The organism is Desulfamplus magnetovallimortis, assembly GCF_900170035.1.
Taxonomy (GTDB): domain Bacteria; phylum Desulfobacterota; class Desulfobacteria; order Desulfobacterales; family Desulfobacteraceae; genus Desulfamplus; species Desulfamplus magnetovallimortis.
Genome location: NZ_LT828540.1, coordinates 1 through 101,378 on the forward strand (window position 1 = coordinate 1; position 101,378 = coordinate 101,378).

The 101,378-nt window shown below is 40.1% G+C and carries 88 protein-coding genes, 3 tRNA genes, 1 pseudogene and 1 riboswitch; of the genes and pseudogenes, 39 read left to right on the forward strand and 53 right to left on the reverse strand.

Translation table 11 applies throughout. From position 1 onward, the window contains the following. Positions 1-325 precede the first annotated feature (325 nt). A complete protein-coding gene (locus tag MTBBW1_RS00005) occupies positions 326-640 on the reverse strand; it encodes a PIN domain-containing protein (RefSeq protein WP_080797498.1) in 315 nt (104 codons plus the stop codon). Between the two features lie 221 nt (positions 641-861). After that, positions 862-964: riboswitch (TPP riboswitch) on the forward strand. Between the two features lie 126 nt (positions 965-1,090). Here MTBBW1_RS00005 and MTBBW1_RS00010 point away from each other — a divergent pair. The 3 genes from MTBBW1_RS00010 to MTBBW1_RS00020 are packed head-to-tail and all read left to right on the forward strand — an operon-like array spanning position 1,091 to position 5,205. Next, on the forward strand, positions 1,091-2,278 hold the full coding sequence (locus tag MTBBW1_RS00010) for a thiamine ABC transporter substrate-binding protein (protein ID WP_245809193.1): 1,188 nt from the start codon (positions 1,091-1,093) through the stop codon (positions 2,276-2,278). Beyond that, the gene (locus tag MTBBW1_RS00015; RefSeq protein WP_080797503.1) at positions 2,257-3,954 is read left to right on the forward strand and encodes an ABC transporter permease; all 1,698 of its coding nucleotides are present in this window, start codon (positions 2,257-2,259) and stop codon (positions 3,952-3,954) included. Before MTBBW1_RS00010 ends, MTBBW1_RS00015 begins: the two co-directional genes overlap by 22 nt. 3 nt (positions 3,955-3,957) lie before the next feature. Further along, a complete protein-coding gene (locus tag MTBBW1_RS00020) occupies positions 3,958-5,205 on the forward strand; it encodes an ABC transporter ATP-binding protein (protein ID WP_080797504.1) in 1,248 nt (415 codons plus the stop codon). On the opposite strand, the gene MTBBW1_RS00025 is transcribed toward MTBBW1_RS00020, so the two are convergent. From MTBBW1_RS00025 to MTBBW1_RS00035, 3 genes are all read right to left on the reverse strand, one after another. After that, on the reverse strand, positions 5,180-6,124 hold the full coding sequence (locus MTBBW1_RS00025) for a CPBP family intramembrane glutamic endopeptidase (RefSeq protein WP_080797506.1): 945 nt from the start codon (positions 6,122-6,124) through the stop codon (positions 5,180-5,182). The two genes, MTBBW1_RS00020 and MTBBW1_RS00025, sit on opposite strands and share 26 nt — an antisense overlap. Positions 6,125-6,319: 195 nt before the next feature. Beyond that, positions 6,320-8,176 (reverse strand): hypothetical protein, encoded by a 1,857-nt coding sequence (locus MTBBW1_RS00030; RefSeq protein WP_139786605.1) that lies wholly within the window; start codon positions 8,174-8,176, stop codon positions 6,320-6,322. Positions 8,177-8,232: 56 nt separating this feature from the next. Then, on the reverse strand, positions 8,233-8,421 hold the full coding sequence (locus MTBBW1_RS00035; RefSeq protein ID WP_080797508.1) for a DUF6726 family protein: 189 nt from the start codon (positions 8,419-8,421) through the stop codon (positions 8,233-8,235). A gap of 480 nt (positions 8,422-8,901) precedes the next feature. Here MTBBW1_RS00035 and MTBBW1_RS00040 point away from each other — a divergent pair, with 480 nt between their 5' ends. After that, entirely contained in the window at positions 8,902-9,990 is a 1,089-nt protein-coding gene (locus MTBBW1_RS00040; protein ID WP_080797510.1) for an SGNH/GDSL hydrolase family protein, read from the forward strand. 253 nt (positions 9,991-10,243) lie between these two features. On the opposite strand, the gene MTBBW1_RS00045 is transcribed toward MTBBW1_RS00040, so the two are convergent. The 6 genes from MTBBW1_RS00045 to MTBBW1_RS00070 form a co-directional block, all read right to left on the reverse strand. Continuing rightward, positions 10,244-11,038 carry a class I SAM-dependent methyltransferase gene (locus tag MTBBW1_RS00045; protein WP_080797511.1) on the reverse strand — a complete coding sequence of 265 codons (795 nt, stop codon included), beginning with the start codon at positions 11,036-11,038 and terminating at the stop codon, positions 10,244-10,246. Further along, positions 11,025-12,263 carry a glycosyltransferase family 4 protein gene (locus tag MTBBW1_RS00050; protein WP_080797512.1) on the reverse strand — a complete coding sequence of 413 codons (1,239 nt, stop codon included), beginning with the start codon at positions 12,261-12,263 and terminating at the stop codon, positions 11,025-11,027. Before MTBBW1_RS00050 ends, MTBBW1_RS00045 begins: the two co-directional genes overlap by 14 nt. 10 nt (positions 12,264-12,273) lie before the next feature. Further along, positions 12,274-12,349, reverse strand: a tRNA-Arg gene (locus MTBBW1_RS00055). A gap of 400 nt (positions 12,350-12,749) precedes the next feature. After that, a complete protein-coding gene (locus MTBBW1_RS00060) occupies positions 12,750-14,192 on the reverse strand; it encodes a bifunctional folylpolyglutamate synthase/dihydrofolate synthase (RefSeq protein ID WP_245809194.1) in 1,443 nt (480 codons plus the stop codon). 400 nt (positions 14,193-14,592) lie between these two features. Beyond that, positions 14,593-14,796: a 30S ribosomal protein S21 gene (gene rpsU / locus MTBBW1_RS00065; protein ID WP_281255599.1), complete on the reverse strand. Its 204-nt coding sequence runs from the start codon at positions 14,794-14,796 to the stop codon at positions 14,593-14,595. Between the two features lie 491 nt (positions 14,797-15,287). Further along, complete coding sequence (locus MTBBW1_RS00070; RefSeq protein WP_080797518.1) at positions 15,288-15,962, reverse strand: adenylate kinase; 675 nt, start codon at positions 15,960-15,962, stop codon at positions 15,288-15,290. Positions 15,963-17,129: 1,167 nt separating this feature from the next. Here MTBBW1_RS00070 and rho point away from each other — a divergent pair. The 10 genes and pseudogenes from rho to MTBBW1_RS30250 form a co-directional block, all read left to right on the forward strand. After that, positions 17,130-18,377, forward strand: a complete 1,248-nt coding sequence (rho, locus tag MTBBW1_RS00080) for a transcription termination factor Rho (RefSeq protein ID WP_080797521.1) — start codon at positions 17,130-17,132, stop codon at positions 18,375-18,377. Positions 18,378-18,512: 135 nt separating this feature from the next. Beyond that, on the forward strand, positions 18,513-18,737 hold the full coding sequence (rpmE, locus tag MTBBW1_RS00085) for a 50S ribosomal protein L31 (RefSeq protein ID WP_080797524.1): 225 nt from the start codon (positions 18,513-18,515) through the stop codon (positions 18,735-18,737). A 68-nt stretch (positions 18,738-18,805) separates the two neighbouring features. Then, positions 18,806-19,870, forward strand: coding sequence for a peptide chain release factor 1 (gene prfA / locus MTBBW1_RS00090; protein WP_080799593.1), 1,065 nt, complete (start codon positions 18,806-18,808; stop codon positions 19,868-19,870). A 5-nt stretch (positions 19,871-19,875) separates the two neighbouring features. Continuing rightward, positions 19,876-20,820, forward strand: a complete 945-nt coding sequence (gene prmC, locus MTBBW1_RS00095; protein ID WP_080797525.1) for a peptide chain release factor N(5)-glutamine methyltransferase — start codon at positions 19,876-19,878, stop codon at positions 20,818-20,820. A 321-nt stretch (positions 20,821-21,141) separates the two neighbouring features. Next, a complete protein-coding gene (gene rpsB / locus MTBBW1_RS00100; RefSeq protein WP_080799595.1) occupies positions 21,142-21,966 on the forward strand; it encodes a 30S ribosomal protein S2 in 825 nt (274 codons plus the stop codon). Between the two features lie 103 nt (positions 21,967-22,069). After that, positions 22,070-22,666 (forward strand): translation elongation factor Ts, encoded by a 597-nt coding sequence (gene tsf, locus MTBBW1_RS00105; RefSeq protein ID WP_080797527.1) that lies wholly within the window; start codon positions 22,070-22,072, stop codon positions 22,664-22,666. 3 nt (positions 22,667-22,669) lie between these two features. Beyond that, positions 22,670-23,401, forward strand: a complete 732-nt coding sequence (gene pyrH / locus MTBBW1_RS00110; RefSeq protein WP_222423957.1) for a UMP kinase — start codon at positions 22,670-22,672, stop codon at positions 23,399-23,401. A gap of 201 nt (positions 23,402-23,602) precedes the next feature. Then, positions 23,603-24,160, forward strand: a complete 558-nt coding sequence (frr, locus tag MTBBW1_RS00115) for a ribosome recycling factor (RefSeq protein ID WP_080797530.1) — start codon at positions 23,603-23,605, stop codon at positions 24,158-24,160. Continuing rightward, entirely contained in the window at positions 24,150-24,923 is a 774-nt protein-coding gene (locus tag MTBBW1_RS00120; RefSeq protein WP_080797532.1) for an undecaprenyl pyrophosphate synthase, read from the forward strand. The genes frr and MTBBW1_RS00120 overlap by 11 nt, the downstream gene beginning before the upstream one ends. Next, a pseudogene (locus tag MTBBW1_RS30250) lies at positions 24,893-25,099 on the forward strand (phosphatidate cytidylyltransferase); the annotation flags it as partial. The gene MTBBW1_RS00120 and the pseudogene MTBBW1_RS30250, both read left to right, overlap by 31 nt. 137 nt (positions 25,100-25,236) lie before the next feature. Here the strand turns inward: MTBBW1_RS30250 and MTBBW1_RS28960 are convergent. Beyond that, positions 25,237-25,443: a hypothetical protein gene (locus MTBBW1_RS28960; RefSeq protein WP_222423959.1), complete on the reverse strand. Its 207-nt coding sequence runs from the start codon at positions 25,441-25,443 to the stop codon at positions 25,237-25,239. Positions 25,444-25,447: 4 nt separating this feature from the next. Between MTBBW1_RS28960 and MTBBW1_RS28965 the strand changes: the two genes are divergently transcribed. From MTBBW1_RS28965 to MTBBW1_RS00190, 15 genes are all read left to right on the forward strand, one after another. Then, positions 25,448-25,975, forward strand: coding sequence for a phosphatidate cytidylyltransferase (locus tag MTBBW1_RS28965; RefSeq protein WP_222423960.1), 528 nt, complete (start codon positions 25,448-25,450; stop codon positions 25,973-25,975). Positions 25,976-25,979: 4 nt separating this feature from the next. Continuing rightward, complete coding sequence (locus MTBBW1_RS00130) at positions 25,980-27,143, forward strand: 1-deoxy-D-xylulose-5-phosphate reductoisomerase (protein WP_080799598.1); 1,164 nt, start codon at positions 25,980-25,982, stop codon at positions 27,141-27,143. Positions 27,144-27,437: 294 nt separating this feature from the next. Then, positions 27,438-28,508: an RIP metalloprotease RseP gene (gene rseP / locus MTBBW1_RS00135; protein WP_080797536.1), complete on the forward strand. Its 1,071-nt coding sequence runs from the start codon at positions 27,438-27,440 to the stop codon at positions 28,506-28,508. A 1-nt stretch (position 28,509) separates the two neighbouring features. After that, on the forward strand, positions 28,510-31,704 hold the full coding sequence (locus tag MTBBW1_RS00140) for a phosphoribosylformylglycinamidine synthase subunit PurS (RefSeq protein WP_080797537.1): 3,195 nt from the start codon (positions 28,510-28,512) through the stop codon (positions 31,702-31,704). A 2-nt stretch (positions 31,705-31,706) separates the two neighbouring features. After that, a complete protein-coding gene (locus MTBBW1_RS00145) occupies positions 31,707-32,627 on the forward strand; it encodes a phosphoribosylformylglycinamidine synthase subunit PurQ (RefSeq protein ID WP_080797539.1) in 921 nt (306 codons plus the stop codon). Positions 32,628-32,633: 6 nt separating this feature from the next. Then, positions 32,634-32,768 (forward strand): hypothetical protein, encoded by a 135-nt coding sequence (locus MTBBW1_RS29870; protein ID WP_281255600.1) that lies wholly within the window; start codon positions 32,634-32,636, stop codon positions 32,766-32,768. A gap of 52 nt (positions 32,769-32,820) precedes the next feature. Further along, on the forward strand, positions 32,821-34,449 hold the full coding sequence (locus tag MTBBW1_RS00150) for a GspE/PulE family protein (protein ID WP_245809195.1): 1,629 nt from the start codon (positions 32,821-32,823) through the stop codon (positions 34,447-34,449). After that, entirely contained in the window at positions 34,449-35,024 is a 576-nt protein-coding gene (locus MTBBW1_RS00155) for an HD domain-containing protein (protein WP_080797541.1), read from the forward strand. The genes MTBBW1_RS00150 and MTBBW1_RS00155 overlap by 1 nt, the downstream gene beginning before the upstream one ends. Next, complete coding sequence (locus MTBBW1_RS00160; protein ID WP_139786606.1) at positions 34,976-36,742, forward strand: HD-GYP domain-containing protein; 1,767 nt, start codon at positions 34,976-34,978, stop codon at positions 36,740-36,742. The genes MTBBW1_RS00155 and MTBBW1_RS00160 overlap by 49 nt, the downstream gene beginning before the upstream one ends. Before the next feature lie 110 nt (positions 36,743-36,852). Next, positions 36,853-37,614 carry a motility protein A gene (locus MTBBW1_RS00165; protein WP_080797544.1) on the forward strand — a complete coding sequence of 254 codons (762 nt, stop codon included), beginning with the start codon at positions 36,853-36,855 and terminating at the stop codon, positions 37,612-37,614. 5 nt (positions 37,615-37,619) lie between these two features. After that, entirely contained in the window at positions 37,620-38,432 is an 813-nt protein-coding gene (locus MTBBW1_RS00170) for an OmpA/MotB family protein (RefSeq protein ID WP_080797546.1), read from the forward strand. 334 nt (positions 38,433-38,766) lie between these two features. Beyond that, positions 38,767-39,504: a PTS sugar transporter subunit IIA gene (locus tag MTBBW1_RS00175; RefSeq protein WP_080797549.1), complete on the forward strand. Its 738-nt coding sequence runs from the start codon at positions 38,767-38,769 to the stop codon at positions 39,502-39,504. 260 nt (positions 39,505-39,764) lie between these two features. Then, positions 39,765-41,498, forward strand: a complete 1,734-nt coding sequence (locus tag MTBBW1_RS00180) for a chloride channel protein (protein WP_080797551.1) — start codon at positions 39,765-39,767, stop codon at positions 41,496-41,498. A gap of 39 nt (positions 41,499-41,537) precedes the next feature. Then, positions 41,538-42,398: a universal stress protein UspA gene (locus MTBBW1_RS00185; protein ID WP_080797552.1), complete on the forward strand. Its 861-nt coding sequence runs from the start codon at positions 41,538-41,540 to the stop codon at positions 42,396-42,398. A 208-nt stretch (positions 42,399-42,606) separates the two neighbouring features. Then, entirely contained in the window at positions 42,607-42,852 is a 246-nt protein-coding gene (locus MTBBW1_RS00190) for a hypothetical protein (RefSeq protein ID WP_080797554.1), read from the forward strand. A gap of 164 nt (positions 42,853-43,016) precedes the next feature. On the opposite strand, the gene MTBBW1_RS00195 is transcribed toward MTBBW1_RS00190, so the two are convergent. The 8 genes from MTBBW1_RS00195 to MTBBW1_RS00235 all read right to left on the reverse strand — a co-directional run bounded on the left by MTBBW1_RS00195 (position 43,017) and on the right by MTBBW1_RS00235 (position 49,450). After that, positions 43,017-43,457 (reverse strand): YkgJ family cysteine cluster protein, encoded by a 441-nt coding sequence (locus MTBBW1_RS00195; protein ID WP_080797556.1) that lies wholly within the window; start codon positions 43,455-43,457, stop codon positions 43,017-43,019. Continuing rightward, on the reverse strand, positions 43,447-44,100 hold the full coding sequence (gene recR, locus MTBBW1_RS00200; RefSeq protein ID WP_080797558.1) for a recombination mediator RecR: 654 nt from the start codon (positions 44,098-44,100) through the stop codon (positions 43,447-43,449). Before recR ends, MTBBW1_RS00195 begins: the two co-directional genes overlap by 11 nt. A 21-nt stretch (positions 44,101-44,121) precedes the next feature. Continuing rightward, complete coding sequence (locus MTBBW1_RS00205; RefSeq protein WP_080799600.1) at positions 44,122-44,433, reverse strand: YbaB/EbfC family nucleoid-associated protein; 312 nt, start codon at positions 44,431-44,433, stop codon at positions 44,122-44,124. Positions 44,434-44,911: 478 nt separating this feature from the next. Further along, the gene (dnaX, locus tag MTBBW1_RS00215; protein ID WP_080797562.1) at positions 44,912-46,933 is read right to left on the reverse strand and encodes a DNA polymerase III subunit gamma/tau; all 2,022 of its coding nucleotides are present in this window, start codon (positions 46,931-46,933) and stop codon (positions 44,912-44,914) included. Between the two features lie 43 nt (positions 46,934-46,976). Next, positions 46,977-47,066 (reverse strand) — tRNA-Ser (locus MTBBW1_RS00220). Positions 47,067-47,171: 105 nt separating this feature from the next. Then, positions 47,172-47,858, reverse strand: coding sequence for a tRNA1(Val) (adenine(37)-N6)-methyltransferase (locus tag MTBBW1_RS00225; protein WP_080797564.1), 687 nt, complete (start codon positions 47,856-47,858; stop codon positions 47,172-47,174). Beyond that, positions 47,839-48,144: a DciA family protein gene (locus MTBBW1_RS00230; RefSeq protein WP_080797566.1), complete on the reverse strand. Its 306-nt coding sequence runs from the start codon at positions 48,142-48,144 to the stop codon at positions 47,839-47,841. Before MTBBW1_RS00230 ends, MTBBW1_RS00225 begins: the two co-directional genes overlap by 20 nt. A 13-nt stretch (positions 48,145-48,157) precedes the next feature. Continuing rightward, positions 48,158-49,450 carry an iron-containing alcohol dehydrogenase gene (locus MTBBW1_RS00235; RefSeq protein ID WP_080797568.1) on the reverse strand — a complete coding sequence of 431 codons (1,293 nt, stop codon included), beginning with the start codon at positions 49,448-49,450 and terminating at the stop codon, positions 48,158-48,160. 1,083 nt (positions 49,451-50,533) lie between these two features. Here MTBBW1_RS00235 and MTBBW1_RS00245 point away from each other — a divergent pair. Continuing rightward, positions 50,534-51,454 carry a hypothetical protein gene (locus tag MTBBW1_RS00245; RefSeq protein WP_080797571.1) on the forward strand — a complete coding sequence of 307 codons (921 nt, stop codon included), beginning with the start codon at positions 50,534-50,536 and terminating at the stop codon, positions 51,452-51,454. A gap of 36 nt (positions 51,455-51,490) precedes the next feature. Continuing rightward, a complete protein-coding gene (locus MTBBW1_RS00250) occupies positions 51,491-52,360 on the forward strand; it encodes a DUF4197 domain-containing protein (protein ID WP_080797572.1) in 870 nt (289 codons plus the stop codon). Between the two features lie 290 nt (positions 52,361-52,650). On the opposite strand, the gene MTBBW1_RS00255 is transcribed toward MTBBW1_RS00250, so the two are convergent. The 3 genes from MTBBW1_RS00255 to murJ all read right to left on the reverse strand — a co-directional run bounded on the left by MTBBW1_RS00255 (position 52,651) and on the right by murJ (position 56,014). Next, positions 52,651-53,424, reverse strand: coding sequence for an MvaI/BcnI family restriction endonuclease (locus MTBBW1_RS00255; RefSeq protein WP_080797574.1), 774 nt, complete (start codon positions 53,422-53,424; stop codon positions 52,651-52,653). A 2-nt stretch (positions 53,425-53,426) separates the two neighbouring features. Further along, positions 53,427-54,239, reverse strand: a complete 813-nt coding sequence (locus tag MTBBW1_RS00260) for a DNA-methyltransferase (protein ID WP_080797575.1) — start codon at positions 54,237-54,239, stop codon at positions 53,427-53,429. A gap of 185 nt (positions 54,240-54,424) precedes the next feature. Further along, complete coding sequence (gene murJ, locus MTBBW1_RS00265; RefSeq protein WP_080797577.1) at positions 54,425-56,014, reverse strand: murein biosynthesis integral membrane protein MurJ; 1,590 nt, start codon at positions 56,012-56,014, stop codon at positions 54,425-54,427. Positions 56,015-56,282: 268 nt separating this feature from the next. Between murJ and MTBBW1_RS00270 the strand changes: the two genes are divergently transcribed. From MTBBW1_RS00270 to MTBBW1_RS00285, 4 genes are read left to right on the forward strand one after another with little or no spacing between them, the layout of a single operon-like run. Continuing rightward, positions 56,283-56,567 (forward strand): hypothetical protein, encoded by a 285-nt coding sequence (locus MTBBW1_RS00270; RefSeq protein ID WP_080797581.1) that lies wholly within the window; start codon positions 56,283-56,285, stop codon positions 56,565-56,567. Positions 56,568-56,589: 22 nt separating this feature from the next. Continuing rightward, positions 56,590-57,933: a M48 family metalloprotease gene (locus tag MTBBW1_RS00275; RefSeq protein ID WP_080797584.1), complete on the forward strand. Its 1,344-nt coding sequence runs from the start codon at positions 56,590-56,592 to the stop codon at positions 57,931-57,933. Then, positions 57,933-58,445, forward strand: a complete 513-nt coding sequence (locus tag MTBBW1_RS00280) for a hypothetical protein (protein WP_080797586.1) — start codon at positions 57,933-57,935, stop codon at positions 58,443-58,445. The genes MTBBW1_RS00275 and MTBBW1_RS00280 overlap by 1 nt, the downstream gene beginning before the upstream one ends. Next, positions 58,442-60,406, forward strand: coding sequence for a UbiD family decarboxylase (locus MTBBW1_RS00285; RefSeq protein WP_080797588.1), 1,965 nt, complete (start codon positions 58,442-58,444; stop codon positions 60,404-60,406). The genes MTBBW1_RS00280 and MTBBW1_RS00285 overlap by 4 nt, the downstream gene beginning before the upstream one ends. Before the next feature lie 164 nt (positions 60,407-60,570). Here MTBBW1_RS00285 and MTBBW1_RS00290 read toward each other — a convergent pair whose 3' ends face one another. The 4 genes from MTBBW1_RS00290 to acs form a co-directional block, all read right to left on the reverse strand. Further along, positions 60,571-61,233, reverse strand: coding sequence for a site-2 protease family protein (locus tag MTBBW1_RS00290; RefSeq protein ID WP_080797590.1), 663 nt, complete (start codon positions 61,231-61,233; stop codon positions 60,571-60,573). 195 nt (positions 61,234-61,428) lie between these two features. Beyond that, positions 61,429-62,718, reverse strand: a complete 1,290-nt coding sequence (locus tag MTBBW1_RS00295) for an L-lactate MFS transporter (protein WP_080797593.1) — start codon at positions 62,716-62,718, stop codon at positions 61,429-61,431. Positions 62,719-62,970: 252 nt separating this feature from the next. Further along, positions 62,971-64,875: a propionyl-CoA synthetase gene (locus tag MTBBW1_RS00300; protein ID WP_080797595.1), complete on the reverse strand. Its 1,905-nt coding sequence runs from the start codon at positions 64,873-64,875 to the stop codon at positions 62,971-62,973. A gap of 327 nt (positions 64,876-65,202) precedes the next feature. Further along, a complete protein-coding gene (gene acs / locus MTBBW1_RS00305) occupies positions 65,203-67,236 on the reverse strand; it encodes an acetate--CoA ligase (protein WP_080797596.1) in 2,034 nt (677 codons plus the stop codon). A gap of 1,270 nt (positions 67,237-68,506) precedes the next feature. On the opposite strand from acs, the gene MTBBW1_RS00310 reads away from it, so the two are divergent. After that, positions 68,507-69,163 carry a lactate utilization protein gene (locus MTBBW1_RS00310; RefSeq protein ID WP_080797598.1) on the forward strand — a complete coding sequence of 219 codons (657 nt, stop codon included), beginning with the start codon at positions 68,507-68,509 and terminating at the stop codon, positions 69,161-69,163. 2 nt (positions 69,164-69,165) lie between these two features. Further along, the gene (gene dfsP, locus MTBBW1_RS00315) at positions 69,166-69,819 is read left to right on the forward strand and encodes a DUF166 family (seleno)protein DfsP (RefSeq protein ID WP_080797600.1); all 654 of its coding nucleotides are present in this window, start codon (positions 69,166-69,168) and stop codon (positions 69,817-69,819) included. 130 nt (positions 69,820-69,949) lie between these two features. Here the strand turns inward: dfsP and MTBBW1_RS00320 are convergent, their stop codons facing one another. The 5 genes from MTBBW1_RS00320 to MTBBW1_RS00340 all read right to left on the reverse strand — a co-directional run bounded on the left by MTBBW1_RS00320 (position 69,950) and on the right by MTBBW1_RS00340 (position 76,589). Further along, a complete protein-coding gene (locus MTBBW1_RS00320) occupies positions 69,950-72,226 on the reverse strand; it encodes a 6-phosphofructokinase (protein ID WP_080797603.1) in 2,277 nt (758 codons plus the stop codon). 32 nt (positions 72,227-72,258) lie between these two features. After that, complete coding sequence (locus MTBBW1_RS00325; RefSeq protein WP_080797605.1) at positions 72,259-73,707, reverse strand: diguanylate cyclase; 1,449 nt, start codon at positions 73,705-73,707, stop codon at positions 72,259-72,261. 66 nt (positions 73,708-73,773) lie between these two features. Beyond that, on the reverse strand, positions 73,774-74,505 hold the full coding sequence (locus MTBBW1_RS00330) for an amino acid ABC transporter ATP-binding protein (RefSeq protein ID WP_080797606.1): 732 nt from the start codon (positions 74,503-74,505) through the stop codon (positions 73,774-73,776). Then, positions 74,502-75,515, reverse strand: coding sequence for an amino acid ABC transporter permease (locus MTBBW1_RS00335; protein WP_080797608.1), 1,014 nt, complete (start codon positions 75,513-75,515; stop codon positions 74,502-74,504). Before MTBBW1_RS00335 ends, MTBBW1_RS00330 begins: the two co-directional genes overlap by 4 nt. 246 nt (positions 75,516-75,761) lie before the next feature. After that, positions 75,762-76,589, reverse strand: coding sequence for a transporter substrate-binding domain-containing protein (locus tag MTBBW1_RS00340; RefSeq protein WP_080797611.1), 828 nt, complete (start codon positions 76,587-76,589; stop codon positions 75,762-75,764). A gap of 407 nt (positions 76,590-76,996) precedes the next feature. Here MTBBW1_RS00340 and ftsY point away from each other — a divergent pair, with 407 nt between their 5' ends. Together ftsY and MTBBW1_RS00350 are read left to right on the forward strand one after the other, a co-directional pair. Beyond that, positions 76,997-77,905 carry a signal recognition particle-docking protein FtsY gene (gene ftsY / locus MTBBW1_RS00345; RefSeq protein ID WP_080797613.1) on the forward strand — a complete coding sequence of 303 codons (909 nt, stop codon included), beginning with the start codon at positions 76,997-76,999 and terminating at the stop codon, positions 77,903-77,905. Positions 77,906-78,066: 161 nt separating this feature from the next. Further along, positions 78,067-78,618 (forward strand): YebG family protein, encoded by a 552-nt coding sequence (locus MTBBW1_RS00350; protein WP_080797616.1) that lies wholly within the window; start codon positions 78,067-78,069, stop codon positions 78,616-78,618. 9 nt (positions 78,619-78,627) lie between these two features. Here the strand turns inward: MTBBW1_RS00350 and MTBBW1_RS00355 are convergent, their stop codons facing one another. The 22 genes from MTBBW1_RS00355 to MTBBW1_RS27620 form a co-directional block, all read right to left on the reverse strand. Then, positions 78,628-80,139: an acetate/propionate family kinase gene (locus tag MTBBW1_RS00355; protein WP_139786607.1), complete on the reverse strand. Its 1,512-nt coding sequence runs from the start codon at positions 80,137-80,139 to the stop codon at positions 78,628-78,630. 222 nt (positions 80,140-80,361) lie between these two features. Continuing rightward, positions 80,362-81,486, reverse strand: coding sequence for a heme b synthase (ahbD, locus tag MTBBW1_RS00360; protein ID WP_080797620.1), 1,125 nt, complete (start codon positions 81,484-81,486; stop codon positions 80,362-80,364). Between the two features lie 63 nt (positions 81,487-81,549). Then, positions 81,550-82,527 carry a porphobilinogen synthase gene (gene hemB, locus MTBBW1_RS00365; protein WP_080797622.1) on the reverse strand — a complete coding sequence of 326 codons (978 nt, stop codon included), beginning with the start codon at positions 82,525-82,527 and terminating at the stop codon, positions 81,550-81,552. A 336-nt stretch (positions 82,528-82,863) separates the two neighbouring features. Next, positions 82,864-84,048 carry a 12,18-didecarboxysiroheme deacetylase gene (ahbC, locus tag MTBBW1_RS00370; RefSeq protein ID WP_080797624.1) on the reverse strand — a complete coding sequence of 395 codons (1,185 nt, stop codon included), beginning with the start codon at positions 84,046-84,048 and terminating at the stop codon, positions 82,864-82,866. Further along, positions 84,045-85,826: an AAA family ATPase gene (locus MTBBW1_RS00375; protein ID WP_080797626.1), complete on the reverse strand. Its 1,782-nt coding sequence runs from the start codon at positions 85,824-85,826 to the stop codon at positions 84,045-84,047. The genes ahbC and MTBBW1_RS00375 overlap by 4 nt, the downstream gene beginning before the upstream one ends. Before the next feature lie 303 nt (positions 85,827-86,129). Further along, positions 86,130-86,214 (reverse strand) — tRNA-Leu (locus tag MTBBW1_RS00385). Positions 86,215-86,262: 48 nt separating this feature from the next. Continuing rightward, complete coding sequence (gene secG / locus MTBBW1_RS00390) at positions 86,263-86,589, reverse strand: preprotein translocase subunit SecG (RefSeq protein WP_080797629.1); 327 nt, start codon at positions 86,587-86,589, stop codon at positions 86,263-86,265. A gap of 107 nt (positions 86,590-86,696) precedes the next feature. Then, positions 86,697-87,485 (reverse strand): triose-phosphate isomerase, encoded by a 789-nt coding sequence (tpiA, locus tag MTBBW1_RS00395; RefSeq protein WP_080797631.1) that lies wholly within the window; start codon positions 87,483-87,485, stop codon positions 86,697-86,699. Further along, positions 87,482-87,892, reverse strand: coding sequence for a PTS sugar transporter subunit IIA (locus MTBBW1_RS00400; RefSeq protein WP_080797632.1), 411 nt, complete (start codon positions 87,890-87,892; stop codon positions 87,482-87,484). Before MTBBW1_RS00400 ends, tpiA begins: the two co-directional genes overlap by 4 nt. Continuing rightward, positions 87,889-88,794, reverse strand: coding sequence for an RNase adapter RapZ (gene rapZ / locus MTBBW1_RS00405; RefSeq protein WP_245809197.1), 906 nt, complete (start codon positions 88,792-88,794; stop codon positions 87,889-87,891). Before rapZ ends, MTBBW1_RS00400 begins: the two co-directional genes overlap by 4 nt. Next, entirely contained in the window at positions 88,781-89,239 is a 459-nt protein-coding gene (locus tag MTBBW1_RS00410; RefSeq protein WP_080797634.1) for a PTS sugar transporter subunit IIA, read from the reverse strand. The genes rapZ and MTBBW1_RS00410 overlap by 14 nt, the downstream gene beginning before the upstream one ends. A 195-nt stretch (positions 89,240-89,434) precedes the next feature. Beyond that, positions 89,435-89,626: a sigma 54 modulation/S30EA ribosomal C-terminal domain-containing protein gene (locus MTBBW1_RS28045; protein ID WP_186440996.1), complete on the reverse strand. Its 192-nt coding sequence runs from the start codon at positions 89,624-89,626 to the stop codon at positions 89,435-89,437. After that, positions 89,604-89,975 carry a ribosome hibernation-promoting factor, HPF/YfiA family gene (gene hpf, locus MTBBW1_RS00415; protein ID WP_186440997.1) on the reverse strand — a complete coding sequence of 124 codons (372 nt, stop codon included), beginning with the start codon at positions 89,973-89,975 and terminating at the stop codon, positions 89,604-89,606. The genes MTBBW1_RS28045 and hpf overlap by 23 nt, the downstream gene beginning before the upstream one ends. 12 nt (positions 89,976-89,987) lie before the next feature. Next, positions 89,988-91,427, reverse strand: a complete 1,440-nt coding sequence (gene rpoN, locus MTBBW1_RS00420) for an RNA polymerase factor sigma-54 (RefSeq protein WP_080797636.1) — start codon at positions 91,425-91,427, stop codon at positions 89,988-89,990. 1 nt (position 91,428) lies between these two features. Continuing rightward, positions 91,429-92,151: an LPS export ABC transporter ATP-binding protein gene (gene lptB / locus MTBBW1_RS00425; protein ID WP_080799603.1), complete on the reverse strand. Its 723-nt coding sequence runs from the start codon at positions 92,149-92,151 to the stop codon at positions 91,429-91,431. Between the two features lie 204 nt (positions 92,152-92,355). Further along, positions 92,356-93,015, reverse strand: a complete 660-nt coding sequence (locus MTBBW1_RS00430; RefSeq protein ID WP_080797638.1) for an LptA/OstA family protein — start codon at positions 93,013-93,015, stop codon at positions 92,356-92,358. A 317-nt stretch (positions 93,016-93,332) separates the two neighbouring features. Then, positions 93,333-93,914, reverse strand: coding sequence for an LPS export ABC transporter periplasmic protein LptC (gene lptC / locus MTBBW1_RS00435; protein WP_186440998.1), 582 nt, complete (start codon positions 93,912-93,914; stop codon positions 93,333-93,335). A gap of 47 nt (positions 93,915-93,961) precedes the next feature. Continuing rightward, entirely contained in the window at positions 93,962-94,561 is a 600-nt protein-coding gene (locus MTBBW1_RS00440; protein ID WP_080797641.1) for a KdsC family phosphatase, read from the reverse strand. After that, positions 94,554-95,357 carry a 3-deoxy-8-phosphooctulonate synthase gene (gene kdsA, locus MTBBW1_RS00445; protein ID WP_080797643.1) on the reverse strand — a complete coding sequence of 268 codons (804 nt, stop codon included), beginning with the start codon at positions 95,355-95,357 and terminating at the stop codon, positions 94,554-94,556. The genes MTBBW1_RS00440 and kdsA overlap by 8 nt, the downstream gene beginning before the upstream one ends. A gap of 215 nt (positions 95,358-95,572) precedes the next feature. Then, a complete protein-coding gene (locus MTBBW1_RS00450; RefSeq protein ID WP_080797645.1) occupies positions 95,573-96,262 on the reverse strand; it encodes a 4'-phosphopantetheinyl transferase family protein in 690 nt (229 codons plus the stop codon). A gap of 216 nt (positions 96,263-96,478) precedes the next feature. Beyond that, the gene (locus MTBBW1_RS00455; protein ID WP_080797648.1) at positions 96,479-97,987 is read right to left on the reverse strand and encodes a glycogen synthase; all 1,509 of its coding nucleotides are present in this window, start codon (positions 97,985-97,987) and stop codon (positions 96,479-96,481) included. 292 nt (positions 97,988-98,279) lie between these two features. Then, on the reverse strand, positions 98,280-101,378 hold a 3,099-nt coding region (locus tag MTBBW1_RS27620), incomplete at its 5' end, for an amylo-alpha-1,6-glucosidase (RefSeq protein ID WP_186440999.1).

A 101,378-nucleotide genomic window follows, 5' to 3' on the forward strand; every position in this document is an offset into this window, starting at 1 on the left:
GGGCTTTTTTTATTGCTTTTTTATGAACAGGTTTTTGTGTGAAGCTCTTTATACTCAAATCCGACACCTATAACCTCTTGAGCCTTGTCAATAGTTTCTGAATCAGGATGCCCAGGATTAACAAAGATAAGGCAGGATTATCTATCCTGGACATCCTTTTTATTCTGGTTATCCTGATTCAGACAAATCCAACAACTGTAAAATAAATAGACCAAATGTTGATTTTAAGCAAATTATAAAATATGTTCATTTATCTAAAAATAGATACAAGATGTTGTGTTTGAAGATGACTGAATCGTAGCCATCTCCCTATAGTCTTCAAAATCTATTTAGGTACAATGTCTGACTCAAGTTGTTTTGCGATACTTAGCGCATTATTTAACGCATCATTTATGGTAAAAAGTTGAATTTTTAAAGTTTTCAGTGATGCAGGTGTTGTTATAATTTTTTCTTTTCCGGACAGTACCTTGGAAAGCTCCTGGGATTTTTCGGAAAACTGAACCAGTTTATGGCTGAACTCATTTACCTCTGTTGCCCATTTTTGCCTCTCATCGTCTGAAAATTCAATCTGTGCATTTCCTGTACCTTTAATCAAATCATCCAGTTGATAGTCTTCCGGGTTAGCAATGATTTCGTACATGATAACAGCTCCTTTTTTATTTTAAAGTGATTGTTGTTCAAGCTGATTTTAATATGGAAAATATTGATATCCATTGATTAACAATTCGATTTTATTCATTTTTTTAAAGCAAGTCAAGGTTGAATATCTGCTATTAAAATTCTCATTTTGAAATCTTCATATCAACAAAACCTTATTCAATACTTGACATCTCTTTTCTTTCCAATTATTAAATTATAAAAATTAGTGAATGCGGGAGCTAATATATCTGCTGAGAGGGGAGTAAATCCCGACCGCTTGACCTGATCCGGATAATGCCGGCGTAGGAATTGAATATTGATTAAAACCATTCTCTGCCTGCTTATTCAGGATTCGGAGAATGGTTTTTTTATTTATGCATCCATAATTTGTCATTTTACACTTAATGCTTTAGAAAGATAAAATAAATGCCTTGATTAAGGAGTTATGCCTGTGAAAAAGATAATTATAACGATACTATTTTTTTTTGTTGCAGCCACTTTTATTCAGCCTGTTTGTTGTTATGCAGCCGCTGACATGACCGGAAGAGATGAACAAGATATAAAAGAAGTGATTGAAAGTGCAAACGACGCACCACTCTCTTCTGCTGAATATCTTGTTGTTAATATTGAAGAAAAAAATATTGCAAAATCTGAAGGCATTGCTGAGTCGCCAATAGAAGAAGTTACCCTTATGACTCACGACAGTTTCAGCGTTAGTGAGGAGGTTGTAAAAGATTTTGAGGTGCAAAATAATGCAAAAATAAGATTTTTGAAGGCAGGTGATGCCGGAGAAGCCCTTAATAAAGCCATACTTTCTAAAAACAACCCTCTTGCTGATATCTTTTATGGTGTTGACAATACTTTTTTAAGCAGATCGCTAAAAGAAGAAATTTTTATTTCATATGAGTCTCCAATGCTGAAATATGTGGACGACAAGCTCAAACTTGATCCGGAGTATAGACTTTTGCCTGTGGATTTTGGAGATGTCTGTCTTAATTATGATAAAAGATGGTTTGCAAATCACAACATACAGCCACCTTTAATGCTGGAAGATCTTGTGAAGCCTGAGTACAAAGGATTGTTGGTGATTCAGAATCCCGCTACATCATCTCCGGGACTTGCTTTTCTTTTAACCACCATAAGCAGGTTCGGGGAGAGAGAAGCCTTTAATTTCTGGAAAAAATTAAAGGTCAATGATATCCTTGTTGCTAACGGTTGGAAAGATGCTTATTGGGGCAAATTCAGTGCTGCATCAGATGGAGATCGGCCAATTGTTGTAAGCTATGCCTCAAGCCCAGCGGCAGAGGTGCACTTTGCCGAAAAAAATCTGGAGGAAGCTCCCACAGATGTCGTAACATCACATGGTTCTGCTTTTAGGCAGATTGAATTTGCAGGTATCTTGAAGGGGACAAAGCATCATAATCTGGCAAAAAAACTTATGGATTTTCTCCTTTCCAGGAGGTTTCAGGAAGATATTCCTCTTCAGATGTTTGTTTTTCCGGCCAACAATAGTGCTATATTGCCTGATGTTTTCAAAAAACATGCTCATATTACAAAAGAGCCTGCCCTATTACCTTATGATGAGATCAGCGAAAAAAGAGAAATGTGGATTGAAAAATGGACAGAGCTCGTCCTTTGAACAAAAATCGGGTTCTAATATTGTTGCCTGAAATATTTGCAAAATACTTTCCAAGGCGTCCTGCGATATTGGCAGGGTTTATACCTTTGACTTTTCTTGTGCTCTTTTATTTCTATCCCCTGACAGGCATATTTATTAGAAGTTTTTTCGATCAGGGTAACTTTTCTGCAACAACTCTTCTAAAGATTTTGAATTCATCCAGAATGGCCGGAATTTTCTGGTTTACCCTGTGGCAAGCTACCATTTCAACAATCTTGACTCTTGTGATTGCGTTGCCATGTGCCTGGGTTACCGGAAATTTTGATTTCAAGGGTAGAAAAGCTGTTATGGCAATCTCAACACTTCCTTTTGTTCTTCCAACCATTGTCGTGGCTGCAGCATTTCAGGCACTTATGGGTAGCAAAGGCGTTTTGGGTTTTTTTCATATGGATGGTTCGCTTGGAATGATTTTGCTGGCACACATGTTTTTTAACTTCTCAGTTGTTTTAAGGATAACTTCAGGGTTCTGGTCATCCATGGGAAGAACCCTGCCCATGGCAGCTTCAATGCTTGGAGCTAACCCTTTAAAGATATTTATTAAGGTGACCCTTCCGATGCTGGCACCAGCGGTTTTTGCATCATCAATACTTGTGTTTATTTTTTGTTTTGCAAGTTTTGGAGTAATTATGGTACTTGGTGGCCCTTCATTTACAACACTTGAAGTGGAAATTTACCGCCAGGCAGCCCATCTTTTTAATCTTCCTGTTGCTTCAGCACTGTCATTGTTTCAGATTCTGTTCACTTTTTTTATGATGTGGATATATACATCTCTTCAGAAAAAAAATACTACGTTTTCTCCGGAATCAGAAAAATTTTCACTGAAAAAACCTGAATCAACATTTGAAAAATGTTCAGTATTTTGTGTAGTCCTTTTTGTTATATTTTTTTTTATGATTCCTATTATGGCGCTTTTGATAAAATCAATATGGTATAAAGGTTCAATATCATTTTTGTACTATAGTGAGCTTTTTTTAAATACTTCGGGTTCCATTTTTTATATTTCTCCATTGAATGCCATTGTAAATTCACTTTTGTTTGCGTGTTCTGCACTTGTCATGGCTATTATCATAGGGGTTTGCGCTGTATATACCATCAGAACTTCCGGAGAGAAAATAGCTAATATTCTAGATCCTCTTTTTATGCTGCCTCTTTCTACTTCAGCTGTTACCCTTGGCTTTGGAATTATAATAACTTTGGATAAGCCTCCATTAAACTTTAGAACATCCCCAATGCTTATTCCAATTATTCATACCCTTGTTGCCTTTCCATTTGTTGTAAGATCTCTTTTACCGGTATTGAGATCAATTCCGGCATCCATAAAAGAGTCTGCTGCTCTTTTGGGTGCTTCTCCTTTAAGTGTCTGGATGCATATTGAATTACCTGTTATAGCCCGGGCACTTTCTGTTGGTGCAGTTTTTGCTTTTACTGTTAGCCTTGGCGAGTTTGGTGCCACCATATTTGCAGCTCGACCTGAATATACCACTATTCCTGTGACAATTTATAAATTTTTGGGCCATCCAGGTTCGCTTAATCAAGGCCAGGCAATGGCAGCTTCTTCTCTTTTAATGCTTGTAACTGCTGCAGGATTTATCTTTATTGAAAGATTCAGAGACACTGTAGGGCATGAGGGGTTCTGACCAATGGAAACAGAACTTGAAATTAATAATATCTCTTTTAGAATCGGAAAAGTCGATATTTTAAAGGATATTTTTATATCCATTGAAAAGCCAGGAATAAGAGTATCTCTGCTTGGCCCTTCAGGCTGTGGTAAAACAACCCTTTTAAGAATAATCTCCGGTCTTGACAAACCAAGCAAAGGTAGTGTCATGTTTCGAGGTAAAGATATTGCTCATGTTCCCCCACATAAAAGAAATTTTGGAATGATGTTTCAGGACTTTGCGCTTTTTCCACACAGAAATGTATTCAAGAATATCTCCTTTGGCCTTGAAATGAAGGGGTTTTCAAGAAAAGAGATTGCTGAAAGAGTCTCCTGTATGCTTGAGCTTGTTAATCTTGAAGGTTATGATCGAAGGGATATCAAGGAGCTTTCAGGTGGAGAACGTCAACGAGTTGCCCTTGCTCGTACCCTTGCACCCTATCCTGATTTGATTATGCTGGATGAGCCGCTTGGAGCGCTTGACAGGCTTCTCAGAGAGCGTCTTCTGGCTGATTTATGCAAAGTCCTTGATGGAACCGGAATAACGGCAATTCTTGTTACTCATGATCATCAAGAGGCATTTACTGCATCAGATTTTGTTTGCGTCATGGATAACGGGAAGGTATCACAGATTGACTCACCGGAAAGGCTTTATAAGCACCCTGTTAACAAGCAGGTTGCAGATTTTCTTGGTTTTCAAAACATTACAACCGGAAAAACTATTCGTGATGGCAAATATATTCTTTCGGATTTTGATTCTGTTGCTGATTATTCTTTAGATAAATGCTCACCCTCTTTAAATGTAAAAAGAATAGATAAAAATATTGCAACTGATGGTGATACTGTAACACTGCTAATAATGCCTGATGCCGCAGAGATTGTATCTGAAAAAAATATTATGCAGGAAAATGCATTACCAAAGAGAGAAATTTGTTTAAAAAGAGAGAATGTTATTATTGGGAAGAATTCCCTTGAAAATAACACCTTCCCAGATTTTTTTGAAAAAGAAACTGTTTTAGAAAATAGAGTACACCACTGCAACAACATTATTGAGGGCATTATCACAGATGCCTATTTTCAGGGGGCAATATGGAAGGTTTTTATAAAAACATCTCATGGAAAACAATTTTCATTTAATCTGCCATGTGATGCAAAAGTAGCTAAAAAGGGAGAGAAAATTTTATTGAGAATTAAATCTTCAGGCATTAAAAGGCTTGATGCAGAAGGTTAATAAAAAAAATGCCCATATTGGCAAGAATATGTATTGTTATGGGTGCTACTATGTTACCTGAATGTTCAAATGCAATTGCAAACAGCAAACCGCCTGTTATCTGCACTAAAGGAATGTTGTCGCCACTGAAATGAGATAAAGCAAATAGGGTTGTACTTATCACTACCGCAACACCTGTTCCGTATTTTCTGAAAAATGAGTATAGGATCCCTCTGAAAAAAAGCTCTTCTGCAACAGGGCTGACAAGGCCACCTGTAACCAAAAAAAGTACGATGTCCATTTTCTCCTTTGGCATTGAAAATAATATAAATTTCAATGGATTTATCCCTGTTAACAAAAGAAAAGCAATTCCTGCCACAAGAGTCATTCCTGAAAAGCATATTGACCAGAGTATTCCATATTTTATACCTTTTTTAACGTTGTTAATTGAAAAAATTGAATTAAATATAGTATTTTTATCTTTTAAACTAAAATTTTTTTTACCGTGAAAACAGACCCGGTTTTCATGTTCGGGGGTGGCCGGTATTGCATCCGGCCATGAGCGTTTACTTGTTAAATATAACGGCCATGGCAGATTCATCTGCAACAACGAAGCATGAAAGTCATTTAGAGCCTTAAAAGACAGGGACTTTCTAATAAAAGCTCTGGAAGAAGAGTCAGAAGGAGTGGAGAGATTATTTTTTTCAATTGTTGATTTTCTGCGTGAAGCTATCCAGTAGTTTAAAAGATAAAGTATCCCTGTAATTTCAAAAAGCCTTATTAGAAGTAGCGTTCCCATGTGTGAGAAGAGTTTTCCAAGAAAAGGTGCAAAGGCTTCTGATAAAAAAATTATTGCCAATGCAGTTAAAAGCTCCCCAAATGAGATTTTTATTCTGTCATTTTCCGGCCAGTTTGTATTTCCCGTCTTTATGGTTTCCATATATCTACATCTAATTTGATTGTTTAGGAATTGATTTTTAACAACTTGTCCATTCAACTCGCCCCAGCCACATTTTACAGACTTGCAAGGGGGAGTTTGGGTAAGTTAAAGTTAATTAAACCCTATTGCTTAGCAAAGTTAAATATTTCAGTAGGTTACAGTTTAATGACTTTCAATACTTGCGGTTTTGAAGGTTCACCAGTTTCTAATCTTGTTTAAAGATTGGTAGGCATACCACTGTACATACCAGTCATGACTTGTAATAATTTTTTTTTCCAGAAATTTTGAAAGCCATAACCCTGAATAGTGTTTATGTGCCTGATTTTTGGTACAACTCTTTGTTTTCGTTTTAAGTTCTCTTTTTATAATATGTGCAATTGCTTCAATTGTACTGCATTGAACATTAATTGACGTATCATAGCTCATTTTTTCAAGATATGGAATATTTTTTATAACTCCTGCTTTGCCCATATTTTTAGCCAACCAGTATTTTTCGGCATTGGTTTGCTCATTGTCAGTAAAAATAGTACTTTTCTCATAAACATCCATCTGTTTTTTTATATCTTGCCTGTTTTGACTATAAAGCCTGCGAAGGGCTTCTATCCTGAATATTTCATTTTTATGTATGATAAGTTTAGCCATAGTTATATCTGTTTTTTCGTTTTTCAGAGGATACAGTATTGTCAGAGTCCCCAGGAAGATACTTACCGTTAAAGCAGAGCTTATATAAAGGGAAATATTACCAGCGTGTGAAGTTATGGCAGAAGGTTTTAAAACATTAAGGGCAGATGCAATTGATTTATCTATGGCTGCTGCAATGAATAAAAAAGATATAAAAAGCATCAACAGTGGTGTTGTTGTTATGAGGCCAACAAAACATAATATTCTCATAACTGCATGTGTATCAGTAGTTTGTGAAAACCGATCAAGAAAAAAAGAAGGTTTTTCAATAAATTTTTCAATGGAGATGGGAGTCGATGTTGAATGTTTAAAAGCATATTGACAAGATGTAAAAATTGGAAGTTTTAAATGTATTGAGTTAAAGGTTTTTGTCATTATTAAATATAGAAAAGTGTAATGATTCAACAGATCATCATCCCAAAATGACAAATCATGATTATGTATAAGTAAAATTTCATTTGAATTGAGCTTTCTGTTATTTGAAAGATGTTTTTCAACATGCAATGAGGCTTTCTCTTTTTGCTGAATACTAAACCATCCATGGCGTGAGAGTGCTTTTTTAATTTTTGGGAAAAAAGCTATCTGTGGGTCAATCCAGCATGTTTTAACCTGTTTATGCATTGGTTTTTTTATAGCTTCTGCTGCATAAAGAGTGTGTTTGTAATAAAACTCATTTAAAGTTGCCCCTGCCTTGTTATCTAAAAGAATATAATCCCTTGCACGGATAAAAACGCTTTTGTCGCATTTTAGATAGTAAGTTGTTGTGGTTATAAAAATGGTGATAAAAAACAGCAGCATGAATTGAAAGTTGCATTCAATTTTCAAGGGCTTTTTCTGTGATACAGTAATGAATGTTTGCTTAAATATTATTCGTGATATGCGATTATTTGAGGCGTAAAAGTCAATTTTTGTAATGAATAGAATGGCAAGTGGAATAAAAAGAGTGCTTGTTGCAGCGGATTCATTATCAAAATATAGTAAAACTGTGAGAATTAACCATGGTAAGAGAAAGATAATTTTTCTTTTATGCAATGGGCTGTTGCAGATAAACCTGCACATTATAAGCCATACTATTGAAGATATTGTTATCAGAAGACCCGCAGTAAAAGCAAAAAAAAGGGAGCCGGCCAGCGCAGAAAATGGATCATAAAGTGAGAGCAGTGCTTTTCCGTAAGGGACAACGGTGTAACTTTCTTGGTTAAGCAGATTGATTGTTGATGCAAGCCGATGATTGGAAGAGTATATTTCAATAAATGATATAAGTGTTGATGTGAGGATACCTGACACAAAGTTTAATATGATTGGGCTCTCTTCAATGACTGCTTTAAAATTTTCTGATCTTTTGTTATTGTTTTCAGTAATTTTTTTCAATGAAGTAAAAAGGGCCTTTTGCAAGATATGATGGGTATCCATTAGCAGAGAAAAAGCTACAGAGGCAAATCATCAATTATTGCTGCTGATTCATCAATGGCATCATGAATCGAGTTGCCTGCAACCGGAATAACAGAAATGACCGCACCGCCCACACGCATGGGGACTGTTATAATTTTTGTGAGTACACATCCGGAAAGAAAAATAAAAATCGATAATATAATCAGTATTTTTAAAAAATTCATGGTAAAGTTCCTGATTTTCAGTTAAATAAATGAACATGGATTTGAGTTTGATATTGAAGATTATTTTAAATGTCAAGTTTTTAAAAAAAATGATTCTGATACAGCATTTCAGGTACCTTTAGAGCCTGTTTAAAAACTATTTGGCTCTTAAAATATCGCTCGTCAGTCATAAGTTCTCTAATGGAGACCACAGATAGTATTTTTCAGAGAATTGAAAGTACAATATGTGGTGGTGGATTTGAGATGTTAGGACTTATGAGGATCTCAGTTGAATTTAAAAAGACTATGTTTGGTAGTCACTGGGAGACTATGTGATTGACGAGATATGCTTTATGCGAGGTTCTTTATTCATGTAAGGTCTTGTTTTACCGTGGAAATGGCTACAAGTTTTCATATTAGGGGATAGCTGCATCGCAGCCATGTCTGTTTAGCCTTATTTTGTATAATCATGAAAAAACAGAAATTTAAAGGAGCTGTTAAATGGTTAAAAATGAAAGAAGATCAACAAAAATCACTTTGGTTGTAGGGCTTTTCTCAATACTTTTCCTGTTCACCACCACTGCACATGCTCGTATTTATGGAAATATCGTAGCATTTGGAGATAGTCTTACAGATCATTATGGATTACAGGCATATCTTGGACCATATGATCCTGTGGCTAATCCCAACGGTGCCCCTGATGTCTGGTCTGACGGCGATGTCTGGGTGGAATATCTTGCTGACATATGGGGTGCTGAATTAGATAACAATGCAATTGCCGGTGCAATGACTCAAGGCCATGAAAGCGAAGCCGTACAGATGCTTTCTGATAATGGAACACTCCCAAATCTTGGACTTGTTGGGCAGGCTGACATGTATGTTGCTTCTGTTCCAGAGTTTGACCCTGAAGAGACATTGTTCACTATATGGATTGGTGGAAATAATTTGTTGGAATTTGGCAGAGGAGAATTGGATACCACAGAACCCTTTGTTATGATAACAGAAGCCATGACTGGTATTAAAGATGCAGTGGTAACTCTTTATTCACAGGGGGCAACAAATTTTCTTATATTGAATTTGCCGGATATAGGCAAAACTCCAGCATATAATAAAAGAAGCCCTGAAGTAATAGCCTCGGTGACACAGCTTGTTCAATCATACAATGCCTCTCTCGATGCAGCAGTTAAAAATCTTGAAGCAAGTCTGGAAGGTATAACAATATATTCATTTGATGTTTTTACTTATTTTACTGAAATGATAGACAGTGGTGTTTTTGTAAATGTGACAGATACTTACATGGAAATTGATGCAGAAGGTAATAAAACTGGCAATGTGAATGGAGATGCTGAGGATTATGTTTTTTGGGATAACATTCATCCTATGACAAAGGCTCATAAGATGGTGGCAACGGAAGTTGATGAAACAATTTTTTCAGTTAAAGAAGCTGATAATGACAGCAGTTCAACCTGTTTTATTGATTCCGTCAATGGTCAGAGGAACGGTAATGCAGACCATTTTATCTTTTTTGTTATTGCTTCTTTATTAGCGGGGGTAGGTGCTTTGATTTCCAACAAAAGATCAGAAAAATAGGGACATTCATTTCTAACTTTACACTTTCAGGAACAGCGTAGCCATTTTTCAGGCATTTGAATCCGGAAAGTGTAAAGTTACTTTGGTATGATATGAAAATTGTCGAAAAACAAACAGGTAACAGAAGGTTGTTCTTTGTCAGGATAACTACTGCACCGTCAAGACTTAATTTTAGGATTATCTGCAACGTAGAGACAAGGCATGCCTTGTCTCTACAATTAAACGAACCCTAATTTTTAGCTTTGACAATACACTACTTGCTAAAATAAAACACAATGCTTTTACCCATCAAAGGATTTAATAATTTTTCTGTGAAACGGGTGATAAAGGGTTTTTTCATAAGATCCCAGACAAGTATTGAGTGATATGCATTTACAGCTATTGAATCTGTATTGCTTAATCCCACCAGGCATTTGAGCCACCAGTAGGCGGAATGAAGGCTGTGTGCATAATGGTGTTTGCCTGAAGGTATGAAGCCGGCATTGATTACTTTTTTTTCAAGTTCTTTTTTTCGGTATATACGAATGTGCCCGCCTGGTGAGTTACTGTATTCACGGGAAAGATTCCAGCAGATTTTTTCAGGCCAGTACCTTGGAATACTCAGTGCCATCATGCCGCCTTTTTTAAGAACTCTTTTTAACTCCATCAGTGCATCATACTCTCCATGGATGTGTTCCATTACCTCAGAGCATATAACAACATCAAAGCTGTTGTCTGAAAAGGGAAGGCATGTGATATCTGCGGCAGAAAGCGCCCATGTGGATGAACGTTTTGATGTTTGAAAGGTTGCTTCAGTTTTATTTTGTGGTACTTTGTGAAGCGTGTCTCTCCGGGGTGTGTTGCGGCACCTGATATTTTCCATGAACTCTTCGTGGTGTTTCAGTTTTTCAGAAGATATCAGTAAATCTCCATGGGACATATCTGCTCCAATACACACGGTTCCAGGGAACTCCCACGCTTTTGCTGTGTGACGACCTTCTCCGCATCCAATATCAAGAATCCGGTATCCTGGTTTGATCCCAAGACGATTAAAATCAACGGTAATCACGAATGACCTCTCTGTAGGCATTGGCAGTTTTTAATGCAGTCATTTCCCAAGTGTAATTGTTCATTACCCGATCATAACCTGCCTGTGCCATTCGTTCCCTCTCAGAGGGATCATCAAGAAGTCTGACAATTGCATCTTTCAAGGCTTTTGCATTAGCTGAAGGTACAATTTTTGCGGCATTTCCTGCAACTTCAGGCAGAGCTCCGCCAGTAGTACAGATAACCGGAATACGACAGGCCATTGCTTCACCCACCGGCAAGCCAAATCCCTCATAAAGTGAAGGCACAACAGCAATTGTTGCCTTTGCATACTCCTCCACAAATCTTTTGTTGTCAATTCTGCCCGTAAATTCAATAAGATGTCCCAGGGCAAGACGCTTAATAACTTTTTCAATGCCTCCGTTTTTTTTAGGAGAGCCAATGACAACAAGTTTTATGGGTCGTTTTTCCATCTCCATTAGTTTAACTGCGTGGAGAAGATAGTAAAGCCCTTTCAATGGGGTATCAGCGCTGTTGGTTACAATAAGTCTGTGTTCTTTCCGTGTTATATGCTCCAATGGATGAAATAGCTCTGTGTTGATGCCGTTGGGGATCGTTGTAAATCTGTTGTAAGGAATGGAAAATTCTTTGGATATATCCTGTCTGGAAAAGTCAGAAACAGTAATCAGTTTTGGTAATCTTCTCGCTACATATTTCTGCATTCCTATGAATGAGTACCATCGGAGCTGCTGGAATTTCCGGTAGGGTGACCGCGTGCTCTTAAGAGCAATCCTGCGATCAACTGTCATGGGGTGGTGTATTGTGGCAGTTACAGGCAGATGTTTTGATAGTGATAAAATACCATAAGCAAGACATTGGTTATCATGGATAATGTCATATTTTTGAAATTTATCTTTAAGGTATCTCTTCGCTCTCATGCCAAATGTAAGGGGTTCAGGATAGCCCATTGTAGAGACACCTAACCACTCAATCAGATTGACAGGATCTTCGAGTTCATGGAGGTTTGGAGTTCTGAAGAGCGCTTCGGGATTATACAGGTCAAGGGTCTTAATCTTTGTAAGTTTTACATTGCCATTAAGTTGAGGATCAGGAGGGCCTGCTATAACCTCTACTCTGTGTCCTAAGTCTGCAAGGCGTCTGCTCAGGTTCCTTACATAAACACCCTGACCGCCGCAATGGGGGTTGCTGCGGTAGCTTATAATTCCAATTCTAAGTTTGCTTTGCATGATGGGATGGTGGTGCGCCCGGCTGGAATCGAACCAGCGATCTTCAGCTTCGGAGGCTGACGCCTTATCCACTGGGCTACGGGCGCATGAGTTGTCTTCAATGAACGACAAAGTTCACTGATATGTTCCTTTATGGATTGTTTGAATGGTTTTATATTAGAAAGTACTTATAAATTCTTGTTTTTAAAGGACTTTCAAGATTAGTTGTGATGCCCTTGCAATCATGGTGATTTGTTAGAAGATGATTTGTCAGAAAGTCTCCATAACATATTGATATATAAATACTTTCATGCTTCGTTGTGGCAAATGGGTCTGCCATGGCCGTTATAATATGCTTTCATGCTTTGTTGTGGCAAAATATTTTGCCATGGGAGCTATTAAAAGCCTCTTTTATCTATTACACAAAAAAGAATCAAGGTATTTTTTTATTAATCTGGAATGCTGTAAAAATGAGAACTACTTATGCAGTAAACAGTCTTAACTGCTTTACGATGTATTCAAAGGATGCCGAAAATCTTTGTCAATTTTATCTCGTGCCTCTCCTGCGACATAAAGAGAACCTGCAATACATATAGTGTCTGATGTGTCTGCGGTTTTCAGTGCATGTGCTACGGCTGATCCCACATCCCTGATTATTTCCATATGTGCGTTGGATATTGTCTTTGCAAATTCCTTTAGAGTCTCTGGTTCAAGGCTTCTGTTGATTTGAGCTTTGGTAAAAATAACGCTGTCTGCCACAGGTAATAGATGTTTTAGCATAGCCTTGTAGGGCTTATCATCAAGAATACCTAAAATCATAATATATTTTGGTTCTGCAACCTTTTCCTGTTGGTGACTCTTTGTTGATTGTGATGAGTTAAGCTTTTTAGTCTTGAGGTAATGACCAAGATTTTCTGCAGCCTGAAGATTATGAGCACCATCAATGATAACTGTGGGGTTTTTCAAGATATATTCAAGGCGACCTGGCCATGATGTGGTCAAAAGCCCTTTTCTTATACTACCTTCTGTAATTTTTCGTGATTGCAGAAGTGAGTCTGATGAGGTATTGGATTCTGGATATCTGATGCTTTTTTGTTTTTTTATAAGCAGTTCACATGCTGCAAGGGCAAGGGAAGCATTGTCAACTTGATGGAGACCAGGAAGTGTTAATTTCAGATTTTCCCAGTTTGCATTGATTCCCTTGTAATTGAATCTTGATATATTGGGAGCTGATTTTGAATCACTGCAGCTCAAATCAGGGAGATCAGATAATTGGGTATTGGTATCAGGCAAGGGGAGATTTGTAAGGGTGACAGAAAAATCTCTTCCCAGCCTGTAAAAAGGTGCACTGTTTGTTTTTGCACTATTTCGGATAACCGAAAGCGCAGGCTCTTCTGAAACTCCTGTTATAACAGGTACTGCCGGTTTTATGATGCCTGCTTTTTCAGCAGCGATTTTTTCAATGGTGTCTCCAAGGTATTCTGTATGTTCTATGGAGATATTTGAAATAATAGCAATTTCCGGATTAATAATGTTTGTGGCATCCAGCCGTCCGCCCATGCCGGTCTCAATGACTGCCCATTCAACATTTTTTTTTGCAAAAATATAGAAAGCCATGGCAGTTGTAATTTCAAAAAATGTTGCTTTTCTTTCTCCTATATCTGCCGTTTTTACAGCAAGGTAGGATTCTACAACATCATCATCAGAAATCATTGTTTTATTGATTGTAAAACGTTCGTTGAACTTTACAAGGTGAGGGGATGTGTAAAGACCTGTATCAAACCCTGAATGTATAAGAATAGAGGATATGTAAGACGCAATTGAACCTTTGCCGTTTGTGCCTGCAATATGGATTGTTTTAATTTTTTCTTCAGGAGAGCCAAGTTTCTTCAAAATGGCTTTGACAGTATCAAGTTCAAGTTTAATGCCGAAACGCCCCAGAGCAAACATCTCTGTGAGGCATTCTTTATATGATAGAGGTGATTTGTTCATTATTTTTAAAAGTTATGTATAAAATAGTTAAAAGTTGTATAACATAGTTAATGGTATTTACTTTTGGAATCCTTCGTTTTATCCCAAAAGTACTTTACGCTTTCTGGATTGAAATCCCCGAAAAACGGCCATGATATTTCGGAAAGTTTAAAGCGGAGTTCAAAAAAGACTTGCATTCCTCTGATTGATGCGGGCATTCGCCATGTAAGTTTATTAATTCAAGTGAGAAGAGTTTTTTTTGGTAAGGCGTAAAAAAACCCGGATTATATTCGTCTTATAAGAATACAAACCGGGTTTTTATTCAATGATACTTTTTTGCGCTTGCCGCTTGATTTCAAATTTAGCGAGTGTTTAATTGCTATTTTCTTCTGGAAGCTGCAATACGCTGTCTTCTCATAGCTTCCCGCATCTTGCGGCGTCTGTACTGACTTGGTTTTTCAAAATTTTTTTTCAATTTAAGACGTTTGAACAGGCCGTCATTCTGAATCTTTTTTTTCAGAATTTTCATGGCCTTTTCAACGTCGTTGTCAATAACCTTGACTGTAATTTCCTTCAAATGCATCGCCCCTTTCTTGCCCGTCATTCATGCTGACAGTTTATTTTAATAAATTTTTCTTATATCAGGAGTGTGCTGTTTGATCAAGAAAAAAATAACGAAGCCAAGAAGATATACTCCAAATCGACATATTATTGATTTTTTGCAGTTGCGGAATTTGTCTGAATCAGGATAACCAGGATAAAAGTGATGTTCTGGATAGATAATCATGCCTTATCCTGTTAATCGTGGGAATCCTATTCAGACAGTGTAAAGTGTTCATGAATCATGCCATTTTTTAATATCTTAATATGGTCTAATTAACTTACCCGAACGCCCCCCTCTCCATTCATGAAGAGCTGGGGGGTGAGGTTAATTGTTAAGTATTTCCACACTGTTATTTAAATACTGTTATTTAAAGATAAAAAACAGGCTTGTATGTTTGATTTTGCCCATATTTATTAATATCAATAAAATCAATAAATTACAGATGAAATATTCGATTGTATGGATATGATTTACAGTTTTGAAATAAGCTCGTCAGTAACACTCTTGAGGTCGTTTTTGCCTTCAAGGGTAACATATTTTATGGTGTCATCTTTTTCAGTCAGATCACGGAAGTAATAGGCAGAGGCAAGTGTTCCGTCTTCTGTGTTGTAATAGATGGAGTGACGTTTATCTATCGCAGACTCATCCTGATCATCAGCGCGGGTTGTAAGTGCACCACCGCATACCCTGCACTTGTCTCCATCGGGTTTTATGGCATCAATAAAGATGTTGTTAGGATGGTTATTGTCGTTTTCGCATAGGCGACGCCCCATGATTCTGTCCTTTGCAATCTGTCTGTCAAGAATCATTTCAATTACATAGTTGAGCTTCATTCCGGCTTCCTTAAGGGATGCGTCAAGTTTCTCAGCCTGTATTTTGTTTCTTGGAAAACCGTCAAGCAGCCATCCTCCCTTACAGTCATCCTGTTTCAGGCGGTCAAGTACCATGGGAATTGTTATCTCATCAGGGACAAGATCACCTCTGTCAATATATGCTTTTGCCTGTTTGCCAAGCTCTGTTCCACCTTTGATGTTGTCTCTGAAAATAGCTCCTGACTCTATGTGTGCAATATTATATTTGTCTTTTAAAATTGCACCCTGGGTACCTTTTCCGCTTCCATTTGGACCAAAAAAAATAATGTTCATACAATAACTCCTTATAGTTAATATATAGCAATGAGTTGTGTTTCAATACACAACAGGATAATTGGGAGCAGGATATTAACTGTCTGTCCTTAACAGTTTTTTATATGAAAGTCTCCGTAACAGCCTGTTTTGAAAATGACTTTCATCCCTTCGATTGTGGCGGTAATCCGCCATGTACGTTATACCGTGAATCGGAAAAATCGTTTTTTTATTTAGATCAACGGATTTGGGATCCACCAATATTTTTATATTAAGGCAAGCTTATTATATCTGTTCAGGCATACCTATATAAAGGCTGTGAGAATGTCAAGGGTTGAAAGTTTTGAAAATTAATTTTATGGCAGCTCTATTTCTTGGCTTTACGTTTTTCAGAGCACTCACCTCTTTTTTACCATGAAAAGGACTATTCTTTTTATACTTGGGGATGATTGATACGCAATCATGCCCGTTTACCGTGAAAATGACTATCATTTTATACTGGGGGGTGATTGATACGTAATCAATCATAGCTGTTTTTTCCAGGTAGTGTAAAATTGCCAATGAAAGATGCTGAATTTTTTTGTTTAATTAATTCAACTTTTCTTGACATAAAAAAAAAAGAGTTGTATTTTTCACAAATTAATTATGTCCATGTTTCAGTTTTACTCATTTTATAAAAAAAGTGAACTGCTTCAACCCCATTCCATCTGCTTTCTGATCGCGCTTCAAAGCATTGCACATCGAATTTTCTAACCTGACAACGAACCGGAATTTGATTTTTCTGGTTCTGTTTTTGTTAAACATCATGACAATACGATATAAACGGCCATGGCAAACTCATATGCCACAACGAAGCATGAAATTCCTTAAAAGCCTTAAAAGATGGGGGACTTTCTAATAACGGCCATGGCAAAACCATCTTGCCACAACGAAGCATGAAAGCCCTGAAAAAAACCTTGAAATACGGGGACTTTCTTATAAAAACGCATTGCTATTCATAGTCACAATCGAAGAAATGAGAGTCTTTTATAAAAACAAGCTTTTATGGAGACTTTTATAGGATTCCATTGCTGTGACAATATGCCAGGAAACTACAAAACAGAGTTTATCCATTCCATTCAATTAATCCATATTAAAATATAATCCATTGACAATTTCTGTTTGGAATAACAGTTACGGGGTATTTTCATGAATCTTGAAAATCTGCAAGGAATGAAGATCAGCGAGCTTACAGAGCTGGCTAAAAAGTATAAAATCAAAGGAGTAGGTGGGGTAAAGAAGCAAGAGCTAATTTTTGCCATCCTGCAGGCAGCCATTGAAGAGAGTGGACAGATTTATGGTGAAGGTACCCTTGAAATATTACCGGACGGTTTTGGGTTTCTGCGTGCTCCTGATTACAACTATCTTCCGGGGCCTGATGATATTTACGTCTCTCCTTCCCAGATTCGCCGTTTTAACCTGAGAACCGGAGATACTATATCGGGTCTGGTAAGGCAACCTAAGGACTCCGAGCGATACTTTGCTCTTTTGAAGGTTGAAGCTGTGAATTTTGAAAACCCGGAGCTTGCAGCCGAAACCATTTTGTTTGATAATCTGATTCCTCTCTATCCGGACAGGAAGATGAATCTTGAGGCAGCTCCTGATAATTATTCAATGCGTATTATTGATTTGATGTCTCCCATAGGTTTTGGGCAGAGGGGGTTGATTGTTTCTCCACCGCGTTCCGGCAAAACAATGCTTCTAAAAAATATTGCCAACAGTATGATTGCTGCCCATAAAAATATTGTACCCATGATTCTTCTTATTGACGAGCGTCCGGAGGAAGTTACTGATATGGCACGCTCTGTTGATGCCGAGGTGATCAGTTCAACTTTTGATGAGCCTGCGGAACGTCATGTACAGGTTGCAGAAATGGTTCTTGAAAAGGCAAAACGCATTGTGGAGCAGGGTCATGATGTTGTTATTTTGCTCGACAGCATAACACGTCTTGCCAGGGCCTATAACTCTGTCATGCCCCCTTCAGGTAAGATTTTGTCAGGTGGCGTTGACTCCAATGCCTTAGACAGGCCAAAACGTTTTTTTGGAGCTGCCAGAAATGTTGAAGATGGTGGCAGTCTCACCATCATTGCCACTGCCCTTATTGATACAGGAAGCCGTATGGATGAGGTGATTTTTGAAGAGTTCAAAGGTACCGGCAATATGGAGCTGGTTCTTGACAGAAAGCTTGCGGACAGAAGAATTTTTCCTGCAATAAATATAAATAAGTCCGGCACCAGAAAAGAGGAACTGCTTCTTGATCCCATGACCTTGAACAGGGTCTGGATTTTAAGAAAACTTCTTTCAAGTCTGAATTCTGTTGACAGTATGTCATTTTTGCTTGAAAAAATGGAAGGAACAGAGCATAATAAAGAATTTCTTGATTCAATGAATTCATGATTATTTATTTACATTGAAGCCCCCTCTTTTGTTGTAATCTGTTTGTCTCTATTATTAAGGGGGTGTTTTCACTATTCGGAATGGTCTCAATAAGGCCATGGTTGTTTAAAAAAAGCGTAGGAGTTTAAAAACAGTATGAAAAAAGATATCCATCCGGAATTTAAGAAAACAACTGCATCTTGTGCATGTGGTAATGTGTTGGAAGTAGGTTCCACTAAAGAGAATATCAAAGTTGAAATTTGTGCTAAATGCCATCCATTTTTCACCGGCAAACAGAAACTTGTTGATACTGCTGGAAGAATTGATCGTTTCAGAAAGAAATATGCAGGATTTGACACTCTGGCCACAGCACAAAAGTAGATACAAACATTTAACTATGGGGGAAACTAGTCTTTATAAGGCTTGTTTCCCTTTTGAGTTCCGGGATCATGATAACTAAACTAAAAGGTATTGAAGAGCGTTTCATCAAGCTTGAGCAGCTTTTGAGCGATCCCGCCGTCATGGGAGATCAAACCAAGTATCAAAAATATTTGAAAGAGCATGGTGAACTCAATAAAATTGTGGCAACTTTCAGGGAGTACCAGGATGTTTATCAGCAGATTGCTGATGCAAAGGAGATGCTTAAGGACAGTGATGCCGATATTCGGGAGATGGCCCGGGATGAACTGGATCTGCTTGAAGAAAAGCAGGATGCTCTTACATCTTCACTGAAATTTCTTCTGATGCCAAAGGATCCCCGTGATGACAAGAATGTTATTCTTGAAATACGCGCCGGTACCGGAGGGGAAGAGGCCGGACTTTTTGCTGCTGATCTTTTCAGGATGTATTCAAGGTACGCTGAGTCAAGGCAATGGGTTGTTGAAGTCATTGAGAGCAGTGAATCCAGTGCAGGAGGCTTTAAGGAAGTTGTTGCCATGATCAGGGGTAAGGGTGCTTTCAGCAGCTTTAAATTTGAAAGCGGTATCCACAGGGTTCAAAGGGTACCTGAAACAGAAGCTCAGGGGCGTGTTCATACATCGGCTGTAACAGTTGCGGTTCTTCCAGAGGCTGAAGATGTTGAGCTTGACATCAATCCTTCGGAGATCAAGGTGGATGTTTTTCGTTCATCCGGGCCAGGTGGACAGTCTGTTAATACAACAGATTCTGCGGTAAGGGTGACTCACCTTCCCACAGGTATTGTTGCAACATGTCAGGATGAAAAGTCCCAGATTAAAAACAAGATACAGGCAATGAAAGTACTTAAAGCCCGTATTCTTGATGCCATGGTAAGAGAACAGGAGGAAAAAAGAGCAGCCCAACGTAAGGATCAGGTGGGGTCAGGAGACAGAAGTGGCAGAATCCGTACATACAATTATCCCCAGGGACGAATGACTGATCACCGTATAGGGCTTACCCTCTACAGGCTTGATACTATAATGGCCGGAGATATTCAGGAAATTGTGGACGAGCTTAAAACTCATTATCAGGCACAGTTATTAAAGGAATCCCATTAGCACTCATGTCTTCCGGCAGGACAAACACCTCAGGCAATACCTTGTGGACAATAGTGAAGGTGTTGCAGTGGTCAGAGGGATATTTTAAAAAGCTAAATGTTGACAGCCCCAGATTAACTGCTGAGATTCTCCTTTCTCATGTTCTTGATATCCGTCGTCTTGATCTTTATCTTCAGTTTGACAGGCCTCTCAATCCTGACGAGCTTGCCGCATACAAAGAATTGATAAAGCGCAGGGTCAATGACAGGGAGCCTGTTGCATATATAACAGGTGAGAGAGGTTTCTGGAATGGTCAATTTATGGTGTCACCATATGTATTGATTCCAAGACCAGATACAGAAACTCTTGTGGAACAGACCGTAGAATATATCAGGGATTTGGAGAAAGATGGGCGTAAAATGAATATCCTTGATCTTGGAACCGGCTCAGGTGCTGTGATTGTATCTCTTTCCATGACTTGCCCCGGGCACTCTTTTTTTGCGTCTGATATTTCCATGGCCGCTGTCGAGATAGCCAGGCAAAATTATGTTCACAATTGCCTTTCCTCTGATGATGACACAAAAAAGGATTTCTCCTTAATCAATTTTTGGGTATCATCTTGGTTGGAAAGTGTACGTCCGGGCTTTAAATTCGATATTATCGTCTCTAATCCTCCATATATTCCCTCCAAAGATATAGCGACGCTTCAACCTGAAATCCGTGATCATGAACCTTTGTCTGCACTTGATGGGGGGCATGATGGTTTTGATTCATTCCGCCGGATTCTGGCATTTGCTGTAAATTATCTGAAAGAAGATGGCTATCTTCTCATGGAGATGGGGTCTGATCAGCGTAAACAGATGGAGGCTGAAGTTATGGGCTTTAGATGTTATGCTCCTCCATCTTTTATAAAAGATTATGCCGGACATGACAGGCTTGTTGTATTGAGGCGTTTATCTGGAAATTTATAGAATCAGATTTGAGCTGCTACTTAAGTAATTGGGTTTAATTAACTTACCCAAGCTCCCCATCGTAAGACTGTAAGAGGTGGCTGGAGGTGAGATGAATGGGCAAGTTATTAAAATCAATTCCTAAGTCCCATTGGCTGATAAATAAAAATGATTGAAAATATAAACAGAATTTGATAAATGACATAAGATTTTTTGCCCACACGGGTGGGCATTACTCACATTTTCTGATTCGGTGTCGGGTGCTGTGTGAAATACTCATGGTCAATACCGGATATGACGGAAATGGTGGAAAAACCTAAACTTGATAATTATGGAGAACAAATGGCTTACGTAACAATGAGACAACTCCTTGAAGCAGGAGTTCACTTTGGTCATCAGACCAGGCGCTGGAATCCCAAAATGAAACGCTATATTTTTGGAGCCAGAAACGGTATTTATATTGTGGATTTGCAACAGACTGTGAAGCTCTTCAGGGATGCCTATGATTTCATCGTTGATGTGACCTCCCAGGGGAAAAGCGTTCTTTTTGTCGGAACAAAGAAGCAGGCCAGGGAATCAATTTATGAAGAGGCCAATCGTGCAGAGACATTTTATGTACAGAATCGTTGGCTTGGCGGTATGTTGACAAATTTTCAGACCATCAAAAAGAATATCAGCCGTTTTGAGTATCTCAATACCATAGAAAATGATGGAACAATTGATGATTACCCCAAAAAAGAGCGGGTGCAGATGGCAAAGGAAAAGATGAAGCTTGAATCTGATATAGGTGGTATCAGTAAAATGAAATCCTTGCCTGGTGCTATTTTTATCATTGATCCTAAAAACGAGGCCATTGCTGTTCGTGAAGGTAAACGTCTTGGCATTCCTATTGTTGCTGTTGTGGATACCAACTGCGATCCTGATGATATTGACTATGTTATTCCTGGTAATGACGATGCCATACGGTCAATCCGTCTTTTTGCATCAAAGATTGCAGATGCATGTATTGAGGGACGTGAGAGATATGAGGAGAGACAGCAGGCAGGTTCTGACAAGGCATATGAAGGTGATGAAAAGCCCGGTGAATCCGATGATGATGAAATGACAGTTCTCTCAGATGGCACAGATGGGCCTGTGGTTGAAAAGATCAGAAGAAAAACAGCATAGAACTGATATATATAATATAGAACTGATATATATAATTCGGACTCCGGATGTACTTATCTCTAAAGTTTTTTTCCGGAGTCCTGGTATGAAGGAGTAAGTGAAAATGGCTGAAATTACAGCAGCAATGGTAAAAGAACTGCGTGACCAGACAGGCTCTGGTATGATGGACTGCAAAAAAGCATTGGCGGAAAACGATGGAGATCTGGAAAAGTCACTTGATTTTCTGAGAAAAAAAGGACTTGCAAAGGCCCAGAAAAGGGCGGGCAGGGCAACTTCTGAAGGGATTATATACTCTTACATCCACGCTGGTTCAAAGCTTGGTGTCATGGTTGAGGTTAACTGTGAATCTGACTTTGTTGCCAAGACAGAAGATTTTCAGGAGTTTGCAAAAAATATAGCCATGCATATTGCAGCAATTAATCCTGCAGGCCTCAATCCTGAAGATATCCCGCAAAGTGTTGTTGACAGGGAACGGGAAATATATCGTTCCCAGGCACTTGAGCAGGGCAAACCCGAAAACATTGTGGACAAGATTGTTGAAGGGCAGGTACAAAAATTTTATAAGGACTCATGCCTCATGAGCCAGCCATATGTAAAAGATCCCAAGAAGACTATTTCAGAAATGATAACCGAAACCATTGGAAAGATTGGCGAAAATATCCAGGTAAGACGGTTTGTTCGTTTTCAGTTGGGAGAATAAAACGTGAATATGAGACCTGAATTTGAACGAATTCTCATCAAGCTCAGCGGTGAAGCACTCATGGGCGATCAGGGGTTTGGCATTAAACCTGAAATGATTAATTATGTTGCCGAAGAGATCGCACAGGTTCATGCCCTTGGCGTTCAGGTCTCCATGGTTGTCGGGGGTGGCAATATTTTTAGGGGTGTGGCAGGCAGTTCTGCCGGAATGGATCGTGCGTCAGCCGATAACATGGGTATGCTTGCCACAGTTATAAATAGCCTTGCACTTTGTGATGCCCTTGAAAAGCATGGCGTTCCCACAAGGGTTCAATCTGCCATTGTTATGAACCAGGTTGCAGAACCTTTTATCCGGCGGAGGGCCATTCGACATCTTGAAAAAGGCAGAGCAGTGGTTTTTGCAGCAGGAACAGGAAATCCTTATTTTACAACAGATACGGCTGCTGTGCTGAGGGCACAGGAGATGAATGCCCAGATTCTTTTTAAGGCAACAAAGGTTGATGGAGTCTATGACAAGGATCCTGCACTTTATAGGGATGCATCTTTTATTAAAAAGATCTCTTATATGGAGGTACTTGAGCAGCAGCTCCATGTGATGGATATGACTGCTATATCTCTTGCCATGGATAACAATCTGCCGCTTCAGGTTTTTGACTTGAATCAGAGGGGGAGTATTATTGGTGCTGTTTGTGGAAATGGGGTAGGTACCAGAATTTATTCTGACGAGCGCCAATGACAGGAGATGCACAGCTTCAACAGGTTTGTTAGAAAGTCCCCATAACATATTGATATACAACGATTTTAATGTTTCGTTGTGATGCGTCAGAAAACATGGGGGGGATTAGAAAGTCCCCGCATTTTAAGGTTTTTGAGGATTTTTATGCTTCGTTGTGGCAGATATTTTTGCCATGGAAGTTATATCAGAGGAGATTGGTGTATGATTAAGGAGATATTTCAGGAAACTGAAGATAGGATGAAAAAATCTGTCAAGGCCCTTGAAAAAGAGATGAGCCGGGTTCGTACTGGAAGGGCTTCACTTTCCATGCTTGATGGTGTAAAAGTTGATTATTATGGTACTTTAACCCCACTAAACCAGATGGCATCCATTGCAGTTCCGGAGAGCAGAATGATTACTGTTCAGCCCTGGGATGTCAGTGCCATTAAAGAGGTTGAAAAGGGAATATTAAAGGCAAATCTTGGATTGACTCCATCAAGTGACGGCAAGATTGTCAGAATTTCTATTCCTCCTCTTACAGAAGAGAGAAGAAAAGAGATTGCAAAAAATGCCCGTCAGACATGTGAGGACTATAAGGTTGCTGTAAGAAATATTCGCAGGGACTCCAATGAAAATCTGAAGGCTCTTCAGAAGGATGGTGATATCTCGGAAGACGAAAGTTTTAAGGCACAGAAACAGGTGCAGGAGATAACAGACAGCTATATTGAAAAGCTGGACGCTGTTTTTTCAGCAAAAGAGAAAGAGATCCTTGAAGTCTGATCCTGATAAATGCCTTTACTATGATATTGATCCGGCCAGAATCCCCCGTCATGTAGCAATCATCATGGACGGTAATGGCAGATGGGCAAAGCAACGATTTAAAAATCGGGTTACCGGCCATGAGAAAGGTTCGGAAACGGTAAGGGCAATTGTTGAAATTTCCCGCCAACTTGGCATTCAAGTTCTGACTCTTTATGCATTTTCCACGGAAAACTGGGGCAGACCAGGTTCAGAAGTTTCTGCACTTATGTCTCTTTTGAAAAAATTCATAAAGTCAGAACGTTTATCCCTCCATGAAAAAGGTATTCGTCTCGGAATAATCGGTCAAAAACACCGTCTTCCCCGTGATGTTCAGAATGAGCTGGATATCACCATGGATTATACTTCCGGCAATAGGGATATGTTGCTCAATCTTGCCTTGAGCTATGGTGGAAGGGAAGAGATCACCCGTGCGGTCAGAAGCATTGCAAGAGATGTCATGGAGGGCAAAATTCTCTGGGATGATATATCTGAAGAGTTGATTTCTGCTCATCTTTATACCGCAAACCAGCCAGAACCAGATATGATAATTAGAACCAGCGGTGAAATGCGGCTGAGTAATTTTCTTCTTTGGCAGGCAGGTTATGCTGAAATTTTTTTTACAAAGACCCTGTGGCCTGATTTTACTGAACAAGAATTTGCCTCCATGGTGAAAGAGTATCAGGATCGGGATCGCAGATTTGGAAAGGTTGTATGCTCCTCAAACGATGGCTCACCGCAATAGTACTAATACCTTTATTACTGTTAATTTTGCTTCAAGGATCTTCCCTTGTCTTTTCTGTTCTTGTGACAGTTGTTTCCATTATTGGAATGTCCGAGTATTTGACAATTATCTCTTCCAAGCTTAACCATCAAAGTGCTTATCCCACAACTTCTAAAAAAACGGTCTCCCTTAAAATCAAGGTTGTTGCCTATTCCTCTTGCCCCTTGATCATTGCTGCTGCTCATATGAATTCTCCTGCAATGATTGTCTCTGTCATTGCCTTTAATGTAATCTGTATGGCAGTTGCTGTTTTAATTGAATTCGGTGACAAGAGTCACGGAAACATTATGTATTCGTCCGGACAAACATCTTCTTCGTCAGGACAAACATCTTCTTCGTCAGGGCAAACATCTTCTTCGTCAGGGCAAACATCTTCTTCGTCAGGGCAAACATTTTCTTCGTTAGGGCAAACATCTTCTTTGCCAGGGAAAACCACTTCTTCGTTAGGGAATATCTCTTCATCTTCCTCCGTAAAAGACACATCCTTGTCCTCCAAAAAAAATGTTACTATGGGACACTCTGTATTAAATGCTGTATCAGCCCAGATTCAAGGGATAATATATCTTCCTCTTTTTTTCTCTTTTCTTGTTCTGATACGTTGCAGTGAAAACGGAGCACACTGGATAATCTGGTTGTGGCTTATTGTTGGTTTCAGCGATACTGGGGCCTATTATGTAGGCACATATATGGGCAAAACCCCACTTTCTCCCCACATCAGCCCTAACAAAAGTGTGGAGGGGGCAATTGGAGGCATTGCAGCAGCGGCTTTTATTGGAGGTCTTTACTCACTAATATTTATTGACAATGCCTCTTTGCCTGTTTCAATTCTTTTTTCAATGGTTGCTGCTGCCGCAGGTCAGCTTGGAGATCTCTTTGAATCCTCTCTTAAAAGAGCTGGTGCCATAAAGGATTCTGGAACCATACTTCCGGGTCATGGAGGGATACTGGATCGCTTTGATGGTTTGCTTTTTGCTGCACCAGTGGCTTATATTTTCAAGGTCTTTTTGTTGTGATATTATGAAAAAAAGAGTTGCTGTTTTAGGTTCCACAGGATCAATAGGCAGAAGTGCCCTTGATGTTGCAGCCATGCATCCTGATCTTTTTGATGTAACGGTTCTTGCATGTGCAAATAACGTTGTCAGGCTTGCTCATCAAATACAAACATTTAAACCAGAAATGGCTGTGGTTTTAACTGAAGAGCGGGCAGATGAGCTGAAGTCCATTCTTGATGGAATGCAAGAGGATATAAGGCAAGTTGATATAGTGTGGGGAGAAGATGGGTATGCCATGGCAGCTTCCCATGAGATGGCTGATGCTGTATTGCTGGCAATGGTGGGAGCAGCCGGTTTGATGCCTGCACTTGCCGCCATTGAAGCTGGCAAGCATATTGCTCTTGCAAACAAGGAGACCCTTGTTATGGCTGGTGAAATAGTCATGGCCAGGGCAGCGGCAAAGGGCATTACAATATATCCGGTTGACAGTGAACACAGCGCAATTTTTCAATGCCTTGAGGGAAATGCATCAAAGTATCTGAAAAAAATATTTCTGACAGCATCTGGTGGGCCTTTCAGGAACACTCCGCTGGAGAAATTCAAAAGCATCCGACCCGAAGATGCTCTTAACCATCCCACATGGGATATGGGAAGCAAAATTACAATTGATTCTGCCACTTTGATGAACAAAGCCCTTGAAGTTGTTGAAGCTGTTCACCTTTTTAATACTCCGGAGGATAAGGTGGATGTTATTGTTCATCCACAGAGTATTGTTCACTCAATGGTAGGCTTTAAAGATGGTTCAATAATTGCCCAAATGGGACTGCCAGACATGAGAGCCGCCATCTCCTATGCACTGGCATGGCCTGAACGTCTGGAGCTTGAACTTGAATTTCCTGACTTTGCATCCATTGGAAATCTTCTTTTTGAAGCCCCTGATACAAGTCGTTTCCCCTCTCTTGAATTTGCCCGCGAAGCTTGCAGGCAAGGGGGGACACTTCCCGCTGTTATGAATGCTTCCAACGAAATCGCTGTTCAAGCATTTCTGGATAATAAAATTTCTTTTCCGGAAATTTTCGACATCATAGAAAAGAGCATGGCAGACCATCGCAATAAAACAGATTTGGATATAAAAAGTGTATTGGATGCAGATAAATGGGCAAGGGAAAAATCATTTTCCTTAATATAGATTTCCAGAAAAATATTTTGGCATTCTCAATTCTGAAGGGCAACCACAAGGGCTTGCCCATACTGCTTGCTAATTTAATTATCTGGAACAGTATATAAGGTACATGGCGGATATCCGCCACAATCGAAGAGTTGGAAGTCATTTTTTAAACAAGTAGTTACGGAGACTTTAAGATAACGTACATGGCTGTTAACCGCAACAATCGAAGTGATGAAAGTCGTTTTAAAAACAGGCTGTTACCGAGACTTTCATACAAAATAACAGCTCTGGATTGCGGAAGGAAAAATTTTTGATATGGGACACTCAATAATAGCCTTTATTATTGTTCTTGGTATCCTTGTTTTTTTTCATGAGCTTGGGCATTTTTTGCTGGCACGTTATTATGGTGTTGGAGTTGTCACTTTCTCACTGGGCTTTGGACCAAAAATATATAAAAAAAATGTGGGCTTAACTGAATACTGCATCTCCTTGATTCCCTTGGGTGGGTATGTGAAGATGGTGGGCGAAGAGCCAGGAGAGCCGATTCGTTTTGAGGATATTGATATCTCATTCAGTCAGAAGCCCCTTTTTCAAAAAGCCATGATTGTTGCAGCAGGACCTCTTTTTAACTTTATCCTTGCATTTTTGCTGTTCTACTTTATTGCCCTGTTTTCAGGACTTTATGTTATCAAGCCGGTGGTGGGTAAAGTTGCGGAAGATACTCCTGCCCATGTAGCAGGTATTCAATCAGGGGACACCATTACAGGGGTGCATGGAGAGCCTGTCACTTCATGGGAAGATATGGTGAATCTCATTGGAAACAGCAATGGAGATCCCCTTGAGCTTCTTGTTGCCCGTGAAGGAAGAGAATTTACAGTCATGGTGACTCCGGAAGAGAAAATTGTAAAAAATCTCTTTGGTGAGGATAAAAAAAAGTACATGATAGGTATTGCCGCAAAGGGAGATATACTTCATATTCCGCTTAACCCCTTTCAGGCAGTGGGGGAAGCTGTTAAGCGTACCTGGCAGATTTCTCATCTTACCATACTTTCAGTTGTCAAAATTGTTCAGGGAACCGTGCCAGCAGATACACTGGGAGGCCCCATCATGATTGCACAGATGGCCGGAGAGCAGGCTAAGGCAGGGGTTGCAAGCCTCTCTTTTTTTATTGCCATGCTCAGTGTCAATCTTGGGATTATTAACCTTTTTCCCATACCGGTTCTTGATGGCGGCCATCTTCTTTTTTTTGCAATTGAGGGCATCACAGGCATAACTGCAAATGAATCCATAAGGGAAAAGGCAAATCAGATTGGCATTGCCCTTCTGGTGGCCTTGATGGTTTTTGTTTTTTATAACGATATAATCAGAATTTTCAATGGTGGATAAAATGATTTCCTGTATTGAAACGGCTCTTAAACCAGAACTTCTGGATGCAGAAGCTGTAGGCTTGCAGCGTAAAGCCATGGACTACTTCAATATCAATATTCATGATGGACGAGTTGTTAACCTTGTGACCATTGAGGCAGAACTCTCGTTTGATGAGCTTAGGGCAATAAAAGATGAAATTCTGACCAATCCGGTTATCCAGATATCTTCCCTTGAGAATCCTCTGGAAATAGGGTTTGACTGGTGCATATGGGTGGGATTCAGGCCCGGTGTCAGGGATAATGCCGGAAGTACTGCACAAGAGGCTGTAAAGGATCTTTTAAAGCGGGATTTCAGGGCAGGAGAGGGCATCTATACCTCAAAGCGCTACTGCATAACCGGAAACGAACTTACCAGAGAAGATGTTGAGAAAATTGCAGGGGAGCTTCTGGCAAATCCTATTATTCAGCAATGGAAGGTTTTTTCATATAGAGAGTGGAAAGATACAGGAGAAAAAAGCAATAATATCTCCAAAGCTTTGGACTCAAGCTCAGTCAAAAATTTTGACTCAAGGCCAGTTGGCCTTGCCGTTCCAAAGGTCATGCTGAACCACGTTCCGGGTTTTGATACCATCAATATCGAATCTGACCAGGCACTTCAGAAGATAAGCAACGAGAGAAATCTTGCATTGAACCCAAGGGATATTCCTGTAATCCGTCAATATTTTCTTGACCCTGATGTAAGGGAGTCCAGAAATAGGGTGGGGCTTTCTGAGCCCACAGATGTTGAACTTGAATATATCTCCCAGGCCAGAAGTGATCACTGTAATCACAATACCTTCCGAGGACTTTTTAACTACAGAGATATTTCAACCGGTGAAACAGCAGTTGAGAAGAATCTTTTTAAAACCTACATACAGGAGCCAACACTGCAACTTAAGGATGAAAAAGAGTGGGTTGTTTCTGTTTTATGGGATAATGCCGGTGTCGGGCGTTTTGATGGTGAAAACAACTATGTAATAACAGGTGAAACCCACAATTCACCTTCCAATATGGAAGCCTATGGCGGTGCAATTACAGGTATTGTGGGGGTATATCGTGATCCCCTTGGCACAGGGCTTGGTTCAAGACTTATTATGGGAAGCTATGGTTTCTGCGTTGGAGACATCAATTATAACGGCCCTCTAAAGGCTCCGCTTCACCCAAGAAGGCTTTTAGATGGTGTTGTTGAAGGGGTCAAGGATGGGGGAAACAAAAGCGGAGTTCCTACAACTTTTGGACAGACTCTTTTTAATGATGGCTATATGGGGAAAAGCCTTGTTTTTGTTACAGCTCTTGGAATTATGCCGTCACATGTAAACGGAATGCCAAGTCATGAGAAAAAAACCGAGCCAGGTGACCTTGTTGTAATGAGCGGAGGAAGGGTTGGAAAGGATGGCATACATGGCGTGACAGCCTCTTCCGAGGTTTTATCAGAAAATACCCCGGCAGGACACGTCCAGATCGGAGATCCTTATACCCAGAAGAAAATGCACGATTTCCTTTTGATTGCAAGGGATGAGGGGCTTTTTGGCTTTATTACAGACAATGGTGGTGGTGGGCTTTCATCATCAGTTGGTGAGTCAGCCATGATAAGCAACGGCTGCGAGATATGGTTAGACAAGGTTCCCCTGAAGTATGACGGTCTTGACATGTGGGAGATATGGGTATCAGAATCCCAGGAGCGCATGACAATAGCTGTTAAACCAGAGTATATTGACCGTTTTATGGAGCTTTCAAAAGAGCACGAAGTGGAAAGTACGGTTATCGGCACCTATACAGACAGTGGCAAACTTCATATTTTATACAATGAAAAAACATGCGCCTATGTGGATATTGATCTTCTTGAAAAGGGATTTCCACAATGGGAGTTTGATGCTGTCTGGGTACCACCTGACATAAGGGGCTTAACAGAACCTGTGTTAAAGCCACCTTCTGGAAAGGCAGGATACAATGATCTTCTTTGCGATATGCTTGCAAGGCCAAATATATGTTCAAAGGAGTGGATTGTCCGGCAATATGATCATGAAGTTCAGGGTGGAAGCGTCATAAAACCACTTGTGGGAATTAATAGAAATGTCCCATCTGATGCATCTGTGATCCGCCCTGTTTTGACATCGGAAAGAGGTATTGTTTTTTCCCAGGCCCTGCTTCCATGGTACTCAAAAATAGATGCCTACCACATGATGTCATGTACAATTGATGAGGCTGTCCGCCGTATTATTGCAGTTGGCGGATCTATTTCTCATATAGGGGGAGTTGATAATTTCTGCTGGCCTGACATTCAGCACCATCCGGAAAAAAATCCTGATGGCCGTTTCAAGGCAGCCCAGCTTGTAAGGGCATGCCGTGCATTGAAAGATGCATCTTTTGCATACGGCATTCCGCTGCTTTCCGGCAAAGACAGTATGTATGTGGATGGATATCTTCAGGGCAAATATGGTGACTCTGTAAAGGTTTCTGCACTTGAAACTGTTCAGTTCTCGGCAACTGGAGTTGTTGAAGATATTAAAAAATGTATTACTTTAGAACCGAGGATGCCAGGAGATCTTGTTTATGTGCTTGGTGTTACAGCCGATGAGCTTGGGGCATCGGAATATTACGAACTACTTGGCAAGACAGGTCTCAATGTTCCTGAAGTTAACTTTAAGCGTTTTAAGGTAATATATAAGACCCTTGAAAAGGCAGTTGACTCAGGCATTGTGGCTTCAGCCCATGCTGTTGCAAGGGGAGGGCTTGGGGTTCATTTTGCTTTGAGTGCCATTTCATCTGGCATGGGCATGGATATAAATCTTGATTCTGTTCCTCTGTCGCCGGATCTTTCATCGGCAAAAGAGAGTAATAGTATTGATGGTTTTCCTGGAGATGATTTGCTTCTTTTTTCAGAGTCTTCAGGAAGATTCATTGTCACAGTTGCACCTGAATACCAGTCTGTTTTTGAAAAGCTCTTCAAGGGCCTTCCATGTGGTTGTGTGGGCAGGATTTCTGATACTCACTCTAACCTGAGAATTCAAGGTATTAAACCCTGCAAAATCGAAGCTGTGAAATCTGTCAAAGCTGAGGATTTTAAAGATATCAGTACTTTGGATGGAAAAAATATGGATAGCTTTCTTATCATTGATACGCCTTGTGATTACCTTGAAAAGGTGTGGCAGGCTCCCATGGGAGGGATGGTATAGTGATGAACCGTGCAAATGGTAAAAAAATAAAAGCTGTTGTTCTTACAGGATTTGGCCTTAACTGTGATATGGAGACAGCACACGCCTTTGAACTTGCCGGTGCAGAGGCCCACAGGGTTCATATCAACATGCTGATAAGCGGCAAGGTGGATCTTGATTCATTCCATATACTTGCCCTTGGCGGTGGATTCAGTTGGGGGGATGATCACGGGGCAGGTGTTATACAGGCCTTGAAACTGAAAAATCATCTTGGTGATCAACTGCTCTCATTTATTGATCAGGGTAAACTTGTCATTGGAATATGCAATGGTTTTCAAACCCTTGTAAATCTTGGTCTTTTGCCTGGTATTAACGGTGACTACAAAACACGTTCTGTTGCTCTTACCTGGAATGATTGCGGAAATTTCAGGGATCAATGGGTAAACTTGAGTGTCAACCCCAAAAGCCCATCTCTTTTTACCAGGGGCTTATATGATCTATCCTCTGATAATCTTGCGCTTCCTGTTCGTCATGCACAGGGTAAATTTGTGGCGGACAAAGTTGTAATTGACACTCTTATTGACTCTGACCAGGTTGTTTTACGATATGCAGATATCCATGGAAAACCTGCCATGGGTAAATTTCCTGAAAATCCAAATGGTTCCATACATGATATTGCAGGTATCTGCGATACAACAGGCCATGTTTTTGGATTGATGCCCCATCCGGAAGCCTACAACCATTTTACAAATCATCCTGACTGGCAGAGTGAAATTGAAATTTTAAAAAGAAGGGATAAAAATGACCGAAGTGATAATAGAGATGTGAATTTCCATGGCAACTGTTTGGCTTCCCTTCCTTCTCCTGGGCTTAAAATCTTCATGAATGCTGTAAACTATCTTTCCGAAAAGTTTGGAGAGCCTCTATTGAACCAAAAAAGTTAAAACATTATGGTTTCATCAAAAAGAGTCTGTACAATTCTTGTTAATGAGGGTCTTATATCCAGAGCACAGGCAGCAGATGCCATAAGAAGAGAGCCCAAAAATAAGGGAAATTATACAGCAGCAGAGAAAAGAAAAAAATAAGAATGGTGGAAATACAAATAATGCTACTTTATCTGTCTCTTTTATAGATGTTTTGCTGGCACTCAATTTAAAACGTGCTGACAAACCAGCAATTTCCATTGATGAAGATATCCTGTATGAAACCATCTCTACAGCTCTTGGTTTGCCCTATAAAAAAATTGATCCACTAAAACTTGATCTTAATCTTGTCACAAAAACCATTCCCAAAAATTTTGCAATGAAGCATCTTATGCTGCCTGTTGGAATGGATCGGGGTAATCTTGTTGTGGCAACTTCAGATCCTTTGAATCGTGAGGCTGTCACAGATATAGAAAGGGCTACAAGTTTAAAGGTCAATCTCATTGTCAGCTCCAAATCCGACATTGAGAAGATGATTGCCGACTTTTTCGGCTTCAAGCACTCCATAAGTGCTGCTGAAGAGCAGTTTTCCAGAAAGGGTGTTGATTTAGGCAATCTTGAGCAGTATGTTCACTTAAGCTCCTCTGATGACCTGCCATCTACTGACCAGCATATTGTTAATGCTGTCAATCACCTCTTTACATATTCCTTTGAACAGCGGGCAAGTGACATTCATGTGGAACCCAAAAGGGATACTTCCATTGTCAGGATGCGCATTGACGGGGTTCTGCATACGGTGTATGAGCTTCCTAAAAAAGTCCATAACGCTGTTTTGAGCAGGATTAAAACTTTGTCCGGCCTTAATATGGCGGAAAAAAGGCGTCCCCAGGATGGCCGTATCAAAACCGAAAAAGAGGGTGTTGAGGTGGAGATCCGTGTCTCGACAATTCCTGTTGCTTTTGGCGAAAAAGTTGTAATGAGGATCATGGATCCTGATGTACTGTTTCAGAAGCTGGAGGAACTCGGGTTTGAGCAGGACGATTTTTTCAAGTATAAAAAAATGGTTCAGATGCCACATGGCATTATTCTGGTGACAGGCCCCACAGGAAGTGGAAAATCCACAACTCTTTATTCTACCCTCCGTATGCTCTCTTCCCCTGAAGTCAATATTGTGACAATTGAAGATCCCATTGAGATGATTCATGAAGATTTCAATCAGATTGCTGTTCAGCCGGCAATTGATGTCACTTTCGGGACTATATTGCGTAATATTTTGCGTCAGGATCCCGATATTATAATGGTTGGTGAGATCAGGGATCTCCAGACTGCCCAGAGCGCTGTACAGGCTGCTCTGACAGGCCATCTTGTGTTATCCACGCTTCATACAAACGATACTCTGTCAACTGTGACAAGGCTTTTGGATCTTGGGATTCCCCCTTTTTTGATTCACTCATCCCTTACCGGTATTATTGCACAGCGGCTTGTCAGGGGAATATGTAGTAACTGTATTGAAACGTTTGAGATAGATGTCCGTAAACTCCATGCAATGGGGTTTAATATACATAATCCGCCTGAAACTGGTAGAGTGCTTTTAAAGAGAGGTAAGGGATGCGTCTATTGCCGACATACAGGTTATAAGGGTAGAAAAGGTGTTTTTGAGGTTCTTCCCTATTCTGAGGCATTAAAAAAAATGACCACTTCAGATGTCAGCCTTTCTGATCTAAGAATGGCTGCTCAGCAAAAAGGGTTTATATCCCTGAGGGAGCGTGCTGTGGCCAAGATGCTTCGTGGAGAAACCACTTATCAGGAAGTATTGAGAGTTACCTGGGAGCAAGAGTATTAATGAAAAGAGTTGTGGATTTTTTGTTTGAGACAAATATATTGAAAGAGCTTCCCCGCTCAGGTTATACATTTTTGGGAACTGGCAGGGAGAGTGTGGCAGAGCATATTTTCATGACAACCATGATATGTTTTGTGATATCCCGCATGGAACCTGAAGTTGACAGGGAAAAACTTATCACAATGGCGCTTGTGCACGATCTTCCTGAAGCAAGGACAGGGGATCTCAATTATGTTCAAAAACAGTATGTTCGCCCCCTTGAAGATAAGGCAATGGCAGATATGTCCAAGGGACTTGATTTTGGAGATGAGCTTAAGTCCCTGCTTGATGAATTTAATGAATCTTCGTCAAAGGAAGCCAGACTTGCACGGGATGCAGATCAGCTATCCTTTATGATGGAACTTAAAAAGCAGCATGACATTGGTGCTCTTTCACCGGAAAAATGGCTTCCCTTTATTGAGAATCGACTTCAGACTGACACTGGAAGAAAAATTGCCGGAAGTATCATGGCTTCCAGTTGGGATGACTGGTGGTTTGCAAACTATTCAGAGCCTCTTCCTGCCGGAAAAAATACCTGAATGTTTTTAAAGTTATCTATCTGACAATGAAAAATAAAAAAATCAGGGAACAGACTAAACTTTTATATTTCTCTTTTTCAGAGAAATCAAAATTGCCTTCAATTATGGAGGCTGGTAGGGAATCCTATATTCTGGAAAGAGTTGATGCCGATACTGAACTTTCAGTAAAACAAACTTTTAAAGAGCTTACAGGTATTGGCAAGTTTTCGGATGAGATGCCTTTATATGATCGTGGGCTTTTAGAAAATAACCTAAAGATTTCAGAAAACAGTCAGTGGCTTTCAGAGAATAATCAAAAGTTTTCAGAGAATAATCAAAAGTTTTCGGAAAATAACCAAAAACTTTTAACTATTGAGGGAGAAGATTCATACTTATACCGAATTTCTACTTTTAACCCTGACATAATAATCTTTGATTTAACTGCATGTTCAAATATTACAGCCTTTTTTGATTGCACAACATTGCCGGATAACATGACTGTCACAATCGAAGATGTGAAAGCATCTGAAGCAATAGAACCCAACAGAGACTTGCACAGAAATATTTCAGAAACAGAGCAAGGGAGTTTAAAATTAACTGAAAAGCTTGTGCCAGCAATTCCCTGCATGGTGATTTTTCAATCAGATCCCGGATCTGATATAAGATCTGTGTGTGTGAAAAATGGGATTGAGTTTGTTTTTTATCCATACTCTTTCACAGAAATTGACGGCAGGATTGTTCAGTTGCTTGAAGGCAGGCTTTTAAATCAACATGTTACCTGGCAGGAGAGGCGGATTTCAAATGCAGTTGAGCATATTGATAAACTAAAAGCAAAGTTGAGGGTTGTTGAGAAGCGTTTTTTGCGTGAAAAGGAGCTTCTTCATAATTCCCTGAAGCAGATCAATGAGATGAGCCGTGAAAGGGAGCAACTTAAAAAAGAGCTTAACAATTTCAGAAATGCACTTTCTGCAAATATCAGGGGATTACAAGATCTCTTATCCTCAATGATTGAGTCAAGAAACGGGCAACGAATAGGGCACTCCCGCAGGGTTGGCGAAATTGCCCTTTTTGTTGCGGATAAAATTGGCCTTGGAGACTCTTCCCGTCAGGATTTGGTTAAAGCTGCCATGCTCCATGAGGTTGGAATGCTCTTTATTCCGGACAGGGTGCTGGACATGGATTACAAAAAGCTTTCCCGATATGAGCGAGATATGCTGGATCTGCATTTTGTAAAGGGAGCCGGATATCTTGAAAAATGTCAGGGGTTTGAGAAGACAGCCGGAATTATCTGCCATATTAATGAAAATTCAGATGGTAGTGGTTTCCCTGATGGTTTGAAAAAAAGGTATATACCTCTTCTGTCAAGAATTTTGACAGGAGCTGACGTTCTTGATACTTTGTGGCTTGATCATTTTGAGAATCAGGAAGCTGTCAAATCTCCTGTTGATTATCTTCTTTCTAAGCTTGAAGATTATGCGGGAATAAGGCTTGATCCTGCCATTGTTAACTATCTTGAAAAATATGTTGTAACTGTTTTGGGCCACGACAGTGTTCGGCTTCGCGAGGTTGCAATTTCCGGACTTAAACCAGGAATGGTAATTGGTACCGGGCTTTTTACACGTACCGGCACAAAACTTTTGACCCCGGGAACACGTTTGACAGGAGAGATAATTGATATGTTGATTCGTTATAATCGGGAGTATCCAGTTGACGAAACGGTCTATATTAAGATTGAATAGAAGGTAATGCTTTGTCAGGACTTCAATTTTTGATGAATCATCTTTTCGACTGATATCAACCCAACTGCTTTGGGGCATTACTCTTGATTTTTTAAAAAGGGTGAAATTGTATGGATCTTGCAACCATTATTGGAATTTTGCTGGGTATTGGCGCTATTATTGTCACTATTCTCCTTGGAAGCGGCCTTGGACTTTTCATTGATATTCCGTCCATAATGATTGTATTTGGAGGGACACTTGCTGCTACATTTGTGGCATATCCTCTGAAAGAGGTGCTTGGTATAATCAAGGTTACAATGAGGCTTTTTATTTTTAAAATTGAAAAGCCCGAAGATATTATTGCCAATCTTGTGGAGATTTCCAACAAGGCCAGAAAAGGCGGGCTTCTTTCAATTGAGTCTGACATTAAAAATGCATCCGATCCTTACCTGGCAAAGGCTTTGCAGATGACCGTTGATGGAGTAAAAACAGGTGATATTGCAGCAATCATGCAGAGCAAGATGGCTCTGGCAAAAAAGAATCTTAAGTCAGGATCTGATCTCTATGCAAGTATGGGATCGTTTGCCCCTGCCTTTGGAATGGTTGGTACTTTGATAGGACTTGTACAGATGCTTGCTAACCTTGATGATCCTTCAAGTATCGGTCCTAAAATGGCGGTTGCTATGATTACAACATTTTACGGAGCCATTCTTGCCAATTTGTTTTTTATTCCCATGTCAGGTAAGTTGAAAATACGCTGTGATGAGGAGATTTCAAACATGAATATCATATATGAGGGGGTTATTTCCATAAGGGAAGGAGAGCACCCAAGATTGATGGAAGATAAACTGAGTGTCTATCTTGGCCCCAACCATACACCTTCTGAAGAGTAAAAAAAATGGCTGAAAACGAAATTTCCGAGGAAGAGGCTCCTGCTCTTTCGCCGCCTGCCGATGACGACGATGAAGGAGGAGGTGGTGGAGGTTCTCCGGAATGGATGGGAACTTTTGCCGATCTTGTAACTCTGCTAATGTGTTTTTTTGTGCTTCTGTTTGCCATGAGTACCACCCAGCAGGAGACATTCAAGGAGCTTGTGGAGTCATTGAGAAGTGCCCTTGGTGTACAGGCTGTGCCAGAATCCGGAACCCGTGAAGGTCTTACCATGCACACAGTGCCGTCTGAGCCTCCTGTTGAAAAACAGGAAATTGACGAGATGGGAGGCATGATTCAGAAGGAGCTTGAAGAGATAGTAAGCGAGGTTCGGGAGCTTGTCATGTTTAACAAGCTTGGCGGACTTGTCAATGTGTCGGAATCAGATATGGGTGTTGTAATTACCATGTCAGATTTGTTGCTGTTTGAGCAGGGCGGGGTAAAACTCTCCGAAATGGGATATGATGTACTTAAAAAGGTTGCATCGGTACTTTCACGACTGGCCTATCATGTAAAGATCAAGGGACATACTGATAACACCGTTATTGCATCAGAAATGTATCCTTCCAACTGGGAGCTTTCTGCAAGCCGTGCAAGTGCTGTGGTAAGACTTCTCATCGAAAACGGGGTTGACCCAAGATACATTTCTGCTGAAGGGTATGCCCAATACCATCCTGTTGCCACAAATGATACAGAACAAGGAAGGGTTCGCAATCGAAGGGTTGAAATTGTATATGAGCGGGACAGTATAGCCCGTACATTTGCCGGCATGGATAAATAGTTTAATAATATAGGAATTTTCATTTTATCTCTTGCAAAAGCAAGAGATTATGGAAAAGCCAGCTCAAAGGGCGCTAAGTTCATAGTGTAAAAATTTACATTTTATCTCCTGTAAAAGCAAGAGATTATGGAAAAGCCAGCTCAAAGGGCGCTAAGTTCATAGTGTAAACCGTCATGGCCGGAGTCCGGCCACCCCCGAGTATGGAAATAATGTATCCATTTCCACGGTAAAAATTTACATTTTATCTCCTGTAAAAGCAAGAGATTATGGAAAAGTCCGCCCAAAGGGTGCTAAGTTCTGCCCTGCATACGTATGGGAAAAAAGGTTTGTTTTTATGAAACGTTCTTTAGAAAATATTGCAAGTCAGCTTGGTCTGAATCTGGATACCCTGGAGAGATGGATTCGGCAGGGCAAGATACCGGTCAGCAAGAAGGGAAGTATGGGTATCTATAATACTTCCGAGCTTAATCGCTGGGCAGAAAAACAGCGGAAAACCTCTTTTTGTTCGGAAAATGGTTCCTCTTCCCAGGATAGTGACTCCAAAGAGGAGGGTAAGCTAATTGATTCAAATTCCAATGATGACATCGTTGGTCTTCTTCTTTGCGCTGCATTGAAAAATGGCGGGATATTTCATGGAGTTACCGGCAATGGAAAGCATGGAATAATAGAATCAGCAGTGGAGCATATTCCTGATTATCCAGGAAAAGATAGCAAGGAGATACTTTTACAGTTGATGGAGAGGGAGCGTCTGACCTCAACCGGCATTGGGCAGGGAGTGGCTATTCCGCATCCAAGAAATCCCATAGCAAATGGCTTTACAGAACCCATGATTGTCACCTGTTTTCTTGAAAATGAGGTGGACTTTGATGCCATTGATGACCTTCCTGTTTTTGTACTTTTTTTGATGCTCAGTCCCACTGTTGAAATTCATCTTAACCTTCTTTCCCGTCTATCATTTTGTCTCAGAGATCGCTCTTTTATGCGTTTTATAAGGCAGCATCCGGATAAAAAATCTTTTTTAAGCAGGATTAGGGAGATGGAAGAAAAACTGGACAATCCATCAGGAAGATAGATCTTTTTAAAAATTCAGAGCAAAAGAGGGGCTAACAGTTCAGGAAAAAGAATACTAACAGTTCATGATAAGAGAATAGAGTTAACAGCTCAGGGCAATAGAAGAGAGTTAACAGCTCGGGGCAATAGAAGAGAGTTAACAGCTCAGGGCAATAGAAGAGAGTTAATGGCTCAGGTCAATAGAAGAGAAGAGCTAACACTTAAGGACAAGAGAATAGAGTTAACAGCTCGGAAAAAGAGAGGATAGTTTAAATAGCTGCCATGAAAAAATTTATCTCCTGGCGACATCCGGGTACAATCTCCATTTTTCGTATGGATGACAGGCTCCTTTTGATAGGAATGGGAATTATTGTAGGTCTTTGCAGTGGCCTTGCTGCTTTGGCATTAAATCACTCTCTTATTTTTATGCTGGAGTTCCTTCATGATTTCAGGCATTACTGGTGGGCTTTTCTGCTTCCTGCCGCAGGTGCAATGTGTTCTTCTCTTTTTCTGGAGAAAATAATGAATGAGGGGGCAGGGCACGGTGTGCCTGAAGTTATATACAGTGTATCAAGGTATGGTGGCCTGATTCGCCTGAGATCAAGTATATCCCGTCTTGTTTCAAGCTGCCTTACAATAGGAAGCGGAGGTTCTGCCGGCCCCGAGGCACCTGTTGTCATGAGTGGTTCGGCCATTGGCTCCAATATTGCGCAGTTTTTTTTCCTCAATGATCGCCAGAGAATAACCCTTGTGGGGTGCGGTGCTGCCGGTGCTGTGGCATCTATTTTCAATGCTCCGTTGACAGGAATCATATTTACAATGGAGATTATCCTTGGCGAGTGGTCAATGGTTAACATTATTCCCATTGCAGTTGCCTCTGTTGCAGGAGCCGAGTTGAGCAGAACCCTAAGGGGCAACATAATAGCCTTTGAAAGTAGCGGAAGTTTCCATATAGGCCATCCTGACCTTTTTGCCTGCATCGGACTTGCTATGTTTGCAGCCCTTGCATCTGTACTCTTTACAAGAACTTTAAGAAGAATGCACAAAGTTTCCCGCAAAGTCTCTGTCCCTTTCTGGGTAAGAGCTGCAATTGGAGGTTGTGCAGTGGGGCTTCTTGGATTCATGGTGCCGGAGGTTATGGGTGAGGGTTATCATGCAATTCATGATATGATTGAGGGGGTATTCAAGGGTGGAATAGGTATTGTGGCACTGGCATGCCTGGCCAAAATTCTTGCAACTGCCCTTACCCTTGGCTGGGGTGGTTCAGGGGGTATCTTTGCACCAAGTCTTGTTATTGGAAGTTTTGCAGGGCTTGCCTACCACAGACTGCTTGTGTTTCTATTTCCATCTGTAATGTGGGTCAGCGAAGGTTGTTTTGCCCTGCTTGGAATGGCAGGTATGATGAGCGGTATTCTTCAGGCTCCCCTGACAGGTATCTTTTTGATTCTGGAGATTACAGGCAGCTACGAGGTGATGCTTCCTCTTATAATTGTTTCTGCTCTTTCAACCACCATGACCCATTACTTTGAGCCATCATCATTTTATTTTAAAGAGCTTATGGAAAAGGGGCAACTTTTGCGACCCGGCACAGATTCCAGAGTTCTTGCTGATATAAGTATAAGAGAAGTGATTGAAAAGGATTGCATCTGCGTAAGACCTGATATGCTTTTAAGGGAGTTTCTTTATACTGTCCAGCGATCAACCAGAAACTATTTTCCTGTGGAAGATCAGGAGAGTGGCCAGTTTGTCGGCATGATCCGTTTTGATCAGATAAAGCCCTATTTCTTTAATTCTGTCATGTATGACACCGTTATTGTTGAGCAGATAATGGATGCCAATCCAGATACAGTTCATTATGATGATGAACTTTCTGAAGTCTTAAACAAGATGGATACCCATGGGCATTTCAGCCTGCCGGTGGTTTTTAACGGCAGATTTGTGGGCATGGTCTCCAAGGCCACACTTCTTGATAAATACCGTGATGAACTCAATGTTCAGACAGCCCACTCATTTTAGAAAAAGTGGGACACGACAGATAAAGGAATAGATTATATTATGGAAACCACCATTTTTCATGTTTTTAGAAATACTCCACTTGGAAGGGAGATATTGCTGCAATCACTCTATTTCTGCCAGCAGACATCCTCTTCCATTGCTGTTTATATTCCCCAACATGTCCGTTTTCTCATGTATTATGAAAATGATGTGGTTCAGGTGGATCTGGATCAATCCTATTTGACAGATCCGGAAACAGCAAAAGAACACGCCATTGAACTTGCCCTCTCAATGGATGTTGAACCAAGATTTATAACCCCAAAAAATTTTACAGCATCAACTTTGCCTGACATTCCAGTTGATTTTGATTTCATGTGTTGCCCAAGGAGTATAAGTGATCTTTCAACAAAGATAAGCCTTGGTCATATTGGCCCTAAGGTCAGACGAATCATCAATTCAGCACGTTTTCCCATACTTATGCCAAGTGCCCTTTTCAAGGAGTGGGAGAGCATTATTGTATTTTTTGGAGGCTCGGATAATTCAATAAAGGCTCTGAAACTTGGATTGCGTTTAAGTCAGATTACAGGAGTGCCACTTGATATGTTTACATATTCAGGAGGAGGTGGTACCCAGAAAAATAAAGAGCATTTTGTGGAAGTTTTAAGGGAAGCAGGTCTTGAAGATATTGTGTGCGGGAATGAGGATCAGAATGCGAAAGTCCGTGAGTGGTATTTTTTTGATGGGGGAAAATTTGAACACAATCTTTACAGAGTTCCTCACAATGCACTTGCCGTTCTTGGGGCATATGGACATGGTGTTGTAAAGGATGTTCTCTTTGGCAGCACCATGGAGATGATTCAGACGATTTTGCCGAATACGCTTCTGATTGCAGGGCCAAATTATGTTGTGCCACATCCATAAGTGTCATAATAAGTGGACGATGCATTATCTGTGATGTTTACAACATGAATTAGGACTCATTCCTAAGTAATTGGGTTTAATTAACTTACCCAAACTCCCCCTCCCAAGTCTGTAAAATGTGGCTGGGGGCAAGGTGAATGGGTAAGTTATTAAAAATCAATTCCTAAGCAATTTTGTACTCATCCTTTAACAAAACAGGAGGTACTCAATGACAACAATTGTTAAATCTGTAGGTTGTAGAGGGCAGATAACTTTAGGCAGACAATATGCTGGTAAAAAAGTTATGATAGAGCAGATTGAAACTGGTGTATGGATGTTAAAACTTGCTGAATTTATTCCTGTAAGTGAACGCTGGCTTCAAAATTCCAAAGTTACTGCTGATTTAGAAGAGGCAATTGCGTGGGCAGAAAACAATCCACCCAAGGAAAGTGATATAAATGCTTTTGAATTATAGATCAAATCATGAAAAAACAATCCAAAGCAAAAGAGTCTGAATGTGTCAGGCTTGACCTTAATAATCCTGTTTTTCAGAGGGAGCTGTTTGCTCTTCAGAAAGATGAAAAGTTGAGCTAATAATACCCTCGTGAAGATTTCAAACATGACTTGGCAGCAAATATATCAAGACTCAGGGCTTAAGTGGGAAGCCATTATGTCACTTGTTTTTATCTCTTGTGATACAATTCTAATCAGGATTTCATGATGCACATTTTTTTTCATACCAGGACATGAGTTGGCCATTATATCCCAGTTTTCAGGATTTTTTATAATGGTTTCTATAAAAGGCCAGGCTCTGCACATGTAAGGTTTTACAGGATGAATTGTACACAATCTTTTGGGGTCAAAAAAAATGCATTGTCCATTTTCAGAGGTTGCCAGCACAAATCTGCTGCCGGATTTTGCGCAGAATTTGTCTGTAAATTGCAAGGGATCACAAGAGATATATTGTGAAATTTTGTCAATATCTTCTTGAGAGACATATGTTCCTCCAAATCCTGTGCAGCAGTCACCACACATCCTGCATCTGAAAATGTCATCTGCTGTTTTCAATTCAGAATCCATGTCTTCCCTCCATTGCCCTTTGCATGGTAACCTGATCAACATATTGAAGATCGCCTCCCATGGGAACACCGGAGGCGATTCTTGAGACTGTAATATTGTAATCTTTGAGGTTCTGGTAAATATAGGATGCTGTTGATTCACCCTCGACATCCGTTCCTGTTGCAATGATCACTTCATTGACACATGCCTCTTTCTCTGCCTTTTTTTCAGCACAGTTTTCTTTTTTATGACTCTTTTTTTGGGCATGGACTCTTTTAAAAAGTTCCTTCAGGCGGATTTCGTCGGGCCCTATTCCATCCATAGGAGAGAGTGCTCCTCCAAGAATGTGATAGTGCCCCTTGAATACTCCTGCTTTCTCAATGGCAACCATGTCCGCAGGATTTTCCACAACACATATGATTTTGCTGTCACGGTTGGGATTGGCACATATACGACACTTATCTCCATCGCTCAATGCAAAGCAGTTTCTGCACAGTTTTACCTTCTCCTTCAGTTCAAGGATATCTGCTGCAAGGGTTCTTGCTTCATGTAGCGGTGCATGCAGGATATGCAGTGCCAATCGTTCTGCTGTTTTTCTGCCTATACCTGGAAGCGTTGAGAGGCTCTGTATCAGCTTAAGTATGGAGTCAGGGTATGTATTCAAATGAATCGAGCTTCCCGAAAGTTATGTAAGACCAGGAATGTTGAAACCACCAGTTAGTTTTCCCATTTCTGATGAAACCATCTCTTGTGACTTGTTTAGGGCATCATTTGTAGCAGCGAGGATAAGATCCTGAAGCATATCAATATCCTCAGGATCGACTATCTCTTTTTCAAGGACTATTGACTTGATTTTTTGGCTGCCATCAGCAACAACTTTTACCATTCCACCGCCAGCAGAGGCTTCAACGGTTTTAGATGCAAGTTCTTCCTGCATTTTCAACATTTTTTTCTGCAGCTTCTGGGCCTGTTTCATCATGCCGCCCATGTTTCCCATATTTTTCATTTAAAAGCTCCTTTAATATGATAATTGCCGTAAATGGCTGTTTTTATGAACTTTTTAACGCCTCGATTAGATACATTGATTGTCGAGAGTTTGTATAAAAGTTACTTTAAATAGCTGTTTTTGGCATCTTTCATTTGCCAGGTTACACTTTCCTGAACACAATACCCGTTTTTCTGGTAGACTGTTCCTGAAAGTGTAAAGTACTTTCTGCATGATATGAAGGATGCCCTGTTTTTATAAATATTTTTGATGTTTAATTGTGACGGGTATCCGCCATGTACGTTATAATTACTCAAAATCGACACCTATGATCTTGTAAGCCTTGCCAACACTGTCTGAATCAGGATTCCCAAGATTAACAAAGATAAGGCAGGATTATTTATCCTGAGCATCCTATCCGTCCTGGTTATCCTGGTTCAGACAACTGCAATAACTTCGGAAAAAGCAATAAAATGTCGATTTTGAGTAATTAAACAGTACGTGTTTTTATATCAACAATATTACCTGAAAAGATGTTCATAGCATGAAGTACAAGTGGATGGTTTCTTGCTTCATTTTTTATTTGTGAAGAGTTCCTTGAATTTGATTCAAGGCTGTTTTTTTCTGTATGGTCAATTATTTCGATTTTCATTTTTCGGTTAAAATATTGACTGCATATCTCTTCAAGGTCTTTTTGTTTTGACTTGATTCTTGAAAGTTCAAAAGCAGGGCCTTTTAGTTCAAAAATAAGTTCTGTGTCAGTTATATCTTTGAGGCTGCTTTTTGTCAAAATAGTTGCCATTACTTTCTGTTTTTTGGAAACCGCTTTTATAAATCCTTTCCAGTTTTTCTGTTTCTGCTCCCTGGTTAAGTTATCTTTTGCATGGTTTTCAGAGTGCAGAGCTGACGCTATATTTTCAGAGTGCAGAGCTGACGCTATATTTTCAGAGTGCAGAGCTGATGTTATATTTTCAGAGTGCAGAGTTGATGCTATATTTTCAGATTGAGACCGAACTGGAATGTTATCTACATTATGATAATCAACATAAGTTGTTGACGTTTTGTCATCATCAACAGCAGTGGGTGTCGGTTTATGGTCATCTGATTGCGGGATGTTATAAAGCGGCGGTATCTCTGGCTCTGGCATGTCTGGAACAAAGATAGGCCCTGATGTTATGTGGCCGTCTATCCCCTGATTTTCTGGTTCTCTTTGACTCTTCACTCTTTCTGGTTGCTGGGTAGGGGATATATTGGTTTGGTTCATTGCCGGCGCAAAGTTGGCAACAGCTTCCATTGTCCCTGTTTGTGCTGTGACTTCCGGCATTAGAGGTTGTTTGTCTCCGCAATTTCCAGAAGCTATCTTCAGGGCAAGCTCATCTATCTTCTTGATTAACTTATCTATTTCAACACCCTGCCTTATCTGGACAACCTTTAAAAGAATCATTTCAAGGGCAGTTCTTGTGTGTGAAGCAAATTTAAGAAGATTCTCCTCTTTCAACAGTATATTGAGTATCTGAGTAAGATAAACCACTGAAAATCGGGCAATGATATTCTGGATTGTATCAATGTCGTGGTCAGAAATATCAGTTATTCCAGAGGGGTTTTTCTGATTCGTGCATGCCCTTATTACTGTGAGGTTTCTGAAGTGTTTGATTATGCTGGAATAAAACTTTTTAAGATCAATACCAAGGTTATTTACCTGTTCAACAATATTCAGTATGGCGGTAACATCATGGTTCAGTATGGCAGTTGAAAGCTCAAAAATAATTTTTTTGTCAATGATGCCAAGATTGTTTAAAATTGAGGCGTGGCTGATTTCCCTGTCCGGTGTACTGGAAAGAATTCTGTCAAGAAGGCTTAGTGAATCCCGCATGGAACCATCTGCTTCCGAGGCTATCAGATCAAGGCTCTCCCTTGAAATTGTAAACCCTTCTTCCTTACAGAGTTTTTGCAGATGATCTGTAATTTGCGTAAGTTTAAGGCGTCCGAGATCGTGCCTTTGACATCTTGATAGTATTGTAATGGGGATTTTGTGGGATTCTGTTGTGGCAAATATAAATATTACATGTTCAGGTGGCTCTTCCAGGGTCTTCAGAAGTGCATTAAATGCTGCTGTGCTTAACATGTGAACTTCGTCAATAATATATATCTTATAGGGAGATGAAGTGGGCATGTATGTAACATTTGCACGAAGTTCTCTTATCTGATCAACGCTGTTGTTGGAAGCGCCGTCAATTTCAAATACGTCGGCAGCGTTTCCTGATGTGATCTGGGAGCAGGAACGGCATATGTTGCATGGGGAGGGTGTTGGACCCTCTGCGCAATTCATTGCCTTGGCAAGAATACGGGCAATGGTGGTTTTCCCTGTGCCACGCGGGCCTGTCAGGAGTATGGCATGGGCAACACGATTTGAGGTGATTGCATTGGATAGTGTTGTAGTAACGTGTTCCTGTCCAATAACATCCTGAAAAGTCTGGGGTCTGTATTTAAGGGCTAATACTCGATATGACATTTTATCCGGAATGAGGAACACATATGTGGAAGAACTTCAAGAATGGCGGAGAGAGAGGGATTCGAACCCTCGGTACCCGTTAAGATACACACGCTTTCCAGGCGTGCACCTTCAGCCACTCGGCCATCTCTCCGCATGAATTATGATTCGGAGTAAATAGCCTTTTTGGAACAGGATGTCAAGTATTAATCCCTTATAATCAGAAAAGTATAAAGCAGTGTTTTGCCAGGGACAAGAATCATTTCAAGAATATGGGCGGAAGAATGGAAAGCTTTGTGCAAGAATTTTTTATACCGGAGACAATAACAAGTTTTGCATGGCTTTTGGTATCACTATGGACAAAGCGTATATAGGATATTTCAATTTTGTGATGTTTCATGTTGTATAAAAGTTCTCTCGTGCGTCCTGCAGGGTATATCAGGTGTAGAGAGCCATTTTGTTTTAAAAAATATGCTGCACAGCATATAAGTTGCTCCATATCAAGTGTTATCTCATGTTTTGCTATTGCTTTCTCGGTGTCATGATTGATGCGGCTGCTGTTTTTTTTCTGATAAGGGGGATTTGAAATTACCATGTCAAACTCTCCACCTTTTTCACGGGACTTCATTTTAATGATATCATCATGAATAAGTTTGATTTTACTCTGCATTCCATTAGAGGTTATATTTTTCTTTGCAACTTCATAAAGAGAGCTTTGTATCTCCACTGCTGTAATTGTGGTGTCAGATAATTGACATTGTGATGCCAGAATAATGGCCATAACTCCTGAGCCTGTTCCTATTTCAAGAACTCGCTCTTTTCCATTCATAAGGTTTATGACATGTTCTGTCAGAAGAAAGGGATCCATTGAGAAATGATACCCATTTTCTGGTTGATGGATTTTAACTTCTGAATTCTGGATATTTTCAGTTGTGTAAGGAGGCAATTTTAAATCGTATCTCTTTTACCAGATCGTTTTGAAGGGCTTTGTTAATATCCTGCATCATCTGCTGCTTCATGAAGGTCAGGTGTTGAAGCCATGCAGAACATGAGACATGGACGATAAGGGTGCTGTTTCTGAAGGCAGCGGGTTTTGTCTCCCGTGAAATCGTCTCTCCCACTGCCTGGGGCCACAGTGACCATATTCTCGTCATTTCAGTGTCTTTAGCAGGTCTTAAACCAGCTAAAACTGACTCAAGAATTTCACCAATGTGTGTAAGTTTTTTTTGCATATCAATTTTGTAATCAGGGTATTGATCTATTGATTATTTTTATTAACTGTTTTGTATTAAGTGGCACGGGATTTCCTTTCATGCTGCTTGAATTCATGGCTTTTTCAGCAAGAAGAACCCTCTCTTCAGATGTTAAGTTGATTTCTGCAGTTGCCGGTAAATTCATATTTGTTACAAGATTTTCTATCCATTCAAGAGAATCATGGATTTGAGCAGAGAGGTTACTGGTAAGAATTTTGCTTATTTCAAGGTATCTCACAAGAGCTTGGTCAGTGTATAAAGTTTCACCAGCAGTCTCCTGAGTCTCCTGAATGGTCCGGATATTTTCACGCATAACAGGTGCAAGCAGAAGGGCGCATATAATACCGTGTGGGGCAGCGGTCATTCCCCCCATGGGTGCTGCAATACCGTGGACAGCCCCAAGTTTTGCATTCGCAAGTGTTATTCCACTGTAAAGTCCTGCAAGGCTCATATCAATCCGTGCATCAACATCTTGCGGCTTTTTCCATGCCTTGTAAAGCGATCTTGCAACTCTCTGTATTCCATCCCTGCAAAGTGCATCTGTAATGGGGTTTGAAAATTTTGATGTAAATGACTCAATGAGCTGTACAAGTGCATCCATTCCGGTTGAGGCAGTGATATGCGGTGGCATTGATCGACAAAGCAGTGGATCAACAATGGCAATGTCCGGATACATATAAGGACTTCTGAGGCTCACCTTTACTTTGTGTTCAAGTGAGGTGAGAACAGCATTGCATGTAGCTTCGGCACCGGTGCCTGCTGTAGTGGGAATGGCTATCATGGGAAGAGATCTGTTTTCAAGAGGAGAGCCTTTGCCTATCACTTCAAGGTAAGTCATTATGTTTTGGGTATTTGTAATGAGTGCTGAAAGTGCCTTGCCTGTGTCGATGATACTGCCTCCGCCTATGGCAACTATCATTTCAATACCTGAATTTTGTATTTTTTCAAGAGCCAGTGCAAATTTTTCAACAGTTGGCTCTCCCTCCTGTACGAATATATTGTATTCAAGATTTCCATCTTCAAGTATCTGTATGATATTTGATGCCCTCAAACTGTTTTTTCCTGTAACCACAAGAATTTTGCCTGGGCCTGAAGCTTTTGTGTCTGTATGGGCAGACTGGTGAAGGGAATGAATGGCATCAACAAGATTATCAACACTCCCTGTGCCAAAAATTATTTTTACGGGTGATAAAAAAGTAAAATTCATGTTTTTGTTGTAGCCTTGTCTCTTTTGTAGATTAAATGGAGAGGGAGATAATGGATACATTATTTCATAACTACTCATTAGTGCTTCTTCAAGTTTAAACTATTGCTTTCCAAAAAAATATTTTATTTTTTGGTCAAAAAATATATTCAGATAACAGATAGTTAGACTTTTCCATTTTCAATTTAATTATTTGGAATACTATATTGGATTATTTTTCAACCCTTTAAAATGTTCAAGGAGTTTTTTAACCGACAATCAAGCCTTGAAGGAACATTAGTCTGACCGGAGTATAAAAATATTATGCCATTATTTAATTGTTTGTACAATGTCTCATCCTGATTTTACAAATACTTTCATTGTTGATGATCATGTAAAAAATCCGATTATGATAATTTTTATTTGTAACTATTCGTAATTATAAATAAATAATTTGGCTTTCTCTACTTTTTACGAGATCTTCATTTTACCGTGAAAATGACTATTATTTTTATATTTGGGGGTGGCTGGATGGCAGCCATGACCGTTTACTTTGTAAATGGATACAAAGTTCCGTCTTTGGGGTTACCTGTACTTTGGGTTTGTCAGCATCGTAAGCATATACCTTATAGATTGTGTTATTCTTCCGCCATGGCTGTTATTAAATTAAAAATTTGATTGAACCCCTTGATCATTGTATGAAAATTGCATAATATATGAATATATAAGCGGCATCCATAATTTGCTGGTTTACATTTTTCATGACACCATTCCCATTTTTAGGGAATCTTAACCCGGAAAGTTTAAAGTCCTTTTGGGTTGATATGAAGGATGCTATAAAACTTCCATTATTTCTGATTTGAACAGTCAGTCCATTTTTTCTGACAAATGCTTTTCGCTCTATACCATTTTCTAATAACGTACATGGCTGATGCCCGCCACAATCGAAGAGATGAAAGTCTTTATGAAAACAGCCATTTGCGGGGACTATCATATAAACCAATATTGCGGCTCCCCGCCACAATCTCGTATTTGTCCCAACACAATCTCATATTTGTTCCAATAAATAGATTTTGTTGCAACTCATGAGAATCAAAAGATGAAGGATATTATCGAAAGGGATGCATTGAACTATTCATATTGAGTTCATATCATGCCTTTCCAGACACCATAAAGGAGGTTGTTATGATTAAAATTATCAAAATAAAAATGACAATCATGGCTGCCGCTTCTTTTTTTCTTTTTGGGATTTCTTTTGTTTACGCATCTGGTCTCAGCTTTTCAGCTTCGTCTCTGTATCCTGATAATCAGGATGTTTCGGATAACGCCTTTGCGTATTCAATGCAGGATTATTCAGGTTCCTTGTCAAGTAATTTTGCATCAAAAGGGGTTTATCAGAACAGCTCGGAACTACATTTTTCGTGGTTAAATTTTTTTGCCTTAAAGATGGCGGAAAGCAAGGATGTTTTCCCATGGAATACACCAACAACCATTGAAGAAGATCGTTTTGATGAAGTCGGAGGGATGCAGTACGAGCTTTATGACTGGGAATTTCAGCATGTTGACTATATCCGTCAGGATCTTGTCAGGAGTATATTGCCAGGCATTGCCGAAGATTTTTTGAAAAGGACAAGAACTGGAAGAAAACTGGAGCTTCTTTCCAGAAAAATATCTGGGTATTTTACAGTTAAGTACATGAAAACATCAGATAGTGGAAGCCGGTTTTTTATGCCTGGCCATTCAGATAATTCAGAAAGCAGCTTTTATACAAACAAAGATAGATCTGACATAAAAAATCATATCAATATGTCAGGATATATAACTGGAGAAGATACAGAAGAAGAGTCTTTGAATTTGTATGGTTCATCTCTGTCTGTGCGTCTTTTTAATGATGTAAACTCAAACCCGCTTGAGTATGCTCTGGAATTAAATTCATTTTATTTGACTACTATGACCATATTTAGATATGAACCTGCTGAAAAAAGGCTGACTTTTACATTGACAGATTCAAAACTGGAAAAAATTCTTGATTTGCAGACTGCATTTGAATTTGTCTCTGAACCTGTTGAAACATATGGAATTGTGAAGATTTTCTTTGATTTCTGATTGACTAATGATTTGAGGATTATGGGAGGAGAATTGATGAAAAATATTTTGCGGTCGTTGCTGAGAATAAACAGGCTGAAAAAACATTTAAGATTAGATTTTGACAACAATGAAGAAAAAAGCACGACAAATTACCTCCCTGTCAGGTTTATTATTCATATTCCGCTTATACTTTTCATTTTTTGCACTATTTATGCGCCTATTATTAATGCAACAGACACTTCATTGGTTAAAACAGGCGGTGATATTTTAAACAAGGTGGTGTCCGCAAGTAGTGAAAAGGGAGATGGCGAAGGAACTTCCCCTACACTTTTACAGATGGCTGACGCTTTTAAGGAGGCTTTGCGTATTGGATCGGAAAATGTTGTCAATAAACTTGGCACAGAAGATGGCTTTAACAAGGACTCTTCAATTCATATACCGTTGCCGGAACAACTCGAAACTGTAAAGACAATGCTGTCAGGAGTTGGAATGTCGGGTTTTGTTGATGATCTGGAGCTTAAATTGAATCGCGCTGCAGAGGCAGCAACTCCAAAGGCGAAAGAGCTTTTTGTTCAATCAATAACAGAGATGACTTTTGATGATGTTAAAAAAATTTATGAAGGGCCTGAAAACTCTGCCACACTCTATTTTAAAGAGAAAATGGGTACATCTTTGATGGGAGAGATGCGACCTATTGTGGATGAAAAACTTTCAGAGGTGGGTGCTGTTCAATCCTACGATCAGGTTATCTCAAAATATAAAACCATGCCATTTGTTCCTGATGTTAAGGCCAATCTCACTGATCATGTTCTGGCAAAGGGAATTGATGGTATTTACCACTACATTGCACAGGAAGAGGCAGCCATAAGGAACGATCCGGCAAAACATACCACAGAGCTTTTGAAGAAGGTTTTTGGTAAGTAGGCAATTCACTATCTTTCACCTTGAAACAACGGCAAGCTTCATTTCCCAGTTTACACTTTCCGGATAGAAAACTCTGAGTTGCGGGAATCTCTCACAAAAAGTGTAAAGTACTTTTGGGGTCAAATGAAGGATGCCGAAACAACTTCCTGTTTTTAAATAAATTTCATGCTTCGTTGTGCCCGAAAGGGCATGGGTGTTTTTATATGATAGTCTCCGTAACATCCTGTTTTAAAAACGACTTTCATTCCTTCGATTGTGGGGGGAAGCCTACATGTACGTTATAAGTCACATTAGTACTGTTTGACGTCTGAATATAACTTTATTAATGAATCTCGTCTTAATCTGAACTTTGTTCCATGATTGTGTCCAGTTCTTGCGTCAAAATCAATATATATGTACCCTTCTTCAATTGCATTTACAAATTTATCAAGATTGAATTTTTTTAGCATAAAGATTTCCTGATATTTGAAATGGAGTGTCCCATTAATTTTTTTCGATTCTGCCGATACAAAAAAACAATTGTGCAATTTTGTGCCAGCTTTGTGATATAAATCATCAAAGCCCCAATATGGTTTAGGTTCAAGTTTTTTATTACTTACCTGTTCAAGCCATTCAGAATTATGAGTATCAGAAATATTTTTATAATTAAAATCAATCCATACTTTTTTATCAAGTTTGTCAATTTTAACGGTAAAGCCCCTGTTACTATATCCCTTGGCATTTATTGTTTGTCTGAAGCTTTGTTCATTTTGAGAATATTTTCTTCCGGCTTCCTTATGCCGCCAGCCAAACTCAGGCAATAATATGGTTGGAACAAATTTAAAAGCACGGGGAGAAGGCTCCATGTGAAAAAGTGTTATCAAAGATGTCGTATTTTTCTTTTGCGCTTTTAGTTCCCACTCTGATGCATTGGGTATTGGTAAATTATTTTCTTCAATTCCCAATAAGTCTTCCAGTGTATTACCAACACCGCCATCATTGTTTTTTCGTCCTGTTGGAATCCAGCCTTTTTGCCGGATCTCAATAAGAGATTGTATTAAAGATTCTTTTGTAAAATTTTGCATTACTATTCCAGTGTCTCGAAGAGCGATATTTGTTTGGTTTTTACTGTTTTTCTTGTTTCTGCCATTGCCGATGATGGATCAATAAGTCGCTGTTTAGCCATCTCGCAATATTCCGGAGAGATATCAATGCCAATAAATTTTCTGTTAAGTTCTTTTGCTGAAACAGCTACAGTGCCTGAACCCATAAAAGGATCAAGTATTATTTCTGCATTGGTAGAAGAGATAATACGGTTTATTAATTCTAAAGGAAAGGGAGCTGGATGCCTGTTTTTGCTTTCCTGACCAAATTCCCAGACATCTCCGTGGGCATTTGCCTTTTTTGCTAATTTGAATTTTGGTTTTGTTATTAGGTAAATAACTTCATAGGTTGGCAAAAAGTAGCCTGGATTAAAATTGATCCCTCCTTTTCTTCGCCATATGATTATTTGTCTGACAGGGAATCCAGATACAATATCCTGCCTGTCCTGTAATAAGCCAGCTTGGACACGCCATTTGTGATTATAGAAGATTGCTCCATTGTCAGAAATTACACGTAACATTTCCTTCAGGCACTCTCTTTGCCATTTTACATACTCTTGGTGTGGCATGTTATCATCATAATGTGAATATCCTTTGATAAGAGCCGCATTTGACCATTTTCCTCCTCTTCCATTTTTCATTCCGTTTCCGGTTGAATTTTTAAGATTATATGGAGGTGATGTTACCACAAGGTCAACGGTTCCATCAGGTATCTGTTTCATAACATCAACGGCATTTCCACAAATGAATTGATCAATGAAATTATCTGGATATTTAAGTTGTTCGTTTTTTATCATTTTCCTGAACTCTCAAGTTGTTTGATTATTTTGTTAGAAAATCTACATAACATGTTGATATGCAAAGACTTTCATCTTTCGTTGTGATGCGTCAGCAAACATGGGGGGTATAGAAAGTCTTGGTAACAGCCTTTTTTTAAAACGACTTTCATCTCTTCGATTGTGGCGGTCATCCACCAAGTAAATTATACACTACGGAATACAGCCATCTTTAAACGTTTGTACAATTTGGTTAACAGTACTGAAATTTCGTCTATTTTAAAGATAAATCCTGCTGTAACAAAAAGAAGGAAGAAAAGCAATCCTGTGAGTATAGAGACTGCCAATGCCCCTTTAAGGCATGTATTGTCAATAGTTACCTGAAGCATATGGCAAAATTGCCAAAGTATTATTCCCATGCCACAACTTATTAATATGATTTTTCCCATAAATAGATAAAGTGATGTGGCTTCAAAGTTTTTGGTACGCCGGTTCCAGATTGTAAATAGAACTCCTGTGTTCAAAGTTGCAGATACGGAAAGGGCAAGGGCAACACCGGCAGCATTCATCCATTTCATTAAGATAAAAAAAAGCGGCAGGCTCAACAGTACAGCAATTGTACCTAACAAAGCAGGAAGCCAGGTGTTTTGCATTGCATAATATCCACGGACAACAACTGTTTGGGCAGCAAATGCAACTGTACCTGCCATGATAAATGGAAGCACCATGGCAGTAAGTTTTGTGGCTTCGCTGTCAAACCGTCCCCTTTGAAACAGCATAACAACAATTTCGTGGCGCAGAACCATGAAAAGAACAGCAACAGGAATAATAAGGCAGAGATATCTTAACGTGTTGTTTAAAAGCTTGTTTAGCTCCCCAATCTCTCCTTTGGATGCAAGTTTTGCCATAAAAGGGTAAGATGCAACTCCAACTGCCTGTCCAAATACTCCCACAAGAATAAACATTACCCTGACAGCATAATTTAGAGCGGCAATGCTGCCCTCAGATAGAAAAGAACCAAAATACTTAAGAAGTATCTCTGTGGAAAAGGTCATGGTAAGACCAAGCATGAGCGGAAGTGTCAGCAGAATATATTTAACAAACTGGGGATTCTTTAGGTCTATGATGGGCAATATCCTCATTCCGACACGTTTTGCCCCTGCATACTGGATAATGAAATTTCCGGCAAATGCCCCTGCAAGAACTCCCCAGGCAAAGCCCTCCATGCCAATGTGGGGAGCAAGTAAAATTCCACCTACAATGATGCCTATGTTGTATATAAGAGGTGCCAGAGCCGGCAGAAAAAATTTTTCCTTTGTAAATTGTACAGCCATGAAAAGCCCTCCTGCAAAAAAGAAAAACTGGGCAGGAATAATAATACGGGTCATTTTCACAGCCTGGTTAAAAAGTTCAGGCTCTGTAAGACCTGGTGCAAGCCATTTTACAAGGTGAGGTGTGAAACAGAATGCAATTCCGATGAGTATCACAAGAATCAGTCCGAATGTGTTAAAAATTATTGAGAAAACTCTCCATCCCTCTTCTTCTCTGTTATTTGTCACGTAAAAGGCAAAGATTGGAATAAAAGTGACAGATAAAAAACCGCTGGCAACCACATGATTTAGGATTTCAGGTAGTATAAATGCAACCTGGTATGCATCCACAGAACCGCCGGCACCTCCTGTAAAGGCTATACACATTTCCCTTGCAAGTCCGATTATCCTGCTTGAAAATACAGATAACATCATGATAAAGGATGCAACACCGATTTTTTTGTATGTTGAGTTTTCTGTTGTCATGTATATTGCTTTATTTTTGTTTGTGTTGTTTAAAATTATTACTCTCTATTATCACACTGATCATCTAAATTAAAGAAAGTACCCTTAAAATATTGACTACATGTAGGTTGACAGAATATGATCGGCAATATCAAAAATAATATAGATTTCCAGAAAAAAATTTGGCATCTCAAGTTTTAAGGGCAACCACAAAGGGGTGGCCCCTAAAATATTTTTGCCAATTTAATTATCTGAAATACTATAGTAAAAAAGGAGGAATAGTACTCTTATGGATTTAGATAATTTTACATTAACAGGAATAGGATTTTGGGTTGCAAGTCTTTTTGTCATTGTTTTTCAGGGCATTGCATCTGCAATGGGTAAAGGAGAAGAGATGACACATCTTCTTCTCTGTGATCTTGGTTATGATTTTTTTGAAAGTCTTTCAGAAAAGCTTGCAGGTTCTTTTCTTGAGGGGCCTTTTGATTATATTGCATTTGATCTCTCGCTATTTATCATATTTATGATTCTTGGTACCATTTTTCTTATTCTCGGTATGCTTATAAAGGACTAACAGGGATTTGAGGTGATCAACCATGGAAAGTGAAAATCATGTGAAGCTCTTAACTAATTCAAGGCTCAACAGAAGAGAGTTTTTACAATATTCTCTGCTTGCAGGAGCAGGTGCCGTGATTTCGTCAGGGTGTGCTGTAAACCCTGTTACCGGTAAAAATCAATTGATGATGGTATCTGAACAGACAGAAATATCCATTGACAAACAGCAGTCTCCCCATCAGTTTTCGGCCGATTATGGTGTTGTGCAGGATGTGAAGCTTAACAGTTATATCACACAGATCGGCAGAAACCTTGCATTAAAAACACATCGTCCTTCAATGCCTTATTCATTTAGATGTGTCAATGCAACCTATATAAATGCCTACGCATTTCCCGGTGGCTCCATTGCTGTTACCAGGGGAATTTTGTTGGAACTGAAAAATGAAGCAGAACTTGCAGCTCTTTTAGGTCATGAACTTGGTCATGTTAATGCAAGGCACAGTGCGGAGCAGATGTCTAAGGGAACACTCTCCTCAATTCTTGTGGGTGGTGTTGCTGCTGTAATAGGCAGTCGTAATGCACAGATGGGAGAACTTGCCCAGCAGATAGGAATGGTGGGGCAGGGGGTCTTACTTGCAAGGTACAGCCGTGATAATGAACGTGAAGCAGATGGACTTGGTAATAGCTATATGGTTGATGCAGGCTATTCCACGGATGGTTTTGTGGGGCTTATGTCTCTTCTCAACAGTATGAACAAAGGTCATAATGCTTCTGCTGAAATACTTTTTTCAACCCATCCCATGGGTTCTGAGAGGTATGAGACAGCCATTCAGAATGCAACTGGAAAATTTCGTAATTCCAGAAATCTGCCTTTGAATCGAGAACGATATATGGATAATATTGCAATTTTGCGCTCAAAAGAAGATTTGATCAAAACTTTGCAGAATGGCGATACCATGATGGCGGAAGGAAAATATGATGAAGCTATTGCTGCTTTCAAAGGTGCGGTCAAAAAATATCCTGATGATTACACAGCTAACTTAATGCTTGCCAAATGTTTGCTTGTAAAAAAAGACTATAAGGATGCCCGTTTACATGCAGGTGAAGCATCAAAAATCTATCCTTCTGAAGCACAATCTCTGCATGTAATGGGCTTTGCTTCCATCAACATGAAAAAATATGATGATGCGTTGAGTTCATTCAGCCGCTACGAACAGCTTCTGCCAGGAAGCCCTGGTACACTTTTTTTCAAGGGCTATGCTTATGAGGGCATGAAGAGGACTGAAGAGTCCGCAGGGCAGTACAAGGCATATCTACAACAGGTACAGCAGGGGGATTATGCAAAACATGCCTACCAGAGACTCAAGGAGTGGGGCTATCTTTAATGCATGCTTTTGGAAATGAGACTCCGTCATCTATGAAAAATCTGCTGCAATCACTTAAAGTCATGACCATTGCAACCATGTGGAATAATGGAGTATGGTCTGCTCCTCTATATTATCTTTATAAAAATGGCTGTTTCTATTTTTTCTCCTCTCCAGCTTCCAGGCATATTACAGGGGCTTTAGGCAGCTCCTGTAAATCATCTGCATCAATTTACCAGGATGACTCATCTTTTTCTAAAATCAAAGGTATCCAGATGGGGGGATATGTTAAAGTTGTTAAATCACGAGCGGAATCGCTTGGGGTAGCATTTGCATATGCCGTTAAATATGGGTTTACAAAGGATAGAGAGTTAAATTTTTTAAAAGAGACAGATGTTTTTGTGACCAGTATGGATTATCTTCACTATTTTCAATCCAGTTTCAGGGCTTCTTTATATAAATTTGTACCTGTTGAAACTATATATATGGACAACTCTGTGCGCATTGGATTCAGGCAGGAGATCACTTTATGAAATTTGACGGTTTGAGATCATGTATTGAGTTCCTTGAAAAAGAGGGTGAGCTTGTAAGAATTGAAAAGGAACTTGATCCTGATCTTGAAATGGCCGAGGTGCATAACCGTGTTTTTGAGGCAGGAGGGCCTGCTGTTTTTTTTGAAAATGTCAAGGGAAGCCCATTCCCTGCTGTTTCCAATCTTTTTGGCACATATGAAAGGGCTCTCAAAATTCTTGAGCCTCAGCTTGGAAAGGTTGCAGATCTTGTCAACATGAAAAGCAATCTCGGTTATGCTCTGAAATCCCCCATTAAATCTTTAAAAGCGCTTTTTAATGCTTCCCATGCATTGCCATTTAGGCAAAAAAGCGGGCATGTGCTTTATGGTAGGTGTCATATACATGATCTTCCCATGATTCGTTGCTGGCCACGTGATGGCGGAGGGTTTATATATCTGCCCCAGGTTTTTTCAAATGATGTGAGTTGCAGGCGTGGTATTTCTCGAATTATGAGTTCAAATCTTGGCATGTACAGAATTCAACTCTCCGGCAATGATTATATAATGGACAGGGAAGTTGGAGTGCATTACCAGATTCACAGAGGGATAGGTAATCATCATACCAATGCACTCAAGCACAATCTGCCCCTTCCTGTGACCATTTTTGTTGGTGGCCCTCCGGCTCACACACTTGCTGCTGTAATGCCCCTGCCGGAAGGCATGCCGGAAGTGTTGTTTGCAGGTGCGCTTGCAGGTAGGTCATTCAGATATACTTTAATGGGCGATGCCATTATCTCTCTGGATGCTGATTTCTGTATTACCGGCAGAATCTTTCCAGGCAGGACAAAACCTGAAGGCCCTTTTGGGGACCACCTTGGCTACTATTCACTTGTCCATGATTTTCCATATTTTGAAGTTGATGCTGTCTATCACAGGAAAGATGCCATATGGCCTTTTACAGTTGTTGGTCGCCCTCCAAGGGAAGATTCGGTCTTCGGAAGAATTATACACGAGATAACAGCCACAGCCATACCAGATACAATACCAGGTGTCACAGCCATACATGCCGTGGATGCAGCAGGGGTTCATCCACTTCTATTTGCAAAGGCAATGGAAAGATATGTTCCTTTTGAGAGGAAAAAACCTCGTGAGCTTTTAACACATGCAAATGCAATACTTGGGACAGGTCAACTTTCACTTGCCAAATATCTTATTATAGCATCCCACAACGATTCTCCTGCCCTTGACGTTCATGATGAGATGGGGTTTATGGTACATTCCCTTGAAAGAATTGATTTCAGAACAGATCTGCATTTTCAGACCTGCACAACAATGGATACCCTTGACTATTCATCAGAGGAGTTGAATGGTGGCTCAAAGCTTGTAATGGTTTCAGCCGGAGATAAGCGTCGTGAGCTTCTTCGCTATCTCCCTTCCTCTGTTTCCATGGCAATAAGTGAACCTTTTTCACACCCGAAACTTGCAGCTCCAGGTATCCTGGTTATCCAGTGCACTCCATTTAAAAGTTATAAGGAAGCTGAAGATGAAATATCAGCTCTTGCCTTGAGACTTGGTTATTCTGATTCAAACAAATATCATTTATCAAAAAGTTCGGGTAAATATTCAGAGAGTGCTTCAGCAATCCCGAACTGTGAAAGTGGCGAACTCTCTATTAATGGTAAATTGTGCCTTGATAGCAAAATGGAAGGATTGCCACTTATTGTGATTGTGGATAACTCTGTAGAAACTGTCGAAGATTTTCCTACATTTTTGTGGGTGACTTTTTCAAGATCCAATCCTTCACATGATATTTATGGTGTGGGAAGCTTTACACGATTCAAGCATTGGGGGTGTACAGGCTCTCTTATTATTGACGCAAGAGTAAAACCTTTTCATGCACCGGAGCTTGTACAGGATATGGATGTGGTTAGAAGAGTGGATATGTTGGGCAAGAGAGGAGGGCCTCTTTATGGCATAATCTAAGGAGTGATGACAAAACAACAGATAATACTACTGCTTCTTCAAGTTTAAACTGTCGGGTGACTTTTAAGGCTTTTCAAAGGTTCAAGGCATTTTCTACCCGACAATCAAACATTGAAAGAACACTAATCCAGAATCCAATGAGAGTACTTATGAGTGACGAGCTCTTAATTTCCAGAGATAAAATTGAAAATCGTCTGAACCACAGGATAAAAGTATTTTTCAGGAAAATCCCAGTTTTGCAACTTCATTAAAATAATTAATGCAACAAAGACATATGGGAATATTTTCATGAAATATTTTGAAAAGTTCGATTTTTTTAATGTTTCAGGAATAAGTCCGTAAAAAATCGAAGAACCTGCAAGGGGGGGCAGGGGAATGAAGTGAAAAACAAAAACCATTATGTTTACGGAGACAACAATGGTAAAAACTTGATCCTGGAGATTCCATTTTGACATTACCCACAAGATACTTCCTGCAATACCTGCCAGGATTAAATTGGCAAATGCTCCGGCAAATTTTATTACCATGAGAGATATAGCGGGGTGTTCCAGATGATCGGTATTAACTTTTATCTGTCCGGGCCAACCAAAACCTGCGGCAGCAAAGCATAACAGTCCTGCAAGGTTTACGTGCATAAACGGGTTGAAGTGAAACCTGTCTTTTGCTTCACTGTCTGCATCTCCAAGGAGAGTTGCCATAAATGCTTGGGCTTCTGCATTAACAGTTATGGCCATAAGTGCTGAAACTGCAAAAATGACTGCTTTGTCAAATTCAAGGTGTGTATAGTTCAGAAGGAAGGGAATATCAATGAGGGGTTCTGAAGTCATGGTTTACAATGTTTCCTGAAAAAAATATAATATTGTTTGCTTAAGGAATCGGTTTTAGTGATTTGACTCCTTGCTTCACCACCGGCCCCTCTCCATAAGTGGAGAGGGGGAGTTGATGAAAACTTTCATCTTTTCCATTGCGGCAGTTATCCGCCATGTGCTGCGGCAGTTATCCGCTCCATGTGCGTTCTACTACTATCCTGTATATTGAGGTTTTGTGGTGATTCTGGCAAGAATAACGCCCAGGACAAGAAGACCGCCTGAGATGTAGAATGCAAGGTTCAGGCTGCCTGTGATGTCCTGAATGACACCTCCAATCCTTGCCATGAAAAATCCAAAGCCCCATCCAATGAAAACAAGTCCATAGTTAAATCCAAGGTTCTTTGCACCGTAAAAGTCAGCGGTAAATGATGGCATGAGAGAAAGTCCTCCACCATACTGCCAGTATGCAACTCCCACAACTACAAACAGCAGAAAGAGATTTGCCGTTGATATTACATAGGGAAGGGCAAAAAGACAGAGAGCTGATACTCCGCAATTGAGGCAGTAAGCATTCAATCTTCCGATTTTATCGGAATAGTATCCTGTACCAACACGGCCTGATGCATTGACAAGACCTCCAAAGGAGACCAGAATCCAGGCATTGGCTACGAAAAAGGGCATGTTTGCAGCAGTTTTCTTCATAAGTCCTGCAGCACTGCTGATGATAAGAAGACCTGACTGGGTTGTTAGTATAAACATGAATACCAGAGCATAAAACTGCCAGGTTTTCATCATGTCACCAGCTTCCCAGTTATGGGTTTTTTCTGTTGCGCCTTTTACACCGGCATTGCTAACGTTGGCAGGTGGAACATAGCCCTCCGGAGGAGCTTTAAGAAGCTGGCCTGCAATAACTACAACGACAGCAAAAAGGGTTCCAAGTGCAACAAAACTGCCGCTGATGCCGTATGCGTCAATAAGCTTCTGTCCAAGCCAGCCTATATAAAGGGCAGCACCACCATAGCCACCAACAACAAGTCCTGCCACAAGTCCTCGTTTTTCAGGGCCGAACCATTTAAGGGCAGCAGGGGTTGGAGCGGCATATCCTATGCCCATGCCTGCACCGCCTAAAATTCCAAAACCAATAATAAGACCTGTATAGCTTTTCATCATTCCCGCAATAATACAGCCTGCTGCAAGAAGAAGGCCTCCCACTGTAGCACCGAATTTAGGGCTGATTCTGTCCTGTATTCTACCCCCTGGAATCATCAGAAGTGCAAAAATTACGACACAAAGGGAAAATGGCGTGGCTGCCTGGGCATTGGTAAGATATACCCAGCCTTCGTTTATGCCAGTCATCACTTCGCCTGCTTTGTCAACATTTACAAGTGCTGCTTTCCATATGCTCCATGCGTATAGAATTCCGAGACAGAGATTGATAGCTGTTCCCGCAAAGGTGGTAATCCATGCCTGTGTCGGGACTTTGTCAATTGGTTGTGTGCTCATCTTGAATCTCCTTTATATTTCCCTCTTTTTACTTATCTTTATTGGAAAGCCTCCATAATATACTGATATATAAAGACTTCCATGCATAGTTATGATGCCCTCGCAATCATGAAGGATTGATTAGAAAGTCTCTTTAACATTTTGATATATAAAGACTTTCACCCATCGTTGTGATACCATCGCAATTATGAAGGTTTATTTGAAAGTCTTCGCAAAAGGTTATTTTTATGAAGACTTTCAAACACTGGAACATTATTTGGCTTTTGTTCCGTAACCGATTTTGCCCAGACTCTCTTCAATTTCATTCAAAATTTCAGGATCATCTATGGTGGCAGGAACTTTATACTCTTTTTTATCAGCAATGCTTCGCATGGTTCCCCTGAGAATTTTGCCGGAACGGGTCTTGGGAAGGCGTTTGACTACTGTTGCAGTCTTGAATGCTGCAACAGGGCCAATTTGATCTCTGACCATTTGAACAGCCTCTTTTACGATCTCTGCATGATCCCGTGTAACTCCAGCATTAAGAACAAGGAATCCCAGTGGCACCTGTCCTTTGAGCTGATCTTCAACTCCCATTACCGCGCACTCTGCAACATCCGGATGGTTGGCAAGCACCTCTTCCATGGCACCGGTAGATAGTCTGTGACCAGCTACATTTATTATGTCATCTGTTCTGGTCATTACATAAATATAGCCTTCGTCGTCAATATAACCTGCATCAGCGGTTTTGTAGTATCCTGGAAATTCATTAAGGTAGGCATCAAGATATCTTGCATCATTTTGCCACAGTGTCGGAAGTGTTCCTGGAGGTAGCGGAAGCTTAACAACTATAGCACCTATTTCACCGGCACTTACTGGTTTGCACTCGGGATCAACAACTTGGACATCCCATCCGGGAACAGCTTTTGTCGGTGAGCCTGGTTTCACAGGAAAGTGGTGCAGTCCCATGCAGTTTGCAGCAATTGCCCATCCGGTTTCTGTCTGCCACCAGTGGTCAATGACCGGAACATTGAGATTTTTTTCTGACCATGAAAGGGTATCAGGATCTGTTCTTTCCCCTGCAAGGAAAAGGGTTTCAAAGCAGGAAAGATCATAATCCTTTATCAGTTTTGCCTGGGGATCTTCGCGTTTAATTGCCCTGAAGGCTGTGGGGGCGGTGAAAAGTGCTTTAACTTTATGCTCTGAGATAACTCGCCAGAATGTTCCGGCATCGGGTGTACCTACGGGTTTCCCCTCAAACATGATTGTGGTGGCTCCCTTGAAAAGGGGAGCGTAAACAATATATGAGTGTCCTACTACCCAGCCGATATCAGAGGCAGCCCAGTAAACATCACCTTCATCAATATTATAGACAGCTTTCATTGTCCATTTTAATGCAACCATATGGCCGCCGTTGTCCCTGACAACTCCCTTGGGCTGGCCGGTTGTGCCGGATGTGTAAAGAATGTATAGAGGGTCTGTTGCCAGAACAGGAACACAGTCATGGGGTTTTGCATCTGCCATCATCTGGCTCCAGTCAAAATCCCTGCCCTCTTTGAGTTCTGCTGTCTCCATGGGACGTTGAAAGATGATGGTTGCAGCAGGTTTGCTGTCGGACATATCAATTGCTAAATCCAGCAGAGGTTTGTACGGAATTTTTTTCTTTACCTCAATGCCGCAGGAAGCAGAAACAATTACTTTGGGTTTTGCATCATTTATACGGGTGGCAAGCTCATTGGCTGCAAATCCTCCAAATACAACTGAGTGTACAGCACCTATACGGGCACAGGCAAGCATTGCCGTTGCCGCTTCAGGGATCATGGGCATATAGATTAGTACTCTGTCACCTTTTTTAACACCCTTTGCAGCAAGAACACCTGCAAATTTTGCAACTTCATCCCTCAGTTCTGAAAAAGTATATGTTTTTTTTGTGTCTGTCACAGGACTGTCATAAATCAACGCAGCTCTATCCCCGTTACCGTTATCAATGTGGAGATCCAGTGCATTGTAGCATGTGTTCATTTCTCCTCCGGTAAACCATCTGTAAAAAGGCTTGTTGGAGTCATCAAGAACTTTGTCCCATTTTTTATACCAGTGGCAATCCTCTGCAACAGGTCCCCAGAAACCATCCGGATCGTTGATGGATTTTTCGTACGCTTCAGAATACAAGTTTGACATGAATTGAGTCCTTATAAAATAATATTATTAAATTATCCGGTAAAAGTGATGCTCAGGTAAAAAGTTTGATGGTTTCGTAAAAATGCCTTAACGAAAAATTCGCTTTTGCTCTTTCAAGATTTGATTGTCTGATAGAATATTTTTTGCGGCTACGATAATTGTTGTGAAATCATCCAACTTTTTACAGGATCATCTAAAAATCGTTGATGTTGAAATTGATTCCTACCCCTCTTTATTAAATAAAGAGGGGATTTTGTTTATACAGGAAAAAATTCAACTGCTTTGAAGTCATTTTTTGTTTTTGAATTATTCAAAGGGATGTGGCAATTAAGATTTGTCAACCATATTCTTAATGGTTTCAACAACTTCAGGGTTAGCAAGTGTCATAACGTTACCGACATCACCCTTATTTGAAATTGCTCCAAGAACCCTTCTCATGATTTTACCGGAACGGGTTTTAGGCATGTCAGGTACAAGCCATACTTTTCTGGGTTTGGCAATTTTTCCGATCTGTTCACAGATGGCATCAGAGATTTTTTTGGCGATTTCATCTGTTGCTTCCACACCAGGTTTAAGGGCAATATAGAGATCCGGCTCTTTTCCCTTGATTTCATGGGCAACAGGAACAACAGCAGCCTCGGCTACTTCCTGCACAACAAGAGCTGCGGATTCAATCTCTTTGGTTCCAAGTCTATGTCCGGAGACGTTGATTACATCATCAATACGGCCAAGAATTCTGTAGTAGCCATCCTGTGATCGTGTGGCTGCATCGCCTGCGACATATGGCCAGTCTCTCCAGTCCTTACTTTCAGGATTTTTGCAGTATCTTGCAAAATAGGTATCCACAAATCGCTGCCTGTCGCCCCAGATTGTCTGCATCTGGCCTGGCCATGGGTTTTGGATACATATGTTTCCTGCAATTCCAGGCTGGGTAACCTCGTCTCCGTTGTCATCAAGAATTATTGGATGAATTCCAGGAACTCCAGGGCCAGCACTGCCTGGTTTCATTGGTTTGAGAGCAGGTACTGTACTGCAGAGGAACCCACCTGTTTCTGTCTGCCACCATGTATCCACGATTATTGCTTCGCCCTTTCCAACAGCGGACTCATACCATTTCCAGACTTCGGGTTCAATGGGTTCTCCCACGGTCGTCATGTGTTTGAAATGGTAGGTATATTTGGCTGGCTCATCAGGACCTATTTTTCTCAGTGCGCGAATTGCGGTGGGGGCGGTATGGAAGATATTTACATCCAGATCCTGTGCGATTCTCCAGGAACGACCGGCATCAGGATAAGTGGGAACACCTTCATAGATAACAGTTGATGCACAAAGTGCAAGTGGGCCATAGACAATAAAGGAGTGGCCAGTAATCCATCCTATATCTGCCATGCACCAGTAAACATCCTTGGGGTGAATATCCTGGATATATTTTGACATTGCAGTGACATAGGCAAGATATCCTCCAGTGCTGTGCTGTGCACCCTTGGGCTTTCCGGTGGTACCACTTGTGTACATCAAAAACAGGGGATCTTCAGAGAGCATCTTTTCAGGTTCAACACGGGCACCGTAGTATTTTTTGACTACATCGTTGACAAAATAGTCACGTCCGTCAACCATTGGAGTGTCAGAAGATGCTTTGCCTGGATAACGCTGCCATACCAAAACCTTATCAACAACCTGACCGTCCTTTGCTGCAATGGCAACAGCTTCGTCTGCATTGACCTTATGGTTAAGCAGGTTCCCTGCTCTGTAATATGCATCCATTGAAATAAGCACACGTGAGTTTGAATCAACAATTCTGTCGGCACATGCACTTGCGGAAAAACCGCCAAATACAACAGAGTGAATAACGCCAAGTCTTGCACAGGCAAGCATTGTAATTGGAAGTTCCGCTGACATGGGCATATGAATGGTTACCCTGTCACCTCTTTTTAAACCTGCAAAATCACGTAGGAGTGCAGCAAATTCGTTAACCCTCACATAAAGTTCCTGATAGGTGATATGGTCAACTCTTTCTTCTTCAAGTTCAGGAACAAAATGGATGGCTGTTTTGTTCTTGTTCTTTTTCAAGTGGCGATCAATGCAGTTATAGCTTGCATTGATTTGTCCACCTCTAAACCATTTAAAACAGGGTGCATCACTGGTGTCCAGTACCTCATCCCAGTATTTATACCAGGTTAGCAGTTCCGCATATTCTGTAAAGCAGTCGGGAAAATTGTCAAGACTGAATCTATCATAGATGTCTGGATCTGTAAGATTTGCCTGACCAATGAATTTGCTTGAAGGATAGTAGTAGTCTTCTTCCTGCCAATGTACGGCAATCTGCGCCTCAGTGGTTTCCATAACTTGTTTTTCGCCCATTGATTATCTCCTGCGTTTTTTAGGGTTTAATAGAACAGATGAAATCTATAAGGTTGGCCTGATTGGAAAATTTTAAAAGATATACACCTCCTTTAAATTTTTTTATGTCCATTTTCTTAACAGAGAGGTGATACACTCTCTCCTGAAGATGCCCTTTGCATAGAACAAGTTGTTAAAACATGTTAATGCTTTTGGGTTTTAAAAAGGAAAATTTTTGAAAACAGCTTTCCAAAAATAATAATTTCAGCATCTTTAATTTTGACTCATAGATCGTAACTCTCAAGGTGCCCGCCTGATATCGTGCGTTAATTTTTTGAAGAATCAACATGGCGGCTCACCGCCACAGTCGAAGTGTTTAAAATCTTTATATATCAGTGTGATATAGAGACTTTCTAATAAAACCCCCATGTTTGCTGACGCGTCACAACGAAACATGAAAGTCGTTATATATCAGCATGTTATGGAGACTTCCTAATAAACACTATGTGCGATGGCTACTGAGATATCTTATGACTGACAATATTCTGATGGTCTTGTAAAAAGTCCGGAGAACCAAGCTCACGATTAATAATTTCAGGAAGTTATGGATAAAGAATTCCTGAAACATGATTTTTTACAGGCTCAGTAATTTTGCCTGGTTTATATTTTGTAACGCCATTTCTGTTTTACCAGAAATAGAAGTTAAAAAAAGTATAAACGTGATTCTGGAACCATAGTCTGGAACCATATGAAAGATGCTATTATTGTCTGCTGTTTTACAGAAATGATATTGCTTTGTTTTGATATGACGCTTAAAATGATCTCTGTTGTCTCAAATTCGCTGAGCCAGTATTGGCATAGCATTTATTTGGACAGGAAATTCTGTCAGCCATGGAATAATGGGGAGTGGAGCATCCTTTCAGTCAAAATTTACCGATTTCGCCAGACGAGATAGTGTTTCGCTATGTGAGATTGTTGTTGAGATTCTGAGGTAGAAAGAATTCAATTGCATTTTATTTACTGAAGCTGATTCAGAACGTTTAGATGACTATAAAAAGAAAAAAAAATTAGTCAATACAATTTTTTAAAAAAATTAAATTAAAATAAAATTGATCACACTGCTTTTTTTTGTACTATCAAATTCGTATTTTGGGGTCAAAACAGAGCGCAAACCAATACCTTTGCAATACCTTTGTCAGATTCAGAGAATACTTTGTATGCTGATCATTGCAAATTTTTCACAAGACCATCAAAACTGGCGAAGGTAAATAAATAGTGATAAGGAGAATAAATGAAAAATCCCGAGTTGAACTACTGGAACCAAAGGCTTGCCAGGGTAAAAGAAAATCTGGAAGGTAATAATTTTGATGTTTATATTGCAGAAAATCTTGATAGTGCAAAAGATATAGCACTCAATGAGATTATTCCCGCACTTGATAACATAAGAACCATATCCTGGGGAGGTTCCATGACTTTTATCTCCACAGGCCTTTTTCATATTCTTAAAGATGACAAAAAATATGAGGTGATAAATACTTTTGACAGATCGGTTTCTGTTGAAGAGCAATTAGCCCTGAGAAGAGAGTCTCTCCATTGTGACCTTTTCTTAACCGGAACAAACGCCATCACAGAAGATGGACAGCTTGTTAATCTTGATATGATAGGAAACCGCATTGGTGCCATTACATTTGGACCTCGCCATGTCATTCTTTTTGTGGGAAGAAACAAAATATGCTGCGATCTTGATGATGCAATGTACAGGGTAAAGAACTATGCAGCACCTGTTAACACCATGAATCTTGATAAAAAGACACCATGCAGCAAGAGTGGATTCTGCCACAACTGTCAGTCTCCTGACAGAATCTGCAATACATGGACAATTACAGAAAAATGCTTTCCGCCCAAAAGGGTTAAAATTATACTTATTAATGAAGATGCCGGGTTCTGAAAATGCACAAAAAATGTGGCGAATTTCAAAGAGAGAGAATTACGATTTTTCAGCAAGAAAACTCAGCCTTAAGTAAAATTACAGGCATGAAGCGATTTGCCAGTGATAGGTTGGAAATAACGGTTTTCAATATTGATGATGAACTACCTGATATTTTGGATGATACATCTCAGTGGCTTCCAGATAGTATTGATGCAGATCTTGTTATTGACTATTTGACTCATCCTGATCTTTCAGTTGATTTGGCCTTTTTATGTCAGAAAGAAGGTGTTCCTGTGGTGGCATCAGGTAAAAAAATATCAGGGGGACATGCCATAACGCCGTGCATCTGCTGCATGCTGACGCATCATGATGAACTTGGGCTGTATGGAAGACTTTTTGGAGCACCGGAAATAAAACTTAATCTTAAAAATGATATCATAGAAAAAGTGGAAGTTATTCGTGGCGCGCCCTGTGGTGCAACCTGGGATGCTGCAAGAAAAATTGAAGGGCTTGATGTTGAATATGCAAAAGTACGATATGGCCTTGAAGTGCAGTTTTTCTGCACAGCAGATCCTGCATCCTGGGATCCAATTTATGGAAAAAGCCCTGTGCATATGGCCGCAGATATCCATAGTGCAGCTTTCAGAAAGTCTTTAAAAGAGGGTGTATTTTAGGCATCCTTCATATCAGATTAAAGTACTTTACATTTCTTGTCTGGAGTAGAGACGCAATGCATTGCGTCTCTACCGTTGGGTTATTTTGCCATTGGAAAAGTGTAAACCGGCAAATGAAGGATGCCGTTTTTTAAAGACTTTTTTTGTCAGGGCTTGATATGGCATTGAGGACAAGCATAAGAGGCTTGTCCTCTTCGCTGTTCCCTCTGAACCTTATTGGAGCAGGCTTTCTGTAGTGATCTTCACCATGATTTGCAGCAAGCCATTTTTTACGCATCGCTTTTAGTACCTTGAATGCATTTGAGTTTATGTCCACAATGTTTTTTTCCATCACAAGGGCAAGTTTTCCTTTTCTCTCTTCAAGGTGCATAAGCTTTGCAATGGGAATGCCCATAGGCTCCCATTGGTCAATTGAGTGCTCAAGATTTTTTATTACAGCCATTTGACCTGTGGCACCATTGGCAATAAGGCTGAAAGCTGTCATACCAAGATTGTATGTGTAGTTACAGTCAAATTTTGTGGGGTGACTTCCCCTGCCGTCATATCCATAAAAATGTGTCTGTGTCTTTATATTGGGGACTGATTTTTTATAGATCTCTGTTATGGTTTCAGGGATTTTCTCATCTTCTGAAATTATTCCGGCATTAACAATGGATTGCTTAAGGGTTTTCATGGAGATAATGTTGCTGTTAATGAGGTAGTATCGTAAGTCGCGACTGGAATCTTCTCCGTTTTTTTCATGCCCTGATGTTGATGGCGGGCTGGATGAAATAATATCTTTTGTTTTGTAATTTTTAAAAATCACATTGCCGTAAAGGTCAGGATCAAGTTTTGCCATTTTCATGGCATCTCTGTAATAGTCTGCCTCAATGCCAACTTTATATTCTCCTTTTTCCTTGAGAATATGAAGGTAATCCTTAACCATATCCATAATAATTTTTTCAGTTTTTACCTGTGAAAATTGAAAATTTCCGTGTGTATCCCTCTCTACAAGCAACCCTTCCTGGAAAAATGATGGCAGGTCATTGAAAAGTTCATCATCACGGCTGTTCCAAATTGGTGATGAACTTTTTTCAGTAATGCCCCTTGAAAGGCGTCGTAAATATTCAAGTTTAGCATCAAGGGATGGAAATGCAGCATGGAAGTCAAGATCGTGTATCTGATTGTAATCTGCAATTATGGTGTTCAGTTTGATTATAAATAACTGGATTTCATTTATAAACTCCAGTACTCCTTCAGGAATTATCATGACCCCGTAATTTTTTCCATGGGCTGCACGCTTGACAATGGCATCGCATATAAGCCTTGAAAGGTGCCTCAATGTCATTCCAAAAGCTGTATAGTCAATTTCATTTTTGGCTTCTGCCTTGGCAATACGTTCATTATCAACATAGTCGGCAAGCTCTTCTCCTATAAGGGTGAAATTGGCGTGGGTCTGCAATGCAGATTCAAGGGCAAGATGGCTTGCAACACGTCCCATAACCTTGCAGACATGCCAGTATTTAAGATCGGAGCTTGCATCTGTACAAAGATTGCTGATGTTCTGGGAAAAGGCCCTTGCTGCTGAGTGGAAACCAAAAGATATGGCACAAAGGGTAACTCCGTTTTCAGTTTTTACCTGAATGTCGCCATCAATTGTCTTGGGAATACCTATCACCTGAATTCCGTCAGACTTTAATTCCTGGGCAAGAAAGGCAGCATTGGTATTTGAATCATCTCCTCCTACAATGACAAGTGCATCAAGGTTCAAACCTTTGCAGGTTTGTCGGGAAAGTTCCATTTTGTGCTTGGAATCAATTTTTGTTCGTCCGGTTTTTATCATGGTAAAACCTCCCATGTTCCGGTATCGATCAACAAGCTCCTTTTTAATCTCAACGTATCTGTTTTCAAGAATTCCGTTGGGGCCAAGGATAAATCCAAAAATTTTTGAGTCAGGGTTGGCTTTCAATGCTGCGTCATATATTCCTGCAATAACATTGTGACCCCCTGGGGCAGGGCCTCCTGAAAAGACTATCCCAATATTTCTTTTTTTAAAGAATCTGCATTCATTCTCTCCATGGCCATCTGGATTACCTTTGACTGTCTCTGGCTGGCTTGCGTTTCCATGGATACCTATATTTTTATTGATCTTTTCAGCCTGGTTATCAAAATGACAGCCCCTTTCACAGGGAAGCAGTTTCTGAACATGGTTATTTATGATGTCAGGCAGTTTGTTTTCGGCTTCACGATTTATGGCAAAGCTGTATTGCGGCTGATCTTCAAGAACAATCAGATCACTTGAAAAGACTTCACATTTATGGGGGGCAAATGCACGCCTGTCCATAGTCTCTTCATTTATATCATCAATTACATATTTTGTTTCCGGGTGGGTCAGAAGGTATTCAATGTCCACTTTTTTCACACTCATTCTTCATATAGGTTTTGTTTTTGACAATCTGTTTATCTGGATTCAACGCAAACACGGTTCCTTCCTTCATTTTTTGCCCTGTATAGGGCTGCATCTGCCCGTTCAAAAACCTTTTCATGATTTTTATCTCCATCAGTTACCTCGGAGACACCTATGCTCACGGTCATCTTTATTGTATCTTTTTTATAGATAAATTCAATTTTTTCAATGGTTTGTCTTATTTTTTCGGCAACAGCCAAAGCTCCATCAGCAGCAGTTTCCGGCATAACTATTACAAATTCTTCCCCGCCATACCTTGCAAGCATGTCATTTTTCCTGAGAAGAGGTTTTGTTCTTCTTGTGATCTCCTGAAGACATTTGTCTCCTATTGCATGACCATAAGTATCATTGACTTTTTTGAAAAAATCAATATCAAGAACGAGAATTGAGAATATAGTCTTATATCTTAAAAAGCGTTCCATTTCGTCAGAGATGCGCTTATGATAAGCTCTTCGGTTATACACCTTGGTTAGGGGGTCCTGGTTTAATTTAGTTTCAAGATCCCTTGAATGTTTTATTGCCTGATCCAGCTCTTTTTTAAGTTTTGAAAAACCAGCCTGGAATTCATTGCGGTTTTTTTCAGAAAGAATTTTGACTGCTTTATCTTTGGCAGTTTTCTCTTTCAGTGCAGTCTCAATTGAAGAGAGGGTTTGAGAAACATGATTTTTAAGATCCTGAAGTCGTTCTGATACATCAATATTTGTTTTCAGCTCCCCGATTTCTGTGTTTAAGAGATTCTCAAACTCTTCATTGGATTTTGCTGTGGCATTATTGTGCATAAAAGAGTTGGTCATGCCAGCTTCAATTTGAAGAATGCGTTTGACAATTTCTTTTACAAAAGAAACCATTTTTTCTCTGTCAGAGCCAATATTATATATATATTGCTGTATTAAAGAGAATAACTCATCCTGCAATTGTCTTATGGTTTCAAAATCCTGCGTATTCTGAAATTTGGTGGCTATCTGATTCAGTTTTGTGCCGTAGGTTGAATCAAGGGTCTCTTTCATTGAGTTGGTCAGATTTATATATCCGGTCTTAATGCTTTCAAGATATATATCAAGTTCCGCATCTGCATCGGCTGCACATTCAGGGTTTTTGAAAAAACTTGAAAAAATTGAGCTTTTGCCTTTGGAATTGGTTGGCGGAGATTCCTTGAGCATTGAAGTTTGTACCTGGGAAAGAAGGTTTTCAATTGTTGATGGAGAATCTCCGTTTTTAATTGCATTCCCAAGTTCTTTTAATGAAATTACAAATGATGTGTTAGTGTCTTTTATATAGTCAATAATTGCCGGAAAATATCGGGCATACATATTAACGGTTGCCTCAAGGGTCTCTTCGGCAGCAGTAAGCTCCTTCATCAGAATATCCTTCTGTGACTGAAGTTTTTCAGCTCTGCTTTTTAATTCCAAAATGTATTGATCTTTATCCTGTTCAGTTGCCATTACATTCAACCTTATCAAAATCAAATTCACCAGTCATAAGTTTTTTCAATGAAAATAACAGGTTGATTATAAAATCTGTTTGAGGAAAAGTTTGGTACGATCATGTTCAGGGTTTTTGAAAAAGTGTTCGGGTGTACCGATCTCAAGGACTTTTCCTTCATCCATGAAAATAACTCTGTCCGCAACCTCCCTTGCAAATCCCATTTCATGTGTGACAACAACCATGGTCATACCTTCCTTTGCAAGGGTTTTCATTACATCAAGAACCTCTCCTATCATTTCCGGATCAAGAGCCGATGTTGGTTCGTCAAAAAGAATGGCCTTGGGATTCATTGCAAGAGCTCTTGCAATGGCGACCCTTTGTTGTTGACCCCCTGAAAGCTGATCGGGATAGACTTTCTGTTTATCACCTATGCCAACTTTATTCAAAAGGGTCATGGTTATTTCATCAGCCTCTTTTATGGATCTTTTACGGACCACATTCTGGGCAAGGTTTACGTTCTCTTTTACTGTCTTGTGGGGGAAAAGGTTAAAGGATTGGAATACCATTCCAACTTCAGCCCTTATTTTATTGATGTCGGTCTTTGGATGCAGGATATCTGTACCATCAATATAAATGTGGCCTTTGTCTGCTGTTTCAAGGCGGTTGAGGCATCTTAAAAAAGTACTTTTGCCTGACCCTGAAGGGCCAATAACAACGACTACTTCCCCACGGCCTATTTTGGCAGAAACATCTACAAGTGCATTTACCCTGTGGGGAACCCTGAATATTTTATATACGTTTTTAGCTTCAATCATGAATACATTGTCCTTTTTTCAAGATACTGCAGGAGCATTGAGAGGGAAAAGGTTAATATCAGATAGAGAAGGGCGCAGACAAACCACAGCTCAAATGGTTGAAGACTTGTTGTTACAACTTCCCTTGTGGCCTTGGTAAGCTCCCTTATTGCAATTATACCAAGAAGGGAAGAGTCTTTTATAAGGCTTATGAACTGCCCTGCAAGGGGTGGAATTATTCTCCTGAATGCCTGTGGAAGAATTACATGGTACATGCTTTGAGCATATGTCATACCAAGGGATCTGGAGGCTTCTGTCTGTCCCCTGTGTATTGACTGGATACCGGATCGAACAATTTCTGCAACATATGCCCCTGTGAAGGTTGCAAGGGAGGCAACTCCAAACCAAAGAGGTGGTATCTGGTGTATGCCATATTGTGCAAGCATTGTATTGATAAGTGTTCCAAGAACAAAATACCAAATAAAAATTTGCACAAGAAGCGGAGAGCCACGGACAAGCTCAATATACGTAATGGAGAGCCATTTAAATGCGGGATTAGATGAAATTCGTGCAAGGCCGGTAAAAAGTCCCAGCAGGATTCCAAATATAATTGCAATAAAGCTTACCTTCAGAGTAAGCCAGAGACCCTGAAGAAGAATACCCACTTTCCATTGCTGATAAACACCAAGCGTGTCACCGGCAAATACAAGATCACCTTCATATACACGGGTATCGTCCGATTCAAAGGTGTAGGCAAGTTCTTTACCTCCGTCAGCAGCAATCTTTATGGTGGTGCCAGTTTCAGTTGTTTCAATGGTTGTAACAGAACCATCGGATTCTGACTGAACAGCAATGTTATCCTTGAAAAAGAAATATTGGGGCACCCTGTACCATCGCCATGTGTAATCTATTTTAAGGGTGCAGTAATAGAGACCACCAATAAATGTTGAAATGATTAAAAAAAATACTACAACCCACATGAAATAGGTTCTGTTCTGTTGTTTTTGAAGAAGGGAGGATGAGGAATCCATTGATATTAAAACTCCTGGATTAATTTCAAGCAAGATCTGAGGGGTTTTATGTTGGATTGAGCCAGGCATGACAACTAAACAAATTAAGGAATTGATTTTTAATAACTTGCCCACACCTCGCCCCCAGCCACATTTTACAGACTTGGGAGGGGGAGTTTGGGTAAGTTAATTAAACCCAATTACTAAAAAACGGATTTTGTCATGCCTGAGTCATTATTGTTTTATTCTTCTATCCGGATTACGGATTTACTGGACGTTTTTGATCCAGTCTGTTGATCTTATCCATTTATTGTAGATGGTTTCGTATCTTCCATCGTTTTTGATTTGACGCAGAAAGTTGTTCAGAAAGTTGAGAAAATCCGGATCTCCTTTATTGATTGCCCATGCAAGTGGCTCAAAGGTAAATGGTTCATCAAGAAAAATCACTTTTCCTTCACCCTGATTAGCCATGAAAACAACGCAAAAGGGTAGGTCATATACAAAAGCATCAGCCTTTCCGTTTACTACTTCAAGAGAGCCTTCTGTCTCTGTTTCAAATGATTTGTATGTAGCCTTGGGGATCTTGCTTTTAACAGCCATTTCACCGGTTGTACCAAGTTTTGAAGTTACAATGTATTTTGGATCGTTAAGATCCTTGTATGATGTTATAACACCTTCATGTTTTTTATTCAGAAGAATTGTCTGACCAACAATTATATATGGATCAGCAAACATCACTTTCAGGTTTCTCTCTTGGGTTACTGTCATACCACTCATGATAATATCGAATTTGTTGGTAATCAAAGATGGAATTATTCCATCCCAGGCTGTGTTGACAGGCGTGAACTTTACGCCCATGGCCTTTGCCATCTCTTTGGCAATGTCAATATCAAAACCGACAAAACGACCTTTTTGGTCAGTCATTTCAAAGGGCATGTAACCTGCTTCAAATCCTACTCTCAGCTCTCCGCTTTTAAGAATTTTTTCCAGGGTTGATTTTTCTGCAAGCTCAATATCTGCTGCAAATATGCCGTTGGCTGTGCAGAAAATAAATCCGGTGATAAGAGCAAGTATTACTGTCAAGCCTTTCTTCATTATGATATTCCTCCTGATAATAAAATTGTTGGTAAACAAGGCACTCTTCATATCATCCACAAAATGGTTTACTCTTTTCCAAGAAATTTTTCTGGGAAAATAACATAAACTTTTATTGCAGACTCAGAACACTTTCGAACATGAAAAAGCCTTTAAGATTCTGACAACATATCTTAGTATTCTGTATATGAAGATAAGAATAAAGTAAACATCTTAGTTTCTAATTTTTAATTTTCATGTGAAAATAGTGAAAAGTCCATTTGAATCTGATATTCAGGCATGGTAAAGAGTTAGCCTTAAAAAAGTAAAAATTAAAAAATCCAGTGTGTTGAGATTCTTCCTGTTTTGACTCGTGATTGAAATTGGGCTTATGGTTTTGTTATTAATGAATATTTTATGGAGAGAGAATGGATTTAATAGGTAAATTTAAAAAAGGATTGAGTAAGACAAGAGATATCCTTTTGACAGATGTGAATGAACTTTTTTCTATGGATAGGAAAATTGATGAATCTCTTTTTGAAGAACTAGAAGAGATTCTTGTCATGTCGGATCTTGGCATTGATATTACAATGGAGATAATGGAGAAGGTCTCAAAAAAATCAAGAAAGCTTTCAACGGCAGACGAACTCAAGGAGGTCTTTAAAGATGAACTTAAAGCACTTTTCCCTGTTAAGGAAGAAACTCTCTTAAATGATCCAAAAGCAAAACCCCACGTTATTATGGTTGTGGGAGTAAACGGGACGGGAAAAACAACAACCCTTGGTAAGCTTGCATTAAAATATAAATCTGAAGGCAAAAAAGTCCTAATTGCAGCTGCAGATACTTTCAGGGCAGCAGCAATAGAACAGGTAGAAATCTGGGCAGACAGGGCATCTGTATCCATTGTAAAACATAGGGCAGGTGCTGACCCTGCTGCCGTGGCTTTTGACGGTGTGGAGGCCGGTATGGCAAGGGGAATGGATGTGGTGTTGATAGACACTGCCGGCAGACTGCATACACAGAAAAATCTGATGGATGAACTTCGTAAAATCAAAAGATCAGTTTCCAAGAGAATGCCGGGAGCGCCACATGAGGTGTTGATGGTTCTGGATGCAACAACTGGTCAGAATGCTCTATCCCAGGCAAAGCTTTTTAATGAAGCGGTTGGAGTTACCTCTCTTGCTTTGACCAAACTTGATGGAACAGCAAAGGGAGGGATTGTTGCTGCTGTTGCAAAAAGCATGAAAGCCCCTTTGAAATATATTGGCATTGGGGAAGGGGTGGAGGATCTTCAAGAATTTGATGCTGAAATATTTGTTGACGCCTTGTTTGATTGAAGTCGTGAAGTAAAAAAAATCTTGGAGCTTTCCCCAAAAAAATGCTTGTCAATTGCACAGAGTCATGAGAGCCGGCGTTGTTGCTTGATTGAAGATATGTTTGGTTGATGTCACCAGGGGATTTTTGTTTTTATGGTAGAATAAGTGACGGGGGAATTATTATGGCAGTAATCATTAAATATGTCGTTGTCAGGAATGGAGACGAAAAGATGACCTTTGCCACCAAAAAAGAGGCGGATGCCTATGACAAGATGCTTGATATTGCAGATCATCTTTATGATTTTCTTGAAGAAGAAGAGCTTCCTCTTGACGAAATTCAGAAAGAGTCAGTGTCAATGGCCATGGCAAGGAATGCAGACACCATTATAAAGATCATGAGGGGTATGAAAATAAAGAAGCAGCTTGTCCGAAAAAAAGCAGGGGGCACAGAGAGTCATGAAACAGACATGGGGGAATTAAAAAAAGAGGAGAGCAACAAGAAACCGGAGAGCAACAAGAAGCCGGAGAGCAACAAGAAATCGGAAAGCAGCAAGAACTCTGAAGTTAACAAAAATTTTGAAGTTGGTAAAAATTCTGAAGTTACCGAGAATGCTAAAGTTACCAAAAATAGTGAGCACAGCAAGGATAATGAAGAAAACAAAGAATCTGAAGATGAAACAGGTGCTAAAAGTTCATCTCCAGGACGCAAAACTAAAAGAAAAAGTGCTGCATAAGCTTGAGGATTAAATCACATTTTCGTGTTGTTCAGATTCCATGACATGTAACACTTCCTTTGCAATCTGAAGCTCTTCGTTGGTGGGAATGACCCAGACATCTACTTTACTGTTAACAGAATGAATTGCTCTGGGTTCTGATGATAATTCCTTATTTTTATCAGCATCAATTTCAATGCCCAGTCCTGAAAGATTGCTGCATATTTTTGCCCTTGCAGCAGCGTCATTTTCACCTATTCCGGCGGTAAAAACAATACCGTCAACAGAACCAAGGACTGCTGTATATGCGCCTATATATTTTTTAATCTGGTAGGTAAACATCTCAAGTGCAAGCTCAGCCAGCTTATCTCCTTTCCCGATTGCAGCATGGATGTCACGCATGTCATTCATGCCGCAAATTCCTTTAAGTCCGCTCTCTTTGTTGAATATGCTGTCAAGAGCCTCGGGAGTGAAGTTTGTATTTTCAATGAGATATCTTTGTATGGCAGGATCCATATCACCTGTTCTGGTTCCCATCATAACCCCTGCAAGGGGGGTCATCCCCATGGATGTATCAACGCATCTGCCCTGTTTCACAGCACAGATTGAGCAACCATTTCCAAGGTGAACTGTAATAAGATTAAGTTCACGTTTTTCAGATGAGCAGAGGTCACTGTTGTTGGCCTTACTCTCATGGGAGGTGGTCTTATTGCACTTTTCCCCCCTGCCTCTGTTATTTTTTATCAGATTTTCTGCTGTTGCTGTAACGTACTTGTGGGATGTTCCATGAAAGCCATAACGCCTGACCCTGTATTTAAGGTAAAAATCATAGGGTAAAGCGTACATATATGCCTGGGGAGGAATTGTTTTGTGAAATTCTGTATCAAAGACTGCAACATTTGGGATGCCTGGAAAAAGTTCTTCTGCAACCTCAATACCCGTTAGGTTAGGGGGATTATGAAGTGGCGCAAGTGGATTGTTCTCTTTAATGGCTTTTTTTACACCATCGTCTATTCTTATGGAGGCATTCAACTGTTCTCCACCCTGAACAACACGGTGCCCTATGGCATCAATTTCATCTGTGCTGCAAATTACACCTGAATCATGGGCACTGAGCATGCTTGCTGCAAGATGCATTGCTGCACGGTGATCTTTTATTGTTTTTTTTATTGTAAATTTTTCAAAAGTGTTATTTTGGCAATTTATTGATTTTTGGTCTTTTTTAATATGGTCATGGAAATCTTTTGCAGAAAGTTCATCTTGATTTCTATTTTCACTATTATAGATGTCTATATCTGTAATATTTGCCTGACCAATTGAGTCACCAATTGAGTCTGATGGCTTTTTTTCAACCACAAATTTTTTGTGTATCAGACTTCCTTCAGTGTCTCCAATACGTTCAACAACACCGGCTGCCATTACCCTGTGCGATTGAGACATATTATTTGGGGATGTTTTCGTTAATCCTGATTCGCTTTCCTGGATTTCAATGAGTTGATATTTCAGGGAGGAACTACCAGCATTAATTATAAGAATTTTCATTTTTTGGAATCCATACCAGCACTTGTGGTTTTTTATTAGAAATGCTCTATAACACATTGATATATAAAGACTTTCATGCATCGTTGTGATGCCCTCGCAATCATGAGGGCTTATGAGAAAGTCTCCATAACATACTGACATATAAAGACTTTCATGCTTCATATGTGGCAGATAAGTCTGCCACGGCTGTTATAAAAAAGTCCGAAGTGCTTATTGGTGAAGTTATCTTTTTTCTCTGGATGGGATATATGTACAGAGAGGTTCTTCTGCCATGTAGTTGCCAGTTGCTTCATATGCCCTTGCCCTGCATCCTCCACAAACTTTTCGATATTCGCAGATACCGCACTTTCCATCAAGGTTGTCCATATTACGAAGTTTTGTAAATACCTCTGAGTTGTCCCATATCTCTTTGAAATGATTTTTTGTAACGTCACCACACTTTACATCAAGAAAACCGCATGTCTGAACTTCACCAATGTGGGATATGAAGCAGAATCCTGTGCCTGCAAGGCATCCACGGGTTACTGCATCCAGGCCATGGCTTTCGAAGGTGACACTTTTACCTTCTTTTTTTGCACGCTGTCTCAGGATTCTATAGTAGTGAGGTGCACATGTGGCCTTGAGTTGAAGTGTTGTTTTATCTCTCTGGTCATAAAACCAGTTAAGGGTTGTCTCATATGCGGTTGCATCAATTTCTTGATCAACAATATATTTGCCACGGCCTGTGGGAACAAGAAGAAAAATGTGATGAGCAACTGCTTCAAGTTTTTCAGCAAGTGCAAGGATTGCCGGTATCTCGTCCAGATTTGCTTTTGTAATAGTTGTATTGATCTGAAATTCAAGCCCTGCTTCCTTCGCAATTTTGATGCCGTTAAGGGCACCTTCATATGCTCCCTCAACCCCCCTGAATTTATCGTGTTTCTCTTTGGTTGCCCCATCAAGGCTTATGCTGAGCCGCTTGATTCCTGACTCTTTCATTTTGCGGGCATTCTCTTTTGTGATCATGGTGCCGTTGGGCGCCATTACCATTCTAAGCCCTATTTTTGTGCCGTAGGAGGCAATATCAAAGATGTCGCTTCTCAAAAGTGGTTCTCCGCCTGTGAGAATAATGATGGGCTGACCGACTGTTCTTATTTCATCCATAAGTTTGAACGCAGCTTTTGTGTCAAGCTCATTTTCATAAAAGTGATCTTCAGCAGCAGCACGGCAGTGAACGCATGATAGGTTGCAGCGACGGGTTGTCTCCCAGGCCACAAGTCTTAAGGTATTTGTATTGGTATCCTCAGAATTTTTTCCGCCTGGATGACCATGATGGTGCGGGTGTGGGTTTTTTGAATGTTGATGCATATTATTGTACTTATTCCCGGATTATTTCCTGTGAGTTACAGATTGTTCTGATGACTTCAGGAATTATTTGTTGTTAAGCTCTTTTGCAGCATCCATGGCAGAGTATGTCAGGATCATATCAGCTCCGGCACGTTTTATTGATAAAAGGGTCTCCATAACCACTTTGATGCCATCAATCCATCCCATAAGTTCGGCTGCCTTGATCATGGCGTACTCTCCACTCACACTGTAGGCAGCAAGTGGAAGATCAATTTCATCACGAAGACGGTGTATTATGTCAAGGTAGGATAGGGCAGGTTTTACCATTATGATATCTGCTCCTTCCTCAATATCCATTGTGGCTTCCCTTATTGCTTCAAGTGAATTGGCAGGGTCCATCTGATATGAACGCCTGTCTCCGAACTGGGGTTTTGAGTCTGCTGCCTGTCTGAAGGGGCCGTAATATGCGGATGCATATTTTACAGCATATGACATTATGGGGATATTGGAAAAACCCTCTTCATCAAGGGTCTGCCTTATCTCTCCGACACGCCCGTCCATCATGTCAGATGGCGCTACCATATCAGCACCGGCTTTTGCATGGGATAGAGCTGTTGCAGCAAGAAGATCAAGTGATACATCATTATCAATTTTACCATTTTCCACCATGCCGCAGTGACCATGATCAGTGTATTGACAAAGACATACATCTGTCAGTACTGCCATGTCGGGAACAGCCTCTTTTACAGCTTTTACAGCTTTCTGGACAATTCCGTCGCTGGCATATGCACGGGTTCCAAGGGGATCTTTTTTGTCAGGAAGTCCAAAGAGCATGACAGCAGGAATGCCAAGGTCATAAGCATCCTTGACAACACTTACAAGATAGTCGCATGTAAACTGAAAATGGCCAGGCATTGACGGGATAGGATTTTTGATTCCTTTTCCCTCAATGGCAAAAAGTGGTAGTATAAGGTCGTTGACCGTCAGAACAGTCTCCTGTATCATTTTTCTGAAAGCACTTTTTTCCCGCAATCTTCTTGCCCTGAAATCCGGAAACAACATGGAAAATTTTCTCCTTAAAATTATTTGTTGACAAAGAAGTAGTGTTCGTTAGTAATTGGGTTTAATTAACTTACCCAAACTCCCCCTCCCAAGTCTGTAAAATGTGGCTGGGGGCAAGGAGAATGGGTAAGTTATTAAAAATCAATTCCTTAAAGGTTTAACTGTCGGGTGGTCTATACTCCCCCTCTCCAGTCATGGAGATGGGGTTGGGGGGGGATGTGATATGAATAACCGACAGTCATAACTTGATAGTATAGGAATTTCCATTTTTATCCAGCAAAAGCAGTTGGTTATGGAAAAGCCCGCCCGAAGGGCGCTAAGTTCATGAAACAGTAGTTACTTTTTCTTTATCTCTTCATCTGTCAGATAGCATGCAGGATCATGATCCCAGGGATCACCCTTGATGGACTCTGCCCTTGCACGAAAATTTCCGCCGCAAATGTCAAGCCACCTGCACTCCATGCATCGTCCTTTTACATGGGCTTTTTTCTCTTTCAGTTTCATCAGAAAATCATTATTGCTGTCTGTCCATATCTCCGAGAAAGGCCGCTCCTTTATATTGCCAAGGCTTTTATCCCGCCAGAACTGATCAGGATGTACCTCTCCATCCCAGCTTATACATCCAAAACCCCTTCCGGAGTTGTTACCTTCATTCATCTGAAGAAGATCAAGCACTTCTGCAGCTCGTTCTGGATCTTCCTGTAAAAGTTTCATGTAAATGTATGGGCCGTCTGCATGGTTATCAACCGTCAGAATCTCTTTAGGAAGATTTCGGTCATGAAGATCCCTTGTTCGCTCCATTATCAAGTCCAGAGTTTTTCTTGTTTCTTCATGGGAGAGATCCTCATTTGCAATGGCAGAGGCTCTTCCTGAATAAACAAGATGGTAAAAACATGCCCTTGGAATGTCCATTTTTTCCAGAAGATCGAAAATTCCGGGAATCTCATGGACATTACGTTTATTGATGGTAAACCTTAGTCCTACTTTTATTCCAGCCTCCTGGCAATTTCGTATTCCCTGTAATGCCTTTTGAAAGGAGCCTTTGATTCCTCTGAAGTTGTCATGGGTCTTTTCAAGTCCGTCAAGGCTTATTCCAACGTAAGAGAGACCAATCTCCTTTAAAACCGTTGCCTTCTCTTTTGTAATAAGTGTGCCGTTGGTAGATATTACAGCTCGCATTCCTTTTTTTACAGCATACTCTGCATACTCTGCAAGGCGCGGGTGAACCAAGGGTTCTCCACCTGAAAAGAGCAGTACCGGCACACCAAACTGTGCAAGGTCGTCAATCATTGCAAGGCTCTGCTCATGGGTCAGTTCATTTTCATAGGAAATATCTTCAGACTGTGCATAGCAATGGACGCATCTCAGGTTGCATCGTCTGGTCATGTTCCAGACCACCACAGGTTTTTTGTCTATGGAAAACTGGAGAAGGTGGGAGGGCAGTTTACCGGAGTGCCTTGCATATCGCAGGGTATCCGAAGGTTCTACGGTTGAGCAGTACAGTTTTGAAATTCCGATCATGATAATTTTTTCCTGATAAGGTCATCCAGAAATTTTTTGTGCTCAAGAAGAGCGTCTCTGGAGATAAAAAATCTGTTTTTACCTGATTTGTCTCGCACGAGATTAAGACCGTCATAAAAATCATTATATATTTTTTCCATTACATCTTCAGACGTGATGGGATTGTGGATCATCTCTTCAATGAGAAAATCCACGGCATCCTCTTCCATCACAATATTCAGATCGTAATTCTTATAAAAATCCACTTCAATCTTTTTTATTGATTCATAATATGACTTCACCTGTCTTATGGCATTGCCAAGCTCTGTCACATGGGTAGAGAAATAGTCAGCCACAAGGCCGCAACGGTAGTCAGATAGCGTAAGGCCATGTCGGTGCGAGAGGTTTTTCCAGTTGTCGGTAATATATGAGATTATATAAGTTTTTTCATTTTCAAGGGCTTTGGCATGTATTGCTTTCCGGTTTTCCAGTGCAAGCTTACCTTCTTCAGAATCTTTGTTCGCCTGTTGCTCTTCGCAAAGTATCTTTTCAAGATGTTTTTCTGGTTTGGCCACAAGCTCTTTTGTAACAGTTAATATGTTTATGCTGGAAGATGGCAGTTTTTCCTCAAAGGAAATTAATGTGTTCTCAACAGCACTGACAAGACCTCTGGCACCGGTGTTTTCCTGGGAAGCTTTTTCTGCAAGAAGTTCAAGAGCATCATCTGTGAAGACAATATCAATGCCATATGATTTGAAATCAAGGCGTTTTCCAAGAACTACCGGGTTGTTAGGCATTCTCAGGATATCATAGAGATCCTGCTTTGAAAGAGGGTCTAATATGCATCTTACAGGAAGTCTTCCTATAAATTCAGATTCAAATCCAAATTCAACAAGATCTTCACTTTTCATTTGTTGCAGAAGCTGGCTCTCTTGAAGGGATGATGACAGGGTTGAAGCAAAGCCAATGGACTGTTTTGTAACTCTTTTTGAGACAATCTTGGCAAGATCTCCAAAAGCACCACTGACAATAAATAGTATGTTCGCTGTGTTGACACGCTTTCTATTGCGTTTTCCGGTTTTTTGATAGCTTTCAAGCTCCTGCATCATGGATATGGGGTCATGGGGAACCTTTAACTCCACATCTGTCTCCTCCATGGGCTTTAGTAGTGCCCTTTGCACTCCTGTTCTTGAGACATCTGCTCCTCTGAAATTCTGGCTTGCGGCAATTTTATCAATTTCATCAATATATACGATGCCATATTCAGCAATAGATATGTCATCATCTGCTTCCCTGACAAGGTCTCGAATAATATCTTCGACATCGCCCCCCACATAGCCGGTTTCTGAAAATTTTGTTGCATCTGCTTTTACAAAAGGCACTCCTATCCTTTTTGCAATCAGTTTAATAATGTATGTTTTGCCAACACCTGTGGGGCCAAGCATCAATATATTGGATTTAATGTTGCCTGTTATGGGGGGGTGGGAGGTGTTGGTAAGGGATTCAGTATATTTGATCTTGTTGAAATGGGTGCATATCTTTGTTGCAAGTACAGATTTTGCCTTGTTTTGTCTTACAATATACTGATCAAGATAGGATATCAGTTCTGAGGGTTTGATATCAAAATTGACAAATTTTTTTTTGTCTTCGATTACATCTTTTCCCTTGATTGAAGTCTGTTTGGGGAGAATTGATGGTGTTATTATTTTAACATTACCACCAAATTTTTTATTTAAAAACTCTCCAAGCTCTTTTTCAATTTTGCTGGGATCCGGTATATTTTCATTTTTTTCTTTCATGGCTGGGTAATATAATCATACAGTGAGGATTATTCAAGAATTAGTTGTTTTTTTGAAGCGTTTTTTAAACATCAGGCAGTGCTGGCCAGTGGAACGATAGACAGTTATTGAGGGTAGTGTCCGGCCTTTAAAGCCCATGGCCCTGCAACCATATGGATGCTGCATTTCCCAGGTAATATAAAAATGTGAACATTGCCGACAGTTAACAGGTTTTGTTTTTTCATCATCACTCATGGTTTTGTTCTATCCCAAAAATAACAGAAGCCACAATCATTTACAATGAATGTGGCTTCTACAAATATTTGGTGCCGAAGGGGAGACTTGAACTCCCACGGGTCGCCCCACACGCCCCTCAAGCGTGCGTGTCTACCTATTCCACCACTTCGGCTTGATATCTTTAGTATAATATGTTTGTTATCAGTTCTTTTTATCTCATTTACTCTGCTGCTTTGCTTGTATCACTTTCTGAATTATTGTCAACACTTTTTTCGATTGGAATAACTGACTCAGACATAATTGATTTTGTTGATTTATGACCTGATGTATATGCCAGTGTCAGAGATGTCAACATAAATATTACTGCAACAGCCGTTGTTATTTTGCTCAAAACAGTTGCAGGGCCTGTACTTCCAAAAAATGCCTGACCTCCGGATGCAGAGCCGAATGATGCACCCATATCAGAACCTTTGCCTGTCTGAAGAAGTACGATCAGTATTAAAAGAATGCACGCAACTACATGTATGGATAAGACAATTCCTGTCATATTAACTCTGTCCTTAAAAATATGCTTTATTTATGCATTCTTTAAATATGCACTCTTTAAAATCTGATGGTCTCTTTAGCTCTTTTCCGGACCGTATCAAAATTTTTTTAAAAATTAACAATTTTTGCAAAGGTTTCAGCATCAAGACTTGCACCACCAACCAATGCACCGTCAATGTTCTGCTTGCTCATAAGATCAGCTATGTTATCAGGCTTAACAGAACCTCCATATAATATCCTGAGGGATTCTGAAAATTCAACTCCAAACATCTCTTTTAAAAGAGATCGAATCTTTTTATGAATATCTTCAACCTGATCCGAAGTTGCTGTCTTGCCTGTACCTATCGCCCATACTGGCTCATAGGCTATAACCAGTGATGAAAGCTCATCAGAACGAAAGCCTTTTAACCCATTTCTAATCTGTTTGTCAAGCACATAAAAGGTTTTTTCTTCATTTTTTTCAGATTCAGTTTCGCCAATACACATTACAGGCGTTAAGTCAGATTCAAACGCTGCTCCTATTTTTTTGCAGATGCTCTCATCTGTCTCACCAAAGTACTGCCTGCGTTCTGAATGGCCAATAATTACATGAGTTGCCCCTGCATCTTTTATCATAGGAGCTGATACTTCTCCTGTATATGCACCTTGATTTTCATGGTAAAGATTCTGTGCCCCTATGCTAATTCTGGACTCAGTTTTATTCTCTTTTTTAAAGGCGTTATTTAAGTTGTTTAACTCTTGATATACAAGGGGGATTGCCAGAAAGGGCGGGGCAATCATTATGTCACGGTTATTTGTGCCTATTGTCAATTCAGCAAGCTTTCTCACTGTATTTACAGCTTCTGAACCCATTTTAAACATCTTCCAGTTACCGGCAATCAGTGGTGTTCTTGTCATCTGTTTTCTCCTTTTAAAATGCCGCTTGCAAGGGAAATACTCCGCTTACCATGCTCTACAATTTGCGTGACTGCTTCTGAAATGGTCTTTTTTGTTCTCAGATTGACGGCTTTAAGCAGTATCGGAAGATTTACTCCCGAAATTACCTCAACACTACCTTCTTCAAGAAATGAGTAGCTTAGATTTGATGGAGTTCCTCCAAACATATCTGTAAATATAATAACGCCATCCCCATCTTTTACTTTCTTGATACCTTTTTTGATTTTATTTCTGAGTGTTTCCGGGTTTTCTCTGATATCTATGGATACTGAAAGAATATTGTCAATTTTTTCATTTAAGATAAATTCAAGTGTTTCAATCAGTGCTTTGCCAAGATCGGAATGTGTTACAAGCAATATCCCTGTCATTTTTCCTTTAAATCCCTGTCAATATCTCTGTGGATAATAACGGCTTTTATGCCGTTGTTATTAAAATGTTCAAATGTTTTTCTGGCAATTGCAACACTTCTATGGCGTCCTCCCGTGCATCCTGCAGCAATGGTAAGATATGCTTTTCCTTCTTTTTGATATAGAGGGTGAAGATAGTCAAGTAGTGCAAAATATTTTTCAATAAAGATTTTTGTCTCTGGTTGTGACAGAACAAAGTCTTTCACTGCGTTGGACTCTCCATCCAGATTTCTGAGGGATGGAATGAAATATGGATTGGTAATAAACCTCATATCCAGAACAAGATCAGCATCACGGGGTATGCCATATTTAAAACCAAAAGATATAATGTTGGTTTTCATGGATGGTGAAGATACTTCGGAAGTATCCTCTGTTGCAATTGAAAGAATTTTGGCCTTGAGCTGGTGCGGGGTGTACTTTGATGTGTCAATGATTGTGTCAGAGCTGTTTTTTATGTTGAACATCTCTTTTTTTTCAGATCGGATACTGTTGATCAGGCCATAATCATTGGATATCGGGTGGTGGCGTCTCGTTTGGCTGTATCTTTTTATAAGGGTGTTTTCATCTGCATCCAAAAAGAGGATAATAGGTTTAAAACCTTTTTTTTTCAGTAAATCAATTGTTATGGAGTAATGAGTGACAAATTTTTTTTCTCTCATATCCATTACAAATACAAGTCCATTTATTCCTGGATCATTTTTAAGGGGAAGATCAAGAAATTTTGGAAGCAGCTCCATGGGCATATTATCCACGCAATAAAAACCTGCATCTTCAAATGCAGCCATTGCAGTACTTTTCCCTGAGCCTGATATGCCTGTAATAATAAAGATTTTCTGATCTTTCATCATATTAGAAATCTTCATCCACCGAATGAATTATTCCCATGATTTCATCAACTGATTCCGATTTAAGAAGGCTCTCCTTGAAATCGGTCCGCTTAAGAAGTCTTGAAATCTGTGCAAGAACTTTAAGGTGACTGCCTGTTGAATTGGTGGGGGTTATAAGCAGAAAAAAAATATGAACAGGTTTGTTGTCCAGAGAGTCAAAGTCAACCCCTTCCTGACTTAAGCCAAATCCTACAACAATAGAATTTATGGTTGCAAGCTTTCCGTGGGGGATTCCGATACCGCCACCAATCCCTGTACTGCCAAGCTGTTCCCTTTCAAGGAGCACCTTTACAATATCCCTGGTCTCTGTGTTGGCAATGGCAGAGACGGCTGTTGCAAGTTCTTCAAGAACGCCTTTTTTATCTCTGGATTTCAGGTTTGCAATAATTGAGTTTTTATGGAGAATTTCTGATATTTTCATTAAATGGGTTACCTTGGAACAGAAGTAATATACATCATTTGGTACCAGACTTTGATTTCACAGCGTGACAATATTTTGTCACGCTGGCTTCTATAGCATTCCAGATTAATAAATTTTTCGTTGTGAATGGTTAGGATAACGGCATGCCATGACCTTGCAAGAAAGTTATTTATCTGAAAATCAATATTATAGCGTCTATTGAGGCTGAATAAGACCCATGCTTCCGTCATATCGCCTGTAAAGGACATTCATCTGTTCGGTTTTTGAGTTATTAAACACAAAAAATGTCTCTTTTCCTGCATTCAGTTCAGCTATTGCATCCTCAACATCCATTGGTTTGTAGTCAAGGACTTCTACAACTATGTCAAAGGGTTTTTTTTTCTTCAACCTCGTCTTCAGGTCTTTCCAGCTCAATTTCATCATCTTTTATGCTGTCCTTTTTACCGGACATGTGACGCTTCATCTTTTCCTTGTTTTTTTTGATCTGTACCCTGACCTTGTCCATTAATGTATCAATGGAAGCATACATGTTTTCGGATTCTTCCCGTGCATGGATACTGACTTTGTCACAATTAAGAGTAATTTCAGCAATGTGTCTTATCTTTTCTACTGAGAGTACAACATTTGCTTCGGCAGGTGTTTCCAACATCTTGTCAAATCGGTCTAATTTTTTCTGAACATAGGATTTGAGAGCATCGGAAGGATCGATCTTTTTGAAAGTTACTGATGTTTGCATAAAACCTCCCTGTCAAAATTGTTTTCGTTTACTTGATGGCAGAATATGAAGCATTTCTCTGTATTTTGCAACGGTTCTGCGGGCTATTTTGATATTTGACTCGGCCAGTATTTCGGTTATGGTATTATCGCTTAATGGATTCTTCTGGTCTTCCTGATCAATGAGAATTCTTATCCTCTCCTTGACGCTTTCGGATGCCATGGAAGAATCACCGTTAGTACGCTGAATTGAACTGTTGAAAAAATATTTCAACTCAAAAAGTCCCTGTGGAGTGTAGGCATATTTATTAGTAGTAACCCTGCTTATGGTTGATTCGTGCATATTTATATCTTCTGCCACATCCTTAAGTATCATGGGTTTTAAATAGGCAACGCCTTTTTCAAAAAATTCTCTTTGGAATCTTATGATACTCTCCATTACAGAGTATATGGTTTTTTGTCTTTGGTGAATGCTTTTAATGAGCCATGATGCAGACTGCATTTTATCATTCAGGTATGTCTTGGCTTCTTTGGAAAGCTCTTTGCCGTTGGAAACAGCATCTCTATAGAGCCTGTTGATTTTCAGTTTGGGCAGCCCATCATCATTCATTACAATTTTAAAATCATCCCCGTCTTTATAGACATGGATATCTGGTATAATGTAATGGGACTCATCGGTTGCAAATTGCCGTCCCGGCTTTGGCTCAAGGTATTTTATTATGTTTACTGCATATATAACCTTGTCAATTTTTGTATCAAGGGCTGCAGCAATTTTTTTATAATTTTTGTTTTCAAGATTTTTGATGTGGCCCTTGATGATGTTTTCCAGCAGAGGCTCCTTGATTCCCAGTCTTCTTATCTGTATAAGAAGAGTCTCCTGTAAATCTCTTGCACAGATACCCGGGGGATCAAAATCCTGCATTTTTTCAAGCATTTCTGCAACTGCCTCTATGGAAAAGCCGCCTGTTTCAGCAATTTCTTCAATTGATGCACAAAGATATCCGTCAATATTAAGGTTGCCAATAATCAGGCTTCCTATCTGCTGCTGTTCATCTGTAAAGCCATGCATCAGAAGCTGCCACTGAAGATGGTCATCAAGGGTTTCCCTTGCGCTGGTAAAAGCCTCGTAGTTAGGTGCCTCCTGGACATCTCTTTCCGTGTGAGTCCTTCCTGTGGAGTTATACTCATTAATATAGCTCTCCCAGTCTATATCATTGCCAACTTTTTCTTCAATGGTCACCTCCTTCAGCCCCTCATCACTTTTGGGTTCTTCGGGCATTGTATCGGCAAACTCCAATTCAGCAGGTGGCTCTGAAGGTACCTCTTCCAGTGCCGGATTTTCTTCCATCTCCTGCTGTATCATGCTTGCAAGTTCAAGGCGGGAAAGCTGGAGCAGTTTTATGGCCTGCTGAAGCTGAGGCGTCATGACAAGCTGTTGTGTCAGTGCTAAGTTTTGCTGTAATCCTAATGACATATCAGAGTTTAAAATTATCCCCCAGATAGAATTTTCTTGCTAATTTACTTGCGGCAATTGCATCAGGCGGTCCTGATTCAATGACGCTCCCCTGACTCATTATATAAGCTGTATGACACACACCAAGGGTCTCTCTTACATTGTGGTCTGAAATGAGAATCCCTATTCCTTTGTGTGTCAGGTGTGTAATTATGTTCTGAATATCTGCAACAGCAAGTGGGTCAATGCCTGCAAAAGGCTCATCAAGAAGGATGAAAACAGGATCAGTTGCAAGCACCCTGGCAATTTCTAAGCGTCTTCTCTCTCCACCTGACAGAACTGTTGCCTTTCTGTCTGCAAGAGAACTTATACCAAGTTCTTTCATGAGACCATCTGCTCTTTCATCAAGGTGTGCTCTTTTTTCCGGTAGCAATTCAAGTATTGCTGTAATATTCTGTTTAACCGTGAGTTTTTTGAAGACAGACGGTTCCTGGGGAAGATAGCCTATGCCTTTTCTTGCCCTCATGTACATTGGATAGTCTGTTATTGCTTCCTGGTCAAGAAAAACCTCACCTTTATCTGGTTTTATCATTCCCACTGCCATGTAGAAAGTCGTTGTCTTGCCTGCACCGTTTGGCCCTAAAAGCCCTGTAACACGGCACTGTTCAACTTTAATGTCAACAGAATCAACAACAGCTTTGCCGTTATAAATTTTGACAAGTTTTTTCAACTCAAGGGTAATCACAGTCAAATGGCCTTTGGGATTCCTGTCTCAATGTTGTTTTTTTGCTGACTCTGTTCTTTATTGCCGCTTTGTTCTTTATTGCCGCTTTGTTCTATGTTGCTGTTTTGTTTTTTCTGATGTTATGGTGAAGGAGAGCATAAATGTGCTTCTCTGATTATGTTTTTTGAAAAAGCATTGCTTGATTACGATTCCGGTTTGTCTGGCTCAGGGCTTTACAATAGTATCTCTGGAATTGAAAAGAGCCTCAACTCTTCTTGCACCATCACCTTCAACTGTGATTTTTCCTGTGAGTTGGTCAAGTATGATTTTTTTCCCTGTGATATAGCTGTCATCTGTCTCAACCCTTGGGGAGTCACCTGTAAGCACAAGTGTCTGATCTGCTGTCCTGTATATGGCATGGTCGGCAAATGCCTTTTTGTTATCAGAGGTGAACTGCACATTGCCGGATGCTGTCATCTCCCTGATATCCTGCTTTGCATCATTGTTCGAAGAGGTTTTCTCTTTTTTCTCTTCAAGGGTTACGGTTATTGTATCAGCCTTGATAACTTCATTCTCCCTGGTTGCAACAACATTTCCTGAAAAGCGGATTGTGGATGATGCTTTTTCAACGGTCATGGAGTCTGAAGTAATAACAAGTTTTTTATTGTTTTCCCTTTGTCTGGTTTCAGAATGGGGTTCCTCAACTCTGGATTCAGAATCGGGTTCCTCAACAGGTCGGGAGACTGAGCTTTTCTTCTGAGAAATCTTCATAGGGGTATTTATAGAAGTGTTGCTTTCCTGTTTCTGGTCAGCTCGAAGTTGCCCCTGACATGAAATAGATAAGGTCAAAAGAAGAAGTAAAAAATTAATAAAATTTTTAGGCATGTTACTCTTGTATGTTTATGTTATCTGTTAGAAAGTATCTGTAAGAGTTTATTTTTACCGTGAAAAAGACTAACATTTTTATATTTGGGGGTGATTGATACGTAATCAATCATGCCCGTTTACCGTGGAAATAGATACAAATTTCCATATTCGGGGGTGGCTGAATGCCGGTCATGACCGTTTACCGTGAAAATGACTATCATTTTTATACTTGGGGTTGATTGATACGCAATCATGCCCGTTTATCGTGTAAATAGATACATTATTCTTATGTTCGAGGGTAGCGGAACGTCCGCCATGTCCGTTTAAAAGAGTTATCAAAAATCAGGAATTTCTGAAAAGAACCCTTTAACATGACCTTCCAAAATAATCTGGTTTGTGGTCAGATTATAAGTAATTGTATCTGCCTTTATAACGGATGTTTTGTTTGTTATCGTTACATGGACATTTGAATATATTATATGGCTTTTTTTTTCATAATGCAACTGCTCAGTTTTCAGAAGTGTCTCCATGTATTCAAGATTAACATTGCCGGAAAGTGTAATGTCATGGGAAAGTGTACTCATGGTGCCTTCATCTGCTGTTGCGTAAAGTTTTTTTCCATCATCAAGGAAAAAAGTTAATCTTATTTTTTTCAGTATGGCAAGAGCTTCATTTTTTATATGGCGTGCAGAGTCTGCTTCAAGTATCCATTCCCTTATGCCGTTTCTTGATGAGGTGTGTTTCATGAACTTGAGTGCCAGGGTGGCTTCAGAGTCAATTTTTATATTTTCAATGATATTGTCTTTTGAAGTAAGCTTTTCAATGTAATATGTTCCCGCAAGGCCAACCAGAATAATGCACAGCAGTGTTATGGATATAAGCTTGATTTTTTTGATTCGTGCTTTGTTTAAAAACATAAGATTTTGCTGCATCCTTAAGTATTTTAAAACTAATCTCTTGACATTTACTTGATGAAACACTCTCTGTTAAGGTCTTCATGGTTGAAGGATTCAATAATTTTATACCAGATGCCTTTTGCTTTAAGTATCTCCTCGCATATCTCTCTGACAGCTCCATCTCCTCCCCTGTGTACTGTTATGAAGTCTGCATTATCAGCCACCTCCTTTGCTGCATCGGCAACTGCAAAGGAGATACCGCACATTTTCATGACCTCAATATCCGGCAGATCGTCTCCGGCAAAGGCTGTTTCTTGGTAATCCATATTATGAAGAGCAAGTATTGTATTTAATGCTTCTTTTTTGTCTTTAATGCCATCGTAAAGAATATCAATTCCAAGATTTTTGCATCGGGCTTTCAGAGCACCGGAGCTTCTTCCTGTAATAATACCTGCTTTAACACCTGAATCCATCAAAAGCCTTAAACCAAGGCCATCTTTAACAGAAAAACTTTTTATCTCCTCACCGGAATCTGTGTATGTAATCTTTCCGTCTGTCATGACTCCATCAACGTCCATTAAAAGCAGTTTGATGCCGGCAAGAATATCTTGCTTGGTGTTTGTTTTATTCGATTGTGCTGTGTTGTTTCGTTTGTCTTTGCTATTCATTGCAAACAGCTTTCTTTATTTTTGAAAGTGTGGATAAAAGATTGCTCATTTTATCAAGTGGTATGGAATTCGGCCCATCGCAAAGTGCGTTGGCAGGGTCAGGATGGGTTTCGATGAATATCCCGTCAGCACCTGCTGCAACAGCAGCTTTTGCAAGGGATGGAGCAAATCGGCTCTCCCCCGAAGATGAGGTAACTCCTCCTCCAGGTAGCTGGACACTATGTGTTGCATCAAAGATAACCGGCACCCCCATGTCTCTTACTATTTCAATCGAACGGAAATCAACAACGAGATTATTGTAACCAAAGGTTGTTCCCCGCTCTGTTATGCTAACCTGATTGCATCCGAATTGTCTTGCTTTGTCAATTAGGTTTTGACATTCCCACGGAGAAAGAAACTGGCCCTTTTTTATATTAACCGGTTTGCCGGTTTCTGCTGCTGCACGTATAAGGTCAGTCTGGCGACATAAAAATGCCGGAATTTGTATGATATCAAGTACTTCAGCCGCGGGACTTGCCTGGGAAGGAGAATGGATATCAGATATTATCTTTATGTTTAGGGAGTTTTTTACCTGTTTTAGTATATCAAGCCCTTCCTTAATGCCTGGGCCTCTGAATGATCTGTGGGAAGTCCTGTTTGCCTTGTCAAATGATGCTTTAAAAACAAATGGAAAACCATGTTCAGATGTTATCTGTTTTAAATGTGAGGCTGTTTTATATGTAATCTCATCATTTTCAATGACACATGGGCCTGATATAAGTAAAAGCTTGGTCTTGTCACAAAAAAAAGGGTGCATGGTAATATCCTTCTTTATTATGAAGGTTTCTATGAAAGTCTCGGTAATAGTATGTTTTTAAAACGCCTTTCATATTTTCAGTTTTGGCGGGTATCCGCAATGCTCGTTTAGACTATTTCAAACCTATCCTTGAACAGGAATAAAGTCAAGAATACAGTCTTTTTGGGGTGATATGAAGGATGATAAATGATTGATGATAAAATTATTGCAGCAGGTTAGAAAAAAATCTGCTTCATTATAATACGAGGCTCTTTTTCTTCTGTGGCAATATGCCCTGAATATTCTGGAGCAATGTGGATGGGATACAGATACCAGCTCTCTTCATCTAATTTCACAGGATTTTTGCTAACGCATACTGAAGATAACTCTTTTGAAAGCCCCGTACCTTTACCCTTGATTACAGCCTCCTTTCGGGTCCAGACACTGAAGAAATCTCTTAAGGGGTCTATTGATTTTTTTATCTGTATCTCTTCTTCAGATGTGAGTATAGAATGAAAATCGCTTATGGATACTGGATGTATTTTTTCAATATCCACTCCTATTTGCTTTGAATGGAGAGCGCATACAGCATAGTGTCCAGAGTGTGAAATATTGAATTTAATATAGGAGGTGACCTGTTCCGAAAAGTAGGGTTTGCCAAGGTGAGTCAATTTGATGGAATCAAGTTGAATGGATTCATTGCCGGGTAGATATTCAAGTAATGACAGACCCTTTTTTAGAAGTAACCGTCCCGTCAGACTGTTCTGCCTGTCTTCCCATCGTCTGAATTTTTGAATTCGCTCCATAAATTTTTCAGGCATGTATTGTGTGTATTTATACCATTTTTCCTTTGAAAGGGGGGTGTGGTTTGATGTGTAAAGGATGTGAATAGTCTCTAAACCTGATGAACAGTACAGCGATGACATTTTTTTATCCAGATAAGATTAAATTAAGGAATGAGCAGGAAATTACTTTCCCATTTTGATTTAAACGAAGCAGGAGGGACGCCCGCTTTTCCAGATTTATTCAAAATCGACACATTATTGTTTTTTCAGCAGTTATTTTATATGAAAGTCTCAATAAATAGCTGTTTTTAAAACAACTTTCATTTCTTCGATTGTGGCGGGCATCCGCCATGTACGTTATACAATAAAAGGCCGTTGCAGCATCTTTTCATAGAGATTTATATACTTTTCTGCACATGCTGTATGGTTGAACTCCAGAACCCCCTGGGTCATGATACGCTGGATCTGCGCTTCCCTTATATCAGGATGAAGCAGATAAAATGCCATGGCCTCATCCACTGCCCACCGAAGTCCCCTTGAATCATGTATTTTAAATACAAAACCGTTCCCCTCTCCTGTAAATGGATCAAGATGCCTTACTGTATCGTGAAGTCCCCCGGTGTCATGGACAACAGGGAGTGTCCCGTATATGCAGCCTGTCATCTGGGGCAGCCCGCATGGCTCAAAACTTGATGGCATCAACAGAAAATCGGCAGCAGCAAATGCCTGGTGGGAAAGCACTTCTGAAAAATCGTTAACCGAGACTCTGCGTTTTATGTTGTGAATTGTGGCAATATCTCTGAAATGCTTCTGAAATGATCCTGATGCCACAAAAACAACCTGAAGTTTTTGCTCCCACCAATGTGAAACAATATCATAGAGAATATCTGCAAGAAGCTGACATCCTTTCTGTACAGGGTCAAGGCGGGATGGCCAGAAAAAAAGAGGCGCATTTTCATCTGTCTCCATATTCAAAAGTTCCTGAAGATAGAGTTTGTTGTCCCGTTTTTTAATTCGATGATTTCTTGGGCCGTAGTTGTAGCGTATCATTTCGTCAATTGCCGGATTGAACTCAGGGTCAGGAGCATTAAGAACTCCGTCAGCACACCCTGCAAACCATTTGTTGGAAAGCTCTTTTCTAAGACATGGTTCAACAAATGGATGTTGACCCTCTATGATCTCTTTCAGGAAAGTGGGGCTGACGGTATTAACATAGTGTGCCGCAAAAATACCGGATGCCAGAAAATCTACGTCGTTACCTTCACGGCTCTCTTCATAGTTTTCAGGTTTTCTCCGAAAATAGAGATGATGCCAGAAGGCTGCGGCATCAATACCTCTGTCTTCTATTTCCTCAAGTGTTGCTGTAACTGTGTGGATATTGTGTATTGTAAAAAGACACGGAATACCAAGTTGCCTTGCCATGCCTGGAATAAGGCCTGTCATCCAGTCGTTACAGTGAATAATGTCGGGATTGACACGGGGAATGATGTTGTTCATGACTTCACGCTGAAAGGCAAGAGCTACTTTTAGATTTGTTTCAAAATAGTCTGAATAGACATGTGTAAGATAGTAAAAAACCCTGTCTTCAGCAAGATGAATCCTTTCATTCTCTATACGCTCTTTGATTCTCTTAAGCTCCTTGTTGAAAAGTTTAGGCAGATAGCCATCAAAAAGAGAACGGTAATCAGGAAGTGCTACATGAACATCTCCGCCAAGGTCAAAAAGGGAGCTTATGAGTGCTGCTGATACATCTGCAAGTCCGCCGGCTTTTGCCGAATAATTTGACATGTTGCCCATGTCTTCAGGAAGATATGTCACTTCGGGTGTGACGATAAGCACCCTGGGTCTGTATTTTGCGTTTGGCATGACTTGCAACCTCTCTTGCTAAATGTCCATTCATCTATTGAACTTTCAAATTTTGCACTCTTCATTTTTCGGTTTAGACATCTTTTTGAACCATGATTTTCATGATTAAGGGATTATCCTGATTTTTCATCATGTTAATCCTTAAATCCTTTACCGTGAAAATGACTATCATTTTTATATTTGGGGGTGATTGATACGTAATCAATCATGCCCGTTTAATAATGGTTCAAAATTTTCAAAAAAGTGTAAACTACTTTTGGGTTGATATTAAAAATGCCAAAAAAACAAGTTGTTACAGAGATTTTTCAAAAAGTTTTGACCACACCCTTGCAAATTCACTGCTTCCCCAAGCCTGGGCATCACATCCTCCGGGCTTATGGGGAAAATCACCGTCAAGGATTTCCGGAAGATAGCCGGCCGCACCTGTTTTAAGTAGATCCAGGGCACTTCCAAGCCATGAAAGAGCTGTCCCATGGCTTTTGTCTCCAAAGGTCTTTGCCCATGCTTCACAGAAAAGAGGAAAAGGCCATGTCCATGCAGTTCCGTTGTGATAGGCAGGTTTTCTTTGCGTATCCTCATCTCCTTTATATTGGCCACTATAAGGATAATATGGATCCTTTAAAAGTTTTCCATTGTGGTGAATTTCAAGAGGATATTTCAATTTTCTGCTGGAAAGGCTTCTGATGGCACCGGGAATAAGAAGTTCCATGCAGGACTCCAGGGTTTTGATGCACATATCTTCATCTTTAATTACCCCCAAGGTGATCAGAAGAAGTTGATTTGGTCTGAGGGCATCATCAGCTTTTGCATTAAGGGCGCTCTCCATTTTATCAAGGTGGAGGCAGTCGGAAAAATAGCCATCTGACGGACGGTAAAAAAGATTTATAAGGTTATGAGCAAGGTTATCCGAAGTTTTTTGCCATATATCACGATTTTCTGCATGATCAATTCTGGCAAGAAATGTAAGGGCATAGTGCCATAGAGCCTGAATTTCCACAGGATAGCCCTGCCTTGGAGAACCGGCCGGATGGTTTGTATCCATCCATGTGAAATGTGACGGACTGTAAATCATGGATGTTTTTTGATCCATTATAACACCTGTAGAAGTGCCCTTGATAAAAGAGTGCCCCATTGATATCAGGATATCCCTGATGCTCCTTTGACCAAGGTCTTCATGCAGGAAATTGTCACCTTCTTTTTCTGTTATTTCACGGCATGCAGCAAAAAACCATAATGGTGCATCAGATGTTTCACGATTGCCTGCATCTCTTCCACAGATCATGTTTGGAAGAGTTCCATTTTGTTCAAATTGACCAAACAGGCGCAGGATGGCCTTTGCATCATCCATTCTCCCAACTTCAATAAGGGCTCTACTGAAGATAAGACTATCCCTTCCCCAGTCCAGAAACCATGGGTAACCGGCAATTACGCTTTTATCTTTTCCTCTCTCCACAAGAAATGCATCCATAGAATTTAGAAGTGCTTTGGCAAAGGGAAGAGATAAGTTTTGATAAGTTCCGGAGCTGAGGCATTGCTGATCGGGTTGAGTTGCAAAATCTTTACCTTGAAAATGCCTGTCATTATTTTCATGATCTGTGGTGATCATTTGATTTAAACATGATGGTTTTGTTAGAGGATCTCCATAACATTTTGATATATAGGGACTTTCATGTGTCGTTGTGACTTCTTCGCAATCATGAAAGTTTATTTGACTATCATCATGGGGTTTCCGGCTGCATAATGCCATGAGCGTTACCTGTTCGGCTTTTTTCAGAAAAACAGTAAAAAAACCAGGGCTGAAAAGATCGGAATCAGGATCAAGCCCCCTTAGTGCCTCCATGGGGTGATGCACCATATAATGCCATTCCGGCTCTGTTGTAAAGCTTCCTTGGGATGTGCAGATATGTAGATAAGCTCCGTTTTCAGGGTCAGGAGAGAATGTAAAGCTGTTTTCTGTTCCCTGAATTGCTTTTTTCCATTGGGTTTCAGGACCCATCCATGCCTTGACAGTGTCATGGAAAGAGCGATTTTCAATGTCAGGGCGTATGATTATTTTTACTTTTTGGTCATAAGAATGGTCTTGGGTGGGCGTTGGGTTCGACAATGAAGGTTTTTCACAGTTAACTTTATCAAAGTGGTGAATCTGCATCAATGTTTTGACTTTATCACAGTGGTGAATCTGCATCAGTGTCTGATTTTTTTTCTCCTTCATTTGAAGATTAACTTCAATACAAAGATGTTCACCTTCACATGTGGGGATGCTGAAAAGCCACACAGCACCGCCATTTTCTGAAAGCGAAAATCGATCCAGGCAATCTAAGGAAAGTTCCCTTGAGTAGCCACGGTAAACCACCCATATCCTGTAGCGGGACAGCATTATCCATCTGTTTTCCGGGTAATCGGGATTAAGATTTGCTGCCAGAAGAGCATCATATCTGCTTTCAAGGTGACCCCACCAGGCTGATGCCCTCAGCATTGCTCCTTTCTGGTTGGTTCCCAGAAGTTTTAATGAAGAGTCAGGAAGTATATCATGACGGTTCCAGTATGTTGGCATTGCAAGGTTTTCATGTGAGGCAAGATAGAGCAGTGGTGCTCTGGCTTTCAGGGTAGAGTCTGGTTCCAAACACTCTTTTGATTTCAGGGTATCTGAATGTGTATATAAATGTACCCCAAGGGTAAGTCGCCTGTGTTGAATATCAGGACTTGCTTTCCCTTTGATATTAGCCTTTAATGGTGGAAAAATGGCAAAAAAATGGCCATTTCCCATGGGAAGCCCCTCCTCGTATCCCACAGTAATGGGCTCTGATGGATATCCTGAAGTAACCATCTCCGATAGATATCCGGCATTAAGTCTTCCTGATGCGTATTCCTTACTTACGTTTACTGATTCATATCCTGGAGAGAGTTCTCCTGAACAGGATTGTTGCCCGGCTTTTTTTCCTCTTATTTCAAAATGGTTTCCCCAGTGGATACCTTGATCTGTCATGGTATTGTCACATCTTATATCTGCCCGAAATATTTTTGGTGCTGTTACCATCAAAGCATAGCTCGGTGGTACCATAACACATCTTTTCTGATCTCTTTCCCAGTCCCAGTGAATGACTTTGCTTTCACGGGTGTGTGGATTAAGTTTTCTGCAAAATTCAGCCGGATCTTTAAAGAGCCTCTCTGCGGCATCATCAGGATCAATTGGGTCGCCGTGTAATGGATTATCAAGATCTCCATATCCCTGAAACATGGTAATAAGCTTTAATGCACAGGCTCGAAGCTTCTGTTTTAATACATTCCCCGGCATGGGGCAAGATTGACTAAAGGTCGCCTTATTTTTTATCCAACTGTTGTTTTTTTGCTGACTCTGTTCTTTATTACTGCTCTGTTCTTTATTACTGCT

Excerpts from the sequence above, each read along its gene's own strand:
- MTBBW1_RS00205 (WP_080799600.1), bottom strand. The coding sequence starts at position 44,433 with ATGGGAAACATGGGCGGCATGATGAAACAGGCCCAGAAGCTGCAGAAA.
- MTBBW1_RS00140 (WP_080797537.1), top strand. The coding sequence starts at position 28,510 with ATGATTTCCTGTATTGAAACGGCTCTTAAACCAGAACTTCTGGATGCA.
- murJ (WP_080797577.1), bottom strand. The coding sequence starts at position 56,014 with ATGACAACAGAAAACTCAACATACAAAAAAATCGGTGTTGCATCCTTT.
- MTBBW1_RS00285 (WP_080797588.1), top strand. The coding sequence starts at position 58,442 with ATGAAATTTGACGGTTTGAGATCATGTATTGAGTTCCTTGAAAAAGAG.
- MTBBW1_RS00230 (WP_080797566.1), bottom strand. The coding sequence starts at position 48,144 with ATGCAAAAAAAACTTACACACATTGGTGAAATTCTTGAGTCAGTTTTA.
- MTBBW1_RS00310 (WP_080797598.1), top strand. The coding sequence starts at position 68,507 with ATGAAAAATCCCGAGTTGAACTACTGGAACCAAAGGCTTGCCAGGGTA.
- MTBBW1_RS00330 (WP_080797606.1), bottom strand. The coding sequence starts at position 74,505 with ATGATTGAAGCTAAAAACGTATATAAAATATTCAGGGTTCCCCACAGG.
- rpmE (WP_080797524.1), top strand. The coding sequence starts at position 18,513 with ATGAAAAAAGATATCCATCCGGAATTTAAGAAAACAACTGCATCTTGT.
- rpsB (WP_080799595.1), top strand. The coding sequence starts at position 21,142 with ATGGCTTACGTAACAATGAGACAACTCCTTGAAGCAGGAGTTCACTTT.
- MTBBW1_RS00340 (WP_080797611.1), bottom strand. The coding sequence starts at position 76,589 with ATGAAGAAAGGCTTGACAGTAATACTTGCTCTTATCACCGGATTTATT.
- MTBBW1_RS00295 (WP_080797593.1), bottom strand. The coding sequence starts at position 62,718 with ATGAGCACACAACCAATTGACAAAGTCCCGACACAGGCATGGATTACC.
- MTBBW1_RS00195 (WP_080797556.1), bottom strand. The coding sequence starts at position 43,457 with ATGGATTCTGAATTGAAAACAGCAGATGACATTTTCAGATGCAGGATG.
- MTBBW1_RS00275 (WP_080797584.1), top strand. The coding sequence starts at position 56,590 with ATGGAAAGTGAAAATCATGTGAAGCTCTTAACTAATTCAAGGCTCAAC.
- MTBBW1_RS00235 (WP_080797568.1), bottom strand. The coding sequence starts at position 49,450 with ATGAGTAGTTATGAAATAATGTATCCATTATCTCCCTCTCCATTTAAT.
- hpf (WP_186440997.1), bottom strand. The coding sequence starts at position 89,975 with ATGCAAACATCAGTAACTTTCAAAAAGATCGATCCTTCCGATGCTCTC.
- MTBBW1_RS00320 (WP_080797603.1), bottom strand. The coding sequence starts at position 72,226 with ATGAGTGTGAAAAAAGTGGACATTGAATACCTTCTGACCCACCCGGAA.
- hemB (WP_080797622.1), bottom strand. The coding sequence starts at position 82,527 with ATGTTGTTTCCGGATTTCAGGGCAAGAAGATTGCGGGAAAAAAGTGCT.
- MTBBW1_RS00185 (WP_080797552.1), top strand. The coding sequence starts at position 41,538 with ATGGAAACCACCATTTTTCATGTTTTTAGAAATACTCCACTTGGAAGG.
- MTBBW1_RS00300 (WP_080797595.1), bottom strand. The coding sequence starts at position 64,875 with ATGTCAAACTTGTATTCTGAAGCGTACGAAAAATCCATCAACGATCCG.
- MTBBW1_RS00280 (WP_080797586.1), top strand. The coding sequence starts at position 57,933 with ATGCATGCTTTTGGAAATGAGACTCCGTCATCTATGAAAAATCTGCTG.
- MTBBW1_RS00175 (WP_080797549.1), top strand. The coding sequence starts at position 38,767 with ATGAAACGTTCTTTAGAAAATATTGCAAGTCAGCTTGGTCTGAATCTG.
- rpsU (WP_281255599.1), bottom strand. The coding sequence starts at position 14,796 with ATGCATTTGAAGGAAATTACAGTCAAGGTTATTGACAACGACGTTGAA.
- dnaX (WP_080797562.1), bottom strand. The coding sequence starts at position 46,933 with ATGTCATATCGAGTATTAGCCCTTAAATACAGACCCCAGACTTTTCAG.
- MTBBW1_RS00255 (WP_080797574.1), bottom strand. The coding sequence starts at position 53,424 with ATGCAAAATTTTACAAAAGAATCTTTAATACAATCTCTTATTGAGATC.
- MTBBW1_RS00155 (WP_080797541.1), top strand. The coding sequence starts at position 34,449 with ATGAAAAGAGTTGTGGATTTTTTGTTTGAGACAAATATATTGAAAGAG.
- MTBBW1_RS00270 (WP_080797581.1), top strand. The coding sequence starts at position 56,283 with ATGGATTTAGATAATTTTACATTAACAGGAATAGGATTTTGGGTTGCA.
- rseP (WP_080797536.1), top strand. The coding sequence starts at position 27,438 with ATGGGACACTCAATAATAGCCTTTATTATTGTTCTTGGTATCCTTGTT.
- MTBBW1_RS00455 (WP_080797648.1), bottom strand. The coding sequence starts at position 97,987 with ATGCCAAACGCAAAATACAGACCCAGGGTGCTTATCGTCACACCCGAA.
- MTBBW1_RS00035 (WP_080797508.1), bottom strand. The coding sequence starts at position 8,421 with ATGAATTTTTTAAAAATACTGATTATATTATCGATTTTTATTTTTCTT.
- MTBBW1_RS00025 (WP_080797506.1), bottom strand. The coding sequence starts at position 6,124 with ATGGAAACCATAAAGACGGGAAATACAAACTGGCCGGAAAATGACAGA.
- MTBBW1_RS00130 (WP_080799598.1), top strand. The coding sequence starts at position 25,980 with ATGAAAAAAAGAGTTGCTGTTTTAGGTTCCACAGGATCAATAGGCAGA.
- MTBBW1_RS00350 (WP_080797616.1), top strand. The coding sequence starts at position 78,067 with ATGGCAGTAATCATTAAATATGTCGTTGTCAGGAATGGAGACGAAAAG.
- prmC (WP_080797525.1), top strand. The coding sequence starts at position 19,876 with ATGTCTTCCGGCAGGACAAACACCTCAGGCAATACCTTGTGGACAATA.
- rho (WP_080797521.1), top strand. The coding sequence starts at position 17,130 with ATGAATCTTGAAAATCTGCAAGGAATGAAGATCAGCGAGCTTACAGAG.
- ahbC (WP_080797624.1), bottom strand. The coding sequence starts at position 84,048 with ATGATCGGAATTTCAAAACTGTACTGCTCAACCGTAGAACCTTCGGAT.
- secG (WP_080797629.1), bottom strand. The coding sequence starts at position 86,589 with ATGACAGGAATTGTCTTATCCATACATGTAGTTGCGTGCATTCTTTTA.
- MTBBW1_RS00260 (WP_080797575.1), bottom strand. The coding sequence starts at position 54,239 with ATGATAAAAAACGAACAACTTAAATATCCAGATAATTTCATTGATCAA.
- tsf (WP_080797527.1), top strand. The coding sequence starts at position 22,070 with ATGGCTGAAATTACAGCAGCAATGGTAAAAGAACTGCGTGACCAGACA.
- MTBBW1_RS00440 (WP_080797641.1), bottom strand. The coding sequence starts at position 94,561 with ATGAATAGCAAAGACAAACGAAACAACACAGCACAATCGAATAAAACA.
- kdsA (WP_080797643.1), bottom strand. The coding sequence starts at position 95,357 with ATGCACCCTTTTTTTTGTGACAAGACCAAGCTTTTACTTATATCAGGC.
- prfA (WP_080799593.1), top strand. The coding sequence starts at position 18,806 with ATGATAACTAAACTAAAAGGTATTGAAGAGCGTTTCATCAAGCTTGAG.
- MTBBW1_RS00040 (WP_080797510.1), top strand. The coding sequence starts at position 8,902 with ATGGTTAAAAATGAAAGAAGATCAACAAAAATCACTTTGGTTGTAGGG.
- frr (WP_080797530.1), top strand. The coding sequence starts at position 23,603 with ATGATTAAGGAGATATTTCAGGAAACTGAAGATAGGATGAAAAAATCT.
- MTBBW1_RS29870 (WP_281255600.1), top strand. The coding sequence starts at position 32,634 with ATGGTTTCATCAAAAAGAGTCTGTACAATTCTTGTTAATGAGGGTCTT.
- ftsY (WP_080797613.1), top strand. The coding sequence starts at position 76,997 with ATGGATTTAATAGGTAAATTTAAAAAAGGATTGAGTAAGACAAGAGAT.
- acs (WP_080797596.1), bottom strand. The coding sequence starts at position 67,236 with ATGGGCGAAAAACAAGTTATGGAAACCACTGAGGCGCAGATTGCCGTA.
- MTBBW1_RS00020 (WP_080797504.1), top strand. The coding sequence starts at position 3,958 with ATGGAAACAGAACTTGAAATTAATAATATCTCTTTTAGAATCGGAAAA.
- MTBBW1_RS00015 (WP_080797503.1), top strand. The coding sequence starts at position 2,257 with ATGGACAGAGCTCGTCCTTTGAACAAAAATCGGGTTCTAATATTGTTG.
- MTBBW1_RS00410 (WP_080797634.1), bottom strand. The coding sequence starts at position 89,239 with ATGAAAATATCAGAAATTCTCCATAAAAACTCAATTATTGCAAACCTG.
- lptC (WP_186440998.1), bottom strand. The coding sequence starts at position 93,914 with ATGTTTTTAAACAAAGCACGAATCAAAAAAATCAAGCTTATATCCATA.
- dfsP (WP_080797600.1), top strand. The coding sequence starts at position 69,166 with ATGCACAAAAAATGTGGCGAATTTCAAAGAGAGAGAATTACGATTTTT.
- MTBBW1_RS00325 (WP_080797605.1), bottom strand. The coding sequence starts at position 73,707 with ATGGCAACTGAACAGGATAAAGATCAATACATTTTGGAATTAAAAAGC.
- MTBBW1_RS00005 (WP_080797498.1), bottom strand. The coding sequence starts at position 640 with ATGTACGAAATCATTGCTAACCCGGAAGACTATCAACTGGATGATTTG.
- MTBBW1_RS00375 (WP_080797626.1), bottom strand. The coding sequence starts at position 85,826 with ATGAAAGAAAAAAATGAAAATATACCGGATCCCAGCAAAATTGAAAAA.
- tpiA (WP_080797631.1), bottom strand. The coding sequence starts at position 87,485 with ATGACAAGAACACCACTGATTGCCGGTAACTGGAAGATGTTTAAAATG.
- MTBBW1_RS00245 (WP_080797571.1), top strand. The coding sequence starts at position 50,534 with ATGATTAAAATTATCAAAATAAAAATGACAATCATGGCTGCCGCTTCT.
- MTBBW1_RS00165 (WP_080797544.1), top strand. The coding sequence starts at position 36,853 with ATGGATCTTGCAACCATTATTGGAATTTTGCTGGGTATTGGCGCTATT.
- MTBBW1_RS00180 (WP_080797551.1), top strand. The coding sequence starts at position 39,765 with ATGAAAAAATTTATCTCCTGGCGACATCCGGGTACAATCTCCATTTTT.
- rapZ (WP_245809197.1), bottom strand. The coding sequence starts at position 88,794 with ATGAAGATTTCTAATATGATGAAAGATCAGAAAATCTTTATTATTACA.
- MTBBW1_RS00070 (WP_080797518.1), bottom strand. The coding sequence starts at position 15,962 with ATGAACATTATTTTTTTTGGTCCAAATGGAAGCGGAAAAGGTACCCAG.
- MTBBW1_RS00335 (WP_080797608.1), bottom strand. The coding sequence starts at position 75,515 with ATGGATTCCTCATCCTCCCTTCTTCAAAAACAACAGAACAGAACCTAT.
- MTBBW1_RS00050 (WP_080797512.1), bottom strand. The coding sequence starts at position 12,263 with ATGCAAAGCAAACTTAGAATTGGAATTATAAGCTACCGCAGCAACCCC.
- MTBBW1_RS00355 (WP_139786607.1), bottom strand. The coding sequence starts at position 80,139 with ATGAAAATTCTTATAATTAATGCTGGTAGTTCCTCCCTGAAATATCAA.
- MTBBW1_RS00250 (WP_080797572.1), top strand. The coding sequence starts at position 51,491 with ATGAAAAATATTTTGCGGTCGTTGCTGAGAATAAACAGGCTGAAAAAA.
- MTBBW1_RS00430 (WP_080797638.1), bottom strand. The coding sequence starts at position 93,015 with ATGCCTAAAAATTTTATTAATTTTTTACTTCTTCTTTTGACCTTATCT.
- rpoN (WP_080797636.1), bottom strand. The coding sequence starts at position 91,427 with ATGTCATTAGGATTACAGCAAAACTTAGCACTGACACAACAGCTTGTC.
- MTBBW1_RS00290 (WP_080797590.1), bottom strand. The coding sequence starts at position 61,233 with ATGACTTCAGAACCCCTCATTGATATTCCCTTCCTTCTGAACTATACA.
- MTBBW1_RS00190 (WP_080797554.1), top strand. The coding sequence starts at position 42,607 with ATGACAACAATTGTTAAATCTGTAGGTTGTAGAGGGCAGATAACTTTA.
- MTBBW1_RS00170 (WP_080797546.1), top strand. The coding sequence starts at position 37,620 with ATGGCTGAAAACGAAATTTCCGAGGAAGAGGCTCCTGCTCTTTCGCCG.
- MTBBW1_RS00145 (WP_080797539.1), top strand. The coding sequence starts at position 31,707 with ATGAACCGTGCAAATGGTAAAAAAATAAAAGCTGTTGTTCTTACAGGA.
- ahbD (WP_080797620.1), bottom strand. The coding sequence starts at position 81,486 with ATGCATCAACATTCAAAAAACCCACACCCGCACCATCATGGTCATCCA.
- MTBBW1_RS00450 (WP_080797645.1), bottom strand. The coding sequence starts at position 96,262 with ATGTCATCGCTGTACTGTTCATCAGGTTTAGAGACTATTCACATCCTT.
- MTBBW1_RS00060 (WP_245809194.1), bottom strand. The coding sequence starts at position 14,192 with ATGTTTGCTCTGGGGCGTTTCGGCATTAAACTTGAACTTGATACTGTC.
- MTBBW1_RS00400 (WP_080797632.1), bottom strand. The coding sequence starts at position 87,892 with ATGACAGGGATATTGCTTGTAACACATTCCGATCTTGGCAAAGCACTG.